86 protein-coding genes and 2 tRNA genes (2 of these 88 cut by a window edge) are annotated in these 115,343 nt (G+C 50.6%); 62 read left to right on the forward strand and 26 right to left on the reverse strand.

Translation table 11 applies throughout. The features are described from left to right. The 16 genes from thrC to LRP54_RS05480 form a co-directional block, all read left to right on the forward strand. On the forward strand, positions 1–541 hold the 3' end of the coding sequence (gene thrC, locus LRP54_RS05405) for a threonine synthase (RefSeq protein WP_231235286.1). 983 nt of this gene lie to the left of the window's left edge; only the last 541 of its 1,524 coding nucleotides appear in the window; its start codon lies beyond the left edge, outside the window; it ends in the stop codon at positions 539–541. A 139-nt stretch (positions 542–680) separates the two neighbouring features. Beyond that, positions 681–2,144 (forward strand): cysteine--tRNA ligase, encoded by a 1,464-nt coding sequence (gene cysS / locus LRP54_RS05410; RefSeq protein WP_231235287.1) that lies wholly within the window; start codon positions 681–683, stop codon positions 2,142–2,144. 126 nt (positions 2,145–2,270) lie between these two features. After that, positions 2,271–3,254 carry a 23S rRNA (guanosine(2251)-2'-O)-methyltransferase RlmB gene (gene rlmB, locus LRP54_RS05415; RefSeq protein ID WP_231205616.1) on the forward strand — a complete coding sequence of 328 codons (984 nt, stop codon included), beginning with the start codon at positions 2,271–2,273 and terminating at the stop codon, positions 3,252–3,254. Between the two features lie 132 nt (positions 3,255–3,386). Next, a complete protein-coding gene (locus LRP54_RS05420; RefSeq protein ID WP_442984615.1) occupies positions 3,387–4,337 on the forward strand; it encodes an SPFH domain-containing protein in 951 nt (316 codons plus the stop codon). 71 nt (positions 4,338–4,408) lie between these two features. Next, entirely contained in the window at positions 4,409–4,657 is a 249-nt protein-coding gene (locus LRP54_RS05425; protein WP_231235359.1) for a hypothetical protein, read from the forward strand. 155 nt (positions 4,658–4,812) lie between these two features. Beyond that, a complete protein-coding gene (locus LRP54_RS05430; RefSeq protein WP_231205615.1) occupies positions 4,813–6,096 on the forward strand; it encodes an adenylosuccinate synthase in 1,284 nt (427 codons plus the stop codon). 343 nt (positions 6,097–6,439) lie between these two features. Next, entirely contained in the window at positions 6,440–7,441 is a 1,002-nt protein-coding gene (locus tag LRP54_RS05435) for a hypothetical protein (protein ID WP_231235288.1), read from the forward strand. A gap of 91 nt (positions 7,442–7,532) precedes the next feature. Then, a complete protein-coding gene (locus LRP54_RS05440; protein WP_231235289.1) occupies positions 7,533–8,300 on the forward strand; it encodes a heme-binding beta-barrel domain-containing protein in 768 nt (255 codons plus the stop codon). Positions 8,301–8,303: 3 nt separating this feature from the next. Beyond that, complete coding sequence (gene ygfZ / locus LRP54_RS05445; protein WP_231235290.1) at positions 8,304–9,488, forward strand: CAF17-like 4Fe-4S cluster assembly/insertion protein YgfZ; 1,185 nt, start codon at positions 8,304–8,306, stop codon at positions 9,486–9,488. Between the two features lie 3 nt (positions 9,489–9,491). Beyond that, positions 9,492–9,917 (forward strand): D-aminoacyl-tRNA deacylase, encoded by a 426-nt coding sequence (gene dtd / locus LRP54_RS05450; RefSeq protein ID WP_231205611.1) that lies wholly within the window; start codon positions 9,492–9,494, stop codon positions 9,915–9,917. Between the two features lie 263 nt (positions 9,918–10,180). Then, a complete protein-coding gene (locus tag LRP54_RS05455) occupies positions 10,181–12,652 on the forward strand; it encodes an ATP-dependent Clp protease ATP-binding subunit (RefSeq protein WP_231235291.1) in 2,472 nt (823 codons plus the stop codon). Between the two features lie 242 nt (positions 12,653–12,894). Beyond that, positions 12,895–13,653 (forward strand): hypothetical protein, encoded by a 759-nt coding sequence (locus LRP54_RS05460; RefSeq protein ID WP_231205609.1) that lies wholly within the window; start codon positions 12,895–12,897, stop codon positions 13,651–13,653. 144 nt (positions 13,654–13,797) lie between these two features. Then, positions 13,798–16,545, forward strand: a complete 2,748-nt coding sequence (gene asnB / locus LRP54_RS05465; RefSeq protein WP_231235292.1) for an asparagine synthase (glutamine-hydrolyzing) — start codon at positions 13,798–13,800, stop codon at positions 16,543–16,545. Positions 16,546–17,039: 494 nt separating this feature from the next. Next, positions 17,040–17,237 (forward strand): hypothetical protein, encoded by a 198-nt coding sequence (locus LRP54_RS05470; RefSeq protein WP_231205607.1) that lies wholly within the window; start codon positions 17,040–17,042, stop codon positions 17,235–17,237. A 298-nt stretch (positions 17,238–17,535) separates the two neighbouring features. Beyond that, positions 17,536–20,151, forward strand: a complete 2,616-nt coding sequence (locus LRP54_RS05475) for an ATP-dependent Clp protease ATP-binding subunit (protein ID WP_231235293.1) — start codon at positions 17,536–17,538, stop codon at positions 20,149–20,151. Positions 20,152–20,400: 249 nt separating this feature from the next. Continuing rightward, on the forward strand, positions 20,401–21,261 hold the full coding sequence (locus tag LRP54_RS05480) for a serine hydrolase domain-containing protein (RefSeq protein WP_231205605.1): 861 nt from the start codon (positions 20,401–20,403) through the stop codon (positions 21,259–21,261). Positions 21,262–21,345: 84 nt separating this feature from the next. Here LRP54_RS05480 and LRP54_RS05485 read toward each other — a convergent pair whose 3' ends face one another. Further along, positions 21,346–22,164, reverse strand: coding sequence for an exodeoxyribonuclease III (locus LRP54_RS05485; protein ID WP_231235294.1), 819 nt, complete (start codon positions 22,162–22,164; stop codon positions 21,346–21,348). Positions 22,165–22,338: 174 nt separating this feature from the next. Here LRP54_RS05485 and LRP54_RS05490 point away from each other — a divergent pair, with 174 nt between their 5' ends. After that, positions 22,339–23,121 (forward strand): SDR family NAD(P)-dependent oxidoreductase, encoded by a 783-nt coding sequence (locus LRP54_RS05490; protein ID WP_231205603.1) that lies wholly within the window; start codon positions 22,339–22,341, stop codon positions 23,119–23,121. Positions 23,122–23,463: 342 nt separating this feature from the next. Here the strand turns inward: LRP54_RS05490 and pyrE are convergent, their stop codons facing one another. Continuing rightward, positions 23,464–24,033, reverse strand: coding sequence for an orotate phosphoribosyltransferase (gene pyrE, locus LRP54_RS05495; RefSeq protein ID WP_231205602.1), 570 nt, complete (start codon positions 24,031–24,033; stop codon positions 23,464–23,466). Between the two features lie 189 nt (positions 24,034–24,222). Beyond that, positions 24,223–25,044: an HAD-IIA family hydrolase gene (locus LRP54_RS05500; RefSeq protein WP_231235295.1), complete on the reverse strand. Its 822-nt coding sequence runs from the start codon at positions 25,042–25,044 to the stop codon at positions 24,223–24,225. Between the two features lie 118 nt (positions 25,045–25,162). Here LRP54_RS05500 and LRP54_RS05505 point away from each other — a divergent pair, with 118 nt between their 5' ends. The 4 genes from LRP54_RS05505 to LRP54_RS05520 all read left to right on the forward strand — a co-directional run bounded on the left by LRP54_RS05505 (position 25,163) and on the right by LRP54_RS05520 (position 34,256). Further along, positions 25,163–25,831, forward strand: a complete 669-nt coding sequence (locus tag LRP54_RS05505; protein WP_442984617.1) for a TrmH family RNA methyltransferase — start codon at positions 25,163–25,165, stop codon at positions 25,829–25,831. 180 nt (positions 25,832–26,011) lie between these two features. Further along, positions 26,012–27,037, forward strand: coding sequence for a class II fructose-bisphosphate aldolase (gene fbaA, locus LRP54_RS05510; RefSeq protein WP_231205600.1), 1,026 nt, complete (start codon positions 26,012–26,014; stop codon positions 27,035–27,037). Positions 27,038–27,210: 173 nt separating this feature from the next. Then, the gene (locus LRP54_RS05515; RefSeq protein ID WP_231205599.1) at positions 27,211–28,404 is read left to right on the forward strand and encodes a hypothetical protein; all 1,194 of its coding nucleotides are present in this window, start codon (positions 27,211–27,213) and stop codon (positions 28,402–28,404) included. Positions 28,405–28,733: 329 nt separating this feature from the next. After that, positions 28,734–34,256: a MucBP domain-containing protein gene (locus LRP54_RS05520; protein WP_231235296.1), complete on the forward strand. Its 5,523-nt coding sequence runs from the start codon at positions 28,734–28,736 to the stop codon at positions 34,254–34,256. Positions 34,257–34,521: 265 nt separating this feature from the next. Here the strand turns inward: LRP54_RS05520 and LRP54_RS05525 are convergent, their stop codons facing one another. The 3 genes from LRP54_RS05525 to LRP54_RS05535 form a co-directional block, all read right to left on the reverse strand. Continuing rightward, positions 34,522–35,271, reverse strand: a complete 750-nt coding sequence (locus tag LRP54_RS05525; protein WP_231235297.1) for a glycerophosphodiester phosphodiesterase family protein — start codon at positions 35,269–35,271, stop codon at positions 34,522–34,524. A 74-nt stretch (positions 35,272–35,345) separates the two neighbouring features. After that, complete coding sequence (locus LRP54_RS05530) at positions 35,346–36,749, reverse strand: DUF4032 domain-containing protein (RefSeq protein ID WP_231205596.1); 1,404 nt, start codon at positions 36,747–36,749, stop codon at positions 35,346–35,348. Between the two features lie 165 nt (positions 36,750–36,914). Next, a complete protein-coding gene (locus LRP54_RS05535) occupies positions 36,915–38,039 on the reverse strand; it encodes an ABC transporter ATP-binding protein (protein ID WP_231205784.1) in 1,125 nt (374 codons plus the stop codon). 451 nt (positions 38,040–38,490) lie between these two features. On the opposite strand from LRP54_RS05535, the gene LRP54_RS05540 reads away from it, so the two are divergent. The 4 genes from LRP54_RS05540 to LRP54_RS05555 all read left to right on the forward strand — a co-directional run bounded on the left by LRP54_RS05540 (position 38,491) and on the right by LRP54_RS05555 (position 41,753). After that, complete coding sequence (locus LRP54_RS05540) at positions 38,491–40,431, forward strand: serine/threonine-protein kinase (protein WP_231235298.1); 1,941 nt, start codon at positions 38,491–38,493, stop codon at positions 40,429–40,431. 74 nt (positions 40,432–40,505) lie between these two features. Continuing rightward, complete coding sequence (locus LRP54_RS05545; protein ID WP_231235299.1) at positions 40,506–41,327, forward strand: DsbA family protein; 822 nt, start codon at positions 40,506–40,508, stop codon at positions 41,325–41,327. Between the two features lie 68 nt (positions 41,328–41,395). Continuing rightward, positions 41,396–41,468 (forward strand) — tRNA-Thr (locus tag LRP54_RS05550). A gap of 117 nt (positions 41,469–41,585) precedes the next feature. Beyond that, positions 41,586–41,753 (forward strand): hypothetical protein, encoded by a 168-nt coding sequence (locus LRP54_RS05555; RefSeq protein WP_231235300.1) that lies wholly within the window; start codon positions 41,586–41,588, stop codon positions 41,751–41,753. Positions 41,754–41,932: 179 nt separating this feature from the next. Here the strand turns inward: LRP54_RS05555 and LRP54_RS05560 are convergent, their stop codons facing one another. Further along, positions 41,933–42,082, reverse strand: coding sequence for a hypothetical protein (locus LRP54_RS05560; RefSeq protein WP_231235301.1), 150 nt, complete (start codon positions 42,080–42,082; stop codon positions 41,933–41,935). A 338-nt stretch (positions 42,083–42,420) separates the two neighbouring features. Here LRP54_RS05560 and LRP54_RS05565 point away from each other — a divergent pair, with 338 nt between their 5' ends. From LRP54_RS05565 to LRP54_RS05600, 8 genes are all read left to right on the forward strand, one after another. After that, the gene (locus LRP54_RS05565) at positions 42,421–42,645 is read left to right on the forward strand and encodes a helix-turn-helix domain-containing protein (protein WP_231235302.1); all 225 of its coding nucleotides are present in this window, start codon (positions 42,421–42,423) and stop codon (positions 42,643–42,645) included. A gap of 44 nt (positions 42,646–42,689) precedes the next feature. Next, a complete protein-coding gene (locus LRP54_RS05570) occupies positions 42,690–45,440 on the forward strand; it encodes a DNA methyltransferase (protein WP_231235303.1) in 2,751 nt (916 codons plus the stop codon). Further along, a complete protein-coding gene (locus LRP54_RS05575) occupies positions 45,437–47,422 on the forward strand; it encodes a DEAD/DEAH box helicase (RefSeq protein WP_231235304.1) in 1,986 nt (661 codons plus the stop codon). The genes LRP54_RS05570 and LRP54_RS05575 overlap by 4 nt, the downstream gene beginning before the upstream one ends. 5 nt (positions 47,423–47,427) lie before the next feature. Then, on the forward strand, positions 47,428–48,633 hold the full coding sequence (locus tag LRP54_RS05580; RefSeq protein ID WP_231235305.1) for a GIY-YIG nuclease family protein: 1,206 nt from the start codon (positions 47,428–47,430) through the stop codon (positions 48,631–48,633). A 297-nt stretch (positions 48,634–48,930) separates the two neighbouring features. Further along, positions 48,931–49,254, forward strand: a complete 324-nt coding sequence (locus LRP54_RS05585; protein ID WP_231235306.1) for a hypothetical protein — start codon at positions 48,931–48,933, stop codon at positions 49,252–49,254. Between the two features lie 604 nt (positions 49,255–49,858). Next, entirely contained in the window at positions 49,859–51,028 is a 1,170-nt protein-coding gene (locus LRP54_RS05590; protein WP_231235307.1) for a hypothetical protein, read from the forward strand. Continuing rightward, positions 51,028–51,696 carry an ABC transporter ATP-binding protein gene (locus LRP54_RS05595; RefSeq protein WP_231235361.1) on the forward strand — a complete coding sequence of 223 codons (669 nt, stop codon included), beginning with the start codon at positions 51,028–51,030 and terminating at the stop codon, positions 51,694–51,696. Before LRP54_RS05590 ends, LRP54_RS05595 begins: the two co-directional genes overlap by 1 nt. Then, positions 51,696–51,851 (forward strand): hypothetical protein, encoded by a 156-nt coding sequence (locus tag LRP54_RS05600; RefSeq protein ID WP_231235308.1) that lies wholly within the window; start codon positions 51,696–51,698, stop codon positions 51,849–51,851. The genes LRP54_RS05595 and LRP54_RS05600 overlap by 1 nt, the downstream gene beginning before the upstream one ends. Before the next feature lie 288 nt (positions 51,852–52,139). Here LRP54_RS05600 and LRP54_RS05605 read toward each other — a convergent pair whose 3' ends face one another. After that, a complete protein-coding gene (locus LRP54_RS05605; protein ID WP_231235309.1) occupies positions 52,140–52,838 on the reverse strand; it encodes a uracil-DNA glycosylase in 699 nt (232 codons plus the stop codon). A gap of 132 nt (positions 52,839–52,970) precedes the next feature. On the opposite strand from LRP54_RS05605, the gene LRP54_RS05610 reads away from it, so the two are divergent. Both LRP54_RS05610 and groL read left to right on the forward strand, forming a co-directional pair. Further along, positions 52,971–53,609: a LytR C-terminal domain-containing protein gene (locus tag LRP54_RS05610; RefSeq protein WP_231235310.1), complete on the forward strand. Its 639-nt coding sequence runs from the start codon at positions 52,971–52,973 to the stop codon at positions 53,607–53,609. Between the two features lie 237 nt (positions 53,610–53,846). Then, positions 53,847–55,469, forward strand: a complete 1,623-nt coding sequence (groL, locus tag LRP54_RS05615; protein ID WP_231205583.1) for a chaperonin GroEL — start codon at positions 53,847–53,849, stop codon at positions 55,467–55,469. Positions 55,470–55,830: 361 nt separating this feature from the next. Here groL and LRP54_RS05620 read toward each other — a convergent pair whose 3' ends face one another. The 4 genes from LRP54_RS05620 to LRP54_RS05635 all read right to left on the reverse strand — a co-directional run bounded on the left by LRP54_RS05620 (position 55,831) and on the right by LRP54_RS05635 (position 59,691). Next, positions 55,831–56,118 (reverse strand): WXG100 family type VII secretion target, encoded by a 288-nt coding sequence (locus LRP54_RS05620; RefSeq protein WP_231205582.1) that lies wholly within the window; start codon positions 56,116–56,118, stop codon positions 55,831–55,833. 214 nt (positions 56,119–56,332) lie between these two features. After that, positions 56,333–57,310, reverse strand: a complete 978-nt coding sequence (locus LRP54_RS05625) for an HD domain-containing protein (protein ID WP_231235311.1) — start codon at positions 57,308–57,310, stop codon at positions 56,333–56,335. A gap of 83 nt (positions 57,311–57,393) precedes the next feature. Beyond that, positions 57,394–58,971 carry a sensor histidine kinase gene (locus LRP54_RS05630; RefSeq protein WP_231235312.1) on the reverse strand — a complete coding sequence of 526 codons (1,578 nt, stop codon included), beginning with the start codon at positions 58,969–58,971 and terminating at the stop codon, positions 57,394–57,396. Positions 58,972–58,974: 3 nt separating this feature from the next. Beyond that, positions 58,975–59,691: a response regulator transcription factor gene (locus LRP54_RS05635; RefSeq protein WP_231205579.1), complete on the reverse strand. Its 717-nt coding sequence runs from the start codon at positions 59,689–59,691 to the stop codon at positions 58,975–58,977. A 160-nt stretch (positions 59,692–59,851) separates the two neighbouring features. Between LRP54_RS05635 and LRP54_RS05640 the strand changes: the two genes are divergently transcribed. From LRP54_RS05640 to LRP54_RS05670, 7 genes are all read left to right on the forward strand, one after another. Then, positions 59,852–60,334, forward strand: coding sequence for a PH domain-containing protein (locus LRP54_RS05640; protein WP_231235313.1), 483 nt, complete (start codon positions 59,852–59,854; stop codon positions 60,332–60,334). A gap of 65 nt (positions 60,335–60,399) precedes the next feature. Beyond that, positions 60,400–62,097, forward strand: a complete 1,698-nt coding sequence (locus LRP54_RS05645) for a PH domain-containing protein (RefSeq protein ID WP_231235314.1) — start codon at positions 60,400–60,402, stop codon at positions 62,095–62,097. Between the two features lie 19 nt (positions 62,098–62,116). Continuing rightward, entirely contained in the window at positions 62,117–63,067 is a 951-nt protein-coding gene (locus LRP54_RS05650) for a Rossmann-like and DUF2520 domain-containing protein (protein WP_231235315.1), read from the forward strand. Between the two features lie 214 nt (positions 63,068–63,281). After that, complete coding sequence (gene panC, locus LRP54_RS05655) at positions 63,282–64,223, forward strand: pantoate--beta-alanine ligase (RefSeq protein WP_231235316.1); 942 nt, start codon at positions 63,282–63,284, stop codon at positions 64,221–64,223. A 25-nt stretch (positions 64,224–64,248) separates the two neighbouring features. Further along, entirely contained in the window at positions 64,249–64,689 is a 441-nt protein-coding gene (gene panD / locus LRP54_RS05660; RefSeq protein ID WP_231235317.1) for an aspartate 1-decarboxylase, read from the forward strand. A 159-nt stretch (positions 64,690–64,848) separates the two neighbouring features. Beyond that, positions 64,849–66,435, forward strand: coding sequence for a lysine--tRNA ligase (locus LRP54_RS05665; RefSeq protein ID WP_231205783.1), 1,587 nt, complete (start codon positions 64,849–64,851; stop codon positions 66,433–66,435). Positions 66,436–66,740: 305 nt separating this feature from the next. Beyond that, the gene (locus LRP54_RS05670) at positions 66,741–67,577 is read left to right on the forward strand and encodes a DUF4190 domain-containing protein (RefSeq protein WP_231235318.1); all 837 of its coding nucleotides are present in this window, start codon (positions 66,741–66,743) and stop codon (positions 67,575–67,577) included. Between the two features lie 147 nt (positions 67,578–67,724). Here LRP54_RS05670 and LRP54_RS05675 read toward each other — a convergent pair whose 3' ends face one another. Further along, positions 67,725–68,213: a winged helix-turn-helix transcriptional regulator gene (locus tag LRP54_RS05675; RefSeq protein WP_231235319.1), complete on the reverse strand. Its 489-nt coding sequence runs from the start codon at positions 68,211–68,213 to the stop codon at positions 67,725–67,727. Between the two features lie 65 nt (positions 68,214–68,278). Here LRP54_RS05675 and LRP54_RS05680 point away from each other — a divergent pair, with 65 nt between their 5' ends. After that, positions 68,279–69,274, forward strand: a complete 996-nt coding sequence (locus tag LRP54_RS05680; protein WP_231235320.1) for an NADP-dependent oxidoreductase — start codon at positions 68,279–68,281, stop codon at positions 69,272–69,274. Positions 69,275–69,295: 21 nt separating this feature from the next. On the opposite strand, the gene LRP54_RS05685 is transcribed toward LRP54_RS05680, so the two are convergent. Together LRP54_RS05685 and LRP54_RS05690 are read right to left on the reverse strand one after the other, a co-directional pair. Beyond that, on the reverse strand, positions 69,296–70,699 hold the full coding sequence (locus LRP54_RS05685; RefSeq protein ID WP_231235321.1) for an IS3 family transposase: 1,404 nt from the start codon (positions 70,697–70,699) through the stop codon (positions 69,296–69,298). A 377-nt stretch (positions 70,700–71,076) separates the two neighbouring features. Next, on the reverse strand, positions 71,077–76,992 hold the full coding sequence (locus tag LRP54_RS05690) for a S8 family serine peptidase (RefSeq protein WP_231235322.1): 5,916 nt from the start codon (positions 76,990–76,992) through the stop codon (positions 71,077–71,079). Positions 76,993–77,358: 366 nt separating this feature from the next. On the opposite strand from LRP54_RS05690, the gene LRP54_RS05695 reads away from it, so the two are divergent. Continuing rightward, the gene (locus LRP54_RS05695; RefSeq protein ID WP_231235323.1) at positions 77,359–78,372 is read left to right on the forward strand and encodes a hypothetical protein; all 1,014 of its coding nucleotides are present in this window, start codon (positions 77,359–77,361) and stop codon (positions 78,370–78,372) included. 112 nt (positions 78,373–78,484) lie between these two features. On the opposite strand, the gene LRP54_RS05700 is transcribed toward LRP54_RS05695, so the two are convergent. Further along, on the reverse strand, positions 78,485–78,991 hold the full coding sequence (locus tag LRP54_RS05700; protein ID WP_231205568.1) for a DUF1440 domain-containing protein: 507 nt from the start codon (positions 78,989–78,991) through the stop codon (positions 78,485–78,487). A 620-nt stretch (positions 78,992–79,611) separates the two neighbouring features. Here LRP54_RS05700 and LRP54_RS05705 point away from each other — a divergent pair. Continuing rightward, the gene (locus LRP54_RS05705) at positions 79,612–84,135 is read left to right on the forward strand and encodes an SHIRT domain-containing protein (RefSeq protein ID WP_231235324.1); all 4,524 of its coding nucleotides are present in this window, start codon (positions 79,612–79,614) and stop codon (positions 84,133–84,135) included. On the opposite strand, the gene LRP54_RS05710 is transcribed toward LRP54_RS05705, so the two are convergent. Together LRP54_RS05710 and LRP54_RS05715 are read right to left on the reverse strand one after the other, a co-directional pair. Further along, positions 84,132–84,395, reverse strand: a complete 264-nt coding sequence (locus LRP54_RS05710) for a hypothetical protein (protein WP_231235325.1) — start codon at positions 84,393–84,395, stop codon at positions 84,132–84,134. The genes LRP54_RS05705 and LRP54_RS05710 overlap by 4 nt on opposite strands. Before the next feature lie 176 nt (positions 84,396–84,571). Further along, on the reverse strand, positions 84,572–85,351 hold the full coding sequence (locus LRP54_RS05715; protein WP_231235326.1) for a GntR family transcriptional regulator: 780 nt from the start codon (positions 85,349–85,351) through the stop codon (positions 84,572–84,574). A 301-nt stretch (positions 85,352–85,652) separates the two neighbouring features. Here LRP54_RS05715 and LRP54_RS05720 point away from each other — a divergent pair, with 301 nt between their 5' ends. The 11 genes from LRP54_RS05720 to LRP54_RS05770 all read left to right on the forward strand — a co-directional run bounded on the left by LRP54_RS05720 (position 85,653) and on the right by LRP54_RS05770 (position 99,511). After that, entirely contained in the window at positions 85,653–86,585 is a 933-nt protein-coding gene (locus tag LRP54_RS05720) for a dihydrodipicolinate synthase family protein (protein WP_231235327.1), read from the forward strand. A 27-nt stretch (positions 86,586–86,612) separates the two neighbouring features. Then, positions 86,613–87,887 (forward strand): ABC transporter substrate-binding protein, encoded by a 1,275-nt coding sequence (locus LRP54_RS05725; protein WP_231235328.1) that lies wholly within the window; start codon positions 86,613–86,615, stop codon positions 87,885–87,887. A 60-nt stretch (positions 87,888–87,947) separates the two neighbouring features. Then, positions 87,948–88,820 carry a carbohydrate ABC transporter permease gene (locus LRP54_RS05730; RefSeq protein WP_231235329.1) on the forward strand — a complete coding sequence of 291 codons (873 nt, stop codon included), beginning with the start codon at positions 87,948–87,950 and terminating at the stop codon, positions 88,818–88,820. Continuing rightward, entirely contained in the window at positions 88,813–89,670 is an 858-nt protein-coding gene (locus LRP54_RS05735) for a carbohydrate ABC transporter permease (protein WP_231235330.1), read from the forward strand. The genes LRP54_RS05730 and LRP54_RS05735 overlap by 8 nt, the downstream gene beginning before the upstream one ends. A gap of 65 nt (positions 89,671–89,735) precedes the next feature. Continuing rightward, complete coding sequence (locus LRP54_RS05740) at positions 89,736–90,662, forward strand: zinc-binding dehydrogenase (protein ID WP_231235362.1); 927 nt, start codon at positions 89,736–89,738, stop codon at positions 90,660–90,662. Between the two features lie 697 nt (positions 90,663–91,359). Then, positions 91,360–91,617, forward strand: coding sequence for a helix-turn-helix domain-containing protein (locus LRP54_RS05745; RefSeq protein WP_231235331.1), 258 nt, complete (start codon positions 91,360–91,362; stop codon positions 91,615–91,617). Then, a complete protein-coding gene (locus LRP54_RS05750) occupies positions 91,618–93,183 on the forward strand; it encodes a class I SAM-dependent DNA methyltransferase (protein WP_231235332.1) in 1,566 nt (521 codons plus the stop codon). Continuing rightward, the gene (locus LRP54_RS05755) at positions 93,180–94,340 is read left to right on the forward strand and encodes a restriction endonuclease subunit S (protein WP_231235333.1); all 1,161 of its coding nucleotides are present in this window, start codon (positions 93,180–93,182) and stop codon (positions 94,338–94,340) included. Before LRP54_RS05750 ends, LRP54_RS05755 begins: the two co-directional genes overlap by 4 nt. Next, positions 94,333–95,376 (forward strand): virulence RhuM family protein, encoded by a 1,044-nt coding sequence (locus LRP54_RS05760; protein ID WP_231235334.1) that lies wholly within the window; start codon positions 94,333–94,335, stop codon positions 95,374–95,376. Before LRP54_RS05755 ends, LRP54_RS05760 begins: the two co-directional genes overlap by 8 nt. Next, positions 95,366–98,497 carry a type I restriction endonuclease subunit R gene (locus LRP54_RS05765; protein WP_442984623.1) on the forward strand — a complete coding sequence of 1,044 codons (3,132 nt, stop codon included), beginning with the start codon at positions 95,366–95,368 and terminating at the stop codon, positions 98,495–98,497. The genes LRP54_RS05760 and LRP54_RS05765 overlap by 11 nt, the downstream gene beginning before the upstream one ends. A gap of 207 nt (positions 98,498–98,704) precedes the next feature. Further along, complete coding sequence (locus LRP54_RS05770; RefSeq protein WP_231235336.1) at positions 98,705–99,511, forward strand: hypothetical protein; 807 nt, start codon at positions 98,705–98,707, stop codon at positions 99,509–99,511. Between the two features lie 181 nt (positions 99,512–99,692). On the opposite strand, the gene LRP54_RS05775 is transcribed toward LRP54_RS05770, so the two are convergent. Continuing rightward, positions 99,693–99,766 (reverse strand) — tRNA-Gly (locus LRP54_RS05775). Between the two features lie 279 nt (positions 99,767–100,045). On the opposite strand from LRP54_RS05775, the gene LRP54_RS05780 reads away from it, so the two are divergent. Beyond that, a complete protein-coding gene (locus LRP54_RS05780; protein ID WP_231235337.1) occupies positions 100,046–103,186 on the forward strand; it encodes an LPXTG cell wall anchor domain-containing protein in 3,141 nt (1,046 codons plus the stop codon). Positions 103,187–103,521: 335 nt separating this feature from the next. Here LRP54_RS05780 and LRP54_RS05785 read toward each other — a convergent pair whose 3' ends face one another. The 5 genes from LRP54_RS05785 to LRP54_RS05805 are packed head-to-tail and all read right to left on the reverse strand — an operon-like array spanning position 103,522 to position 107,658. Then, entirely contained in the window at positions 103,522–104,901 is a 1,380-nt protein-coding gene (locus LRP54_RS05785) for a M20 family metallopeptidase (RefSeq protein ID WP_231235338.1), read from the reverse strand. Positions 104,902–104,939: 38 nt separating this feature from the next. Further along, complete coding sequence (locus LRP54_RS05790) at positions 104,940–106,040, reverse strand: asparaginase (RefSeq protein ID WP_231235339.1); 1,101 nt, start codon at positions 106,038–106,040, stop codon at positions 104,940–104,942. Positions 106,041–106,044: 4 nt separating this feature from the next. Next, on the reverse strand, positions 106,045–106,554 hold the full coding sequence (gene tpx / locus LRP54_RS05795) for a thiol peroxidase (RefSeq protein WP_231206085.1): 510 nt from the start codon (positions 106,552–106,554) through the stop codon (positions 106,045–106,047). 44 nt (positions 106,555–106,598) lie between these two features. Beyond that, positions 106,599–106,928, reverse strand: a complete 330-nt coding sequence (locus tag LRP54_RS05800) for a branched-chain amino acid transporter permease (protein WP_231235340.1) — start codon at positions 106,926–106,928, stop codon at positions 106,599–106,601. Continuing rightward, entirely contained in the window at positions 106,921–107,658 is a 738-nt protein-coding gene (locus LRP54_RS05805) for an AzlC family ABC transporter permease (protein ID WP_231206081.1), read from the reverse strand. Before LRP54_RS05805 ends, LRP54_RS05800 begins: the two co-directional genes overlap by 8 nt. A 450-nt stretch (positions 107,659–108,108) precedes the next feature. Between LRP54_RS05805 and LRP54_RS05810 the strand changes: the two genes are divergently transcribed. Genes LRP54_RS05810 through LRP54_RS05830 form a run of 5 tightly spaced genes read left to right on the forward strand, consistent with a single transcriptional unit; the run spans position 108,109 to position 113,309 of the window. Next, positions 108,109–109,245 (forward strand): 2-aminoethylphosphonate aminotransferase, encoded by a 1,137-nt coding sequence (locus tag LRP54_RS05810; protein WP_231235341.1) that lies wholly within the window; start codon positions 108,109–108,111, stop codon positions 109,243–109,245. Between the two features lie 36 nt (positions 109,246–109,281). Next, positions 109,282–110,577 carry a phosphoenolpyruvate mutase gene (gene aepX / locus LRP54_RS05815; protein WP_231206077.1) on the forward strand — a complete coding sequence of 432 codons (1,296 nt, stop codon included), beginning with the start codon at positions 109,282–109,284 and terminating at the stop codon, positions 110,575–110,577. A gap of 9 nt (positions 110,578–110,586) precedes the next feature. Next, positions 110,587–111,318 (forward strand): NTP transferase domain-containing protein, encoded by a 732-nt coding sequence (locus LRP54_RS05820; protein WP_231206075.1) that lies wholly within the window; start codon positions 110,587–110,589, stop codon positions 111,316–111,318. Continuing rightward, positions 111,308–112,432 (forward strand): phosphonopyruvate decarboxylase, encoded by a 1,125-nt coding sequence (gene aepY / locus LRP54_RS05825; RefSeq protein ID WP_231206073.1) that lies wholly within the window; start codon positions 111,308–111,310, stop codon positions 112,430–112,432. Before LRP54_RS05820 ends, aepY begins: the two co-directional genes overlap by 11 nt. Positions 112,433–112,463: 31 nt before the next feature. After that, complete coding sequence (locus LRP54_RS05830; protein WP_231235342.1) at positions 112,464–113,309, forward strand: LicD family protein; 846 nt, start codon at positions 112,464–112,466, stop codon at positions 113,307–113,309. Positions 113,310–113,455: 146 nt separating this feature from the next. On the opposite strand, the gene LRP54_RS05835 is transcribed toward LRP54_RS05830, so the two are convergent. Both LRP54_RS05835 and LRP54_RS05840 read right to left on the reverse strand, forming a co-directional pair. Beyond that, on the reverse strand, positions 113,456–114,832 hold the full coding sequence (locus tag LRP54_RS05835) for a lipopolysaccharide biosynthesis protein (RefSeq protein WP_231235343.1): 1,377 nt from the start codon (positions 114,830–114,832) through the stop codon (positions 113,456–113,458). Next, positions 114,829–115,343, reverse strand: the 3' portion of a protein-coding gene (locus tag LRP54_RS05840; protein ID WP_231235344.1) for a LicD family protein. The gene runs 352 nt beyond the window's last position; only the last 515 of its 867 coding nucleotides appear in the window; its start codon lies off the right edge, out of view — the gene reads right to left on this strand; the stop codon is at positions 114,829–114,831. The genes LRP54_RS05835 and LRP54_RS05840 overlap by 4 nt, the downstream gene beginning before the upstream one ends.

Genomic DNA, 115,343 nt, shown 5'->3' on the forward strand with positions numbered 1-115,343 from the left:
GGATATTTCAAAAGCGTCAAATTTTGAGCGTTTTGTGTGGGATATGCTCCATCGTGACGCTGAGCGTGTTGCTGATCTTTTCGGTGCGTCCTTGACGACTCAGGGCTTTTTTGATCTGTCAGATACTCCAGAATTTGCTTCACTGCGTGACACGTGGGGTTTCGTGTCAGGTTCTTCAGGTCATGCTGATCGCGTGACACAAATACGTCAGGTCTACAAAAACAGTGGGTATTTATTGGATACTCATACGGCTGACGGTGTGCATGTGGCAAAACAATGGGTGGCCCACGTGGATACGCCACTTGTCGTGATGGAAACAGCATTACCTGTGAAATTTGCGGACACAGTTGCTGAAGCAATCGGTGAAGTTCCGCCCATGCCGCAGCGTTTTGTGGGTATTGAGGATGCTCCACAAAAAGTGACAGATATGCCAAATGATGTGGAAAAGTTAAAAGAGCTTGTGCGTACACATGTGCGTGCCTTTCCTCAATCAAGTGAACATCATGAGGTAGCTTCCCTTAGCTATGAGGGCCGCAACTAAGGACCGCTTACCGCTGATAGTGCGGCGGGGTGTCCTCTCTGTTGTCATTATGTAGGCGTATTAGTTGAGTTCGTGTGTCACATGTCCGATTCATCTGGCTGATACACGTGGGCAGTGCTGAGCCTATTACGATGGACCTATGACGTTACACATGTACGACTCACGAACCGCTCAGCTCCAACCGCTTCGTCCGATACGTCCAGGACATGTAGGAATTTACTTATGTGGTGCGACGGTTCAAGGTTCGCCGCATGTAGGGCATCTGCGTAGTGCTGTGGCCTTCGATACTCTGATTCGCTGGTTGAAGCGCAGTGGCTATGAGGTGACATATGTACGTAATGTCACCGATATTGACGATAAAATCCTCATGAAATCGGAGGAAGCGGACTGGCAATGGTGGGCATGGGCTTACCGTTTTGAACAGGAATTTGCGGCAGCTTACCGTGCTTTGGGGGTGATTCCACCAACATATGAGCCACGAGCAACAGGGCATATCCCCCAGCAGATTGCTTTGATTCAGCGTCTTATTGATCGTGGACATGCCTATGCTGATGGTCAAAATAATGTGTATTTCGATGTGCGTTCGCTTTCAGACTATGGTTCTTTAACTCGTCAGCGCCTTGAGGACATGCTCACCACAGAAGATCCTGCTCAGATTGATTCTTCACGTGAAGCAGGTAAACGTGACCCGCGTGATTTTGCCTTGTGGAAAGCAGCAAAAAGATCTGAGCCAGAAACGGCTTCATGGGATTCACCATGGGGGCGAGGCCGCCCGGGATGGCACCTTGAATGTTCAGCAATGGCCTGTCATTACCTGGGTGAAGAATTTGATATTCATGGTGGAGGCATTGATTTGCGTTTCCCTCACCATGAAAATGAGCAGGCTCAATCACACGGGGCCGGGTGGAATTATGCGCGCCTGTGGGTTCACAACGCATGGGTGACTACTCACGGTGAAAAAATGAGTAAATCCTTAGGAAATGTGTTGTCCTTGGATTCTTTGACACGCGATTATCCTGCCGTAGTCATCAGGTGGGCGCTGTCAACGGTGCATCATCGTTCCGCTATCGAATGGGGGCCGCAAACTTTACCGGCGGCAGCTTCGGCATGGGCAAAATTTTCTGGTTTTGTTGCGCGCACAATTGAGGTGGCTGGTCGCATTCCAGAAACGGAGGTGCGTTCATTAACGCCAGAGGATCTGCCGCGTGCTTTTACTGATGCGATGAATGATGATTTGAATGTGGCAGGCGCTCTTGCTGTGGTGTATGAGTACATGAAGCAGGGGAATGTGGCCCTCAATGATGGGGATGTGGAAGCGGTACGTCGAGCGCAACTGTACGTGCGTTCCATGCTTGATGTATGGGGGTGTGACCCGGCTTGCGATCAGTGGAATGCTTCAACAAATAGTGCCGAGGCTTGCCTTGGTGTGACTGATAGGGGCGCTGAAGCTTTGGCGGCGCTGGTTGAAGCAACTATGGCTGATCGTGCTCAGGCTCGCGCACAGAAGGATTGGGCGCGTGCTGACGAATTACGTGATCGTTTAGCTGCTGCAGGTATTGTGGTTGAAGATGGGCGTGAAGGAGCCTCTTGGCATTTGGCTTAGGGTAAATATGCGTGTTGTGGGCAATATCGTGTCGGTTTTTGTCTGCGCGTGCAGGTAGGTCAGCTTTATGCTATTAAGCTGAATTGTTGTGTTATTGCGTGTACTTGTGGGAGTAGGAGTGTAGTAATGGCGGGTAATGATGGGCGTCGCGGTGCGGTACGTAAACCTGGCTCAAAGAAAGGGGCGACGGTTGGTACGGGAGGTCATTCGCGACGGCGTTTAGAGGGGCGAGGGCCGACTCCGAAAGCTGAAGATCGGACATATCATCCGGCGCATAAACGTAAGATTGCGCGTGAAAAACGTGAAGCTCAAGAAGCCGCGATTGCTCGTGCTCGTGCGAAGTCATCGATTAAGGTGCCCGAGGGGTATGAGCTTATTGCTGGTCGTAATCCGGTGGCTGAGGCTGTACGTGCCGGTGTTCCGTTGTCGCGTGTTTTCGTGATGGGGAATGTGAAAGATGATCGTGTCGAGGAAGTTGTTCGTCAGGCTACGGCTTTAGGTGCGCCCGTGTATGAGGTGACACGTCGTGATCTGGATGTGGCAACTGATGGTGCTGTTCATCAGGGTGTTGCTGTGGAGGTTCCTGCCTACGAGTACAGTGATGTTGCTGATCTTATTGCTGATTCTGTTCAGCAGGTGAATGCGCCTTTGTTGGTTGCTTTAGATCAGGTGACAGATCCGCATAATGTGGGGGCGGTTTTGCGTAGCGCAGGTGCTTTCGGTGCGGATGGTCTGATTTTGCCTGAGCGTCGGAGTGCGGGTGTGACGACGACTGCGTGGAAGGTATCGGCAGGGGCTGCTGCGCATGTGCCTGTAGCTCGCGCAACGAATTTGGTGCGTGCTTTAGAGGACTGTAAACGTGCAGGTTTCTTTGTTGTTGGACTTGATGGCGGCGGTGATGTTGAGCTACGTGATTTGGAGTTGGCGACGCTTCCTTTGGTTGTAGTTACTGGTGCTGAGGGCTCAGGTTTATCGCGTTTAGTGCGTGAAAAATGCGATCAGGTGGTGTCAATCCCGATTTCTTCGGTGGTGGAGTCTTTGAATGCTGCGGTGGCTACGGGTATTGCTTTATATGAGGTAATGTCAGTGCGCCGTGCGCATGAGGGGTGACGTTGCAGTGTGTGCCCGACGGTGTGTGAATGCCGTCGGGTTTTCTTTCATAAAAAAGTGATATCATATTTATATCACTTAAGAGGTTTTGACGCCCAGAGCGTATACGGCCTCTCTTAGAGGAAAGAAAAGATGATGAACAAACAAAAAGTTCAGATAATGCAAACGCGCGCCACTGATGGTGAAATCATTGAAAAACCTGCACTTAGCTACGGTTCAGGTCTGTCTTTCGTGTTCCTTCTGCTTGTTTTAACTTTACTTGCAGGCAGCATCTACGGATTTATCATGGCTGTACAAGCTACAGAGACAGATGAATCTGCGGTGGGAACCTATTTTGCTCTCTCGGCTGTAGTTTTTGGTGTTGTCCTGCTTTTTGGTCTGACATCACTGGATATAGTTTCCCCAGGACAAACCAGTGTCCGACAATTCTTCGGACGCTACATTGGCACTGTTCGCCGCACAGGTCTTGTATGGGTTCCGCCTTTAACCACCGGAAAGAAAGTATCCGTTAAAATACGCAACTTTGAAACTCAAGAACTCAAAGTAAATGACCTCGATGGTAACCCCATTAACATTGCAGCAATCGTGGTATGGAAAGTAGCTGACACAGCCCGAGCAGTTTACTCTGTTGAAAAATATGAAGAATTTATTCACACCCAATCAGAAGCAGCGCTCCGGCACGTCGCAACCGTTCACCCCTACGACGAACCTGGCCCAGGTGAAACATCGCTACGCGGTGGAACTGATATCGTTTCCACAGAGCTAGCTGCAGAACTATCCGCACGTGTTTCTATGGCAGGTCTTGAAATTGTCGAAGTACGCATATCGTCCTTGGCCTATGCCCCTGAAATCGCGCAAGCAATGTTGCAACGCCAACAAGCAGGTGCGGTAATCGCTGCGCGAGAACAAATCGTCGAAGGTGCAGTAACAATGGTCGATCAAGCACTGAAACGCCTTGAACAAGACGACATTGTGACCCTTGATGATGAACGAAAAGCTCAGATGGTATCCAACCTCCTTGTTGTCCTCTGCTCTGAACAAAACACAACCCCAGTTATTAATGCTGGCTCTTTGTACTCCTGACAGGAGATGGAGTGAGCGACAAAGTAAAAGGGCGCGGCGATGACAAAGAACGGCTGTTATCGCCCGCTTCCTTGCCTGACAAAGCCAAGGAAGACCAGCGCCCACATACGCAAAAGAACGCGCGAAAAAGTATCCTCCTGCGATTAGATCCTTTTGTTCATGACGCTCTGGCAAAATGGGCATCTGACGAACTAAGGTCAGTGAATGCGCAGATTGAAATTATTTTGCGACGTGCTCTCACGCAAGCCGGACGCGAATATACAGCCGCGCCCCTGCGTTCACGTGGCCGCCCCTCAAAACAGAATGATATTTCTGAATAATACGCATAACTGTGTATGACGTGACTTACACGCACATCACTTTTACTGGCAGCGCTCGCAGTATTTCTCGACTACAATTCATGAGGTAGAACCACCGTTCTGCCTGCGTTGTGCCGAGGCATATCACGCAGAATCGGTTAAACAGGAGAACCACCATGCCAGCGGTGATCGTACTCGGAGCTCAATGGGGCGATGAAGGCAAAGGTAAAGCCACAGATCAATTAGGTCAACGGACAGATGTGGTCGTAAAATTCAACGGCGGTAATAACGCAGGTCATACAGTTGTCATAGGTAAAGAAAAATACGCACTTCACCTCCTTCCAGCAGGTATCCTTTCGCAAGGAGTCACACCAGTTATTGGTAACGGGGTCGTCGTTGACCTTGAAGTTCTTTTCCAAGAACTCGAAGAAATGACATCGCGCGGTGTGGACGTATCACGATTACTTATCTCTGCCAACGCTCATATCATCCCCAGCTACAACCGCATCATGGATCGCGTCACCGAAAAATCATTAGGTGAACGGCAAATTGGCACCACTGGTCGCGGAATCGGCCCCACATACGCCGACAAAATGAACCGTATCGGTATTCGCATACAAGACCTTTTCGACCCATCCATTTTGCGACAAAAAGTACACAGCGCACTGTCTGGGAAGAACACAACCTTAGAGGCCTTCGGAGCCCAACCCATCAATCCAGATACCGTAGTGGAAGAACTCCTCTCCTACGCGGACCGGATTCGACCTATGGTTGTTGACGCATCATATGTGGTAAACAAAGCCCTCGACGAAGGAAAAACTGTCCTCTTTGAAGGAGGACAAGCCACAATGCTTGACATTGACCACGGCACCTATCCTTTCGTCACCTCATCAAATCCGACTGCCGGCGGCGCATTGACAGGCACAGGTGTTGGCCCCACTCGTATTGATGCGGTTGTTGGCGTGGCCAAAGCCTATACGACACGTGTTGGTGAAGGTCCTTTCCCCACAGAACTGACAAATGAAATAGGGCAAGCACTCCGTGGAAAAGGCAGAGAATTCGGTGTAACGACCGGACGTCCTCGCCGTTGCGGTTGGTTTGATGCCGTGGTAGTTCGCTACGCGGCTCGCATCAACGGATTAACAGATATTTGCTTGACGAAACTCGATGTCCTCACCGGATACGACACAATCCCCGTATGTGTGGCATACGACGTTGATGGCGTTCGCATGAATGAAATGCCAATGGATCAAACCTCATTCCACCACGCTATTCCCGTATACGAGGAAATGCCTGGGTGGACTGAAGATATCACAGGGATACGTCGCTACGAGGACTTGCCAGTGAATGCGCGCGCATATGTGGAACGTTTAGAGGAACTATGCAATTGCCGTATTTCCTCTATCGGCGTAGGACCAGGACGCGAAGCAACAATCGTGCGGACACCGATCTTCGCTTAAGAAAACTCATTTTCTGTGCGCTCACCGTAAGACTGCGGTGAGCGCACTGCTGTATAAACAATGCAACCTGATAAAACAAAAGCAACTACTCAGCGCAGAAAAAGCGTGACAGACATCCTGTAATCGGGGATCGTGTACGGAGAACTTCACAGTAAAGAAGAAAAACACCGAGCCGAAAGCGCCTGTCGGCGCGAAGGCCGCTCGTAGCGGCAGAGTGTGGAGCCCGGGGCTTAGCGACTCGGTGCCTGCCTATCTTACGACGATATATGCGTGAATGCTCACTGGGAAAAAATTTTGTGGAGAATAAACGAAAACAAGCGTATACCTATGTAAAGATACATACGTGGAAGCGGATGATACACGGAAGGTCCTGCCCGAAAATATGCAGGCCGAAATAGGTATTTCTCGTCGTGCCCGTGCTCAGGCGCACAAAAAATCTTTTATTCACACAACCCTCATCCGCCCAGCAACTGCTGGCCCGATGACAGTAACTGTGCTGAGCATAGTAGCTGCCCTCACCTCGATTATCCCGAACGGGCACTGGCTCATGTTGACCATACCTGTCCTAGCAGCCATTCTTTTAGCGCTGCAATGGCCGCAACTGACAGGTACCCCCACATCTGTCTTTGGTCAGGCAGGTATTGTTTTTGGTGCGCTTGTGTCCAATGTCGCGGTATCTGTAGTGAAAGACCTCTATTGGATCACACTATTAACGGCGCTCCTCGTAGTCCTTGTACTTATTGCTGAGGTTTTAAGTGCCCCACGTCCCATAGATCATTCACAGGTTTTTTCACGTGGAGAATCCGCAGGCACTAAGCGCATATCAACACATGTCGGATTTAGCCCCACATGGCCTACGCAAGCAACAACCGCGACAATCGTGGCTTCAGTAACAGGTCTTCTTATCGCAATGAGTGGTTCAACTTGGACCGGAATGAGCGTGTCACCGCGGTGGGCTTTCGCTATTCCCTTCACTGCTTTTACGGTGATTACTGCTTCATGGGCAATGCGTTTAGGCTCTCGCCAGTGGATTAATGTCCTCTGCTGTTTTACCTGCACTATCGCCGCAGGTATAGGTTCAATGATGTTTTTTGCTCAAGCAGTCCAAACCTCACGGATCAACGCGGTAATGCATGTACTTTCTTTCGGTGCAGGTACGTCACTTCATGTTGGAGTTGTGATTTTAGGTGTACTCCTTGGTGGCACTGTCGCTGTTGTTGTCACAGTAATTGACCGCTTATTTGCTGAACGGTGGGCCAGTAGCACCTCTCGCGCAGCAGCTATCGGAGCACTTATTTTCTTAACCGCCACATTCCCGATTTATGCTTTGATCCGCCTCGGTTAAACCTGACAAAACCACACGAAGGTAAAACAGGCCGGTTGCAGGTGTATTGGCTCGCGTGGCGATTATTCCTGTACTGGGTACCCTAGTAGTCATGATGGTAATTCCAGATAATCTACCTGTGAGTCTTGCGCCTCTTGCATGGATGCTTGGTTCATGGAAAGGCTGGGGAATGTATAGCGCCCAATTCCTCACCGACACATCCGCGCCTGCGCAAACCTTCCCTCGCGCACAAGCAGGGGAAGCAGAACACGCCAATGAGGAAAACGATCCTGAGGCATCAGACGACCAGCCTGTGATAGAAGAAATTCGATGCGACATCGTTGGCGACTACATGCGTATGACAACAACAATTCGTTACGCGCAGGTACGTGAAGGTATGAGTATTGACCCCGTATGGGATGCGCATACAGCTTTGAGCCTTATGGACGAAAGTGACATTCTATGGGAAGAAACATCCTATATTCACTTACTTTCCGGACATGTTGATGTAACAACGCTTGCTCCCGGGCAGTACGCTCCCAGAGAATTGATGGGAACGAGTGCGACAACAACAGGGCTGGGCACGCTTTGGGCCGGTGTGTCTGTGGGGCCGCGAGTACAGCTTGTTTCTGATGCGATCGCGCGCGCACCGCAGGCTGATGACATTACGCACCTAGGGCGGATGTATGGGCTTGTGAATGGTGAAATGATGTGGACGCAGGAATGTACACGCGCAGGCGCAGAAGTTGCGGTGGAACTATCAGGCCGCCTTATGCGCATATCTGAAGAACCTGAGGAAGCATATGCTGCTCCTGCCACATCAGGCACAGAACACGCAAACACCGCAGGATTTTCCACCTCACCGACATTGGAACGCTAAAAAATGACATTGAACATTCCACGCACAGTTTTTCACGCTCATCCGCAGATCGTATGTGATGATGCTGCAGAAATAACCGTAGGTATTCCCTTACATTTTGGTGATCCTTCAGGTGAACAATGGGCAATTGAAGCAGGGGAAGGCATTGTTGACCGTTTAGACCTTGCAGCTGTTGTTGTGAGCGGGCCTGACCGACAGACGTGGTTGACCTCGTTGGCTTCTCAAAATGTCACAGGAATGGGTCCGGGAGATTCACGGGAAATACTGATTCTGGACCCGAATGGTCACATTGAATATGCGGCTGCCGCACTGGATGACGGCGAAAATACGTGGCTCATTACCGCTCGTTCTCACGCGGAAAAACTGGCTCAGTGGCTAATTTCTATGCAGTTCATGCTCCGCGTACACGTGTGTATCCGTGAAGATATTCGCCTATTTTCAACGGCTCATAAGCGCTCGCGCGAAGCAATCACGGACTGTGCTGGCTACCTGATGACGTGGGAAGACCCGTGGCCAGGTGTCCTTGAAGGAGGCGCTTCCTACTTTTCTGGCGATCATCCGGCCAGTGGCCTACACATGATGATTCATGTTGTCACCCAAGATGCTGCGCACACTTTTGCGCATGAGTGGATTGCAGCAGGCCAGAAAAGACGGCCGGCTGGTTTTCTTGCATGGAATGCAATGCGAGTAGCTGCATGGAAACCTGATATTGCCTCCGAAGTTGATGAACGCACTATCCCGGCAGAACTGGACTGGTTACGGACAGCCGTTCACACCAAGAAAGGTTGTTATCGCGGTCAAGAATCTGTGGCCCGTGTCCTGAACTTAGGGCGGCCACCTCGTCGTTGTGTTTTCTTGCAACTTGACGGTTTCCGAGGGGATCTGCCCGCTTCGGGAGCGCGTATCACTTTCGGGGGGCGTGTCGTTGGGCGAGTGACATCATCAGCACGTCATGCCGATATGGGTCCGATTGCTCTTGCTGTCATTGCACGTAATGTGCCTGCAGATGCAGTACTTGATATTGATGGTGTAGCAGCAGCGCAGGAACTGATTGTCCCCTTGGATGGGAAATCGTCAGTGTCTCCACGTGAGCGGCCAGGCGCGAATTTACGTAATCCGCTTTTACGTCGTCCTGATACTCCAGCTCTTGGCGGAGGCGGTGTCGTTGCCGCCTCAGGGGGTCAGTAAATTATGCGGGCTGTATTGCAACGTGTGAAGCAGGCGAGTGTGACAGTAGATGGGCAAGTTGTTGGGGCAATTGAAAGTGCCGGTGTGCTTGCTCTTATTGGCGTGACGCATACGGATGGGCCTGCTCAGGTTGACACGATTGTACGGAAAATAGCGGAATTGAGGATATTAGAGGGTGAAGTATCCCTCCAAGATGCTGGAGCGCCTGTACTTGTCGTCAGTCAATTCACATTGTATGGGGATACTCGTAAGGGTCGTCGTCCTTCGTGGAGCCATGCTGCGCCAAGTCACTATGCGGAGCCTTTGGTGCAGGCCGTTGTCCGTGGGTTACGGGACCGTGGTTTACATGTAGAAACGGGGCGTTTTGGCGCGATGATGGATGTGTCTTTAGTAAATGATGGGCCGTTTACTTTGCTTGTTGAAGCGTGAGTTGTGGCTGGTGGCCTGCGGGCGTGACCGCAGTGATGTGTTCCTTGCCGGTATAGCTTTGTCGATACACGAGTGGCAGTGATGTGTGCATGTGGGGTGTTCTTTTCACGCTCTGGGTGAACACGGACGCATCAATGTGCGCGGACCTTTAGGCTTGTAATCAATGAAAGTGTCGGAACGTATCTGCATATCACTGAGGCGCTGTACAAACAGCGCTATGTGGCTCAGAAAAGCTGACATAGTTGAGAGGGGAAGGGCACATCATGTTTGAAAGGTTTACTGATCGAGCGCGGCGAGTTGTCGTCCTCGCGCAGGATGAAGCGCGAAGCCTGAACCATAATTACATTGGAACTGAGCATTTACTGCTGGGCCTCATCACTGAAGGTGAAGGGGTTGCTGCGAAAGCTTTAGAGATGGTTGAGGTGAAGCGTGACGATGTGCGCGCTGCCGTGATTGACGCAATTGGTGAAGGTCAAAAGCCAGTGGAAGGGCATATTCCTTTCACTCCACGTGCGAAACGTGTTTTTGAATTATCTTTACGTGAAGCCTTGCAACTAGGACACAATTACATTGGGACGGAACACCTTTTATTGGGCTTGCTCAAAGAAGGCGAAGGTGTTGCTGCTGAGGTGTTAGCAAAGCTTGATGTTGACTTAAGTAAATTACGTGAGACAGTGATTCAACTGTTGTCCGGATACCAGCGTGCTACTGATGGTGAAGGCCGCGAAAGTGTAGGCGTAGGTGGCGGGGTAGCATCAGGACCAGAGCGCGCTAATTCTGCGATTCTTGAACAATTTGGACGGAATCTTACGCAGGCTGCCCGTGAAAACAAGCTGGACCCCGTTATTGGTCGCCGTACTGAGATGGAACGTGTCATGCAGGTTCTTTCGCGGCGCACAAAAAATAACCCTGTCCTCATTGGTGAACCTGGTGTTGGTAAGACAGCGGTTGTCGAAGGTTTAGCGCAAGCAATTGTTCATGGTGATGTCCCTGAAACCATTAAGAATAAACAGATTTACTCATTGGATATGGGTTCTTTGGTAGCGGGTTCACGTTATCGCGGTGACTTTGAGGAACGCTTAAAGAAGGTTCTGAAAGAAATCCGCACACGCGGTGACATTATTTTGTTTATCGACGAGATTCATACGTTGGTTGGTGCAGGTGCTGCTGAAGGTTCAATTGATGCGGCTCAGATGTTAAAGCCTATGCTTGCCCGTGGTGAGCTTCAAACTATCGGTGCAACAACAAACGATGAGTACCGTAAGTACATTGAAAAAGATGCTGCTTTGGAACGTCGTTTCCAGCCTGTGAAAGTGGAAGAACCTTCCGTTGCTGAAACCACGGGGATTTTGAAAGGGCTGCGGGATCGTTACGAAGCTCATCATCGTGTGATTATCACTGATGGGGCAATTGAAGCAGCTGCGGAGCTTGCTGACAGGTATATTTCAGATCGTTTCTTGCCGGACAAAGCCATTGATCTGATGGATGAGGCTGGGGCGCGTATGCATATTGCGCGTATGACTGCGCCACCGGAGTTACGTGAATTGGATGAGAAGATCGCGCGGGTTCGTCGTGAAAAAGAATCAGCTATCGACGATCAGGACTTTGAAAAAGCTGCTTCGTTGCGTGATGAAGAGTCCTCTTTAACGCAGGAACGTCAAAATAAAGAGGAAGCGTGGAAGGGTGGGGCTTCTGAGGACCTTGCTGAGGTAACGGAAGATGAAATCGCTGAGGTTTTGGCGATGTCTACCGGTATTCCAGTCTTTAAGTTGACGCAAACAGAATCCGCGAAACTTTTGCGTATGGAAGAAGAACTGCATAAGCGTGTTATCGGTCAGGATGAGGCTGTTAAAGCACTATCCCAGTCGATTCGTCGTACACGTTCCGGTTTGAAGGATCCGAAACGTCCGGGTGGTTCTTTCATTTTTGCTGGCCCGACGGGTGTGGGTAAGACTGAGTTAGCTAAAGCGCTCGCTGAGTTCCTCTTTGGTGATGAGGATGCTTTGATTCAGCTTGATATGTCGGAATTTTCTGAAAAGCACACGGCTTCTCGTATGTTCGGTGCTCCTCCGGGTTATGTTGGCTATGATGAAGGTGGCCAATTGACCGAGAAGGTTCGTCGTCGTCCATTCAGTGTTGTTCTTTTTGATGAGGTTGAAAAGGCGCATCCGGATATTTTCAACTCCCTATTGCAAATCCTTGAAGAAGGTCGTTTGACTGATTCGCAGGGTCGTAAAGTGGACTTTAAGAACACTGTCATCATTATGACAACGAACTTGGGGACGCGGGATATCAATAAAGGTGTTCTGACGGGCTTCCAGTCTGCTGATAATTTGACGCATGATTATTCGCGGATGAAAGCGAAAGTTGCAGAAGAACTTAAGCAGCATTTCCGTCCCGAGTTTTTGAACCGTGTAGATGACACGATCGTGTTCCCACCGCTCACGAAGGAACAGATCACTCAGATCGTTGATTTGATGATTGCTCAGCTTGCGATCCGTATGGAAGCTCAGGATATGAAACTTCAGCTCACAGATGAGGCTCGCGCTTTGTTAGCTGATCGTGGTTTTGATCCTGTTTTGGGTGCGCGTCCTTTGCGTCGAGCGATCCAACGTGACATTGAGGATGCTTTGTCTGAGCGTATTTTGTTCGGTGACATTGTTGCGGGGCAGGTTGTGACGGTCGGTGTGAGTGGCGAAGGGTTTGACCGAGAATTCACGTTTAACGGTCAGTGAATGTGAATCAGGTGTGTCAGATTTTCATTGAGTCGATACTTTTGCGGGCAGTGCGACTGGTGTTTATCTGACGGTTCAGAAAGGTTCACCTGTTGGCATGGAACATATGACATATGTGATGTGACAGTGTGAACGTTTCTCATGTGTGGGCCGTGTAGCTCTTAGGCTGCGCGGCTCACCTTTTCCCCGCTATTGTGTGGTCTAATGGATGTGCATTCCCATGTTGCAGGAGGCGTACTTTTATGGCTGATCTTTCCGAAGAACCACGTTACGGCCGACGTGTCAGCCCTTCGCAGGAGGGTGCTCACGCCTCGGCTCATTCTTCAACATATGAGGGGAATGATGGTGCAGGTTCAACGCCTTGGCCTCAATATGGTGAGGTGAATCCGCAGGGTCCGTTACCTGTTCCTCAATTTCAGGGTGGGCCAACTGGTGTTCCCGTGGGGCATCAGCTGTATGCTGCTCCAGCGTATTCTGGCCCCTCGTTGCCTTCACGTGCTCCTTCGGTGTGGATTGTGGTGTTGGGCCTGTTCGTCATGTTCCTTGTGGCTCCTCTGGTTTTCTTGGGGTCATTAATGGTGAATGGCTCGCTTATGGAAAAGGTGTCCACTGTTCGTACATTGAATAATGGTGACATGGTGAGTGTGGATGCTTCGGGTTCGTATTTTGTGGCGGCTTCGCGTCCTGATGTCTATTCCTGCACGATGACAGGGCAGGACGGTGTGGCGCATCCGATGGAAACGACCTCACTAATGGCAGGTTTTCAGATCTATGATTTGGAGGCGGGGAGCTACGCGCTGACCTGTGAAGGTGAGGGGAGTTTTACCTTGGAGGGGATGAGTTTCTACTCTCAGGAAAATATCCTTGATTTCGGTACGCGCGCATTTGTGTGGGCTTCTATTGTAGGACTGTGTGGAATTATTGTTACTGTTGTTGGTGTCGTGAAGTTGCTTCATGTGAATAGGCGACGAAATTCTATACGTGCAGGTTTAAGATTGTAGCAATCCATGTATATTGTTGGCATCATCAGATGACGCTTCTAGGATGACGGTGTCTTTATCCGAATTTATGCGTTGCTCAGTGGGTTCTTTCCTGACCAGCCCGTATAGTTCACAAGAAAGACGAAAAGAGTAGGACGGCAAGATATGTGCGGAATCGGTGGCTATTACGGTCATGACCCTCGGTTAAAGCAGGACATTCTTGAATTAATGAATGCATGTCAGTGTCATCGTGGGCCAGACGGTCAAGGTGTATTCACTGATGAAGGTGTGGGACTTTCTCACCGTCGCCTAGCGATTTTGGCACGTGAAAGTGGCGCTCAGCCAATGACAAGTGCTGATGGTCGTTACACCATCATCTACAACGGTGAATGCTACAACTACTTACCGTTGAGAGCAGAACTTGAAGCCGTAGGCGTGCATATGCGAACGGACTCTGACACGGAGGTAGTCCTCGAAGGCTTTGCCGCGTACGGGTCGGCTTTTTTTGATCGTATGGATGGCATGTGGGGTGTGGCAATTTGGGATAGCGTTGATCGTGTCCTCACATTGTCGCGTGACCATTTTGGTATTAAGCCGCTGTACATCGCAGATTTGTCACAGCAAATGGACGCGCCATCTACGCAGGGTCCAAATATTGTCTTTGCTTCTGAACTGAAAACAATTCTTGCAACCGGTTTGGTTGCACGTCGCGCTGATGACCGTACAGTGTACCGCTACTTAGCTTTCCGTATTCATGAAGATAATCCGCGCACATTCTTCCGTGGAATTACGCGTCTCATGCCAGGTGAAATGGTGACGGTAAGTGAAGACGGTATTGAGTACTCGTCATACACTTCCCTGAAAGAGGAATTACGCGCTGCTGCTCAGATTAATCGTCCTTTAGATGCGGAGGCTGTGCGCGAGTATCAAGAACGCCTCGTAGAATCTGTCCGTGAACGCTTGCAATCTGAAGTTCCTGTGGGCACCTCATTATCGGGTGGTTTAGATTCGACAACAGTTGCCCTCATCATTAATCAAATGCTTTCACAAGGCGCTGATCGTTCTACTTCGGCTGTGGGTGCGCGTCAGAATACTTTCTCTGCTGTTTTCCCGGGTTCGCTCAATGATGAGGAACGCTATGTGGATGATGCTTTGGCTGCATGTGAAGGGCATGTGCAGGCACATAAGATTTACCCAAGCGCGGACCAGTTCAAAAATGACATGGTTGATTTTGTGCGCACGCAGGAAGAACCCACTATTTCAACGGGTCCTTATGCGCAATATGTAGTGATGCGTGAGGCCGCGAAATCTGTCACGGTACTTTTGGATGGTCAGGGTGCTGATGAAATGATGGCCGGTTATATTCCGTATTATTTCGTCTATTTCCGACAGTTACGCGCGCAGGGTCGTCATGCGGCTTTAGCGGCGGAAGTGGCGCGTAGCGCTGATGTTCTGGCGCGTCTGGGGCGTTTTACTGCGATGGATAAGGTGCGTCGCCGCAGGCCGGTTCATGCGCATACGTTATTTAATCAAGATTTTGCACAGCGTTATGCGGATGAGCGTATGGATGTGGTGCGCGATAACTTAAAAGAGCGCCTGATTCAGGATCTTTTCCATAATTCTTTGCCTTCGCTGCTGCGCTATGAGGACCGTAATACTATGCGTTTCTCTTTGGAAGGGCGGGTGCCTTTCCTTGACAAGGACACGGTGAAGTTCCTCTTTTCTCTTTCTGATGAGGCGATTATTACCTCCGGTTGGAATAAGAACGTACTGCGTCGAGCGGTAGCAGGTTTGGTGCCGGATTCTATTCGCTTGCGTCGTAATAAGATTGGTTTTACTACTCCTGAAGATGAATGGTTCCGTCGTATCAAGGGTGAAATTTTTGATATTTTGTCCTCGCGTTCCTTTGGGCAGCGTCCGTGGTTCAATCAAGCGGAAGTTTTGAAAACTTTTGATGATTTTATTAATGGGCGTAATGATGCTTCGACTATGCTGTTCTGGCGTTTAGTTAATGTGGAATTGTGGGCGCGTATCTATTTGGATAGTGACGATTTAGGCGCTGACTTAGATGCGGGTCATGATGCGCGTGATTTGTCTGAGCATGGCAAGTTTTTGCCGCCGGATGCGCATACTCCTTTGGAAGCAAATGAAGGCAAGCAGTTGGATATTGTGTTGCCTGATGGCACAGTATCGCGTCGTTATCCATTGCAGACAGAAAAGTTTTCTGCGGACAGTGATATGGACACGGAAATTACGCGCTATGTGACGGATTTTTTCAAGGATTTGGAATCTTTGGGTGATGAGGATGATCGTGTAGCTACGCAGGGGCGCCGATGGAATCTCACTGTTTCAGAAAAAATCATTGCGATTATGCAGGGACGTTCGTGGTTTGTTTGGGAAGTGAAACCTTCGTTTGCTGCGAAACAGTTGTCAAAGTGTGTGACGCGCACGCCGGCTGGTATTGGTTTAGGTGATCCAGTGACGATGCAGCTTGCAATTGATGAGGCTGGTTTGGGCCGTATTTTGTATGCTGCGGCTGGCAGTGTTGTAGGTAAGCTTCGTGGTAAAAAGGGTGTTTTCTACGATTTAGCAGGCGCGAATGTGCGTGCTATTGATGGTCCTACGGAGTATTCGGTGTATCCGTCGAATGTGTCGGCGAAGTTGCCGCCGAAAGATCCTGATGCAGTGGCACAGCATTTAACTGCGATTATTCGTGAGGCGGTCCCTGAATCTTTCCGTGATACTTTCGATGGGGTTGTCGTGATGGATGCGAATGATATTGGTCGTAATGTTTTAGGTTTACATGCGGGTTTGTCAGCTGAGCATTATGAGCTGCAATTTGCTGATAATCCGTTGGGTCAGGGCAGTCAGCAAACTCCAATGGCTGTGGTTTTTGATCGTGATGAGATGTAATAGCTGAGTTGTGTCCTTATTGCTGTGCTCTATAAGGGGTGGTGACGGCTAGGGGCGCGCTATGTGTGCGAGTGTCACGGTGAGGCTGTGTTCTTGCCGTGGCATTCGTGTATGTGGTGGCCTATCGCTGCGTGTCATTGTGTAGCATTGAGGTATTTTTTCAGGTTTCGTTGTGTCTGGAATGTGTCGTGGGTTTCGTATGTTGATACGGCGGGCGAAAATCATGAATTAATTAAATATTTATTTAATAATTATTCATGATTATGGTGTGAATGTATCTGTGGAGGTTTGATGAAAAATCGCCTTTATTTAACTATATTTACTACACTTCTTCTGTTATAGTGAATAACACTAATTATCAGCTAAATAGAGCGAATAGCGCGAAGATTTATCGGAGCGTTCAGGAATGGTGTAATAGTAATTCATTAACCTGCTCGGTGGGAACGATGATAGCTGGAAGCGTTCTTTCATCAATTTTTTCATAGGTGATAATGATGCGTCGTGTAACTTACATGGTGAGTATGGGTTCTTACATGATTTTTCAGGTGTTTTTCGCAATAGTTTCTGATTGGGCGCTACTTAACCGCTTACTGCTGAGCTTGTTGCTGGCTTTGCTCCTTATGCGTATCCTGCGACCATTTATTTATCGATGGTATGCAAATAGGGGACTTGTAGAAGGTGAACATCGTTAAGGAGTCACCTGCTTGTTATGTGTGCGAGTGTCACGGTGAGACTATGTTCTTGCCGTGACATTCGTGTATGTGGGTGTCGGTTGCGATAGGTGAATGTTCTTTTGTGGAAAAGAATTCCGCTATCCACAGCCTATATTTTCGTCATGCAAAAGAAAGTTGAGCGTACTAGACTCAACTTTATGAAGATGTGGTGAAAATACAAAATCACCACCCACATGCAGGCAGAAATCGAATATGACCCATAAAAACCTTCATCATTCCTCTTTCTGACTGCTCAGATAACAGAACTGGGGGAAAGATGACTGACACATTCACAACAAAAGTAGGGCAAGCTATCGCCTCAGCCCTCCAGAGTGCTCAAAGCGCAGGAAATCCAGAAGTCACAGCAACGCATATACTTCACGCACTTATGGAACAGCATGATGGGATCGCGCTCTCCCTGCTGGATGCAATCGGAGCGGACCGGCAGCACATAAGCGCGCAAGTACGACAAGAGCTAGCCAACCTCCCCTCGCAGATAGGAAACACTACTCAGCCTCGTACCCACACTGATGTCGCACACATCATTGCTGATGCACAAAAAAGAGCAAAAGATGGCGGCGATCAGTACGTATCAACCGAACACCTGCTTATCGCTCTGACAGCCAGCACAAGCGAAGCCGGTCAGATTCTTACTCGTAATGGCGTAACGGTCAGTGCCCTCGAAAATGCATTACGCAATTTACGTCCACTGCCAGTGAGTTCCCCAAATCCGGAAGGAACATATGAAGCCCTGAGTAAATACGGCCGTGACCTCACTGAAATGGCGCGTGAAGGAAAACTAGACCCCGTTATTGGGCGTGATACGCAGATACGACGTGTCATTCAAGTACTATCACGACGTACAAAAAATAATCCCGTCCTTATCGGTGAACCTGGTGTCGGTAAAACAGCCGTTGTTGAAGGACTTGCGCAACGCATTGTTGCAGGTGACATTCCGCAGTCCCTGCGTGAGAAACGACTGATAGCCCTCGACTTGGCATCTATGGTTGCAGGGGCTAAATATCGCGGCGAATTCGAGGAACGACTCAAAGCAGTCCTCGCAGAAATCGAACAATCCAACGGTGAAGTCATTACTTTCATTGACGAACTACACACTGTGGTTGGTGCAGGCGGTGGAGCAGAAGGTGCCATGGATGCCAGTAATATGCTCAAACCCATGCTGGCGCGCGGTGAACTGCGCATGGTGGGCGCAACAACGCTCGATGAGTACAGAGAAAATATCGAAAAAGACCCTGCTTTAGAACGACGTTTCCAACAAGTATTTGTCGATGAACCATCCGTTGAGGACACGATTGCTATTTTGCGTGGAATCGCGCCGAAATACGAAGCGCACCATAAAGTGACAATTTCTGATGGTGCGCTTGTGGCGGCTGCTCAGTTGTCACACCGCTACATTACAGGCAGGCAGTTACCTGATAAAGCAATTGACCTTATTGATGAGGCAGCTTCACGCCTACGTATGGAACTTGATTCCAGCCCCGTTGAAATTGATGAACGTCGCCGCAGCGTTGATCGTCTGCGGATGGAAGAATCATATCTGACGCAATCTGACCCAGATGGGAAAGACAACGCCACACAAGAACGCTTAATGAAACTGCGTGCTGACCTTGCTAATGAACAAGAAGAACTCGCTGCCCTTACTGCCCGATGGGAAACTGAAAAGGCTGGACATAACCGTGTAGGTGACTTACGTGTGCAGCTTGATGAACTGCGTACAGCCCTTGACCTTGCGATTCGTGAAAACCGTTGGGACGAGGCAGGCCGCCTACAAAATGGTGAGATTCCCGCAGTGGAGCGTCAAATCGCTCAAGCGCAAGAACATGAAGCGCATACAACGAATATGCGAACAACAGATGCAACAGAACCAATGATTGCTGAAAAAGTTGGTCCCACCGAAATTGCTGAAGTTGTTCAAGCGTGGACAGGTATTCCGACAGGGAAACTATTGCAAACAGAAACAGAACGATTGCTCCATATGGAAAAAGTAATCGCTCAACGGCTGATAGGACAAGAAAAAGCCGTTGCCGCAGTGTCACATGCGGTGAGGCGTTCACGTGCCGGTATCGCAGATCCTGACCGTCCAACAGGATCATTCTTATTCCTTGGGCCAACAGGTGTCGGTAAAACAGAGCTGGCAAAATCGCTCGCAGAATTCCTCTTTGACGATGAAGGTGCAATGGTTCGTATCGACATGAGTGAATATTCAGAGAAACACTCTGTGTCGCGTCTGGTCGGTGCCCCTCCGGGATATGTAGGCTACGAACAAGGTGGGCAGCTCACTGAAGCTGTGCGTCGTCGCCCGTACTGTGTAGTCCTTCTTGACGAGGTAGAGAAAGCTGACCCGGAAGTTTACGATATCTTGCTTCAAGTCCTTGATGATGGGCGTTTAACGGACGGTCAAGGGCGTACCGTTGATTTCCGTAATGTTGTACTCATCTTGACCTCGAATCTGGGTTCGCAATACTTAGCAGACCCCGTACTAGGTGAAGAAGAAAAACGCGAACAAACAATGGCTATCGTTCGCCACTCATTCAAACCGGAATTTGTGAATAGGCTGGATGAGATTGTTTTCTTTGACCCATTATCACTTCAAGAAATCAACAGCATCGTTGATCTGATGGTCGCTGATCTAGGTAAACGTTTATCTGATCGTAGGATTACCCTACACGTGGATGACGCGGCGAAAGCATATGTGTCCTCACGTGGTTATGACCCGGCGTATGGAGCACGACCGTTGAAGCGTTTTATTCAGCGCGAAATCGGTGACCCATTAGCGCGTCTGCTACTGGCAAATAAAGTCACAGAAGGCGATACCATCGTGGTGACACGTGCTGAGGACTCTCAGGCATTATCACTGGAAGTACGACAGTGAAATCCTGAGCGTGCCTCTGGTTGCTCTCCTCATTATTTCCGCTTGCGTTCCCCATTGTTTTTCTGACAAAAACAACATAAAGGAAATAAGCGTGCGGAAACCTGAAACAGTTCTGATCGCCTCCTATAACACCTGCGGCCCTCCTGAATCAGTTCGGCAAGCTTCAAGAATGGGGCTTGAGGTTCCTGTGAGAAAACTAGGGAGCGATACTACAGATCTTTCCAAGAGCATGTTCATAGGGTGGTTCTGATGTATGCGGAACCGCCCTATGTGCGCCATGATGTACATATGCAATCTGTTGACCTGCTTCCTGCCCACCTGATTCCACCTTTCGACCACACGTGGGCACTGGTACGCCAAGGGCAGGTAGTCGCACAAGCAGGCAACGTGAACCACGTCTACCCCTTGGCTTCGGTGACAAAACTGATTGCAACATGGGCCTGCCTGATCGCAGTTGACCGAGGAATGTGTCATCTGGACGATGAAGTAGGACCTCAAGGCGCAACTATGCGGCATCTGCTTTCACATGCCTCAGGCTTGCCTTTCGATTCCACTACTGCACAATTAGAGCCGCTTAAACGTCGCATATATTCCAATGCTGGAATTGAAAAAGCATGTGAACATGTGGAAGCCTGCGCAGGAGTGGACACCTCACGCTGGATTGACCTGAATATTTTTGATCCGCTAGGTATGAGCCAATCACGTGTTGATGGCAGCCCCGCACATTCAGGGATGTCAAATATTACAGATCTGACACTTTTCGCATGCGAATTAGGGGACTCACAGCTGTTGAGCACAGATCTATTCCGTGAAGCAACAAGCATCCAGTTCCCTGAACTTGCAGGGATTGTTCCCGGATATGGCCGCCACACGCCATGCCCGTGGGGACTGGGCGTAGAAATACGAGGCCAGAAAACCCCCCACTGGATGCCGCTGAATGCCAGCGAAAACTCATACGGTCATTTCGGTGTATCAGGTTCCTTTATGTGGATCGACCCTGACCATCAGGTGGCAGCTGTTTTCCTAGGGGCAGAGCCTTTCGGAGCATGGCATAAAGAGCACTGGTCACAGATGAACACAGTGCTCCTGTCCTATGCCAGCGCCCTGTAGGTGGATGAACTTCCCGTCACCATATGAAAGATCAAGACAAGCCCAGCCCCTTATACGCGCCTGAAAACCTTTGACACACTCCTTTTACAAGGAGATATCAACAATGACAGGAACATGATCGGACGCGCCTTTTCCTTTGCGTTCATCACGATCAATCTGTGCGCCCGTTACTTTCTTGGTAAGAGCAGGAGAAGCATATACGAAGTCAATACGCATCCCCTCATTTCGTGGGAAACGTAGTTTTTGATAGTCCCAGTACGTGTAATTATCTGCACGCCCACGAGTCACTTCAACCCAACCATCCTCAGTAAAAGCTTGAAATGCTGCGCGTTCTGCAGGGGAAACATGAGTTGCTCCCGCAAAAACTGACATATCCCATACGTCCTCATCGTAAGGCGCTACATTCCAGTCTCCAACCAGCGCAATATGAGCATCAGGTTGCGAATGTAACCATAATTGCCCTTGTCGTTTAAGCTCAGCCAACCACTGCAATTTGTACTCATAATGCGGGTGCGTCAATTCACGGCCATTCGGAACATACAAGCTCCATATGGTGAAAAGTTTTTCCTGACCTGCGTGTTCTGTCTGTCCTGCGATATTTACTGTCACCCCAAGGGCGCGTGCTTCTACACAGGGAGGTTCGCCAAAAGTTGGCTGATGCGGGAAAGAAGTCTCCACATTCATAATGGGCAAACGTGAAAGCACCGCTACGCCATTCCACTGATTCAGGCCGTGGGCAACGACAGAGTAACCTGCTTCTTCAAAAGGCTGGGTGGGGAACTGATCGGGACGGCATTTAATTTCTTGTATGGCAAGGATATCGGTGTGTGAACGTTCTAGAAAAGTGAGGACACGATCTACTCGGGTGCGAATGGAGTTCACATTCCACGTTGCTATTCTCATGCCTTCAGCCTAACCTCTGCTTCTGTTAGGCGGCACCTGAGTGTGGGGGTTGTCGCACTGCCGAGTCGAGATAAAAGGCTGTTCCCTGACGCTGTGTGTCACGTTATGCGGGCGTGAACTCTGTGCCCGCATATTCAAAGCGCGTATTCACACGAGTCTGCCTATCCTAAAAGTATGGGAACAGCACTTGTAACCGGAGCTACTTCTGGATTAGGTGAAGAATTCTGTTGGCAATTAGCGCGTGCGGGACATGATGTGATCCTTGTGGCGCGACGTGAAAATCTTTTACACGACCTTGCGCTCAAACTGCATGAACATGCAGGTGTGCGCACACAAGTGATAGTTGCAGACCTTACTGACCCAAAGGACCTTGCACGTGTGGCCCAACGCCTTACTTTGACGGAGCGCTCGCATGATATTAACTATCAGCCTGTGGATTTACTGGTAAATAATGCGGGCCACGGTTTAGGGCGCGCATTTGTCAGTAATGATCTTGAATGTGAAACGCGGGCTTTAGATCTGATGGTTCATGCGGTCATGGTGTTGTCGTACCACGCGACGCGGCAAATGATTCAGCGCGGACATGGGGCAATTGTGAATGTGTCGTCTGTTGCCTCAGAGACGGGTGCGGGAACTTACAGTGCTCATAAGGCTTGGGTGAAAGCTTTCACTGAAGGTTTAAGTATGGAATTATCTGGAACAGGCGTGAGTGCGACATGCGTTATGCCTGGACCGACACGTACCGCTTTCTTTGAGAATGCAGGTGTGGCAGTACATGATTTGCCTTCATGGGCGTGGTCCCATCCGCAAAGCGTGGTTTCGCAGACATTAGCGGCAGTGCGTCGTGGTCGTGTTTTGGTAACGCCTGACCCATTAAATAAGGTCCTGATGGGAGCTATGCGTTTGGCTCCGCGTTGGGTGACCCGGGCAGTTGTGAAGAATATTCCGCATATGTGAGCAGGTTAAAGCTGGAGTGTGCTTGGCCTAAAAGTGCGGGGATTACACGTTTTCGTCGGCGCGCGCCCGGAACGAAGATCAGTTCAAGCCAAGAACGAGGGGATTGCACACTCGCTTTACATGTCCGACTGATGTGCTTGCACAGTTCTCATATCTGAGGGGATAGAAAGTGACTTTCCTTCGCCCCACATGGTGTTACCGTTATATGTTTCCCCGCACTTATGTGTCCCCCCGCATCCTTAGATGAAAATTCATCACCTGACAGGATGAGGGGACTAGCAGGGCAGCTAATGACTGAGGTAGGCCCACGTCAGGGCAGCCAATGGCTGAGGTAGGCCCACGTCAGGCCAGACCGATATCTTCCAAACTGAGAGCGTAAAAGTAAGGGAAACCTTCGGCTTCAATTTTTTCCTGTGCACCTGTGGAACGATCAACGATAACAGCAACAGCGACAACTTCAGCTCCGGCTTCACGCAGAGCATGTGCAGCTTCTAAAGGTGAGCCACCGGTCGTGGAAGTGTCTTCAAGGACAATGACTTTGCGTCCGGCCACATCGGGTCCTTCAATGCGGCGTTTCATGCCGTGGTCTTTTGCCGCTTTACGCACAACGAAAGCGTCAAGGTCAAGGCCACGTGATGAAGCAGCGTGCAGCATAGCGGCAGCAACAGGATCAGCGCCCATAGTTAAACCGCCGACAGCGACATAGTCCTCACCGGGAGCAAAGCCAGATTCTTCCAGCAAATCAAGCATGACGTGACCAATGAGCGGCGCTGCTTCGTGATGCAAGGTAGCGCGTCGCATATCGACATAGAAATCTGACTCTCGGCCAGAGGCAAGGGTAACTTTCTCATGGATTACTGCCAGAGTTTTCACCAATTCGGCAAGACGGGCTTTGTGAGAGTCATGTGTCATACCTACCAGCATAGTCTAGGTTCTTGCTGGGCTGAGTGGGGAGCATCGCATGTGGATAATCCGATAAGTCACAGGGATACATTGCCGCCCTCGGTCTGTACGGATAACTCACAGGGCCGCTCCGTAACCTCATATGAAAAGGTGCTTCCTATGATGAGAAGCACCTGTGAACGGGCGAGTGAAGCGCGATTAGTGTGCGGCCTCGACCAGTTCAATTAATTCGCCGATACCTTCATGAATACCGAAAGGACGGAAAGGGAAGTTTTCGATTTGATCGAGTGAAGTCGATCCGGATAACACAAGGTGTGTACGTAAACCAGCTTCGACACCTGCTTGAATATCAGTGTCCATACGGTCACCGACCATTGCAGCATTTTCTGAGTGGACACCGATTTTGTTTAGACCCGCCCGAATCATCACGGGATTGGGCTTGCCAATAAAATAGGGGCGTTTTCCTGTAGCTGATTGAACCATGGCGGCGATTGAACCTGTTGCTGGCAGCGTTCCTTCATCTGAAGGCCCCGTCACGTCAGGGTTTGTTGCGATAAATTTTGCTCCGCCTTCAATAAGGCGGATTGCGCGGGTCAGGGCATTGAAATCGTAGGTACGTGTTTCACCGAGGACCACGTATTCAGGATCTTGGTCGGTCATAACGTAGCCGGCTCCGTGAAGCGCTGTTGTCAGACCGGCCTCGCCAATAACGAAAGCGGTAGATTCGGGGGATTGCTGCGAAAGGAAAGAGGCCGTGGCATTTGCTGAAGTCCAGATACGTTCTTCGGGTACGTGTAAACCTGAGCGTTCTAAACGGGCTGATAAATCACGGTTAGTGAAAATTGAATTATTTGTCAGGACAAGGAAAGGCACGTTGTTTTCTTCAAGTGCGTTCAGGAATTGCTGCGCTCCTGGTAATGCTCGGTTTTCTTTGACGAGTACGCCATCCATGTCGGAAAGCCACGCGGTGACTGGTGGAAGTTCATGTAATGCAATAGGTGTTTCATGTGTTTGCGTCATATCTCCAATGTAGTCGTTCTGTTGCAGGAAATTCTCTTTATGCGCCTTCCTTATCCTATTGACGTGCCGTGTGTTGTGTGGCAATTGTGTGTGCGAGGGGAAAGGCTAAAGTAAAGACGTGAATGAAAATGATGGGCGCGTTGGTGAATCTGTGAGTGATGTGGGTCCTTTGCCGCAGGATGTGCCAGCAGGTGTAGGACCGTGGCAAGGGGATTTTCCTGAGGGAGATCACTGGGATCACGACTTATTGCAGTATGGGGATCATCGTAATGTTGAGGATCGTTACCGTTACTGGCGTATGGAGGCGATTCGTGAGGATATTGCGCGACGTAGTGTGCCTTTTGAAGTGGCGATTGAAAATTTAGAGCATGACTTTAATATTGGTTCGATTGTGAGAACCGCGAATGCGTTAGGCGTGAGTAGGGTTCATATTGTTGGTCGTCGTCGCTGGAATCGGCGTGGAGCTATGGTGACGGATCGCTACTTGAGGGTGGACCATATGGAGGACGCTCAGGCTTTAGCTGATGATTGTGCGGCGCGCGGTGTGGCTTTGGTGGGTATTGATAATGTGCCCGGTTCTGTTCCTTTGCGTGCGGCTGATATGCCTAACCCTGTGTGTATGGTTTTCGGCGGTGAATCGGATGGTTTAAGTGAACGCATGATTGAATTGTGTTCGCGTGTTTTTTATATTCCGCAGAGGGGTTCGACACGTTCAATGAATGTTGGACATGCGGCGGCGATTGCGATGTGGGCGTGGGTGGATGCGCACACTTGTGCAGAAGAATAGGGTCCGGATGATGAGTGCAGCTGGGGTCGGTGTGTTGTGCTGAAAAACCGCTGATCTGTGGGCTTTGTGTTTTCGTTGTGGTGTGTTGCAGTTAATGATCGGGACTTCTTACCTCGTCCTTTGCGTGTAAATGTGGGACAATGAGTACTGACAGTATGTTGTGTCGATTAGGAGGCAATTGTGCCCATCGCAACCCCCGAAACCTATGCTGAGATGCTTGACCGCGCCAAAGCTGGCAAGTTCGCATACCCCGCCATTAACATCACGTCTTCTCAGACGGTGACCGCTGCTATTCAGGGCTTCGCTGAAGCAGGTTCGGATGGCATTATTCAGGTTTCTGTTGGTGGCGCTGAATACGCATCAGGTTCCACCATTAAGAATCGTGTGACTGGTTCTCTGGCTCTTGCAGCTTATGCTCGCGAGGTCGCGAAGAACTATGACGTGACCATTGCTTTGCATACAGATCACTGCGCAAAGCAGAATATTGATTCATGGCTGCGTCCTTTGCTGCTGCTGTCTGCTGAGGAAGTAAAGGCAGGCCGTTTACCGATCTTCCAGTCGCATATGTGGGATGGTTCTGCTGTTCCGCTTGATGAGAACTTGGAAATTGCAAAGGAAATGCTGGCTCTGTCCCGTGCAGCTAACACCATTCTTGAAGTTGAGATCGGTGTTGTTGGCGGCGAAGAAGATGGTGTTGTCGGCGAAATTAATGAGAAGCTCTACACCACCACCGAAGATGCTTTGAAGACCGTTGAGGCTTTGGGTCTTGGTGAAAATGGCCGCTATTTGACCGCTTTGACTTTCGGTAACGTTCATGGCGTGTACAAGCCAGGTCATGTGAAGCTGCGTCCTGAAATTCTTGGCACCATTCAGGAAGAAGTTGCGGCGAAGGTTGGTTGGCACAATGATCGCCCATTCGATCTGGTGATGCATGGTGGTTCCGGTTCAACTGCTGAGGAGATTGCTTTGGCTGTTGCTAACGGTGTCATCAAGATGAATGTGGATACGGATACTCAGTACGCATTTACTCGTCCTGTTGTTGAGCACATGCTACGTAACTACGATGGCGTGCTCAAAGTGGATGGTGAGGTCGGCAATAAGAAGATGTACGACCCACGTTCATGGGGCAAGTCCGCTGAAGCTGGTATGGCTGCTCGCGTGGTCGAAGCGTGTGAACGTTTGGGCTCCACCGGCACCAAGATGTGATCTATGCACGTCATTTAGACGTGTTGTGATGCAACGTATCATAAGGCCTGTCGCGCATATGCGGCGGGCCTTATGTTATGTGGCTGTGAACACTTGTGCATAAGAGTGTGATTCATGGGGCAAGTCCGATACGCTGGGGTTGTCGCATGAGTGAATGTTCTGAAAGGACGACGATGACCGAGAACAATTGGGAACGTGTGGAAGGTGTCATGATCGGCCGTCACGCTGATCCGAAGATGGTTGTGGAGTATCTTAATGAGCGTCACATCCTTTCACAGATTGAGTGGTATCCGATTTCCCCGCAATTATTAGGTGTGTGTTTTGCTCAAAATTCAGATCGCGCGATCGCGGTAGTCACACCGGATGGGCAGGATTTGCAGGCTGGTGCTCCTGTCGAACAGTTCGTGAATGAATTAGCTGAATTTTTTGAGGCTGAGGTTCGCGCGGGTGATTACCGTTCAGATTATTTAGTCGAACCGATAATCAACATGCCTGAATTATTTGATGAGGATGATGAAGGCTGGATAGAGCCTGAGGGGACTCGTGTTGTCGAAGTGGGGCGTACCCCGCTGTCCTCTGTTCCGGTGTTGGCGGCTCTTGAAGGCTGTGATGTGGGTGTTGTTGAGCTGGGCTCGGATTGTCGTGCTTTGCTGACGGAAATGCCTGTGGACAAAGTTGGATGGAATTTTGGTTCCCTGCCCCTTGTTTCGCTTTCCTTACGTGAGGGCGCTCTTTATGCTTCCGTCGTCTTTGATGACCATTTTGAAAGTACTGTGAGTTATACGTGGGGTATGGAGCATGTGTTGACAGGTGTTCCTGCAGGTAAGGCTGCTTCTATTCCGGTGGATATTCGTGATCTGGTCGGTGATGGTTTAGATCTTGATGTGATTGCTGCTTTTGTTCCAGATGCGGATGCTGAGGCTTTGCGGAGGACAGCTTGTATGCGTGGGGATGAGTCTGTGTATGCGGTGGTGCGCGCTTTGGGCTTGCCGCGGGGGATTGCGTCTTTCCTTTTAGGGGAGTCTGTTCTTGATGAGGTGCCTGATGCGCGGGTTTATGAGGCGCGACGGATTTCGCAAGCAATTGGTCGTAGCGTTGACATGATGTTGGAAGATCGTGAAGCGGTAGTGCATCCAGGTTTTGCTGCCTATCGTGCTTTAGATTTGGATCGCCCGTGGATTGTGCGGACGGGTGCGGCTGCGGAAGCTGTTGTAGGGGCTGGCTTGGTTGCGTGGGCTGCTCGTAGCCGTAAGCCGCGTTCTGTATGGAGTGTTGTGGGAGCTTTAGCAGGAACAGCTATGTTGGTGGATTCTGTTGCTGAATTGTTTTTAGCGAAGTATGTACGACAACGTGTTGATCGTTCCTAGTTCAAGCGAGGGCATGTAGCGTCACCCTCACGCACCGTTTGTGGTGCGTGAGGGTGTTTTTTCTGTTGTGTGTTTATTTGTGTGATGGAGTGTTGGTGGGCGCAGGTATTTTATATTCATATTTTGCATTTATGAATAATTCTTTAATTACTTTTGATAAAAATATGTGATTTTTACAATGAATAGTATTTTCGGCTTGAAAGAAAAGAATTTTTCTGTACAAAATCCCCAAAAAATTTGACGGGGGGGGGGGGTGGTTCCTATAGAGTCAAATATTGTATTTCTGCTGAATCCCAGACAGAAAACGTACATGTTAGATGGAGCAAGTAATGGTTAACAAAAAAGCTCGCCATACTTCGCATAGATCGGCTAGAGTTGGCGTAGTTTCAGCGCTCACAGCTTCGCTGTTGGGCGCTTCTTTAGTGCTACCTGCAAGCAGTGTTACATTTGCTGCCTCTAGCGATAGCGATCCTACTGCGACCTGCGCGGCAGGTAACCCCCTGTCTGCTTACCAGCCAAAAGAGATTACACCCACAACGACAGTGCGGTTTGAAACGACAGCGACGAACACGCCACCTACTGTCAATAGGCCAAAAACTGCCTCAATGGAAATGGTATTCACCGGAGAAGGTGCGAATGCCATTCATCCAGGAGACTGGCTTTACGTCTACAGCCAGAACCTACCGATTGAATTCGCTCGCGTTGTTACTGTGGATGTCAACGGTGAACAGATTCCAATTGCAACAGTTGAACGCGAAGAATATGTCAGTGATTACTACCGCGCAATGGATTCCGACGATCCTACACGCTTTAACATCTCTGCTGACAATAACCCAGTAATCAAGGGTTTCAAATACAAAATCACCTTCAACCAAAACGTTGAAGGCCTAAAAGATATACACATCACGACGACTCTAGCTAATGCGCAGCAGTCAATTGCCTATACCAAGAACACAACCATTAAATTCCTGGTGCAGGTTAACGGAGTGACTCAGGCCGAGCAAAACATCGACGTTCCAGCGTGGAATAGTGGCGTTGGAGCAAGTAGGAGCTACGCCCGCACAGACAGGAACAATGGGAGCGGTTCCTATGCTCGTATGAATGTCTTTTCATACGATGCGCGTACGCTCAGTACAGACATTAACGACCGCAAATTTATGAAGGACTTCAACTCTGATGGCGTCCTCGTGTTCAACGGTGAAGTCGGCGGCCTGCCCAAAGGTTTTGTTGCAACGATTTCTCCGAAGACAACCAACCCGAATCAATGGACATGGGCTGACTCCAACATTGTTGGCTCTAAGCTTCCGGTTTACTACATGCCCTATGACCTCAACAACGCTGCGCAAACCGGTAACTCAACGGATCACACAGCCTTTGTCACCCCAGACAATATGTATGCCATCATCGAGCGCATCAGTGCCGATAAGCGAACTGCGACAGTTCGATTCGTCGGTGACTACTCGCAACCCGGTTTCATTGTCATGGGGACACTTAACCCTTCTAAGGTTCCTGAAGGAAAAATGGGCACCTTTGGCATCAACTTCGATCGTGGCGTCACAGAATGGAGCCGCACGAATGTAGGAGCCCAAGGATACAATGAAGCCATCATTGTGGATGCAAACGAAAACTCCACTGCGACAACATCTGACACCGGTTACAAACTGAATATGCCAAACCCCACCAACAGTGGGAATGCGCAATACGGGGCCAACAACCTATACAAGGCTTCACCGGCAAATGCTGGAAATCCTGAGGTACTCAAGCAGGGCGAAATTGTTGTTCACTACGTCGACACTGACGGCAACATCATCAAAGATGAAGTCGTGAGCACTCCTGCCGCTGCAGGTAACGTATGCTCACCCTACGACACTATCGCACAGCACCGTCCCGCCAGAATCGACGGCACAAACGGTTCCAAAGACGGCAAAACCTACACACGTGTTGCTGAAGGTGAGTACAACCTCGGTACCGTTCTAGCGCAAAGCAACTTGCTATCCGTAAAAGAAAGCAACGCGAACGCAGCTACTTTGAAGCCAGCCAACGCCGTTGACGGCACCACCCCTACAGGTCAAGTACTTCAAGGCACGTACCATGTCACCTACGTGTACGAACGTGCTGAAGGCTCCGTAACAATCAACTATGTAGACATCAACGGCAATAAGATCAAAGAACCTGTCAAAGACACTGTTAATGCAGCGATCGACACTGCCTACGACACCACCGCAGACGCTGACAACAAGCGTCCAGCTACTATCACCGCTGGCGGGAAAGTCTACAAGCTCGTTGAAAAAGGCACGCAGCCAGTAGGTGAAGTCGGCGAAAAACACAACCTCACCACCTCGCGGATCAAAGAAATCATCGCCCAAAACGACCCAACAGGTGCTGCACCTGACGGTGCCATTGTCACAGGCGATCGCGTCGTCACCTATGTTTATACAGAGGTGACAGGTGATGTCATCGTTCATTACGTTGACACTGAAGGTAACAAAATAAACGAAGACTTCACAGCAACCACGGGTGCGTCTTACACAACCCCATACAACACTGCTGAAGCAAAGTCAGACAAAATCACAAAGGAAAAGAAGGTTTACCGCCCCGCCCCAGCTGATACCTACACTGTGGGTACCGTAGGCGCGGACAACAACCTCACAACCTCCCTTAAAGACGGCGTGATTGGTGCAGACGCTGCTACCGGTGGCGCCCCATCCGGTACCGTCGGAAAGCCTCTGACAGAAGTCACCTATGTCTACAAAGAAGTGAAAGGCGATGTCGTTGTTCGCTACATGGACAACAACGGAAACCCACTCAGCGGCGGCGTAGGTAAATTCGACGGATCAAACAGGACCCTCACCATCGGTACAGTATCGGCTGACAATACGCTCAGCGCCACCGATAAAGATTCTGATTATCCGGCAGCAGTAAAGAACACGGAAACTTCATCTGTCGGCACAGCATATGACACCGCTGATAACTGGCCAACCACCATTGAAAAAGACGGTAAAGTTTATGAGCGTGTTGAAGCACTCACCGCTGGTATGCCAAATGGTGAAGTTGCTGAAGGCACAACCGTTGTCACCTACTACTACAAGGTGAAAGAAACACCCGCAAAGACAGGTAACGTGGTTGTCCACTACGTTGACACCGCAGGAAACGTGATCGCCAAAGAGGTCCCCGCCATCACAGGCGCTGCACTCGATAGCGATTACGACACAACCGAATACAAGCAACCCACCATTACCGATCTCAAGACCGGTAAAGTGTACAAGCGCGTAGCACAAGCGGGTAACCTCCCAGGCGTTGGCACTGTCGATGCAACAGGTCGTCTGACCACTGCTGATCCGGCAAACACCACTGGTTTTCTTTCCAAACCAGCCAACGAAACCGGTACCGTAGCTGAAGGCACTCTTGACGTTACTTACGTGTACGAAGAAGTGAAAGGCGACGTTATCGTTCGCTACACCGACACTGAAGGCAATCCGCTCCCAGGTACCGGTACCTTCGACGGCTCCGAGAGGACCCTGACGATCGCTGAGCTTTCTGCCGATAAAACCGCGGACCCAGCAGACCAGAATTATCCGGCAGCTGTGATGAATACGCCGCTTTCCTCGGTAGGCGCGGCATACAACACCACAGATAACAAGCCAAATAAAATCACCACCGCTGAAGGCAAAGTGTACGAACTCGTCTCAGCACGAACTGACGGACCTGAAGACGGCAAGGTGAAAGAAGGAACAACCGTCATCACCTACGTCTACAAGGAACTCAAAGGCAAAGTTGAAGTCACCTACGTCAGTACTGAGGGGACTCCAATCAAACCGAAACAGGACGTAGTTGCAGATGCCTCCATCGGTAGCGAATACAACTCGACCAGCGACACCTTGAAACCAGAAAAAATCACAGGTGACGATGGCAGGGTCTACAAGATCGTTACAGAAGCCAATAATTTCCCAGCAGTAGGTGACGTTGAAGAAAACGGTCACAAGAAAGAATCCGCTGCGGTAACCGGTAAAGTGACCGAAAAGGATCAGACCGTTACCTACGTCTACAAGGAAATCAAAGGCAACGTGAAGGTCACCTACGTGGACACGGAAGGCGTTGAAATTCACGCTCCACAGAACGCGGCCACAGATGCCTCCATTGGTAGCGACTACAACGCAACCGGTGACACCTTGAAGCCAGCAACCCTTGAAAAGGAAGGCAACACCTACGACCTGGTTGCCGCAGGTAATTACACTGTTGGCTTGGTCGATAAGGACGGTCATCAGGTTGATTCCGCCGGGATAACCGGTAAAGTCACTGAAAACGAACAAACCGTTACCTACGTGTACAAGCTGAGGAAGCCAGTAATAAAAGGAACTGTCAAGGTCACATACAAGGACATTGACGGTAATGAAATTGCTGATCCGAAGTTTGCTGCTCAAGAACAACCGGTAGGTAATTCCTACAACGCCACAACGGAAGAACTCAAGCCAGCAACCCTTGAAAAGGGCGGCAAGAAGTACAAGCTGGTTCCAGCAGGCACCTACAAGGTAGGTGGGGTTGATAGCAACAACCACCTCAAGGAATCAGATCCGATCGTTGGTGAAGTAAAAGAAAGCGAGCAGACAGTCACCTACATTTACCGCGAGGTGAAACCGCAAGGCGACGTCATCATCAACTACGTTGAACAAGGCACTGGCAAGGTTATCTCTGCCAAGGTGATCGACACTCCACAATCTGACGTTGGTACCGGCTACGACACCAAAGACCATAAGCCAGAGGTGATCGTCTACACCGATCCAGTCAGCGGCGAAAAGTCACTCTACGAGCTGGTGGGCCTGAAAGCCGACAGCAAACCAGAAGAAGGTACCGTCACTGAAGGGACCACTGAGGTAACGTACGAGTACAAGCTTGCTCCTCAGCCTGCTGATCCAGTTGGTTTCGTCACCGTCCAATACAAGGACACTGAAGGCAATGAGATCAGTCGTGAAGTTGTCGATGAAAAGAATGCTCCGATTGGCAAGCAGTACGACACCCTGACTGATAATCGTCTGGAGAAAATCACCACACCTGAGGGCAAGACCTACAAGATCGTGCCCGCTGGCAGCGACTACACCGTTGGCCCAGTAGATAAAGACGGTCGCCTTGAATCCTCCGATCCTGCCACCGGCATGGTCAAAGAAGGCTTCCAGACTGTTGTCTACATCTATCAAGAAGTCAAAGGTAACGTTATCGTCCACTACAAAGACACCGACGGCAAAACCATTGCCGAGGATGAGGAAGATACGCCTCTGGTTTCCACAGGTACGACCTACAACACTGACGATCACAAGCCGGGTACGATTCGTTCCGAAGGTAAGCTGTACAGGCTCATCCCTGAACGAACTGTCGGTAAAGAAAACGGCACAGTCGTTGAAGGTACTACCGAGGTCACCTATATCTACGAGTTGGTTCCAACGGGTAACGTGATCGTTCACTACGTTGACGAGAACGGTAATCCGATTGCTGAGGATGTCACCGACGAAATGGATAAGCCTGTAGGCGAATCCTATGACACCAATGATCGTCGTCGGAAGATCATCGAGAAGAACGGCAAGAAGTACGAGCTGGTCAGGGTCAAAGAAGGCGATAAGGAAACCGGCACGATTGTAGAAGGCGACACTAACGTGACGTACATCTACAAGCTGGTGGAAGAACCTCAGATGCCAACACCACTCGCACCGGAACCCTCTGCCCCAAGCACTCATGGTAAAGGCGGCAAGTCTTTGGCTCGGACAGGTGTATCACCAGCCTCGACACTAGTTAGCCTGAGCCTTGCGCTGCTCGGAATGGCATGTGTCAGCATCGTGCGACGTCGCCGCATTGATAGCTGAAAAGCCCCTGCTCTGACAAGTCATACATGATCTTGTCTAGGCATACCGCGGGTGGTTATCTTCCATGTGGAAGGTATCCACCCGCTTTTTCGTATATATGCCATATTTGCTGAGCGACAGTGAGGGTGATACCTAGGCGGTTGTTATCACGTAAGAGTTGCGCGCAGTCAGCTAGATATAGTCAACTACGCGCAATCAGCTAGGTGTAATAAACGACGCACCCCAATAGCAAGAGGTTACGCTGAAAGGTAAACTTTCCTCGCTTCTAGCGTGCAAGTGCCTCAGCAGGAAAATCTTGCGGACGATCAGTGAAAATGCCATCAACACCCCACGAGGCAAGCTCAGCAGCCTTCTCAAGAGTATTCACAGTCCACACATTCACTTGGAAACCTGCCTCATGTATTTCATGCACCTCAGCCTGTGTTAAACCATTCACATCCGGATGAATAGCACGGCACTCCAGCTCTGCCGCACCTTCTTGCCACGTAGGGCCAGGCTGATTTTCACGAGCAAAAAGCCAGCCAAGAGCAATATCAGGACGCTCACGATGGAAACGCGCGAGCATGTCATGGTCAAATGAGGACACAAGGAAATGCTCAACATCAACATCTTTAACCGCAACAACTAAGTTTTCCAGTAACTTATCACGCAAAGCCATACCACCAAAGCAGGGCTTAATCTCCATATTCATCATCATTGATTGGCGCTGCCCGAAAGTGAGCACATCAGCCAACTCAGGGACACGCTCAAAACGATACACGTCAGAGAACCAACGGCCAGCATCTAAACGACGCAAATCAGAATAGCCCTTGTCGTAGTATCCGCCTGTGCCGCTTGTTGTCCGATCCAACGTGTCATCGTGAATGACTAACAACGTGCCATCACCCATCACGTCAACATCAAATTCAAAACGGCGAGCACCGATCTCCATAGCTTTCGCAAAGGAGGCAATAGTGTTTTCTGGGGCTAGGGAGGAAGCTCCTCTATGGGCAAAAATACGTGGATAGCTAGTCATCAAAACTCCTTTTCAACAGTGGAAATTATCATTGTCACATGCGGTGTAACTGTCAAGTAAGTGGTTTTGGGTCTTTACTCATATACGGGTAACAGGCCTAAACCGGGAACAAAACGCATACGCGGTTGAGGGGCTTCCTGCGCCCACGAACCTGAATCAGGCGAAGCCTCTGGATCGTTTGACGCATCAGCGTGCCCAAGCATTCCATCAATCGGTTCATCTTCAAGGTGAACGGCTGACATCTCAAAAGTCGTATCAGCGCCAGAATCAAGCAGTACAGCTTCGTCACGTTTCATTGGGAGCACAGAATTCACATATGAGGAAATCACATCTTCCAAAGGTAAATCGTGACCGGCATTTTGTGCGCGAAACCAGCGGTGCTCTAAGAACTCGTGAAAGATTTGGCCGGGCGACAGCTTGGCGGCAAGCTGTGGTGGGATAGCGGAAATAACCGGCTCATACACATGTCGCATCCACTCATGTGCAACCAGTTCCAAAGGCCTATCCAATTGCTCAGTGACTGCGCGGTAAGTTTTTAAATCATTTAACATGCGCCGAGCTTGCTGTTCTTCCACATCCAAACCAGTTAAACGCATGAGGCGACGATGATAATGACCTGCATCCACAACTTTCGGCTGGATAACGATATGGCGACCATCACGATCAGACTTAATTTGCAACTCACCGACATTAAAACCTAAACGATTCAAGCGTTCAATGCGGTCTTGAACTTTCCAACGCTGATCCACAGAAATAGATTCTTCTGCGGTAAGCTCATTCCACAGTTCATTGTAACGAGTTCGGATGCGGTCACCGACCTCAATGGGATCATCCTCTGAAGGAAAATAGGATCCTGCTTGCAAATCCATAAGCTCCCCAATGATGTTGATACGGGCCAGATCAACGTCATAAGTGCGTTGGCCTTCTGTGAGGCCTTCAGGGTGAAGCTCCCCGGTTTCCGCATCAACAAGATACGCAGAAAAAGAACCCGCATCACGACGAAACAAAGTATTCGACAAAGAAACATCGCCCCAATAAAAGCCAAGCAGATGTAAACGCACCAATAGGACCGCAAGCGCGTCAATGAGACGTGTCGCCGTGTCCTCAGTCATGTACTTGCTAAAAAGCGCGCGATAAGGCAAAGAAAACTGCAAATGCTCTGTCACTAGGACTGCGGGAAGCTCCTCATTCTGCGCATCTGTTCGCCCGGTGATAACCGCAGTTGGTAGGACTGAGGGGGCTTGTAGGCGCGACAGATCACGCAGGAGCTCATACTCCTTATGAGCTACCGTTTCACCGATTTCTTTGACAGCGATCACTCGGTCAGATAAATGAACAAAACGTACCACATGTCGTGATAATCCACGTGGCAAGGCTGCGAGGATATCAGCAGGCCAGTCCTCTAATGGAAGTTCCCACGGAAGATCAAGGAGTGCTGGATCAACGGTGGAAGCCGTAATCTCCAAAGCGTGAAGCATGGGCTTATTCTCTCATTTTTGAGGGCGGCGGACAGTATGTGTGTATGTGGGAGAAAAGAAAAGCTCAGCCTCAACCAGAAAATAACGAGCGTCGGCCCTACCCGTAGATAAAGCCGACGCTGTGAATATGTATAACCCGACATGCGTGCAGGTTACTGGAAATACTTACTCAGGCAAACGCACACCGGTAGCTGCACTGAAGTTGTGCTGCTGCCCCTCACGAATACGTGTATGAATAACGCCACCACGGTCAGGAGCTGTACGCGGAGGAACACGCACAATGAGCTGCTTAGCGCTCCCCTCGCTACCAGAACCCAAGCCCTCAGCAGAACCTGCAAGGTGACCGTACACGTAGGCATCAGACCCCAGTTCCTCAACGAAATCAACTTCGATTGGAATGGTGTTCTCTGTTCCCTCAGGAACAACTTCAAGTCCTTCAGGGCGGAAACCAATGGTGATTTGCCCACCATCTTCAGGTGTGAGTGCAGCTAAAGTGGCCTCTGACAACGGGATACGTGCAGGACCAAGCTTTGCGACGTTACCTTCTACATCGAACTTCCCAAGATTCATCGCAGGCGAACCAATGAAACCTGCAACGAACTCATTAGCGGGACGTTCATACATTTCCTGAGGCGTGCCGACCTGCTGCAAAATACCGCCAGCAAGAACCGCGATACGGTCACCCATAGTCAGAGCTTCCGTTTGGTCGTGAGTAACATACACGGTTGTGACACCGAGTTCACGCTGCAAAGAAGCAATCTGAGTACGGGTTTGCACACGAAGCTTCGCATCCAAGTTCGATAAAGGCTCATCCATAAGGAACACTTGCGGCTTACGCACGATAGCGCGTCCCATAGCGACACGCTGACGCTGGCCGCCAGAAAGCGCCTTAGGCTTACGATCCAAATAGGGTTCCAAGTCAAGAATCTTTGCCGCTTCATCGACACGACGCTTGATTTCGTCTTTCGGAGTACCAGCAATTTTCAGTGCGAAGCCCATGTTTTCGCGGACAGTCATATGCGGGTACAGCGCGTAGTTCTGGAAAACCATAGCGATGTCACGGTTCTTTGGCTGAACATCAGTCACATCACGATCGCCAATCAAAATACGACCAGAGTTCACGTCCTCTAAACCTGCGAGCATACGCAAAGACGTGGATTTGCCGCATCCAGATGGGCCAACAAGGACAAGGAATTCACCATCGGCGATTTCAAGATCCAAGCTATCAACAGCGGGTTTGTCAGAACCCGGGTAAATACGGGTTGCTTTCTCGAAAGTTACGGTTGCCATAACGTTCTCCTCCACCGGCAGGTACGTGCCGGACGATCCGAGTGGGGACACACTAGCGTCTTCACCAATGTGGAACATGCGTAAACGATATTGTCTGCACACGTACAAGTGCGAATGTACCATTTGTTTCCCTGAAAAGCCACCCATAATCGTGGAATGAGTGCTACATCCGGTGTCATCGGTGTCGCCGGTGCCGCACGGGGTGAGGTGCATCAATAAAAGATGCCGGGAATAGATCGTGAAATTTTGACGCAAGACAGAATGACGCAGAAAGGGGGGCATACTGACTCATCGGCCCATATGCATAGGAACAGTCATCTTTGGCTCTAGCTGTAGCAGCTTCGTCGATGCATCGGCCCATATGCATAGGAGCACTCAGGGCAAACACAAGGAGTACCCTTTTGTGCACGTGTCACCGGCCCGGAAGCTTTTCCTGCGTTAGTCTGTTCAGGTGAGTGTTTCGCAGTATGTAGGAGGCTATCGCCTGTTGCATCGCCTAGGCATAGGCGGCGCAGGTACAGTGTGGTGCGCCGAAGATGAAGGCGGCCAAAAAGTCGCCCTCAAAATGCTGCATCCGGCTTTGGCAGCCACGGACGAAGCCCGGGCGCGCCTCGTACGTGAAGCACGTCTGGTCAATGCTGTACGCGGTGGCGGGGTTGCTCATGTGCTCGACATTGAGGTGGATGACTACCAGCCTTTCGTGGTTTCTGAACTGATCGAAGGTCCTTCCCTTGCTGAAATATTGACGCGAGGACCGCTACCTGTCACTGATGTTGCTGCACTGAGCCGGGGCCTCTATGACACTTTATGCCGTATCCACACGGCCAAAATTGTTCACCGTGATGTGAAGCCCTCAAATATTATTTATTCGCCGCACGGACCTGTTCTTATTGATTTTGGTATCGCATTGAGTGAGGACGATACTCGCTTCACACAAACAGGTTTAATCTCAGGGACGGCTGGTTTTACGGCCCCTGAGCTTCTGCGCGGGCAACCTGCGAACCCTGCAAGCGATTGGTGGGCTTTCGCCGCCACTCTTTTATACGCATTATCAGGGCAACCTCCTTTTGGTCGCGGAAATTCAGCGCACGTCCTTGCTCAAGTCATGAACGGAACACCAGATGTGCGGGGGCTACCTACTGAATTGGTCCCTTATTTCATGGAAGCATTATCGCCGGAACTGAGGACACGCCCAGCGCCGCACGTCCTTGTTGAAGCTATAGAAAAATACGCGCGTACATGCCCGCACCCTGCGCCTTCCTCTGTCGTTCAAACGCTCGCATTACCAATGGGTGCCCCCTTAGATGCGTATGAGACACGTACCCCTGACCCTCATGATAGGACGCAAATTCCAGAACCGGACTCAGGATCAGAAGCCACCGTTGCCCTTCACTCATCATCGCCCTATGAGATTGCTGGGGCTACAACCCCGCTCCTCGAAAATCCCCAGAGAATTCACCAAGAGGACTACAGAGCGTCACAAATATCTGAATCAGGTGCCACAAACCCTAAGGAAGGCGCAGATCCTGCAAGTATTGTGGGGGCCACGGAAACCCTGCACAGGCACGAGAGGCCCTTGCTGCCTACAGCCGCCTTGCCGGTGGAAGGAACGTATCCGCCTCAGGAACTATTACAGGATACGTATAGCGACAACAAAGGCGTGTATAGCAATGACAGGGCAGTGGGGGGATCCTACGAGGAAAGTATTTTTACACCGCAGGAAAACGAACAACCATATACTCCCCGTGCTCCACGGCCAGCACATGCCTTGAGCGTGGCATCGTTACTGCTTATTGCGACGGTTCCTGTCATAGCTGGGGCCGCAGGATTATTCGTTGTCGTTTGCGCTCTTGTGTGCCTGGGAATGGTGGGGGCCATCCACGATGGTCGAGAACGTCGTCGCGCCCGTCACGGGGTATTGCGTTGGAATGACATGTGGGCACTTTTTTTCATGTCACCGCTGAAATTGGTGGAGGTCGTCCTCTCTTTAAGTGCGGCAGCTTTAATATCGGGGATTGTGACAGCGGGGCTGTGGCGCCTCATCTATGAATATCTGCGCACACATGCACGCGGGATAGGAGTTATCCACATAGGACAATGGAAAATCCTGCATGTGCCTGAAATCACGTGGCCGTGGGATGTGGTGACATCGGCGCAAGGAAACCTAGGGACAGATTCGTGGGTGAGCGCACCGCCGATGTTCCTTATCATCGTTTTCTTAGTGTGGTTTTTCCTTTTCCTGCTGTGGGTTTTCCCTACCTCACGCCACCTGCGACGCGGATCAGCTTGCGTTTTCCAGTTTTTCCTACCTGCATGGTGGGCCAGAGCCATAGCTGTTATTTTAGTTATCCTTGCCACAGGAGCTTTATGGATGGTGATAACAGGCGGCTGATGTTATCGCGCGATTCCTTACAAGGGCCGCTACTGTTTATCTATATTTCACTCATCTGATTAAAGGTGTTTGTCATGGCAAAAGAGACTTCTTCACAAGATTCCGTGCGTTTGAAGGCGCAACAAATGCGCGCAGAACAAGCACGTAAAGATCGCCGAATCAAGATAACGATTATTTCCGTTGTGCTTGTTGTGGTTTTAGGTATCGCTGCTGCGGTAGCTGTTGTCATCGGCCAGAAAGTATCTGCTGAGCGTGCGGCACGTAATGTGGACCCCGTGTCAGTTTTCGGTACTTTTGCCGAGGGTGAGCCTATCCTTTACTCGCATAAAGGCGTAGGTCAGGTGGATGATTCTATTCCTACTCTTGTGGAATATTTCGACTATTCCTGCCACGTTTGCGTTAACGTGGATGCTCTTTTCGGTAAAGAACTAACTGAAGGCGCCGATAAAGGGGAATATAACATTGAGTATCGCTCAGTTCGCACAGTCGATATGGCCTATCAACATGCGGCAACTGCTGCTTCGTTAGTAGTTGCACAAAAGGCTCCTGAGCGTTGGGCTGATTTCCACCATGCTTTAATGGCTTACTTTAAGTCGCAGTATGACAACGGTAAAGGGCATGTAGTAAACGATGCTGATGCCTCCTACCAGCAGGTGAAAAAAATCGCTGAGCAAGTAGGGATTTCCGCTGATGTGATCGGTATCTTCCCCTATGGGTCTGTGGCTGACCATTATCTGGATGTGGCTTCGCAAGCATGGCGTGAAGCAACGGTAGAAGGCCGCGCTGGTTTAGGTACACCAGAATTTGTTGCTCACGGAAAAGCTGTGAAGCTGCAAGGTAAGACTGGTGCGGAATTGTTGGATTCTGTTCGCGCTGCCCTTGAGGTCAAAAAATAATGAAACTCGTCTCATAGAGGGGTTTCAATTTGTTTCCCATGCTCTGTTCATGACAGACTATGGGACGCGCCACCTTAGCTCAGTTGGTAGAGCACCCGCCTTGTAAGCGGACGGTCGTGGGTTCGAGTCCCACAGGTGGCTCTCATTTTTATAAGCCACAGTTTTTACGGCAACTGCTAAAGATTCCGCCGTCTACGACTTGCTATTAGCCTTGATTAGAGCGTGTATGTACGTGACGCAAAAACAGGAGCCGATGCCATGAAATACGACAACCTACTGACAATCCAAATCCGGATGGACTATCGCCAGGCCAAGTTCCTTCTGGAGAATCTAGCCGCCCAGAACACCAACGAGTGGATGGAAGCATTCCGAGCTCAAAACCACATTGCCGAGACCCTCGGCATCACATACCGCAAACTGCCGTGACTGGCGCCTTGCCTGCGGGCAACCTGCGCTTAGCTAGGGCTCAGGTGAAAAAGTGAAAATCAATAGCGCTATAAGAAATGTGTTGGCGGTTCCTGGCCTGCCGGCGTGGCCGTGGCGGAACCAGTGGTGGCGGCTACGGTCTGGTGTGCACTCCATACCCATGCCGCAATGCGAACGCGTTACTTATTGTGTGGCGTGCTGGGTTCTGCCAACTTGTCGTGTACCGAGTCGGGTAAGGTGTCGGGGTTGGTGCCAGCCAGATTGCGCAGCAGCGGGTTCAGCAGACTGCCGATGAGAACCGGCTCGCGAGTAGCATCGATTGGGTCCATGTGACTGTTTACACCTCCTTTCAACATTGTCTGGTTCTGTTTTGCGTTCCTGAAGAAAGTTACGGCGAAACTGAAGAGTTTAGCTAGAATGAGGCCGATAGTACGGTTCTCGTTTTAGCTGTGCTGTTTGCTTCGATATCCACGGTAGAAAAGTGGGTGTCGCTGAGCGGCGGTCTGCCGATGAGTAGCGATGGATTGCGATGGATCAGCCGGGAAGGAGGGTGCTGTGACCTACGAGACAAGGTTCAAAAAAGTGTTTGATATGCTCAGGAAAAACGTGAAAGGCACCCGAAACATGGGCAAGTTCGCATGCGAGATCTTCGACATGGGTCTGAAAGATGACACAACTCCAAGAAACCGCCGGAGTAAGCGCCGCCACCATCGCCAAACTTGGACGTGGGGACAACGTCACCACCGAAGTGCTGCTACGTATTGCCACAGCACTCGAATGCGGCGTCGAAGACCTTTTTGAAACATCCGACATCAAGTCTCCTGATTCGCTAGCGAGAGGCACTTGCTTGGATATGTCCCAATACAGCCACGATATGCCTTCGGGAATCTGATGATTTGGAAAGCAGTAGAAGATAAGCATGTGGAGATTTGAAATATGGCTCGGCTAAACCTTAAAGCGATTGAAGAACGCGTCAAACCTTTGGGTAACCATGACTATTATGACCGTGAGTTCATCTATGATCTCTTGCTCGCTTATGGAAAGCCGAAGAGCAGTATTACGCGGCTTCGTTCTGGAGCTATCAATGTTGCTGAAGACCCGGTTTGTGAGGTTGCCCAGAAGAATGTGGTCTACTTTAAGGAGTCGCAAAATGATTCCGTAGACCTATTGTTGGAGATTGAACGTTTGCGCACAGCAGCGCACGTGAAGCGTTATACCCCGCGTTTCATCATAGTGACCGATTATGCCGAGATGCTCGCGTGGGATATGAAAACAGGCGAGAATTTGATTATTCCGTTGCGAGATATCGCCAAGCATTTCACGTTCTTCCTGCCGTGGGCGGGTATGGAAAAAGCCCAGTATGTGGCCGAAGCGCACGCTGATGTCAAAGCAGCAGAGCAGATGGGCAAACTCTTCGACGAACTACTGCACGCAAACCCAGAGCTTTTGGATCATCCGGAACGTCGCCACGGTCTCAACGTATTCTTCACCCGATTGTTGTTTTGCTACTTCGCTGAGGACACGGGGATCTTCGCGCCAAATCAATTCACCAACGCAGTGGGTTCGCAAACTTTAGAAGACGGCTCTGATACCCAAGAGTTTTTAACCGATCTATTTGAAGCGCTTGATACTGCAACTCCCGAAGATAAGCCCTCACATTTACAAGCCTTCCCCTACGTCAACGGGCGCTTGTTTTCAAAAGATCAATCCCTTACAGTTCCTGTTTTTACGAAACAGGCCCGCACGATGCTTATTAACCTTGGCAAGTTGATTTGGCAGGAAATCAACCCCGATATTTTCGGCTCTATGTTTCAAGCAATCGTTACTCCGGGAAAAAGATCTGACCTGGGACAGCACTACACCTCGGTGCCAAACATTCTCAAAACCATAGAGCCCCTCTTCTTGGATGAATTACGCGAAGAGTTTGATGCAAACTATGACAAAGCAAAACAACTTGAAAAACTATTAGAGCGCATTTCTCAAATCAAGGTTTTCGATCCTGCGTGTGGATCTGGGAATTTTTTAGTTATTGCCTACAAGGAACTTCGTAAACTTGAGCATTCGATCTTAGAGCGATTAGCAGACCTGAATCCCGCATATGCCACATTGTTCACGGATTCTAAGATCAGCATTGAAAACTTCTTCGGCATCGAAATTGATGATTTCGCTGTTGAGGTGGCAATTCTGTCTTTGTGGATTGCCAAGCATCAAATGAACCAAGAGTTCAAGGAGAAATTTGGCACCTCCATCCCTCTGATTCCTTTGAAAGAAAGCGGCCATATCCGTGCCGGTAACGCTGCCCGCATTGAGTGGAGTGAAGTCTGCCCCAACAACGGACGCGATGAGCTCTACCTTATTGGCAATCCTCCCTACGTGGGAAGTTCAATGCAGGATTCCACTCAAAAAGCTGACTTCATTCACGTATTCAAGGAGCAGCCATTCTCAAAAAAGCTCGACTACGTAACACTTTGGATTATTAAAGGTGCTCAATATATCAAGGGCACTGAGGCGCGACTGGCGTTTGTAACAACTAACTCCATCACCCAAGGTGAGCATGTCGGACTATTATTTCCTTCAATTTTTGAAATGGGAATTGAAATTGGCTACGCCTACACGTCATTTAAATGGCAAAACAATGCCAAGCACAATGCCGGTGTCAGTGTCGTGGTCATGAGTTTAAGGAACGCATCTAGCGCCGCAAAATTCTTATTTCAGGACGATTTGCGCGTCAGGGTTAAAAACATTAGCCCGTATTTGTCTGACAATTCTAATGTTGTTGTGACTTCTCGTCCTAAACCAATTGCTAGATTTATGCCTCAAATGCTTTTCGGTTCAAAACCAACAGATGGTGGTCATCTAATACTTTCGGAACAAGAGTGTCGGGATTTGCTTGCCATGCAACCTGAGGCTGCTCGTTTTATAAAAAAATATTGTGGCTCAAATGAGTTTATCAATGGAAAATTACGTCATTGTATTTGGGTTCAGGATGATGAGGTATCTGCTGCAGCTGGAATTGCTGAACTCAAAAGAAGATTTAAACTGGTATCCGAATCGCGGCTAGCAAGCAAGAAACAAGCAACCCAAGCTCTGGAAGATGTGCCTTATAGGTTTGCAGAGCCTCGCTACAAGCCAACTGATTCGATTATTGTACCGAGGGTATCGTCTGAGCGGCGCGAGTATATTCCGATAGGCTATTTGGGTTCAGACACTGTTATTTCGAACCTTGCCTATGCCATTTACGATGCCGACCCTTGGGCCTTTGCATTATTGACATCGAAAATACACATGGTGTGGACGGCAGCGGTTTGTGGGCGTCTTGAAAGTCGATTCAGTTACTCGAATACCATTGTGTACAACAATTTCCCCGTCCCGCCCCTAAGTGACCACGTTAAGCAGAACCTGACAGAGCTGGCCTTTCGGGTGTTGGATGTTCGTGAATATTACTGTGAGTGCACGCTGGCTGAACTTTACGATCCAGACAGGATGCCACTTGATCTCAGGGAAGCACACGCGGCCATCGATGTAGCAGTCGATCGTATTTACCGTCAGAAGCCCTTTGAATCTGATGAAGAACGGCTCAGTATGCTTTTTGCTTTGTATGAGCAGTTGATTGAAGAAGAGCGGATTCAGTTGGAAGCCGTAAAAGTGACTAAAAAGCCTCGTCGTAGCAGGAAGGTGCAGGCATGAGCCCCAAAATTGAAGAATTCACGAATATTGTTGATGTGTCGTATGCCCAAGACGGTACCTCGGTAAATACTGACGCTATGGGCATGCGTGAAATGCAGCGGCGTGTCTTTGAGCAACGTGCCCGCCAGTATCTTTTGGTGAAGGCGCCACCGGCATCGGGTAAATCACGTGCTCTGATGTTTGTGGGCCTGGACAAGTTGTACAACCAGGGGCGAAAAAAGGTGATTGTGGCGGTGCCAGAGCGTTCCATCGGTGCGTCTTTTGCCCCCACGAAACTCACCGAGCATGGATTTTTTGCTGACTGGGAAGTACCAGACAAGAATAATCTGTGCACACCAGGCTCGTCACAATCAAAAGTTAACGCATTCGTTGACTTCCTTCAAAGCAGTGACCCGGTGCTCATTTGCACGCACGCCACCCTACGTTTTGCATTCGAAAAACTAGCACCAGAGGCATTCAACGGCACAGTACTGGCGATCGACGAATTCCACCATGTGTCAGCTGATCTGGAAGCCAGCCGGCTAGGGATGCTGCTGCATGACATTATGGCTGGTTCCGATGCTCATATCGTCGCGATGACCGGCTCATATTTCCGGGGCGACTCAGTACCGGTGCTGTCCCCGGCAGACGAAGCGAAGTTCACCCCCGTAACCTTCAACTATTACGACCAGCTCAACGGCTACCGCTTCCTCAAAGCTCTAGGGATCGGCCACCACTTCTACCAAGGACGCTACACCGAAGCCATCAATGAAGTGCTGGATCTGGATAAGAAAACCATCATTCACATTCCGAATGTGAACTCCGGTGAATCCACCAAGGACAAGCTGGAAGAAGTAGGCTTCCTTCTAGACGCCATTGGGGTTGTCGAACGCACCGACCCGAATACGGGGATCATTGAGGTTCGCCGCCGCGACAACGGGCAAATCCTGCGGGTCGCCGACTTGGTGGATGACACTGACCAGAAAGCTCGTGCTGAAACGCTGCATTACCTTTCCACAGTGGCTTCTAAAGAGCGTGATGGGGTGGACATCATCATTGCGCTGGGCATGGCCAAGGAAGGCTTCGACTGGCCTTTCGCAGAGCATGCACTGACAGTGGGTTACCGTGCTTCTCTAACTGAAATCATTCAGATAATCGGGCGCGTTACCCGTGACTGCGAAGGCAAGCCCCGCGCACAGTTCACGAACCTCATCGCTGAACCCGACGCTTCACAAGCTGAAGTCACGGTAACAGTCAACAACATGCTCAAAGCCATTACCGCGTCTTTACTCATGGAACAAGTATTGGCACAAAACTTTGAGTTCAAAACCAAACGCAGCGACGATGATGAGAATGAGCCAGGAAAGCTACGGATTCGCGGGTTCAAAGAGCCTTCCACTGACCGTGTGCGACAAATCGTCACCGCTGACTTGAACGATTTGAAAGCAAACATTCTTCAAGACGACATGTTCGTCCGTGCTGCTGCCGGAAGCTTAGATGCCGAAACCACTAACAAGGTACTCATCCCGAAGATTATTCGCGACCGTTACCCAGACCTAACCGAAACAGAAGTAGAAGAAGTTCGTCAACACGTGGTGGTGGACTCAGTGATCAAAAATGGTGAAGTACGCGAAGTTGGGGACAAACGCTTCGTGCGTATGGGTGAAAAATTCGTCAACATTGACGACATCCACATCAACCTGATTGATAGCGTCAATCCCTTCCAACGTGCTTTTGAAGTGCTGTCGAAATCTGTTACTCCCAATGTGCTACGACTCATTTCCGACAGCATTGCTGCCACTCGCATCCAGATCACCCCAGATGAAGCACTGGCTTTGTTCCCCAAGATCCAGCTATGGTCAAAGACCCATGGTGGTAAACGTCCTGACCGGCGCTCTGAAGATGCTACCGAACGCAAATACGCAGAAGCGCTGCTGGTATTGCAAAAGCTGAAGCGTGAGCGTCAACAGGGTGTGGCGCAGCAGAAAGCGAAGGAGGAGTAAAACGCATGAGCGAACAAGGAAACGATGCTTTTGAAGAAGCCTTTGCCAAACTGCTCGAAAGTGACACTGAGGGTTTGCTGGACGCTCCAGAAAAACCTCAACCTATCACCTCTGCTGATCGTTTAGAGCGGGCCTTCATGGAGATCGCGGAGTTCTACCGTGATCACGGACGAGTTCCCAGTTCCACGACCCATGACGTCAGCGAACGAAAGCTCGGCGCTAGACTCGATGGTTTCCGAGCGAACGAAGCAAAAGCTGAAGCCGTTGCTGACCTAGATGACTTTGGTCTGCTTGCTCCACCAGCCGCACCAGAAAACCTAGATGATCTGCTTGAAGCGGACGAGCTTGATCTGCTCGATAATAACGAGGACATCTTCGACGTTTCCTCACTGCCAGAGGTCAAACGCAACCTCGATGACGTAGAAATTGCCGTACGAGAAAAGGCCAAGGACTTCGAGAAATTTGAGCACTTGTTCAAAGCCAAACACGCAGAACTCGCCGCTGGTGACGCCGTCATCCTTCCCTTCAAAGGGGTATCCACAATAAAACCAGGAAGGTTTTTCATCCTCGGTGGCCTCATGCTCTTCATCGCGGAAATCGGCGAGGTCGAATACAAACACGTCGGTGGACGTGAGCGCCCTAAAGAACGACTGCGAGTCATCTTTGAAAACGGCACAGAATCTGCCATGTACAAGACATCTCTTTCGATCCGCATGGGAGAACAAAACGGGCGCGCCATAGCCCCGGCCAACCACACCATCGACATGACAGAACTGGGTGATGCGGACGTTGAAACTGGACATATTTACATACTCAAATCCTTAAGCCAAGATCCAACCATTAAAGGGATACCGCACCTGCATAAGATTGGATTTTGTACGACAACAGTTGAACAGCGCATTGCCAACGCGCAACACGATCCCACATATCTGATGGCACCTGTGGAAATTGTTGCAGATTACCGTGTCTACAATGTACGCCCCTCAAGGCTGGAAAATCTTATACACCGAGTCTTCGCAGACGTACGTTTAGACATGACACAGATCAACACTGACCGTGAATCCTATAACCCATCTGAATGGTTCATCGTTCCAGCACAGGTTATCGACCAAGCCGTGCAGATGATCATTAGTGGCGACATCACAGATTTCATCTATGACGAAGTTACGCAGTCCTTCAAATGGACAGGAAACCAGACTGCGAGTGAGTGACTAACTATCCCGGCGTGTGAAAAGTTAGCACGCCGATTTTTGGGTATGTGTATCCACGCTTCTACACTCCACACCAACACGGGCACTTCATGCCACTAACGACAGCCCTGCCAGACGTCATCCTCGACACATATTTCCCCTATTATGAACCCTGCTATACCTACATAGCTTCAGTTGAAGCGAATGGATTACCTATTTGAAATCTTTAATTTTATTTGATACATTTACTAAGGCTCGCTAATTTGCGAGCGGGAGCACTATATTCGCGTCATAGGTGACGGGAAAGGAGGTGAACCAATGAAGCTTAAAGAAAAGATTGCTTCCGTAGCACTCGTTGCAACTCTAGTTTTGGGAGGTGCGGGCACTGCTTACGCTGTTACCTTTGGGAACAATCTGAACGGTGCATCTTCGGTTGAGGTATTGCAAGTTAAGTACAATGGAGCGGCTTGGAACTATGCTGATTCAGGCTATAAGAACGCGTGGTTTAAGTACTCGCGTAACGGAAAAACTCTAATGTACAAGACTGTAAATCGAGGCCGTGTTACCGGTTCCGTTTGGGATAACCTTTGGGACTGGAGCAGGAACCAAACAACGAAGTTCAATTGGGGACACAGTAAATAGAACCAATTAAATAGTCCATGTTTATTGTTTTGGCGCGAGTCTAGTGCTTCTTACACATGAGCTAAAAGCATATATCGAACTTTGGTACGAGAGTTGCCTTTATGAAAAGCCTATTCGTGAAATCTCCGCTAAGGATGATGAGGCTCCTGAAACTGGGGTTTTTGTATATTGGATGTTTTTCGCTGTCAGGTTTTCTGCTTTTTGTTGAACATAAATCAAATCACTCCTATGTGATGATGAGATTTTTACGGTTTTTAATAGAGCACCAAGTCGTATTTATTCTAGCCTTTTCAGCAATTGTCATGATTTTCCATTATCAGCTCGTGAATGAAGCTAAGGACGAGGTGAAATGCAGGATAATCGTGGGGGATAGATTGCGGTTAATAAGGTTGAGATATGCTATTGCATGCTCAGTAGTTCTGGCTGCCTGTTTTGTCATGTGTATTGTCTTATTCTATATATTTTCATATTCTCTAAAGAACTGCTTCTACTTATCGACTGTTTTAGTTACTTATATTTTGCTTAGTTCATTATTACTGAGGGCAAAATGAAAGTTTTTAGATTTTTTCTAGTTCGCATATTTTTTAAGAAACCTATTGTTGCAGTGACTATGCTTGTATTGTTGTTAATGGCGAACTACATTGCGTTTTCAACGACTCGCACTATTGTTTCTACCAACGAGGGATACAGTCAAGTAAGCAGGCTAAATTCCGCGGGCGTTTATATTGCTAATTTGGACCCAAAATCAGATATTGATATCGACAGCATCGCGGCGCAATCTATGCAGGATGTATATGATCGTCTGAATAACAATTACCAGTATGGGTTATTTACGGATGGTTATATTGTTGATCTCAGGAATCGTAACGGCATCAAAGTGCCAGTGGCATACATGAATGAAAAGTATGCAGATCTCAACCCTTTTGAGTATGTGGATGGTAGTGGACTGACATTTCAATATTCGCTAGAAACTGAGACAGTGCTACCGGTTTTAGTTGGAAAAGGATTAGCTGAGGAATATCCGGTTGGCGCACAGTTTAGTGTTCATGATCCGGTATTAGATCGAAATATTGAGTTCAGAGTTTCTGGGATACTTAGACAGAATTCAGCCCATTCTAATCTGTATGCTCTTGATTCCAAGCAGTACTACAATTTTTCGATAGTTGTACCTGTCAACGAAACGTTTATCAAACAAGCTAGTATTCCATTCAAAATTAATGGATTGATGGATCTTGTAGTGACAGATACGAACAAGGAAGGCATATCCAAATTAGCTGACTGTATTTACAAGACAGTAGGAATTAAACTAAATTTCTTTAGTCAACAAGAAAACATTGATTTTTATAATGAGTATTTTGTCTCGTCACTATGGTTTTTGTTTATCGTAGCCGCTATTTTACTGGCGATTATTGTACTTGTATCCGTCTGGAGCTCGCTTGTAGCGGTGAAATTGATGATAAAAGATTTCGCTATCAATTTGTTAGTTGGCTTGAGTTATCGTGGAATTCGTAAAATTTTCTATGGCTATTATGTGATGCTATCGTCGATTTCTTTGGCGGGCATTTGTGCGGTAGCGACATGCTATCGATATCAGAGTTGGATTTCTAAAGATCCCTTGTTTATCACCTGTGGTTTTGCTGGCGGTTTAATCATGATGGATTGGGTCGCATTACTAGTCACTTTATTAAGCAATTTACTGTTTTCTTTGATTATCGTCCAAGTACTCATGTGGCGTATAAAACGCGTGCCGATCTCAGTGGGAGTATTGCAGTGATGAACGAAATCATCAATCTAGATATCGAACAGAAGATATACAAAAAGCGCACTTCAAGTGTTACCCTACTGCAAAATTTTTCATTGAATGTCCAAGAAGGGGAAAAAATTGCGATCGTAGGGGAGTCTGGTGCTGGAAAAAGTACGCTGTTAAACATCCTTGGCTTAATTGACCGCGACTATATTGGAACTTACCATCTCTCAGGCAGATTTGTAGCGGGGCTTTCTGATCGAGAATTGGCGGCTGCGCGGAACCAAAAAATTGGTTTCGTGCTGCAGGAATCAGCACTCATAAACTCACTGAGTTTAGCGGACAACATCAAATTACCTTTCCTTTATGCTAGAGAATCTAAGCGGCATTTATCCGAGCGATTTGATGAAGTAGTAACTGCTCTAAGGATCAACTCAATTCTCGGAAAGAAACCATTAGATTGTTCAGGCGGTGAGAAAGCGAGAGCTGTATTCGCGCGGGCAATCGTGATGAATCCAGAACTTGTTCTTGCTGACGAGCCTACCGCTTCCCTAGACGTTGAAAATCGAGACAGAATAATGGAATTAATTTTCAAACTTAATGAAGAAAATGGGGCGACCATTATTACGGTTACTCATGATCTTTACGTTGCTCAACAGCATGATCGTGCCATTACACTTCAACGAAAGGAAATCTGATGGGTTTTGCAGTCATGGTGCTTTCTGGCATCGTAGGAGTGACCTTGATTCTTTTAGGTGCATTAAAGGCTAAAGAAAACAAACTCTGGCTTTTTGCTTTACTGGCTGGGGTTTTAAGCTTCGCTTTTACTATTTGGCTTGCTTGGCCAAAGTAGATTAAGGCCCGGAAGTTATTTTGTGCTGGCAAATATGTACTCAGCGCAAAAGTAACCCCGAAACGCAGCCAGTGACTCACCTGCTCAACTGGATCGGTGGGTTTGTCTCATTACATCAGGCGCCATCGAGTTACTGTGAAGTGGCCGGAAGCACTGACTCGCGGCAGGCGAACCGAGTATCATTTCCCCCATTATCAAGCGAAAAGCGGATTAAAGAGCGGGCTCAACAGGGCGTTTCCTTGTATCCAAATTGTCTAGAAAGTATCTCATTTTTATAAGCCACAGTTTTTACGGCAACTGCCAGTGAATAGGGGAGGCGCCCTGCTGCTGAAGCAGCTCATTGACGCGGCTAAAAGGTCGTGACCCAAAAAATCCTCGATAAGCCGACAAAGGTGACGGATGAGCTGATTCAATAGTGGGAATAGCGCCAAGCTGGGATTTCAACGATTGTGCGTCGCGTCCCCACAAGATTGCCACCAGCGGAACAGGACGGCCAGCCTCATCTGTACGCGCCACCAATGCGTTGATTGCGCGTGAAGTGACTTCTTCCCACCCTCGACCACGGTGTGAAGCAGGTTGTCCCGGCTGAACTGTAAGAACACGGTTGAGTAAACACACCCCTTGGTGACACCACGGTGACAAATCACCACTGGAAGGCGCAGGCACCCCCAAATCCTGCTGTAATTCAGTGAAAATATTGATTAAAGATTTCGGCAGAGGCGTTCCTGGAGTGACAGAAAAACTTAACCCCATAGCATGACCCGGTGTGGGATACGGATCTTGACCCACAATCAAAACTTTGACCTGGTCAAATGGGAAAGTAAAAGCGCGTAAAACATCTGTACCTGCGGGAAGGTAACCGCGTCCTGCAGCTATTTCTTGACGCAGCATAATGCCAAGATCATGAATGAGAGGTTCAACAGGCGCTAAAGCCTGAGCCCAACCGGAATCAATAAGTTCTGCTAGAGGGCGCGGTGAAGAAGTCATAGCTTAAGTGTGCCGGAAAAATGTGTCACATCGTGGAAAGAAACGGGGAAAATAGGGTGAAAAACCCGAATGAAATTCGGCTCGCCCGTCTGAAACCATGCTGAAAAGCGTGAGAACAGTTAGTCTGTCCACGTGAGTTCACAATACCCTAAAGACGAATTTGACTATGCGGGCGAGGACATGCCGGTTGGAATCCATCGTCCACGGCCTTCAAAGTGGCGCTCAGTGTGGCCTTTCCTTGCCATCCTCGTTCTTGCCCCACTTTTAGGCTGGGGTGTGAGTACACTTCTGACCTCTCGCGGAGTCATTGCTCAAAATAATGGGACTACGGCTACTGTTGAACAGCCTGTGCAAACACAATCCGCCCAGTCAACGCAAACAAGCCAAACAGCGCAGAGCGCAAATGCAGCTCAATCTGCGCAATCGGCTCAAAGCGTAGCTTCGCGTGCTGAAACTCAGCAATCTGAACCAGCATCAGGATCACAGTCAGCGTCGGCACCTGCTCCTATTCGTAAAGATGCACGCATTTCAGTGCTGAATGGGACAGGACGTAATGGTTTAGCTGCCGCTAAAGCAGAGCAATTGCGTGGGGAAGGCTTTACCAATACCTCTGCAGGTAACGCGGATAACTGGGCTGCTACAGTCACCACGGTTTACTACAAAGATTCCGCTATGGAATCAACTGCGCGTGAAATTGCCAATGTGTTGGGGATTACTGAGGTCCACGCGGGCAATATTGGAGAGCCAGATATCGCTGTGCTTTTGCGGTAGGGCGCGCTTATTTTCTTTCTGTGAATGTGAAGCGGGTTGCGTGACTTTGGTCAGCAGCCCGCTTTCGTCTTGCACTCACAGGGTGAGAGTGCCAAACTTGCATTAGCACTCGCCTCGGCTGAGTGACAAAACATCCGGGTGTGGTGAGGTCTGGCGGTCTTTGTGAAAGGCACAAAGAAACGCGGATCGTCCGTCGCGGGCATCACCCCTAAATCCGCATCGCGGAAGGAAAATAAGATGGCAAAGATCATTCATTTTGATGAGGAAGCTCGTCGCGGCATGGAACGCGGTCTGAACCTCTTGGCCGATACTGTCAAGGTCACTCTTGGACCTAAAGGCCGTAACGTGGTTCTGGACAAGAAGTGGGGCGCTCCCGTTATTACAAAAGACGGTGTGTCCGTTGCAAAAGAAATCGACCTTGAAGATCCATTTGAGCGCATTGGTGCTGAACTGGTAAAGGAAGTAGCAAAAAAGACTGACGACGTTGCTGGCGACGGTACAACAACAGCAACAGTCCTTGCTCAAGCACTTGTACACGAAGGTCTGCGTAACGTAGCTGCCGGTTCCAACCCTATCGCCCTCAAGCGCGGTATCGATCAGGCTGTGGAAGCAATCGTTGCTCAGCTTCACAAGGACTCAAAGTCTGTTGAAACAAAAGAACAGATTGCAGCTACAGCATCTATTTCAGCAAACGATCCAGCAATCGGTCAGCTCATTGCTGATGCTTTTGAGAAGGTCGGCGCTGAAGGTGTTGTCACAGTAGAAGAAACCAACTCTTTTGAAACCACCTTGGAAACCACCGAGGGTATGCGTTTCGATAAGGGCTTTATTTCCGCCTACTTCGTCACTGACCCAGAGCGTCAGGAAGCTATTCTTGAAGATCCGTACATTCTTTTGGTGGACTCCAAGGTTGCTTCCCTGAAGGAACTGCTGCCGATCCTTGAAAAGGTCATGCAAACCGGCAAGCCACTGCTCGTGATTGCTGAAAATGTTGAAGGCGAAGCACTTACCGCGCTGGTCCTGAACAAGATGCGTGGCACATTCAAGTCCGTGGCCGTTAAAGCTCCTGGCTTTGGTGATCGTCGTAAGGCCATGTTGCAGGACATGGCAATCCTTACCGGTGGTCAAGTGATTTCTGAAACCGTTGGTTTGACACTCGAAAATGTTGAACTTGACCTGCTTGGTCGCGCACGTTCTGTGGTTGTGTCCAAGGATGAAACCACAATCGTTGAAGGCGCTGGCGATCGTGAGGACATTGATGCACGTGTCCGCCAGATCCGTCAAGAAATTGAGAGCACCGACTCTGATTACGACCGTGAGAAACTGCAGGAACGCTTGGCTAAACTTGCTGGCGGTGTCGCTGTGATTAAGTCGGGTGCGGCAACTGAGGTTGAACTGAAGGAACGTAAGCACCGCATTGAAGATGCTGTTCGTAACGCTCGTGCAGCAACTGAAGAAGGCTTGGTTGCAGGCGGCGGCGTGGCTCTTATTCAGGCTGCGAATACCGCTTTGGGTAGCATTGAGCTGACCGGTGACGAAGCAACAGGTGTCAACATTGTGCGCGTCGCTATTTCAGCTCCCCTCAAGCAGATCGCTGAAAACGCTGGCCTTGAAGGTGGCGTAGTTGCTGATCGCGTGGCAGGTATGGAACCGGGCTTCGGTTTGAATGCTGCAACTGGTGAGTACGGTGATCTGATGGCTCAGGGTATTTCTGACCCTGTGAAGGTTACCCGTTCAGCTCTGCAGAATGCTGCTTCAATTGCGGGCATGTTCCTGACAACTGAAGCTGTTGTTGCTGACAAGCCTGAACCGCCGGCTGCTGGCGCTGGTGAAGGCGCTGACATGGGCGGCATGTACTAAGAAAACTCGAACCTGTAGCTGCATATGCGCGTAATTATGCGGCTACGGGAATACTGAGTGAGGGCTGTGGGACTGGCTATTAAGCCAGTCCCACAGCTTATGTATGCGTCATACGTTAGCTTCCGTGTGCGCCATACGTCAGCGGTCGGTATGCCTGCGGTATGACACGTCGCAGCCGCCAGACTTGTCCGGCTCCTACGTGCAGGCTCATAGGCGATACGCGCCGCACCCTCATATACGCCTTCAAAAGAAGTGAACGAACGCATATGTTGCTGTGAACTGTGTGCTGTTGTGCTTTCACAATGAACAGGCTTTCACAGTAGCCTTACCATGACACGCCGACTTTTCCTTAGCGCTACCTTCAACTAAAAAGCGCAGCAGAACGCGACTCGGCATCAGAGTACACATGAGCAGCACTCAGTAATTGCTGACTGATGGTGTCAAGTACTTGCTCCACATGTATTTGAGTGCCCTGCCATTGCTCTACCGCTTGTGCGCACTGTGATTGAGCGATACCTGACCAGGACGCCTGTAAATCAATGAGCTGCGCGAGCATTGCAGATACTTCAGCGCGTATACGTTCGCTGGTTGTACTCACTTGTGCGGCTGCTTGAGCAACTCGTTCGGAATCCACTGTAAAAATTGCCATATTTCCTCCACTAAGTCAGAGCCACTTTTTATGACTCACAGTAAAAGGAAGATTAGAGCGAAAAAGTAACGGAAAGCCCAGTTCTGAGCGCACATGTGGACGTAGCGCGACACTGAAAGAAAGTGCTGTGGAAAGCACGCGCAAAAGCTGCCTATCAGCTTATAAACCTACATCCAATACGGTTCGTAAGCCTATGAGCATGTAAGTGAACAGATCATTCAGCAGGAGCCGGAGGTATATCCATCGTATCAATCGCAGTTTCTAAAGAGGAAGCGGAATCTTCTTCGCTTTCATCGTGGCTGCGCCGGTTATTTTCATGAGGGTGAATCACAGGTAAAGTACCCGTGGTCGTCGGCTCATCCGATGAAGTAACACACGCGTTCTTTTTTAATGGGCGGCGCCGAATAATTAACGTACCTGTTTCGCTCAGCTCCCCTTCAAACACAGGGAGAGCAACAGCAAAATCAGCAGGATCAGTTTCATCTTCAGCAGGATTATCCGGATCTTGATTGGCAATTAAAGAATCAAGTTTCGTTTTTTCGGCTTCAAGATTAGAACGCGCAAGATCTTCCCATTCACGGCCAAGAGGTGAACGGTAAATAGAATCTAAAGACAACAAACGACAAATAGCGCGACGACGTGCTCGCCAATACGTGAGGTCATCTAAATCCGAAAACTCCTCACGTAATGAAGCGCGATACTTCTTATAAATCTGCGGCGGGGAAGCTAAAAGCGCGCAATCTGAATCAATGAGAACCTGAGCATCGGAATCTGAACGTGAAGCACGATGCGTCACCAGTGCGTGAAGAAGCTCATGAATACGTGAAACAACATCGTCACTGACACCAAGAGTCGTTAAACGCTCAGTGGTGTGGTCAATGCATGGGCGGCAAATGAGTTCAGGATCTGCGCCAATAATACGTACCTCAAGTGCGCGATTGAGGAAAGCTCCGTGATACCAGAAAGCAATACGTAAAATATCAGGATCATGAGCAACCAGCGACAACTCGTCAATATGCGCAAGAACATTGATAAGGTGCTGAGAATTATGCAGATGACGACCTGGTTCATTCCAGCGTGACACGAGATCCCTAGCCTCTGCATACAGTGTGGGTGCAGGTGCAGTGGCGCCTATTTGTGTCATGGCTTCAACGAAAGCAGTGAAAAGCCACTGAGGTGCTTGAGCACCCATGTGATTGCTCCTGTCGAGATGATAGGTACGTACCGAGCCACTTTAAGCCACAAAAGATGACATTTCATGTTAGGTGGCGCGAGTCACGTAAATTTCATGTCTGTGTCAGGTCCGCGTGAGGTCGCTGGGGGCACGCTTAGTGAAGGCACGGATGAAGCCTGTGCAGGGGTACGCGCATTGTCAGCAGAAACCCCATGCTTCACAGGTTGCCTTAAAGGAAGTGTGATTCGCACAGTCAGGCCACCGCCTTGCGTTTTTGATAGGGCCGCCGTTCCATGATGAGCATTCAGAATCCCTGAAACAATAGCTAAGCCAAGGCCTGAGCCGCCTAATGAACGTGAACGTGAGTTTTCTGTCCGATAAAAACGTTCAAAAACTTTGTCGCGTTCTTGTGAGGCAACACCTGGACCGTGATCTCGAAATTCCACTACCGCATAGTCATCGTGTAATCCCAAAGCTAATTCAACGGGTGAACCTTGTGGCGTGTAACGAATGATATTGCCGACAAGATTTGTAAATACTTGCTGGAGGCGGTCACGGTCACCTTCAACAACTAATGACATGGGCGGGTTTTTTGACTTGAATGATATGAGCGAAACAGATCGTTCAGGATCAAGAGCCTGTAAGTCAAAAGCCGCATTATCAGCCATTTTACGCAGGTCAACAGAAGTAAACTCAAGTGCGCGGCCTTCATCTAAACGTGCCAAAGTCAGCAGATCTTCAACCAGAGAAGCCATGCGTGCTGATTCTGACTGAATACGTCCCATTACTTCAGGAGTGCGTTCTTGCGAGACTCCACCCATCGCGTAAAGCTCACAGTACCCACTGATAGCAGCAAGAGGGGTACGTAACTCATGTGAAGCATCGGACACGAATCGACGTATTTTTCGTTCAGTTCTTTTACGCGCACTAAATGACTGTTCAACTTGGGACAACATGGTGTTGAGCGAAAGCGCTAAAGACCCTACTTCCGTTGTGGAAGGTTGTGAACGTATGCGTTGTGTGAGATCACCGGCTGCAATCTTCCCAGCAGTGGACTCAATTTCACGCAGAGGAAGGAAAGTGCGACGCACAAGGTAACGGCCCAAAGCGCCTCCGCATATGATGATCCCCAGCGACGTGTAGATAATATAAAGCGCGGTATTACGTAGGGTGTGTTGAACATCAGCTAAAGGCAAGGCGATTGTCATTACTCCGACGGGAGAATGGGTTCCACTGGTAACTAAAGGAACAGCAATAGCTCGCCACGGTGTTCCTTCATGTGTGGATTCAACGGTTACAGGAGAGGTCCACCCATTTGCTGTTTCCGCTCTTTCACCAGGTTGTAGGAGGGTGGGAATAATTGGGGTTCCTGAGTGCTCTAAAGTGTCAGGTGAATAATGTTCTTCATCCGTACGGCCTACGATTGAACGGCGAATGTAGAAAAGAGAAGGCAACATCGCGTCATGTGAGTCGCTAATTCGTGAGGTTTGTTCGGCCATGCTCCGTGCGGAGGTGACCAATTGCTCATCGATTTGGCTGACAAGGTGACGTTGGAGTAAGCCAATCATGATTGTTCCGGTAAGCAAAAGCCCGGATGCTAACAGAACAACTATGAGAGTAACGAGTCGAGTTGCTAGAGGTTTAGCTTCCCAAATTTGCCGGATACGTGAAGGAAACACGTCCTAGTTTTCCTCACGTAAGATATAGCCGACTCCTCGTTTCGTGTGGATGAGTTCACCGCAAGCCCCATCGACCGCGAGTTTTCGCCGCAAATATGACACGTATGATTCCACAATGGCTACATCACCATCCCAGTCGTATTCCCACACGTGGTCGAGGATCTGCATTTTTGATACCACTCGCCCTTGATTAATAACGAGGTAGCGTAGGAGCTTAAATTCTGTGGGGGAAAGATCAACGAGTTGGCCGGCACGAGTCACTTCATGAGCGTCCTCGTCAATCACGAGATCAGATACGCGCAGTTTGCCATCATCTGCGTTATCAATCATGGTGCGACGGAGAATAGCTCGAATACGGGCAACGACTTCTTCTAAGCCGAATGGTTTAGTGACATAGTCATCGCCGCCGACAGTAAGGCCTTGGATTTTGTCACGCATATCGTCGCGGGCAGTGAGGAAAAGAACGGGGATTCGGATACCTGCTTCGCGTAAACGTCGAGTGACAGTGAAGCCATCCATATCCGGCAGCATGACATCGAGAACAATCAAGTCGGGTCGTTCTTCCACAGCTAAGTGGTAGGCGCTTGCGCCGTCCTCGGCTGAAACAACATCGAAACCTGCAAAACGTAATGAGGATGCGAGGAGGTCACGAATATTCGGTTCGTCGTCAACGACGAGGAGTTTTGCTTCGCCGGAGGATTCGGTTCCATTGATTCCCATGAGATGTATTCTTCTCCATGATCCTGAAAGTTACCTGAGAAAATAGCGCATGTATTCTTCGGGTTGGCTCGATGTGAATGAAATAAGGTACGGATAAGTAAAGATCATATAAAGTGTATATGTTACGTTCCGTATAAATACGTACATCACAGGAGGCATTATGTCGGATCCCTTCGCCCCTGAAGGGGTAGTTTTTACCCCTGTTTCACGTGAACTCATCAAAGTGCGATCGATTGGCCTCCTCATTACATATATGATCCTGTTAAGCGGATCAGTTGCCACTGGATTCCTGTTTTCATATTGGATTTTTATTGCAACAGGCATTTTCTTTTTTCTGGCTACCTGGCAAATATGGCTTGTTCGCCGCCAGGTCCGCGCACTGGGCTGGGCTGAAGGCAAGGAAGAATTCATGATTCGTAAAGGAATCATGTTCCGTTCCCTCACCCTCGTACCCTACGGTCGAATCCAATACGTCGATGTGAAAGAAGGGCCAATTGCGCGGCACTACGGCATCACAACGATCACCCTTCACACGGCCTCACCTGAAACAAGCGCAACCTTAGATGGAGTCCCAGCTAAGGAAGCCTCACGACTACGTGACCTCTTAGCCGAACGAGGCAGCGCCGAATTAGCGGGGTTGTGATCGTGACAGAAAACAACAACGAAACCACACGCGATGATAAAAAATCGCGCACTACCGTGCACGCAGTGGACGCAGGCGTTCCACCCGAACAATGGCGTAAGGTTCACCCGTTTTCTTTAGTTTTTAATGCGTGGAGCGCAATTGCAGCCCTCATAGCTTTTGTTACATACAAGAACTCTGAAGTCCTGCAGGACATTATGGAAAGCTCTGCGATCCGCGAAGGCAATATTTCACGGCTCATTATTATCGTAGCAGTGACGCTGCTTGGTATTCTCTTTCTCATTATTCTTGTCTCGTGGCTGTCATGGCGAGCAACCTCATGGGCGATCACAGATACGGCAGTATGGTTCCGCAGTGGCATACTTATGCGCTCACAACGTCATGCGCGTCTTGACCGTATCCAAGCAGTTGACATTACTCATCCTTTGCTTGGTCGGATTTTTGACCTCGGCCGCCTCAATATTGAGGTTGCTGGTGGGGCTAATTCAAACCTCACATTCGGTTTCCTCCGCACACATGAATTAGAAGAAGCGCGGGCAGAAATCCTCGCACGAGCAGCAGGAGTCCTTTTACCCTCTCAAAAAAAAGCGACACCAGACCAGCACTCACAGCAAGAACAGGGAGCGCTCGCTGACAATGCTGTTGCCTTGCAGGAAACACGTAGCATTCCTGCCCGCAGCCCTCAAATGACGACCCCTGCTCTTGAAGCACCTGAACGCGAACTGTACGCCCTTTCACCAAAAACACTGATGATGTCGCTGCTATGTTCCGGTGTTTTTATTGTAGGGATCCTCATGATCCTTGCTGGCTTCATCGCGGTAGGTATTTTGATCTACGCATACGGATGGGCGGGCCTATCCAGCATATTCTCGATAATCGTGCCATTTTCCGCTGTCGCAACGTACCTGTGGTCCCGTTTTGCTGGGGAATTCAACTTCCGTGCGGCAGTATCACCGGATGGTATTCGTGTGCGGAGTGGGCTCACAGAAACACGAGCGCAAACCATTCCTCCACGACGAGTACACACGGTGCGTATCTCGCAACCGCTGCTGTGGCGCTTCCTTGGCTTATACCGAGTCAATTCCAGTCAAGCAGGTTACGGTGGTGGCGACTCGCAAAACCACACGGGTGATCCAACAGTGTTGCTGCCCGCAGGTAACCGTCAAGACGCAGAACTGGCTTTATGGCTGATTATTCGTGACCTCGGCGTGAATGACCCGCAGGCATTCCTTGAAGAAGCATTCAACGGGCAACGCGAAGGACGCTATTTCACTGCCATTCCTGAACGTGTGAAACGTCTGGATCCTTTCTCATATAAGCGCCGCGCTTTCGCCTTAACAGACAGCATGTTTGTTATCCGTGACGGATGGCTGAACCGTGAGATAACATTCCTGCCGATTGAAAGGCTTCAATCCATCACAGTTGAACACGGGCCATGGTTGCGCTCTTTAGGGATTGTGAATATGCACGTACATACAGTACAAGGCATCGCTCAGGCTCACGCTTACCATGTTGATCGTGAAATTGCGGCCACCATTATCCCCGAATTAACTGAACGCGCTCGAAAACGCCGTGCAAGTGAACCGCCAGAAAAATGGATGCTTCGAGTTGCAGTATCACCTTTCCGCACTGAGTCGAAAAATACGCAAGACCCTACGTGTGCTACGCCCGCTGGCGGCCCTGATGTGACAGGGCAGGCTACGCAAAGCCAACAGGACGAGCAGGGTGGTGCTCCTGCCGTATCCGCGCCCTCAGGTTCTTGAGAAACCAGAGAATAAGCTCATGACGCGCATAGAAAACCCCAATCGTTTAGGGGTTGGTGTTATTGGCATGGGACATGTTGGTCCGGTCATTGCTTCAGCTTTACGGGCAGCAGGCCACAGTATCATTGGTGTTTCAGCATCATCTGAGGCTTCACGTGAACGAGCGCAGGACATGCTGCCGAATATTCCGATTCTGGCAATCCCTGACATCGTTGAACGCAGCGAAGTGGTGATACTTGCTGTCCCTGATGACGCTATTGCTCCCCTTGTTCACGGCCTTGCAGAGCTTCAAGCGTGGCATCCGGGACAGATGGTTGTCCACCTATCAGGCGCACATGGCATATCAGTTTTAGAACCAGCAGCACGTTGCGGTGCGATCACATTAGCTATTCACCCAGCTATGACTTTTACAGGTACCTCTATAGACGTATCCCGTTTGGTGGGAACACCATTTGCAGTCACAGCTTCGATGCTTGCCAGACCTATCGGCCATGCGCTTGTTTTAGAAATGGGCGGTGAACCTGTTGATGTGGCTGAAAAAGACCGTGCCTTGTACCATGCGGCACTCACACATGGGGCAAATTTTTTAACAACGATCGCCCTGCAATCAGTTGAACTTTTACGCTTGGCTGGAATTGAAAACTCAGGTTCGTATGTGCAGCCCTTATTTTCAGCTGCTCTGGATCGTGCCCTACGTGAAGGCTTGAGCGCGGTTTCTGGTCCCATTCCGCGTGCTGATTCAGGGACTATTACCACTCATACACGTGTTTTAGGGCAGGCTGTGCGCGCTCACTGTGACGATCAGGAAAATCCTGTTATTTCCAGTGCCCGCGACACCTACACTTCAATGACCCGTCACACCGTTCAGATGCTTCATGATGCGGGGCGACTCTCAGATACTGCTGCCGATGAAATTCTTGCGGCCTTACATGAAGATGATCTGCTTGAGGGGCCTCCTGAGCTTATGTGACCTGCCTCAGGTGATGTTCGTATGCGCTTGATATGCTCTGGCCTGTGACACCGTGGATTTTGCTTAGTGGAGTAGCCGGCCTCGCCATGTAACCGCGTCAGCGCCTGAGTGTTTCATAAACGCAAACGGCTTTGCTGCCCTTGAATGAAACTGAAACCGTGATATATAGCGCACTGTCACCCCTGTGCTGCCCGTGGGGGTAGACAATATTCCTATGACACGAAAGCCGCTCCTGACGCATACACGTGACGAGTTCATAACAGCCCGCGCCGCCTTGAGCGGACGCACGGCCTTAGTGATGACGATGGGTGCTTTACATGAGGGGCACCTTCAGCTTGTACGTGAAGCACATAAGGTTGCTGACCATGTGATAGTGACGATTTTTGTGAACCCTACACAATTTGCTCCGGGCGAGGATTACGAAGCGTATCCGCGTACTTTGGCAGCTGATATGCAGGCTCTCGCAGGTGTAGGCGCTGACCTTGTATGGGCGCCGCGTGTGGAGGACATGTACATAACCGCGCCGCATATCACGATAGATCCAGGACCGGTCGCCCATTCTTTAGAGGGCTCTACACGTCCCACTCATTTTGCGGGAGTCGCCTTAGTTGTCACGAAGGCTTTGAATATTATTCGACCAAGCGTTGCTTTATTTGGTGAAAAAGACGCGCAACAGTTAGCTGTGATTCGTTCAGTTGTGGCTGATTTAGATATTCCGGTTGAAATTATTGGTGTGCCGATTGTGCGCGATACAGACGCAGTAGCATTATCCAGTCGGAATCAATATTTGACGCAGGAACAGCGCGTCCACGCGCAGGCTTTGTCGCGTAGCCTACGTGTAGGACAACAAAAGGCACGCAGTGGGGCTGGGGTGCATGAAATTGTTCAAGCTGCTCATCAGGTTTTATTAGCTGAAGAAAGCGTTGACGTTGACTATGTAGCACTGGTGGAAGAAACAACTTTCCGCGTGCTCTGCCGCGTCCAAGGAAATGAATCAGCAGATGAAAATATGACGGTAGTGAAAGATTTGCATGAGGGCGTATGCTTCGATCAGTTAGAAGGCCATAGGACTCATAGCGCTGATGGGCTATATCGACTGCTGGTTGCGGCTCGTGTGGGCAGCACACGTTTAATTGATAATTGTCTGCTTGGCTGATGTACGTCATGTGAACAGGATGAAAATGAGTGAAGTAATGCGCCCCATGATTCAGGGGAAAATTCATCGTGCAACAGTAACGGCTGCTGACCTGCACTATGTAGGCTCTGTTACGGTTGACGCAGATTTACTTGATGCCGCTGATATTGTCGCAGGCCAGCAGGTTGATATTGCTGATATTACTAACGGGAATCGTTTAACGACCTACACAATAGCCGGTCCTCGGGGGTCGGGTATCATCCAACTGAACGGGGCAGCAGCTCACTTGGTGGATGTGGGAGATCTGGTCATTATCATGGCGTACTGCCATGTTCCGCAGTCGCAGGTCGGCACTTGGAAGCCCAGCGTAGTTTTCGTGGATGCAAATAATCGGATAATTGAGGTAGGAAATCACCCGGGGTATGTTCCTGAAGAAAATCCTCGCGCCCAAGAATTAGGTATTCAATCATCAGGGGGCAAGAGCTAGATTCTGCGCTGTTTTATGCATATGCGTGTCGTGCTAATCGAATAGCTATCGGTATCACAGGTTGTATATGACTAGGGCAGAGGTCGTTGTCATTGGTAGGCTTGCTCTGTGACTGAAGCGACGCATACATCTGATTCCCATAGTGAAAACGAAAATTCGGTGACGGCTGGGCTGGCTGTTACCCCCGATAGTGAGGAAACACCGGAACAAGTCCGTGTTCGTGCTGATAAACGCGCACGCCTGTTGGCTGATGGGCAAGAAGCCTATCCGGTTGTCCTACCGATTACATCATCTATTGCTGAGATACGTGAAAAATACGCGCACCTTGTTGCAAATGACGAAACGCAGGACTATGTGGGTATCGCTGGCCGCGTTGTGTTGGCACGTAACAGTGGAAAATTGTGTTTCGCAACCCTCATGGATGGGGCAGGGACACGTATCCAAGTCATGCTGTCAGCAGCGGAAGTGGGCGTAGAATCCTTAGCTCAATACAAAGCAGATGTTGATTTGGGCGATCATTTATTTGTTCACGGTCGCGTTATTTCGTCCCGCAGAGGTGAATTATCTGTTCTGGCTTGCACGGGGACTGCTCCCGAGGGCTTATTTACGCCAGGTATTGAGCCTGGCTCGCCGGTTCCGGCATGGCAACTTGCTGCGAAATCTTTACGTCCTTTACCAAAGACTTATATCGCACAGGATGGAACCGAGGTTTCTCTTTCGGAGGATATGCGGGTACGTCGGCGTTACCTCGATATGATTATTCGTCCGGCGGCACGTGACATGGTACGTATGCGCGCTCGCGTGGTGAAGTCTTTGCGTGATTATTTTGACGAGGCAGGCTTCGTTGAAATTGAAACACCTATGCTGCAGAACTTGCATGGTGGCGCGGCTGCGCGGCCTTTTAGTACGCATATGAATGCGTATGATACGGAATTATTCTTACGTATTGCTCCGGAATTATTCTTAAAACGCGCTGTTGTGGGCGGTGTGGATAAGGTCTTTGAGATTAACCGGAATTTCCGTAATGAGGGTGCCGATTCCTCACACTCACCTGAATTCACAATGCTTGAAGCATATGAAGCATATGGTTCCTATGACACGATGGCTCGTCGCACCCGTGAATTTATTCAGAAAGCAGCTCGTGACGCTTTGGGAACAGAGGTTGTTACCTTACCGGATGGGTCCACATATGATTTGTCTGGTTCATGGAAAGAAATCAGCCTATATGAAGCGACTTCGCAGGCTTTAGGTCAGCAGATTAGCCCGCAAACTTCACGTGAGGATCTGGTGCGGATCGCTGAGGGCTTAGGGGAAGATATTCCCGATCACTGGGTGAATGGCAAGATCGCTGAGGTTATTTTTGAGGCCACAGTGGGGGATTCTTTGTGGGAGCCGACATTTGTGCGTGATTTCCCTGAGGATTCAAGTCCGCTTACTCGTGGTCACCGTTCAAAGCCCGGTGTGGTGGAAAAATGGGACTTGTATGTTCGTGGCTTTGAGTTAGCGACGGCGTATTCTGAACTTGTCGATCCTGTGATTCAGCGTGAGCGTTTTGAATCTCAGGCGTTGGCTGCGGCTAATGGTGATCCTGAAGCCATGGTTTTGGATGAGGATTTCTTGATGGCAATGGAATACGGTATGCCGCCGGCAGGTGGTATGGGTATGGGCTTGGATCGTTTGCTGATGGCCCTGACAGGTCAAGGGATCCGTGAAACTATTACTTTCCCGTTAGTGAAGCGCCTGTAAATACCAGGTCGCAGGTTTCAAACGTTTACGGGGTGCCTTTTGCGGGAATGTGAAAGGCACCCTGAGTTTGTGGCCCGGTCTACCTGTCCTTGTGCCCGTGTTGTGTGGGTTTTTGCTAGCTTGCGCCTCCACCTGTCACTGTGCCTGTTTTTCTCCTTTCTTGCGCTACTTTTGGCCTATAGCTCAGTTTTTGTGTGCAGATAGTAACTTTTGTGTGACTGAATGTATTTCTTTTGTGGAGTAAAAAGGCGTTGAATACTATGTTTCGCTAAGCTTGGCCCTGCAAATCAATGAAAGGTAAGTACATGAGTAATCCGAATGATCTGGAAAATACCCCAGTCCACTCTGATGGTGAGCAGTCGCAGTCTGGATCTTTTGTTCCGGTAGCTGAAGAAAATGGCGCGTATCCTGCTGACACTACTTCACAGATGCCACCGGCTTCAGACCATTACGGGCAACAATTCATGTATCAGCAGCCTGCAGTGCAAAAAACAAGTGTTCTGGCAATTGTTGCGCTGATTTTGGCTTTCTTTGTTCCGCCAGTGGGTTTAATTATCGGCATTATTGCTTTAGTGAAGTTAAAGTCAAGCGGTGAAAAAGGCCGCGGTCTTGCAATTTCAAGCATTGTTGTCAGCGTTATCTCCATGATTTTGTCAATTGTGATGATCGTGATGATGCTGAAAGTGTTTTCGCAGTTACAGCAGGGGATTGAAGCAAATCCTCATGTTTTTATGAATGAGCAGAGTGCTTTACGTTCTGATGATGATACGGAAAAACTTTTGGGTGATGCTGCTCGGGTATGGCAGGAAGATCCTGAGGAATCCGCACATATGAATGTGAATGAATGGCTTGAAACTGCTGAAGGTCACCTTTTTGTTGATGGTGTAAAGCAAGGGGCAGGCGAGAATGCTGATAAGGTCACCATTTCGGCTGTGGGTGATTCGACCTTGCGTATTGACTTTATTAACCCGGATTTGGTGGCAGATGAAATGCCAGAAAGTGCGCGCGCTGAACTGAAAGAGAATCTGAATCACTTGGCTGACAGTATTGACCTGACTGAGATTCCTCGAATAAAGGATGCGAAAATTCAGGTTCGTATGCTTGATGATTCGGGAAATGTTATTGCTTCCTCTGGTGAGTAATGTGATCTGTTCCGGGTCTTGTCCCTGCTCCTAATCTTGGTTGGGGTTGGTGCTATGCCGATGGTAGTCATACGTTATGTGTGGCTGCCATCTTTCTTTTGTTGCCCTACTTTAATGTCCCGGTATACCGGTGTATGGGGCTGTGTTTTACGGGTTCATGTCAGTGAGAGGTGATACTGGCTTTTCCTCATGGTGAGCTGGAAGCGGGTACGGTATGTCGTGACCGTTTTCGCAGGTGATACGTGCGATGAGCTTGCCTCCACATTCGTTGTGTATAAGCGTGGGAGCCTCTGTGCTGTTGTGAGGTAGGTAGGTTGTGCCCCAGTCGCCTAAGGCAATCAATATGGGAGCAAGTGCAAGGCCCCGCTCAGTGAGTTGGTAGGCTGCTCGGGTGCGTTTCCCCTGTTCTTTGTATGAGTAGCGTGTAATAATTTCTGTTTCTTCGAGTGCGTGTAGTCGGCTGCTGAGTAGGTTTTTAGGGCATCTGAGGTTTTCGTAGATTTCGTTAAAACGATGTTTTCCACGGAATATGTCGCGCAAAATCAGCAGGGTCCATTTTTCTCCGACGATCTGTAATGTTCGGGCTATGGGGCATGGGTCTGTCGTGTCATAAGCGGTGCTGTCATCTTTTGACATAGTAACCTCAACAAGTTAAGTTTATTTTCTCAACTCAGCTTATTCTTCAAAAGAAAGTTACGCAAATGAAAGCCTTAACCCTTCGCAAATACAATCAGCCACTCGTCTGGAATGAGATGCCAATACCGACCCCGCGCGCGGGCGAAATCGTAATACAAGTCCACGCTGCAGGGCTGAACCCCCTCGACAATATGATCGCTCGCGGACAATTTGCACTCCTTTTCCCATACCGCCTGCCGCAGGTTATGGGCAATGAGCTTGCAGGAGTAGTGACAGCTATAGGAACAGGAGTGAAGAAATTTAAGGTAGGGGACGAAGTATTTACCCGACCAGATATTCACCATTTAGGTGCCTTTGCCACATACGTAGCAGTTTCAGCTGAGGATGTCGCCCACAAGCCGCGAAACCTCACAATGGTTGAGGCTGCGGCCCTTCCCTTAGTCACCTTAACCGCAATTCAGGCTTTTACTGAGAAAACCCACGTGAAACCCGGAATGAAAGTCTTTATTCAAGGTGGTGCGGGCGGTTTAGGTTCAGTCGCAATTCAAGTGGCAAAACATCTGGGCGCTACCGTTGCGACCACTGTTTCCACTCACGATGTTGAAATAGCTCGCACATTAGGTGCCGATATTGTGGTTGACTACCGCACACAAAAATATGAAGACTACGTGCAAAACTTTGACGTTGTCCTCGACACACTGGGAGGAAACGAAACCTTCCGCTCAATGAAAGTACTCAAAGCAGGTGGAACTTTGGTCAGTGTGATCGGGTCGCCAGATACTGATTTTGCTGACCAGCTAGGTAAACCCATTGTAAAACCATTGATGTGGTGGGCTGGACGTAAAGAACGAAAGGCCGCGCGCCAACAGGGGGTAACATACAAATTCCTTTTTATGCGCGCCAGCGGCCAACAACTCGCAGACATCACACCCGCTATTGAAAGCGGAGCCATTCGCCCCCTTATAGCCCAGAGTTTCCCGGCCGAAAAACTTGCTGAAGAACTACCTCAACTTGGCAAGAAGAAAACTGGCCCAGGGAAAACAGTCGCTACTTTCGTGTAACTGTGGACTGACCCCTGTTTGTTAGACAGCGAGTTCGTATTGTTGTCGGTATTTTAGTGGGCTGGTGTGTAGTCTGCTGACGATTCGTTGGGTGTTCCACCAGTGGATGTATTCGGTGATGATTCGTCGCAGACTTGCTTGTCCGGTGCGTGCGCCTTTGGAGAGTCCAAGCTCGATTTTTAGTCGGGCGAAGAAGGCTTCTGCTGGCGAGTTATCCAGACAGTTTCCTTTCCGAGACATTGACTGTCGTACACCTAAGGTTTGCAGGAGCTTGCGGTAGTCCTCAGAAAAGTATTGGCGCCCTTGATCGGTATGAATGATCGTTTTACGCAGATTCCTTGTTTTGCTGTAGTCACGAACCATCCCTGTGACAAGAGCAGAGTCTGGGGAGGTACTCAAACGCCATGCCACTACTTCATTGTTGAACAGATCAGTCAATGGTGAAAGGTAGTACCAGGTTCCACCCCACTTAATCTGTGTAATGTCTGTGACGAGACATCGCCCAGGCTTTGAGGCACTAAAGCGGCGTTGTAAGCGGTTGGGAATACACGCAAGTGTTCCTGCGAAAGACCTATAGTGTTTGCGTTTGGGCTGGGCTCCTTGTAACCCGACACGGCGCATCAGGCGTGCAACCTTCTTATGGTTCATGCAACGCCCTTGATGAGTCCCAAAACCAATGCGTATCAGGTCGGTGAGGCGCCGATACCCATAACGCCCATGAGCATAGGCATATGCTTCTTGGACTAGCTCTAGATCAGCATCTATCCGACAGGCATTCTTCAACGCCCAGTAGTACGTTGAACGGGCCAGTCCAACAATCCGACAAAGTCTTGATACTGGATGGTGTGCTTTGAGGGTTGTGACCAAGCGGATCAAGAACGCTTGCCACGTGTCAGTCTCCTCCCTCAAAGCGCAAGATTTTTCCAAGATCTCCACATGCAACGCGTCAAGTTGTTGACGCTTGGCATCACAAGTTGCTTGCTGCTTGGCGGACTCGATGTGTTGACGAATTTCAGCTAACCACTTACCCCACTGGCTAATCCCCATTCCAGCCTTTTGAGCCCGAACAACCCGCCCACCTGCCGCTCGCGCTCTTTGTTCATAATCAGTCATGTGTTGACGCTCCAACCACCGCCCAAACAACGCTGGATACGAAGCTGAAGGCAACTTAAACTCGCGAGCTAAGTCCGACGCACTCTCACCATCAAGCCAACGTGATCCAACTTCTGTTTTCAATTCTATGGGCCACGTACGAAACGACGGGACTTTTCGCGCGTGTTCGATACCATGCACATCAGCTTCTCGACAATAACGACGCGCAGTTTCATACGCTACCCCAGCCAAACGCGCGCAATCACTAATAGAAACCCCTTTGGCATACAAACGCAGCACCTTCAAGCGCCGCTCCTTAGTCCTCTGACTCATAACAGTCCCTTCACATCAGAACTGTCCAACCACAGGGGTTCACTCCACTGTTGCGCTTTCCTTATGATGCGTGCTGAAACTGATATGGAATAGCGCAATTGACAAAGCGCCTTGACCCGGCAATAAGTGAAGGACCCTAGGTTTGGCCGCGCTCTAGGGTAGGTGTCTATGCGCGGTCAGGATTTTAGTGTGCTAAATGAGGTCGTGCTGGGCGAGGGGAGCCGTCCCAACGCGCGCTCAGACTTTTGCTTTACAAAACAGGCGAGGACTGATGGAATTCCACCAGCCCTCGCCTGAATGATCTTCACAGGCGACGCGTGGAAGTATGCCCTCTGCGACGCTCAGGAAGTAAACAGCATGAAAGCGTCGTCACATGCCTACTGTTCGCGGCGACGTAGCGCCAACACACCTCCGATTCCCATGACGAGCACACTTGCCAAAGCCAAAGGCAACACCTGAGCACCTGTTGTCGCAAGCTGACGCCCCTTACCCACATAAGTTTGCGGATTCATAGGCTGCTCAAGCCCGCTTTGTTGAGGCAACGGAGTACCTTGCTCGTCGGAAGGATCCTGCCCAGCGGGAGGCTGCTGAGGGCTTCCCTCCGGCACGGAAACGTCACCGCTAGGCGTATGCGGATGAGCAAGAATCTGCTCAATCGCTGCTTTACCTGCATTCAGCTCAGCCGTGACATCCTCAATACTGTGTGCGGCAGAAATCTTCGCAGCTGCGACACGTGCGGCTTCCTCAACTGCTGCAATAGCAGCAGCCTTTTCGCTTTCCGTTAAATCGCTATTCATCCCGAGCTGTGTTTTTGCTCCCTCAGCCACATTCGCCAGCTCAGTCAGAGCCTGAGCTTTCGCATTCACCAAGGGATCCGGATTTTCAGGATCCGACACAAGCGCCCAGATAGAGAAGTGCTCCGTGTCGAAACTGATTCGACCATCAGCCACCGTCGCCTCCACTGGATACGCCTTTTTATCCTGACCAATGCTGAAAATACGCGGATTAGTCAAGCCCTGAACGGGAAGAGTGACAGTACGTGTTCCTTCCGCTGATACACGCTGACCATCCTTTGTTAAGTACAGGTCATACAGGGCCACGATGACATCCCCATGACGATCCCGTAAAGCCTGCACAATCTCAGAATCCTCATGAGGAACAGCATGGAAAACGTAACCTGTCATATCTGACTGGAACGTAACATCCGCTACCTTCCCATCAATAAGCGTGTACAAGTACCCTGCACGCGCCTTCGCTGCACGCAATTCCTCTACACGAGCTGCCGCGTTTTCTTGATCCTTCAGCAATTTAGCGTGCGCGTTCTCCAATGCTGCAAGAGCGCGTACAGCTTCATCACGATCATTGAGGGCCTTAAGACGATGATCGTGGTCCATCTCGTCGGCAGCGATCTGCGCTTCAAGATCTTCTACGAGCGCACGTGCCTCAGCAATATCATTTTCAGCTTTCGTGACTTCGCTTTCGATCTTGAGGTGCTGCGCAATCGCTTCGTCAAGGTTTTGCGCAACTGGGAGATCACCGATTGTGAAAGAACGGCGGACCATAACCTCATTGCCCGCCTTATCTAGGGCGCGCAACATCAGGGCATGATGTCCAATTTCGTTCAGAGGCTGCTCAGCGCGGAAAAGGGCCGCATCATCATCAGCGCGTGACAACGGTAAGGGCTTACCGTCCAGATACGCTTCAACAAGCCCTACTTCACGATTATCAGTGACACGGAAAGCGGGGATGTGCCCTGCCGGGTACGCCTGATTTTCGTCAAGATTCTCAACGGCAACCTGAGGATCTTCCTTGTCGTAGGCAACGATGTAGTTTTCGCCGTGCTCCTCGTTAGAGTTACCGGAAATATCCGCAACCTTGACGTTGAGGTAGCTTCCTTCAGATAAAGTTACCGTGTGATCGACAGAACTTTCGTTCTTTCCTATCTCACCGTCAAGTGAACGTGACAGTACGGCATTCCCATTAACGTAGAAACTCCAACCGGTACCGGCATCACTGACTTTGCCTCGCAAACGGATTTTCCCTGCTTTATTTGCGTAGATCGTTCCAACAATGTCACGAGAATCATCTGCCCCTTCATTTGTGGTGTCAAGTGAATCAAAGACATCCGTTGTTGGTTCTTTCATGTCAACATAGGCAGAATATCCGCGGTTGAAAACAAGTGTGCCTTCACTGTTGTAAATTTTGACGTTAAAACCTGAGTAGCCTTCACTGATTGGCGCGATAGGGAAATTACTTCCACGCTGAGCCAATGGTTCAAGTTTTCCGTCGTTGAGTGAAATCTTCCAGCCGGTTCCAGGCGCGACCACCTCGAACTGGATAGCGTGCTTTCCTGGGCCAAAGTAATTCGGCAGGAAAGCCCGAGACTGGCTTGCATGTGCAGCTGATTCAGAGTTGAAAACCTGATAATCGAAAAGTTGCACAGACAAAGGAACAGAGGGGGCAGAAGGCGCAGACGGAACAGATGGTTGTGAGGAAGTATCTTCCTCAGCAGTGTCGTCGCGTTCCTCAAACTCGTAGTAACGCACTGTTTGACGTTCTGCCTCGTCACTCACCACAAAGTAGATGCCATCAGGATAGTCTTTGGCGCGAACACTGACATGGAAAGCCCCATCAACCAGTGAAGCTATCGGGCAATCGCTGACTTTCCTTGGGTATTCGTCCGATGTGCAGTAACGCACAGTGATATCTGAAGCCGCTGACACGTTATCGTGAACATTTGTGCCCGAGATTTGTGCAGTTCCGTCATTTTCAACCTTGACATATTCCTCATCTTCATCAGCCCATGTGACATCCCAATCAACCGTGGGCGCAGTAAAGTCACGGACAAATTCATGAGTAAATTCTTGTGAACGGCCATCAGTGAATGAAACTTTCACAACGAGCGTGTTATCACCTTCGATCAGGTCATTTGACAGATCTGCAAGGAAAGTACGGTCTTGCGGGTCAATTGCGGCATTTACGTCCTGCCCATTGATCTGGAAGGTGAGTGCTTGAACCTGCTCAGAGACAGTGCCACGAAGTTCGGTGACATTCTTCTTTGTTAGCTCAGATATGCCAGAAATGGACACGTCAGGGTTATGGAGTGACTGCACCAGAGGCTTACCGTTGATGTCCTCATTGTCATTGCCTGCAATGTCGATGACATGTACGCGCAACTCATTATTTGTTAATGGGTTGAATGTGATGTCGTCGATGACAAATTCTTCGGCTGTGCCATCTGCTTCGACCCGCTCACTCACTTTAGAAACCTTCAGAGGCTCACCATCTAGGGTTGCCTTGACGGACTTGAGCGAGAAATTATCCTTTGATGAAATCACGACACGGTGTTTACCATCAGGGGTTTCTTCAAGTTTTGCCGTTGCAGTGGGCTTCTGGTTATCGAACTTGACTGGTAAGTAGATGATTTGCCAGGGGCCTTCCGCTTTATTACGGAATTTCATACGGTAGTAGTACTGACCGTCGGCAACGAAATCATATTCGCCGGTTTGTGGGTTAAAGGCTTTCCCATCCCACTTGTACTGTTCGAGCGGGTATCCGGCTTCTTCTTTCGCCCAGTCAAAGTAGGAGTATTCGCCGTACAGGAGGCGTTTCATGTACTTCGCATTTGTTAAGCCCTTAATGGGTTCAACGTTATCGTCGCGTTTGTTGACGATATCAATGCGGTAATCGAGGATGTCGCGTAGCACTGCTAAACGAGGTGCGACTTCGAGAATACCTTCACGGTCACGCTGGTGAGTGAAAGCAATCTTGTCAGGGTTAACGCCTTCCTCAAAGTCTGTGCGACCTAATTCTTTGAATTGAGGGGTTGAAAGATTACGGTTACCCAGAAGCGTGGTGAGCTTGAGTTTTGAGTCTTTTTCCCACATAGGAGCATCAACGAGTGCTTCTTTCCCCCAGTCTCCGGCGAAGCCAAAGAAAGGCAAGGATAGGGATGCATTCGTGTCGTTAGTTGATGTGAGGTAAATGTAGCCTTCAACAAACTGTTCGTGGGCCTCACCTTTATCTAAAGTGACCTCGAAAGTTTCAGTTTGTCCGGGAGCAACTGTGAGTCGTGTTGTTGATGCTGTCGCAGATGCACCGGGGACGGCAGTTGAGTGAATCTCGTTGACGACGGGTTTGGTGTCTGTCCCGTCCTCTTTTTCAACTCGTTTCGTTGTTGAGGTCAGTACGCGAGAAGTGGTCACGTCGTAGGATGCGGGCTGAGTACCGAAGTTACGGACGGTCAGTGTGAATGTCCGCTGTTGTTCGTTGATTTCTTTGAGGGCGGCGGCTCCCTTGTCGTTATGTGTGAGCAGTACACGGTTTGCTAGTGCGTGCTCGACTTGAACCAGACCGGCCCCTTGCTGGCGTGGTGAATATTCTGGGTTGCTTCCATCGGCGTGGATGTCGCGCAGGGGCAGTGCCGTGTTCATGAGGAGAATACGTGCAAGATCAACGCGATTAATGTCTTGAGGAAGTGCTGTGCCGGCAAGTTTTTGGAGCAGCAATGTTGATGCGCCTGCGATGTATGGTGCAGCCATTGATGTTCCAGTCATGACGGAGTAATCGTCATTATTTGCTAGGGAGTAGATTTCTTCGCCCGGGGCAATGAGGTCGGGTTTGAGTTCAAGATCGACAGTAGGCCCCCAGCTTGAGAAACCGGCGGGGCCGATTTCTTGAGCTGGACGAATATCCAGATCAATGTGTTTATTGGTGTTTTTCTTGATGGTCATACGTGGGTTTTGCGCAATGCGTGTCAGAAGTTCGTCGCCTTCGTCGTGGGCTAATGCTACTGACCAGCCGTGCGTGAGTTTGTCGTATGGTTCAAGTTCGGTGGGGATTTTCACGTGGTAGGTGTCGCGTGATGACTGTGAAATATTGTTGATGAACACCATGCCGGCTGGTTTCTTTTCTGAAACGCGCGTGATCTTTTTGACGATGTTTTCACCGCCACGTTTGACCACGGCAACTTTGCCGGTGAGGTCTTTGTCTTGCAGGTCTGCCTCAAAACCAAATCCCACGTTAACGAATTCGTATTCGGTGGCTTCGGTGGGCAGGTCGCGTTTGTCACCGAAGCGCAGGTAACGGTATTCCTTGCCGCCAATGGAAAGCGATTTATTGCGGAGGGTGGGTGTTTGGGCTGCGCCTACGCCGATTGCGTTATCTGTTGCGGCAACTGACACTGTTGTTGCGGTGTCTGTTTGTCCGAAAGCGTTATCGGCGATGTTGTCGAATGTTGTTGAAGATGAGGACGCGGCACCGTTGCCCATAGCTGCTACGACAATGACGCCGTGAGCTTTAGCGTTTTCAACAGCCGTGTGGTAGGTGTCGCCGGGGCGTCCGGTTCCATTGGAGCCGATGCTGAGGCTGATAACGTCGGCCCCATGTTTGATGGCATCTTCCATAGCCATGTATGCAGCGTCTTCACGTACCGCACGGGAGGTCCCACTAAAAACTTTGTAGGCAAGTAGCTGTGCGTTTGGAGCTACACCGTCGATTCCTTCGCCTTTAGCTATTGCTTCATCTGTCGCATTGGCCGCTAAAATGCCCGCGATGTGCATACCGTGTTGTTCGCCGGGAACATCGTCTTTGAGGACATGATTATTGTCAATGTAGTTGTAGCCGTGGGGTACTTTAAGTGTGAATTGGTCATCGCTGGGTTGTGTGGCGGTGATTTCGGTGATTTTCGGTGTGAAGCCTTCATCGAGTCGTAGGTCGTGGTGTCGTATATCCACGCCGGAGTCGATTGTTGCGATCACCATTCCGCGTCCGTCAGCGCTGAAGTTATTGCTGGCAGGTAAAGCTGCGCGTAGTTGTGAGGCGGATACGCTTTGGGCTCGTGAAATCGGAGCGTCTTCAACTGCTGTGATCTGGGGGATCTGTGTGAGTGCTTCGATTTTGTCTGTGGGAATGTCTAGGGACAGGCCAGTGAATACGAGGTCGTATTCGTAGATGATACGAGCGCCATCGAGAGCTTCGATTGCGGTTTTTACGCTTTCGCGGTCTTCTGGTGCAAAACGTGCGATTACGCGGCTTGTACCTGGTTCTTGTTGGATAGAAGCGGGAACGGCTTGCGCGTCTGCTGTATGTGGGGCGTGCTGGGTGGCGCTGACCAGCCCATTGAGTCCGCTCAGAGCTGGTAATGCGAGTCCAACAGTGAGGAGTGATGAAATGATGATTGTGTTCGCGCGAGGGCGAGAGTATCGTGAACCCGAGTTACCGCGCCTGTGCTGTTGGTCGGGTAGGGGTGGGGGAAGCGGCTTTTCTGGGCCGCGTGCATGTGTTTGATGCATTAGGGATTTCTCCGTAGTATCGTTGACATACGTCATGTTAATAGCATGAGCAGTTTTATCTTAGCTTTGCCTAACCTTATAAATCAATGGCCTTTGCCTTCTTCTATAAGGCCCATGAGTGCGTATGGCGCATAAGATGTGGATTTATTTCAATTCGCTATTCCAATGGGGGACCTAATGCCCCTTTTCTTTGCGTGTCACCGGAATGGGGGAACTCTTAAGTGGAAGGTGTGAATCGCTGAAATACGTTCCGGCCTCGTTACTTCATGTCAGTATGCAGATACTTGTATATAAAAATTAAAATATTTGCTAGCGTGTAAAAGTCCTCAGTCCCCCAGTCTGCGCATCGCGCAGTGAGGAGAAACATTGAAATCGCTAAAAATATTCACGTTGGCAGCAACAATTACTTTATGCGCTGCGCCAATTGCTGCTTATCCTACTCTGGCAGCATCCAATGAGTCAGATGCTCCTGCTGAAACGGTTGCTGCACCTTTGCCCGCAGAGAGCATAGAAGCAGATCCTCCTGAATCAACCGTTAAGGTGACTGCTCTGTTTAATGTGCACCTCAAAGAGTCCAGTGATGCGCGGCAAGAGTATCCTACCGAGGAACAAACGGCTTCAATGGGCCTTGTGCTGAAAAATAAAGCCGGTAAGGTTTATCGCCCAACAGAAATTATGGAGGGTTTTAGGCCAAAGTTTAGTGAAATACCGGCTGGCAGCTACACGGTAGAATTTGCGCCTATCGCGGGTTATCACGTGGGGCAAGGTGCTACGGGTTCAGGATACCCTTATCGTCAGCCCGGTGAAACTATTGACTTAGCGGAGGGTAATCCCCGCGTTATCCGGTCTTTCTATATCTTGCTTCTGAAAGATCCAGAACCAGCAGATACTCATGATGAGGAGAACGCCTCAGGTGCTACTGATAACGACACTGCGTCGGGTAGCGCGGATAACGGTAATGCTTCGGATAGTACTGATAATGGCACTGCCTCGGATTCCGCAGGTTCGGCTAATAATACTGCTGGTGCAGGCACGAACAATACCGGTGCGGGCGTGAATGATGCAGGTGCAGGCACGAACAATGCCGGTGCTGCGAATACCGGTGCTGCTAGTAATGCGGGCAGCGGGACTGCTGTGAATAATGATGCTGCTACTACGAACGCTGCTGATAATACTGGTGGCGCTTCTGGCAATTCCGGTGCTGGCTCCGACAAAGCTCAGAGCGGGAATAATCAAGAAACAGGTAAAGCTCACAACCCCAAGGGAAGTCACTTACTTGCTCACACTGGCTTTGCCACCGGAGCAACTGCCTGTGCTGTTATGACGGCTCTTGTAGCTGGAGCTGCACTGACTCTGACTCGTCGCCGTATTCAAAAATAGGCAGTCGCTGAACAAATGTCAGCACAATAAGCCCGGGTTCACTTCCCGGCATTAACCTTAAGGTCGCCCTCACATCCGCGCCACGCGTGGAATGTGGGGGCGCACTTGTGTTTTAGCTGAGCGAATGTCGCACGGCCTCAATAGTCCCTGACCAGACAAGATGCCCGAGTGCTTCAGAGAAATGCTCCTGTGCTGGCTGGTCGTAAGCGGCTGGAATCGTCTTTATCGCCGGGAGGAGGAACAGGTGAAAACCTACCCAAACACCTGTACCTAAAATAGCTCCACCGTACTTTGTTATCCACGGGTAACGATGCGCGGCAAAGCAATAGGGAATAGCGGCGCCCACAGAAAACGCATGATGAATAGCGAGTGCGGTAACGGGAACCTTATTCTCGTTATAGGTAAGGGTTGCCTGACGCAGATTTTCCGACAGCCCCACTTGTTCAAGCAGATGCATCGGCGGATTAGGGTTATCGCGCGCGGGAGTACGTGGTGGCAGCGCGGCTTCCCAACCAATTTTCACCATCCCGCCGACAAGTCCCGCCACAATGCCAACCCCGAGCTTTCGAAAAGTCCCTGAAGTTTTTGCACGCACCTTCTTACCCTGTGAATATGACACTGCGCCCCTCTTTCCTGAACTGTTGGAGCCGCGCGGAGAATATGCAGAATATTCCGTGCTGCACCATTCGGAGAATCCTTATTTTAGTAGCGCTCCACATGCGTGGCTTACGGGGGATTGTGAAGCGTTTGACTGCTCTGGTACGACACTCCACTTTGTGTGCCTAGCTTGCGTGGAGCACACATTTTCACCGACCGGCTAAATTATGCCGAAAAATTGTGTTCCTAGCTTGCGTGGGTACATGTCAGAGGAAGGGCAACGAGCAAAGCGCTAATCACTTGCCCCGGCCCGCTATCGCCCGGCAAGTACAAGCCCGCCAGTCATGGCACAAGGGTCCAAGTGGGGCATCCCATTGGTTAGGCGCGCAGGAATTATGGAATTGTAGCTAATATCACGCTCTGTAGCGGGGGGGGGCGTATTTTTCTCGCTTGAGCAGATTTGGGGCTTAATGGCCTGTGACCTGCTGTTTTGCGGAGATATTTCTTTATGCCTGACCTGGATGCTCCCGGAAAACGGCGTATTTTCCCTGTTTTTGTAGGATCGGTTGGGGGGGGGTAACTTAGGAGTGTTTGTATCATTGCGCCCGCTGTATTGAAGCAGGTGTTCCTAAGGAAAGATTCATGCAGAAACCTGGAAAATCCCTTTTGAAGCGTGGCTCTGCGCTTATTACTGTGGCGGCTCTCGTCATCGCAGGATTCCTTCCTCCCGTCGCTGCGGCCCTCGCGGATGAAGAAAGAACTCTTACGGTGAACTACCACCGTAACTACAATGCTTCTGACACGACTGTTGTCACCAAGGTGTATCACGTCGGAGATTCCCTTGAAGGTATCGACGCGAATGACCAGGTTACTTCTGGCCTTCCCGGAGGAAATGCTTGGAAACACCAAGGATCCTACGGATACGGCGGTTGGATGGCAGCCCTTGACGTTCTGAGTGCTAAAGAAGCTATCGCCTGGTACACACAGAAGAATTACGTCACCGGCGGTGGTAAGTGGTATCGCGGTACCCAGGTTCTACGTGAAACCGATATTCCCGAAGGAAACACCACACTCGATCTGTACCAGCAGTGGATTTCTCCGACTTCTGTCGCTTCTACCGCCACCGCTTTGGCAACCGTTGAGCCAAAGGTGTGGCTCAACAACTCTCACGATTACACTGAATCGCAGCCTCTGAATCTTGATAAAGGGCAGCCAGCAGCTTTTAAAATGAGCTACGACTACGAGAAGCTGCGCAATACTCTTGCGCTTCTGTGGGGACGTATTGGGCTGGTTGATGGTTCTTCCGGTTACGTTAAAGCGCGCATCGACTCGCGTCTCACACTGGAACCTCAAGTCACTCTTGTCTTTAAGTCTCGCTGGCTCAAACCTGATCTCACACAGACAAACCCGCCCCTTTTTGTCGAAACACCAGTGGAAAACAAACCCGGTGAGTGGACCTTCACTATTAACACTGAAGGATTACCTGATGTTCAGGCCGGCGGTAAAACCTACAAGGAACTTAACCTTCCTCTGCTTCTTCAGCCTGCTTCCGTCATTGCTCCCATGAACTACGACGATTTCATGTCGGAAATGACTCTGAACACGCCTGAGGGTGGAAATGGTCTGAACTCCTACCTTAGCCTCGATAAATATAACGAAATTGCCACAGGATCTGACCCTGTTGTCACTTTTGCCGGTGGTATTCGTTTTGATGCCTCAGTTAGCGTCGCTCGTATGGGGTACAACCCGAAGCTCGCTAGCATCGTGGGAAATTTGACTCGGCTGAGTACCACGGATAAGGAAGCTCCTGCGCAGTACGCTCACCTGCACCCCACCGGTAAGGTAACGGTGAACTACGTGGACGCTGACACTTCACAGCCTTTGGAAATTAACGGCGAGAGCAGCGTCGTCATGTACGGCCGTGCCCTGAATAAGGCCCAAGCGGAAAGTGAACAAAACCGCGCCGCTACATGGACGGTCACCCCACCTGCAAAGGAAGGGTACTCCTTCGTTAACGTTCAAGATGATAAGGAACTAACAGGAACCTACGATTGGGAAAACCCTGTCACCCTTACCCTGCGTTACGCTCGTCCGTCCTACGCGGTTTCCTACGCTTTTGAAGCAGACACAGCTTCTCAGACAGCAGGACGTACCCTTCCTGCGGAAATCACTCAGCTTCTTCCGGAAACCGAAAACGGTAAGCGCACGGGCGACGAAATCAACGCTCCCGCACTCTCGACAACGTCCGTACAGGATGCTGTGGCTGATGGTACGTGGACTTTCCGAGGATGGGATGAGAACACCAAGACTGTGGAGGAAAGCAACGTTACTTTCACAGGTACGTGGGTTTTTGCTCCAGCCACTCATCAGGCGACCTTCACCTACCGGTCGGGGACGCAAGGTAGGGACTTGCCTGCTTCAATTACCGCCCCTGCGTCTGTGACAGGCGAGAAGGGTAAAGTCGTGACCGCGCCGACACCTGAGCAGAACAAGATTGCTGAGGATGACGGTGTATGGACCTTTACTGGATGGGATCACGAGAGTCAGACTTTCGCTGGCGAGGACCTAGCGTTTGTTGGCACGTGGACGTATTTATTGAATGCTCACGTTGCTACCTTCACCTACCGCTCAGGAACAGAAGGCAAGGATCTTCCTGCTTCTTTGGTCATACATCATAATCAGAGTGGTTCTCAAGGAACCGTGGTGAATGCTCCGGCCCCTGAGTCGGCTACTGTGGCTGATGCTGATAATGATGGTGTATGGACCTTTACCGGCTGGGATCACGAGAGCCAGACTATTGGTACTGAGGATATAGCCTTTGTTGGTACGTGGACTTTCGCGAGCAATGAGCACACTGCGACTTTTGCTTACCGGTCGGGGACGCAGGGTAAAGATCTTCCTGCTTCACTTGCTGCGCCTGCGCCTGTTGTGGGTGTGAAGGGTGGCGTGGTGAACGCTCCTGCTCCTGCTGAAACCGTGGTGGCTGATGCTGAGGCTGATGGTGTGTGGACCTTCACCGGGTGGGATGAGAACACTCGTACTTTCGGTGTTGAGGATCTGGCTTTTGCTGGTACGTGGACTTTCGCGAGCAATCAGCACACTGCGACTTTCACGTATCGTAGTGGTACTGAGGGTAAGGTTTTGCCTGCTTCTATTAGCGCTCCTGTGTCTGTGACTGGTGTGAAGGGTGATGTGGTGAGTGCGCCTGTTCCTGTGCCAAATACTGTGGCTGAGGGTGATGGCGTGTGGTCTTTCACCGGGTGGGATCATGATTCCCAGACTTTCGCTGACGGGGACCTGGCGTTTGCGGGCACGTGGACGTATGCGGAAAACCAGCACACCGCGACCTTCACTTACCAGTCAGGAACGCAGGGTAAGGATCTTCCTGCGTCTTTGGTTCATCCACAAAATCAAACTGGTGCTCAAGGAACCGTGGTGAACGCCCCAGCCCCTGAGTCGGCTACTGTGGCTGATGCTGAGGGTGATGGTGTGTGGTCTTTCCAAGGGTGGGATCATGATTCCCAGACTTTCGCTAGCGAGGATCTGGCGTTTGTTGGCACGTGGACTTTCACGAGTAATCAGCACACCGCGACTTTCACCTACCGTAGTGGTACGCAGGGTAAAGATCTTCCTGCTTCGCTTACCGCGCCTGCGCCTGTTGTGGGTGTGAAGGGCGATCAGGTGGCTGCTCCGGCCCCTGCTGAGGCCGTGCTGGCTGTGGCTGATGGCACCTGGTCTTTTACCGGGTGGGATCACGATTCCCAGACTTTCGCTAGCGAGGATCTGGCGTTTGTTGGCACGTGGACTTTTGCGAGCAATGAGCACACTGCTACTTTCACCTACCGGTCGGGTACGCAGGGTAAAGATCTTCCTGCTTCGCTTACCGCTCCTGCGCCTGTGACAGGCGGGAAGGGCGATGTGGTGAATGCTCCGATGCCTGAGCAGGATAAGGTTGCTGAGGATGATGGTGTGTGGACCTTTACGGGGTGGGATCATGATTCTCAGACTTTCGCTGGCGAGGACCTGGCGTTTGTTGGCACGTGGACGTATTTGTTGAATGCTCACCTTGCCACCTTCACCTACCGCTCAGGAACAGAAGGCAAGGATCTTCCTGCGTCTTTGGTCATACAGCATAATCAGAGTGGTTCTCAAGGAACCGTGGTGAACGCTCCGGCCCCTGAACATTCCACTGTGGCTGATGCTGATAATGACGGTGTATGGACTTTTGCTGGGTGGGATCACGATTCCCAGACTATTGATACTGAGGATGTGGCGTTTGTTGGTACGTGGACTTTCACGAGTAATCAGCACGCCGCGACCTTCACGTATCGTAGTGCTACTGCGGGGATGGAGCTTCCTGCTTCACTTGTTGCGCCTGCGCCTGTGAGTGGTGTGAAGGGCGATCAGGTGACTGCTCCTGCTCCTGCTGAGGCCGTGGTGGCTGTTTCTGACGGCACGTGGTCTTTCCAGGGTTGGGATGAGAATGCTCGCACTATTGGGGTTGAGGATGTGGCTTTTGTTGGTACGTGGGTTTTCACTGCGAAACCAACCCCAACCCCAGCTCCGCAACCTCAACCGCAGCCGCAACCACAGCCGGGTGATATGCCGCAGTCCGGTGATGCGCCACAGTCTGGCGATATGCCACAGTCGGGTGACTCTCCGCAGTCGGGTGACTCTCCGCAGTCGGGTGGCGCGTCTGAGCTGGTGGGTGTTGCTCCGGTTGCTCCTTTTGCGTCGGATCCTTCTTCGTGTGTGGTTGCGCCTTTTGTGACGATTCCGTTGACTGAGGGTGTTGTGTACAGGATGGATGGTCGTGTGATTGATGCGGGTGAGCATGCGTATGAGTATGGTTCTACTGTTGTTGTGACTGCGCAGCCGTTGCCTGGGTTTGTGTTTGTTGAGGGTGCTCGTACGCGTTGGTCGTGGAGTGCTCCTGCGCGCGATCAGCTTGGTTGCGAGGTGGTTGATGCTGGGGCTGAAAGTGGCGCCTTGGACCAGTCGGGTTCGGGTGGCTTGTCTGATGAGGTGACTGTTGTTCCTGTGCGTCCTGTTTCTCGTCATTTAGCGAATACGGGTACGGGTGTGCTGGTTTTGTTGGTGCTGGTGGGTGCTTTGGCTGGTTGTGGCGCTGTGGCGCGTGGTGTGGAGCGTCGTGCTAGGGGCTAGTGCCTGAGTGTTCTCAGCAAAAGAAATCGCGTTGAGCGTGCGTGTCCTTCTTGCTTGTTTAAGGTGAGAAGGACACGCTTTTTATCAAGAAAACCAGCAACAAAAACACCTGTTACAAGTACGCTGCCCACCCTCAAGCGCAGCATGTGCGAGCGGCCGAACCACTCGTAGTCGATTGGCAGGACGCCGCCCACCCTCAAGCGCAGCGTGCGCGTTAGTGTTTCCACAACAAACAAAAACAAAAACCACGGAATCGACACAACTAGCCTGTGTTTCCTAATTCCTGTCGATCAGAGATTTCCTTCCAACGCGGCATCGCTGCTGCTGCCACGATTGCCTAATCGCTGTCGATCAGAGACTTCCTCGTTAAAGTCATCACGGAATGATTTGGCAGCGTCCGGAAGCGCAGGCTATACCGGACCTACTCCCTGCTCAGTCAGTCCTGATTACCAATGATATTCACTTCGATTGCTGGCTTTTCTCCCGGGTAAATAAAGATCGAGCGTTCCAGTGGGATGCCGGACCTGGTATAGCCAATGCGCTCTACGTGCAGTGCTGGTAACCCTGTCTCGGCATGGAGGGACTCCGCATACCGCCCGCGCAACGCTGTGGCGCGGACCTTCTGTCGAAGCCGCTCAACCTGCAGCCCCCACTTCGTCTTCAGTAGCTCGTAGAGTGGCCCGTCAAGCTGCTCCTTTTCGATGCCAGGGACAAGCCCATACGGGAATACGCTGCATTCGAAAGCAACGATTTTATCGTCAATGTAACGCCGCCGGCGGATCGTAATAGTCAGGTCAGATGGGCGAAGGTTTAACACTTCGGTAATCTCCGCATTTCCACGGGCTTCACCAATGAGGATTTCAGTCACCTCGATGCGTGTGTCCTGAGCAAACCCGCCCATACTCTCAGAAATGGACGATATGGTCAGCGGCGACATGGTAGGTCCTGGTTCGCTGACATAGGTACCGGACTTTGGAATCTTATAGAGGAGCCCGCGCTGAACCAGCGTATCAATGGCGTTGCGAACAGTTGTGCGGCTCACGCCGAAGCGCTCCACAAGTTCCCGTTCAGGCGGGATACAGTCATGGGGGAGGAGTGCCTCTCGTACCTCTTGCTCGATGGCCGCGGCGATGCGTAGATGGGCTTTCTGGGTACCTTGGGATTCAGTAGCAACGACGTGAAGTCGAGGCTCGACACTGTTCGGCAGAAGGTTCATAGATTCCCTCTCTTAACTGTTGGTTTGTGAGGGGACCGCCCTAAAGCAGCGTTTCCACACTGCTGTTCAGACGGTACTGCCACGTTGGGCAACCCATGGTTGATGCCCTGAGCGCGCGGACAAAGCTCAGGCTTCCTGACCCGAACTAGAGCCTAGCGCCGACAAAGAGTTTACCTTATCAATCAAACACACCTGGTTCTTCTTGTGAGTTTCACAGGTCTGGTCTATGCTGTCATTTAGGTCTAGTCCAAAGATGGATTTGGATCGAACCAAAAATGTATGAGCTAGCATAGGAGCAGCAATGGCAAAACGCCTTCAACAAGGTCTTCATGGAATCTGCGCAATCAGCATCACACCCTTCCTTGAAGACGGTACCTTCGATGCGGAAGGCTACCGGAAGAACCTCAATTACATGATCGAAAACGGAGTAGACTCCACAAACTCAGTGATTGTCGTAGGCGGCAGCACCGGCGAATGCGGCGCAATGAGCCTAGACGAACGCAACCGCGTCCTCGATGTAGCCCTCGAATTCAGTGATCGACTCAACGTAGTTGCCGGTTGTAACTCAACGAACCTCGACGAAGCCATTACACTAGCCCGCTACGCCCAAGACCACGGTGCAATCGGCGCGATGGCACTCGCGCCCTACTACTACCCACCGAAAGACCGACGCAGCATCATCGGGTTTATCAAGAAACTTGCTTCCTCCGTAGACATCGGAATCCTGATCTACAACAACGTGGAAGTCATGGGACTAGACATGCCAGTAGACATCATTGACGAGCTTGCTGACATTGAGAACGTCGTAGGCTTCAAAGAATGCACCCCTTCCTTTTACAAAATGGGCAGAAGCGCAGACATCGCAGGAACCCGTCTCTCGGTCGTCAACGGCCACGGCGAGTTCCTTGAACCAATGGCAGCACTACTTGGCACCTCGGGCTTCATCTCGTCTATGGCGAACTTCGCGCCCAAACAAAGCGCCGCAATCTGGGCCGCCCGTAGTCGCGGCGACTTCGCAACAGCCAAAGAAATCCGAGATCAACTGCGCCCATACATGGATCTTGCGGTCCGTTTCTCCGGTGAAGGCGGCGAATACAAAGTGATAAGCCTCTTGAAACATGTCACTGATCTCGTCGGCTCAGTCGGCGGATTCCCAAGAATCCCATGCCCGACACTAACGGACGAGGAGAAAACAGAAATCCGCAAGACCATCGCCAAGTGTGGTCTGATCTGACCCTCAGCAAAATTGAAAGGAAAGACAATGAAGTCTTGGCGTAGCTTGGTTGCGGTCCTAGGAACCGCAGCTCTCACCCTCACCGCATGTGCTGGCGGAGCCTCCAACAAAGAAAACAGTGGGACTGGGGAACAAGTCACGCTCACTCTGATGCGTACCGGAACCCCGGAAATCCTCCGACCGATATTCGAGCCGATGATTGCGAAGTTTGAAGAAGCAAACCCCGGCATCAAAGTCGACATGCAAGACCTCGGCTGGAACGACGCCACCACAAGCATAGGTGTGATGGCATCATCCGGCACCCTCCCGGATCTGATGTACCACCTTCCCAGCGAAGTCTTTGATCTCGCGTCAAAAGGCCTAGTTACTGACCTGACCAACAAGCTGTCACCCAAATTGAAAGAGGACATCTTCCCTGCGCTCCTGCAAGCTGGGCAGTACGAAGGTAAACAGTATCTTGTGCCTGCGGGCGTGTCACCGCTTTTCCTCTGGTACAACGCGGAACTCTTTGAGAAAGCCGGTTTAGATCCCGACAACCCGCCAAAAACCTGGGAGGACCTACTCGCAGCCGGCCGACAGATCGCAGAAAAAACTGATGCGAGTGGCATCGCCCTGTTCTCAAAACCAGGAGGAGGGGAAACATCAGGCCTTTACGAATCGCTCTTTGCTGGAGCTATCGGTGGTTCTGCTTGGGATCCTCAGGCCAAACGCTACCTGTACGATGACTCAAAGTATGACGCGAAAGCTCTCCAGACCCTAAAGTTCATGCGAGAACTTGTGGACATCGCGCAGCCGAATGTCGTCGAATACGGCCGCTTCGACACGCGCACCCTGTTCCGGGACGGCCAAGTTGGTATGGCATTCGATTTGATCCACATGCAGAATCAGATCCGTGATGGCCTCAAAGACGGGAAATTTCGTGTAGCTGAGCTGCCAGCCCCAATGGGACAGACCTCAACCTCAGCCATCAGCGCTGGCGGCTGGTTCATTCCAACGAATAGCGCACATCCGGAAGAAGCAATGAAGCTTCTGGAGTTCTTCATGGAAACCGAAAACCAGATCAAACACACCGCCTACGGGTCGGCACCCATCCTCAAGAGCGAAGCCGCGACCTATCAGGGCGAACTGTGGAAGGTAGCTACCGCTGCGCTGGAACATGGCGTTGTGGAAGGTATCTCCCTCAAAACCGGTGCATTATGGACAGTCAACGGAGAGGAGCTTCAGCAGCTACTCACCGCCCAGAAGTCTCCTGAAGATGTTCTGCAGGCCATGCGTGAGAGGCACCAGGAAATCTACGAGTAAGACGAAATGGTTGGTGGGTGGCCACTAGGTCACCCACCAGCCTCTCATGGAAGGACCTCAATGAAGAAGTCTCTTACACTCGGGCTTGAACCCTACCTGTTCATCCTGCCCTTGGCGGCCCTCCTATTCGGAGTACTCGGCACGCCGATCGTCAACCTTTTCAAGTTCTCATTTGGTGACTCCAACGTTATCCAAGGCTATACGGGTTGGAACAACTTCGAGAACTACAAGTACCTGGCCACAGATGAATTCCGAGGCACACTCATCACCACCATCGTGTGGGTCGTCTTTGGTGTGCTCGGAGTCGTTCTGGTCGGCATGGCCGTCAGCTTAGCGCTCAACAAGCCATTCCGAGGACAAGCAATCGTGCGAGGCCTCGTCATCATTCCTTGGGTCGTGCCGCACGCCTTCGCTGGCGTCATGTGGACATGGGTGCTCCATCCGCAGTTTGGCATTCTGAACGAACTCTTGATGCAGTTAGGGCTCATCGATGCGCCCATCAGCTTTCTTGGACATGATACAGCATTGGCTATGGTGATTATCGTAAGAATCTGGCAGGGAACACCCTTCATGATAATCACAATGACAGCAGCCCTGAGCACCGTGTCTGAAGAGCTACTCGAAGCAGCAGAATTAGACGGCGCTGGTGCCATTCGCCGCTTCATCCACGTGACTTTACCTTCGATCCGTCCTGTCCTAGCAATCTCCATCCTCATGATAACCGCATGGACACTGCAGATCTTCGATTCAGTGTTCGTGATGACTAATGGCGGCCCCGGGCGTTCCACGCGAATTATCGCCCTCGACATTTACAACAAGGTGTTTATCGAGAACGACCTCGGCGGTGGAGCCGCCATCGCGGTAGTCACGCTCCTGGTCGTCACATTCATCGGATGGGTCGCGCTGAAAAAACAGGAGCAAAACAATGCGTAAAGTAACGAACAGGAAACGGACAAGCGGCAGCACACTAAGCCGCTTCTTCACTGCAGCGCTTCGATGGGGCATCATCATCTTCTGGGTTACTTTCACGATGCTTCCCCTTTATGCGGCCTTCTGCGCCTCACTCACCAAGTACGAAAACCTTGGTAAAAGTTTCCTTTATCCTGCGGACTGGCAGTGGAAAAACTATATCGACGTGTTCACCAGAATCCCATTGCTGAGTTTCCTGCGGGCCACGCTGATCTACGCGGTAGGGACATCACTGCTGTGCGTCCTGCTCGGCACATTCGCGGCTTACGCCTTCTCAAGGTTCAGGTTCGTCGGCAGGCAAACGATGCTGACCATCGTCTTTGTGTCTCAACTGGTCCCACAAGTTATCATAGTCATCCCGCTGTTCCTTATGCTTCGTGACATGCATCTTTATGACGCATACTTGGGGGTCATACTTGCGATTGTTTCCACCGGAATTGCTTTCACCGTGCTTCTACTGAAAAGCTTTTTTGACGGGATCCCTCTATCTCTCGAAGAAGCTGCCGCAATTGATGGGGCAAGCAGGATCAGAATTCTCACCCGAGTTGTCCTTCCCCTTTCAAAATCTGGAATCGCCACTGCGTTTGCTCTCTCTTTTTTCACAGGCTGGGGTCAGTACCTGTATCCGCTGATACTGACACGGCAGGCAGCAAATACTCCCGTCACGGTCGGCGTCGCGCGGCTCATTGACAACCAGACACCGTGGGAGATCGTCATGGCGGCCACGCTCATCTCGGTACTGCCTGCCGTGGTTATATACATGTTTGTTCAGAAATTCCTCACCCGAGGACTCCTCCTTGGAGCGGTCAAATGAATGACAAAGCCGAAAGAAAAATATGGGCGATGCAGCTAGTAGCGCCACAAAAATTTGAGCGCATCATGATCGATGCGCCTGATAAAGAAACTCTGGAACCAGGAGAAGTCATCGCTGAACTCGTCGCGGGCGGGCTGTGCGGCAGTGACCTCCCCACATTCTTCGGACGAACGAGCGGGTCCTCAAGCCGGGAAATAGTGCCCGGAGCGCCGATGCATGAAGTCGTGGGGAAAGTTCTTGCCACCCGATCTGCCAGGCTCAAAGTCGGGGACCTCGTCGTTGGGGCGCTACCACAGTACATTGGGATTGCGGAGCAGTTCCGCTGTCCGGACAGCAACCTTGTTCCAGTGGATCCGCGGCTTCCTCAGATCGAGGCAGTAACCGCCCAGCCGGTTGCTACCGTGCTGAACTCTGTCGCGAGGATTCCCGCCGAGCTACCTAACCGGCACGCCGCTGTATTCGGGCTTGGGCCTCTTGGTTTAGCTTTTTGCCATGTGCTCAAATCTAAAGGATTCGAGGTCACTGGCATTGACCGAGTTGATCGGTCTGAAGTCGCTGAACACTTCGGTATCGACCATTTCGTTCACGATTCGGTCGAGCAGTGGGTCCAGAAGGGAGAACAGACAGAGGCTCCCGCTGTGGTTGTTGATGCCATCGGGCACGATCAGGATTTGGTGATCGCCGCAATCAAGGCACTCGCCCCACACGGACACTTCGTAGAGTTCGGGCTTGCTGAAAAGTGGGCGGTCTTTCCCCTCAAGAAGTTCCTCCAAAAACATCTCTCTATGCATGCGTGTACGACAACCGACTGGATCCGTTTCCTTGAAGAAGGGCAACGTTACGTCGCAGAACACCCAGAGCTTTACGAGATCGGGGTGACTCACCGATTCCACCCGTGGGATGCTCAGAAGGCATTTGAACTGCATTCTGTTCCCCAGCAAGGCCGTCTTAAAGTGCTGCTCGTCCCAAGTATGGAAGCGCCTGCGGAATAGCTTCGCCCTCCTGAATACGTTGATTTGTTGGCTGAGGTGGCTCTCTATGATCGGGGTGCCCCTCAGTGAGCGGAGGCCCTGCTTTTGCGTGCGGGTAGAGCCGGTAGGGGCGGTGACCTGCCCCTCAGTGAGCGGAGGCCCTGCTTTTGCGTGCGGGTAGAGCCGGTAGGGGCGGTGACCTGCCCCTCAGTGAGCGGAGGCCCTGCTTTTGCGTGCGGGTAGAGCCGGTAGGGGCGGTGACCTGCCCCTCAGCAAGCGGGGCCCTGCTTTTGTGCGCGGGGCCTCTATCTCACACACAGCGAATCAAACAAGGTATTCCCTGCGTGCGCAGTCACTTCCGCTTCTCATCACTCGAGGGCGCTTCTGCGGCCAGCGCACGCTCAACCCGCGTGAGCGAAGAATCTCTCGCCACCCGAAGGGGTTCCCTCCCGTTGTTCTGCCGATTGAAGGATAAAACGGGCCTCCATTTGTGCCTCCCTCCTGTTGTTCTGGTGATTAGCGCCGAGTCGTTAGGCCTGAGCGACGTGACGTGACGGTAGAGTAGGAAAAAGAATCTTCCCAGCTTCGAGTGCCTGATACCTCGGCCCTGACCTCACAAACTTAAAGTACGGGTCCCAAAAAAGGGGCAGTGAGGCCCTGAACGAGGCTGACAAGAGGGACAACTGGGACAAAAAGTGGGACACCTAGGAGGCGGCCGATGGTAACTAGCCGTATCTTCAGTTGCAAGCCGTTGTGGAAACTCCTTATTGATAAGGACCTCAACAAGACACGGCTTCAAGACCTCGCAGGCCTCAGCCCGGCAACCATGGACACGCTCAACAAAGGCGGGAACGCTACCACTGAAGTCCTTGCACGCATATGTGAAGTCCTCGGCAGCGATATTTCCGAGATCTGCGAAATTGTGCCTCTTGAGACGCCAGAAGCGACTATAGACGACACTAAGGGAGAACAATAAATGCCACCGAAGAAGATCACGAAGACGCTCGAATGGACTCTGTGGGAAACTGCAGAGTCGATGCGCGCCAAAGGAAACCAAGAGGCGTCCGCGTACAAGCATGTGGTTCTCGGGCTCGTCTTCCTCAAGTACGTGTCCGACAAGTTCTCCGAGCGACGCCAAGAGCTTACTTGGGAGCTCGTGGACGAGGGCATCGAAGAGGACCAGATCTCGTCATTCCTCGAAGACCGGGACGAATATTCAGGCGAGAACGTCTTCTGGATTCCTGATGGTGCCCGGTGGGAGCAGCTGCAAGCCAAGGCCAAGCTGCCAGGTATTGGTCAGGCCATTGATGAGTCGATGCGACTCATCGAACGCGAGAACCCCACGCTGACAGGTGTGCTACCGCGCAACTACGGGCGTGAGGACCTTAAGGACGAAATGCTCGGCGAGCTCATCGACCTCATCGGCTCCATCGGTTTCGGTGCGGACGCCGATCACGGAGCCGACGACATCCTCGGCCGCGTCTACGAGTACTTTCTCGGCATGTTCGCCGGCTCAGAGAAAGGCAAGGACGGTGGCGAGTTCTACACGCCGCGCAGCGTGGTCAACCTGCTCGTCGAAATGCTCCAACCCTTCAGCGGCCGCGTCTATGACCCGTGCTGCGGTAGCGGCGGCATGTTCGTGCAGTCAGCCCGCTTCGTCGAAGCCCACGGTGGCAGCCGGGATGCTCTCTCCATCTACGGTCAGGAGAAGGCCGCCGCCACGTGGCGTCTAGCCAAGATGAATCTGGCGCTGCGTGGCATCGAAGCAGACCTTGGCCCGCGTGACGCGGAAACCTTTACCGAAGATCAACACCCTGACCTGCGCGCGGACTTCATCATCGCCAACCCGCCCTTTAACCTCAAAGGCTATTGGTCGGCAGTCTTGGAGGATGACCCACGCTGGGCTTACGGCACACCGAACGACTCCAACGCAAACTATGCGTGGATCCAGCACTTCCTCTACCACCTCGCCCCCTCAGGCTCAGCAGGCTTCGTCATGGCCAACGGCGCACTCTCGTCCAAAGCGAAGACGGACGGCACCATCCGTCAGGCGTTGGTCGAGGCAGACCTCGTGGACTGTATCGTGGCGCTACCCGATAAGCTTTTCTTCAACACGGGGATTCCTGCGTGCCTGTGGTTCCTCTCAAAGAACCGGCACGGCAACGGGCATCGTGACCGCCACGGTGAAGTGCTCTTCATTGACGCCCGCAATATGGGTGAAATGATTACCCGCGCACAGCGGCAGCTCACGGAGGTGGACATCGAACGCATTGCCAGCACCTACAACACGTGGCGCTCCCGCGAGGCACACGAGAACTACGAGGACGTGGCCGGATTCTGCAAGGCAGCCACTATCGAGGACATCCGGGACAACGACTTCATCCTCACCCCGGGCCGCTACGTCGGCGTTGCCGAAGTTGAAACTGACGATGAACCAGTCGACGAGAAGATCACTCGCCTCAAGGCAGAACTGTTTGCTGAGTTTGAGCGAGGACGCGAGCTCGAGACCGAGATTCGTACGCGTTTGGAGGCGCTCCGATGAGCGTTGTATTTCAGGAGGGCGTTCTCTCTGACATCGCTCGTGTGACTATGGGCCAGTCCCCAAAGAAGGAATTCGTAAGTACGACGGAGGAAGGCCTGCCGCTCCTAAATGGTCCGACAGAATTCGGAAACTACCACCCAACGCCAGTACAGTGGTCGACAAGCTTCTCCAAGACAGCAGAGCCAGGCGACATACTGTTCTGTGTCCGTGGAAGCACGACCGGTCGGATGAACTGGGCAGACCAGCAGTACGCAATCGGACGTGGAATTGCATCCATAAGTGCGATCAATCCACAGGAACGACACTTCGTGCGTGGCGCAATCGATCTTTTGTTGCCTGAACTCCTCGCAGCTGCAACCGGCTCGACGTTTCCAAATGTGTCACGTCTCCAACTGTCTGAACTGCCAGTTGCCTTACCTTCCGCAGCGGTCCGTACCGAAATATCTGGACTCCTGGGGGCCTTGAACGACAAAATCGAATCCAACCGCAACTTGACAGCGATTATCTCTAACCTCATTGATGCACTGATTAAGTGTGAGTTGTCCAAAGGTTCTGGGGATTCGTTTCCCGTGAGCAAACTCGCAAAGTTCGTCAATGGCGGAGCTTATACCAAAGGGGCTTCTGGGACTGGTCGCATGGTTATACGAATTGCAGACCTGAACTCTGGGCCGGGGGCTAGCACAATCTACAACGACATCGATGTGCCGGGTGATCGATTGGCCCACCTTGGTGACCTTCTGATGTCATGGTCCGGCTCCCTGGGTGTCTACGTGTGGGTTCGCGAGGAAGCGATCGTTAATCAACATATTTTCAAAGTTGTTCTCACTGACTTCCCTGCTTGGCTGGTTCACAATCGATTGAATGAGGCACTAAACGACTTTAGATCAATTGCTGCTGACAAGGCGACGACTATGGGACACATTCAGCGCAAACACTTGAATGAAACATTCGTGGAAGTTCCAGTTATGAGGCTTGAACGGCTCGATCACCTATGTGAACCTCTGTGGCATCGTTTTATTTCTGCGCAACTGGAATCTTTGCGCCTCGCTGCGTTGCGAGACTCTCTCCTGCCTGAGCTCATGAGTGGGCGGATGAGGGTGGATGAGGCTGGACAGCTCGTGAACAAAGCTCTTGATGAGGAGGTCGTGGATGTCTGAGAATAAGCGCGTGGAGGTCTCCTCTTCTCAGTTTCTCGTCTTCACTAGCGAAGCGAATGGCAGTATCGAGGTGCGCTACGAGGATGGCACGATTTGGCTGACGCAGAAGCTCATGGCGCAGCTGTTTGGCGTGGATGTGCGCACCATCAGTGAACACCTACGCAACATCTACAACAGCGCAGAACTCGAGGTAGAGGCAACTGTCCGGAATTTCCGGATAGTTCGATCCGAAGGCTCCCGGCAAGTAACACGCAATATCGACCACTATAACCTCGACGCAATCATTTCAGTGGGCTACCGGGTGAACTCAGTACAGGCAACGCAGTTCCGCCAGTGGGCCACCAAGGTACTGAGGGACTTCACACTGCGCGGCTACGTCATAGATCGCGCGCGCATGGAACAAGGTGAGATCCTCGGTGTGGACTACTTCGAGCAGCTCCTCGAGGAGATCCGAGAGATCCGCCTCTCCGAGCGCCGCTTCTACCAGAAAGTGACGGACATCTTCGCCACCGCTGTTGATTACGATTCCTCCTCCCCGCTTGCTAAAAGGTTCTTCGCCACCGTGCAGAACAAAATGCACTACGCGGTCCACGGCCACACCGCCGCAGAACTCATCAAACAACGCGCTGACGCCTCACTGCCGCACATGGGCCTCACCTCATGGAAGAACAGCCCCGACGGCAAGATCCTCCGCAGCGACGTCACCATCGGCAAGAACTACCTCACCGCGAAAGAACTCAAGGAGCTGGGGACCCTAGTAGAGGCATACCTCAATCTGGCGGAGTCGCGAGCACGCCGTCAGATCACCACGACAATGGAAAACTGGGTGGAATTTCTCGACCAAGTTCTCACGCTGGACGCCCGCGAGATTCTCGACAACGCCGGCACTATCAGCAAGAAAATGGCTGATGACTACGCCCTTAGGGAATTCGCGGAGTTCCGCAAGATACAAGACGCCCGCTATGTCTCAGACTTTGACCGCTTTGCCGCTGAGGCGCACAAAGCCATCGATGCAGGTAATGATGATGCTCACTGACAAATTCAACGAATCAACTGTGGAGCAGGCCGCGAAAGAATGGCTCGCGGAGATCGGTTACCGTACCGGGTACGCGCCCGTGGACGCAGCCGTGGGTGAGTTACGTGAGGCGCCCGGAGACTGCGTGTTGTGGTCGTATGTGGCGGAAACACTCGCCCGACTCAACCCTGCTGCTGCTCCTGATCTTATCCGTGCAGCTATGGTGCGAATTCAGCGCGCAGAGTCACAGGACGTGATGACTGAGAACCAGCGGCTCCATGAGTTGATGGTGCGCGGGGTGCCGGTTGAGATAACCGGGGATGACGGCAGGCCTTCCACGGTGCGCCTACGGCTCGTCGACTTTGATAACCCAGCGAATAATGACTGGCGGGCGCTCAACCAGTTCACCGTCATCGAAGCCGGTCACAACCGCCGCCCTGACGTGCTTGTTTTCCTCAACGGCTTGCCCGTCGGCCTGCTGGAGCTGAAGAACCCGGCCGATGAGAACGCGACTTTGCGCAACGCGTGGAACCAGATTCAGACCTATCGGCGTGAAATCCCCAGCGTATTCATCCCCAACGTCGTCACTGTTATCTCTGATGGGACCAGTGCGGCAATGAGTTCCTTTACTGGCGGGTTTGAGCACTACGCGCCCTGGAAGACCATCGACGGGCGAGATGTCATTACGAACCGGCCTGCCCTTGAGGTACTGCTCAAGGGCGTGTTCGCCCCCGAGCGGTTCCTCGACATCCTGCGAAACTTCGTGGTCTACTCTGATGAGTCGGTCACCGATCAGGCAACCGGGCAACGACGTCGCGCCATCATTAAACGCATCGCAAAGTACCACCAGTATTGGGCCGTCAACGCTGCTGTGGAATCAACGGTCCGCGCCGCAGGTCCCGGCGGGGACAAACGCGGCGGCGTGGTGTGGCACACCCAAGGGTCAGGCAAGAGTTTCGAGATGGTTTTCTACGCTGCCAAGCTCATGCGTGACCCGCGCATGACTAACCCCACCCTCGTGTTCATCACCGACCGTAACGACCTCGATGACCAGCTTTACGGTGAGGTGTTCGCGCCAGCGCAGATCCTGCCTGAAACTCCAGTACAGGCAACTGGCCGGGATGATCTTCGTCGCCTGTTGACCCGAGTCTCGGGTGGAATCATCTTCACCACGCTACAGAAATTCGCGCCCGGCCAAGACGGTGACACCAACCCTGTCCTCACCGACCGTCGCAACGTGGTCGTCATCGCCGATGAAGCGCACCGATCCCAGTACGGCTTCGAGGAAAGCCTCGACAGCCAAGGTAGGTTGAAAGCCGGACTAGCCAAACACCTGCGTGACGCGTTGCCGGGCGCCACTTTCCTTGGCTTCACCGGCACCCCGATTGAGACTAATGACCGTTCCACGCGCGCAGTCTTCGGTGACTACGTCGATGTCTACGACCTCACCCGCGCTGTGGAAGATGGGGCCACCGTCAAGATATTCTACGAATCCCGTCTGGCGAAAGTCGCTCTCGACGATGAGCAGCTCAAGGGCCTTGACGCATTGGTGGATGAGGCAAGTGAGGCGAGCGAGACAGAATCCGAGCAGGCCAAGAGCAAGTGGTCTCGCTTGGAAGCTCTCGTCGGTGCGGAGGCGCGGCTAGATGCGATTGCCGCGGACATCGTGACCCACTGGGAGAAGCGCCGTTCCACAATGGCCGGCAAGGCAATGATCGTGACGATGAGCCGCCGTATCGCCGTCGCCCTGTACAACAAGATCACGGCTCTACGCCCCAAGTGGCATTCCGATGAGATCGACAAAGGCCGTATCAAGGTCGTGATGACGGGCTCTGCTGCTGACCCCGCTGAGTTCCAACCGCATATCCACTCCAAAGATGAGCGACGTGACCTCAAACTCCGCGCGAAGAACCCTGATGACGAGTTGGAAATCGTCATCGTCCGCGACATGTGGCTCACCGGCTTCGATGCGCCGTCCATGCACACGATGTACGTGGATAAGCCCATGCAAGGGGCCGGGCTCATGCAGGCAATCGCCCGGGTCAACCGGCGATTCAAAGACAAGCCCGGTGGATTGATTGTCGACTATATTGGCCTGTTCGCATCCCTCCAACAGGCCTTGAGCGTGTATTCGCCCTCAGACCGTGAACAGGCGGGTGTGCCTATTCAAGAGCTCGTTGACGTTATGCTGGAAAAGCATGACGTGGTGCGCGGGATGCTCCACAGTATCACCTTTGATTCTTCACCGGACTTGCCCGCAAAGGATCGTCTGGCTCAGTACGCTGCAGTCCTGGATCACGTCCTATCTGACCCGGATCTCACCGCCCGGTACAACGATCAAGTGCTCGCCCTAGCGAAAGCGTTCGCACTCGTGGCCTCACGGTCTGAAGCTGAGGCTATCCGCAATGACGTACGCATGTTCACTGATGTGCGTGCCGCGGTATTGAAGATTCAGAGCCCCGATTCGGGTGAATCACGGCGCGGGGGAAGCAACCTCGATACCGTCCTTGGGCAGATGCTCAACGATGCGGTCACCTCAGATCAGGTGATTGACGTCTTCCAGTTCGCTGGAATGGACTCCCCTGAACTTTCCCTGCTTTCCGATGAATTCTTGGACTCTGTTGCACACTCCACCACTCCTAACCTTCAGCTGGGGTTGCTGCGGCGACTGTTGGGGGATCAGATTCGCACCGTCAGCCGGAAGAACCTGATTAAGGGGCGCAAGTTCTCCGAGATGCTCAGTGATGCGTTAGCGCGTTATACCAACCGGTCGCTTACCACGGCAGAGATCATCGCTGAGTTGGTCAATCTGGCCAAGGAAATGCGTGCAGACCGCGAACGCGCCCAGCAGATGGGACTGAGTGAAGCAGAGATCGCCCTCTACGACACGATCATCCAAAATGACTCCGCCATCCTCGAAATGGGTGATGAAACCCTGAAGACGATCGCTCGGGAACTGGTGGCCACGATCCGCTCATCTGCTACCTTGGATTGGACAGTCAAAGAATCCGTGCGGGCTCGCATGCGTTCGCGCATCAAACGACTGCTTGCCAAGTACAAGTACCCGCCGGACAAGCGCGAGCAAGCCGTGCAGCTCGTCATCGAACAAGCTGAACACTTAGCTACTGAGGAGCAGGACTAAGTGTGAGCCGTGTCTCTTCCGCGTTTTCAGTGGAAGGGGTACGTTCGCCGTACGCTCATTCACCGATCGGCCAGATAACGTGTCACCAAAGAAAAACGAATGTCCCGAGGAAACCGGAGCCAAGTGAGCCCTCAAATTCTGAGGCATCCCATGATGTAACCACGAAAACAAACCCGTCAGAGCATCCTCCAAAGTAAGGTAAGAAGCATGAGTGAAAAGTACGATCTCAATGAATTTCTTTTATCCCCTGATAGCTCAGCTTTTCCAAACGAGATGGAAGATCCTACGTTTCATTTGAAAACTTGGTTGGAATACAAAACTGGTAAAGGAGTTGAAGATCCTGACACAACAGAGTGGGATTTTTATCGGTCTTTCTGGCGTGACATCCCCGAAGAAAAGACGTTCGTTGAGTTGGCAGACAACTCAAAACTCTGCGTCACCGGTGACTGGATGTGTTCAGTCGCAACCACACTACGGAAAGGTCTCAGTATCTTCGTGAAGAGTGAAGGGCTAACAGATCTTTTTCCTCCCAGAGCACGTGATGGCATTGGAGGAATAAAAACCTACGCACCCATTTTGCTTCATGATTTAGAAAAGGAAGAGGATAAACAAGCCTTTCGATCCTTCTATAAGGATGGCGATTTTAGCCTGAATGAGTTTATCCGTCAGGCTTACACGCGAGCGAACCTCATCATCGTGCCTAAAGGTTTGAACGGCGCACGAGGAATAAATGCAACCGTTCAGGATTACTGGGATCTCACCCTTGAACACGTGTACCTACCTCAAGAGGAATGTGGAGAGCTGTCTGAATATAGGGAAGCATTCGGGCGGCTTTTCGATAAGTACGGTAGAAAAGGGTTGTTCTTGGAGCAGTGGCTCGACGACGAAGACAAGTTAATACCTTTACCTGAAAAGAAAATTAAGTCGCTTGACGATTGGCGAAAACTTGTAGAAGCGATGACTGACAGAATTAAGAATCGCCGCAAGGAAATAGACGAATATCTCAATTCATAAAACCAGTAATCCTCGCCCGTCGTAGACGCCCGCATACTCCCAGCCGGGAGTGGATTGGATCAAGTCGCAATAGCGGGAAATCTAGGCAAAACATGAACTCGTCAACGCTCGCCGAAATTTAGACTCCCAAGGGCATACTTGCCAACGTAACCTCAGCTTTATCAAATCCGAGGTCATAGAGTGGAGCGGGCGACGGGAATCGAACCCGCCTCTGAAGCTTGGGAAGCTTCCATTCTACCGATGAACTACGCCCGCAAGAATTTGAGATTCTGTGCGCCGGTGAAGGCACTCGTACATCATACCGATCAGTGTGCTTTACGTCCATACGTCCCGCAGTGTTTTGTTGTGACCTGCGCGTGGTGGCATGTGAGATATGCGTGATGATACAGGTGCTGGGGTGTTTCCTCGGTAATTGTGCTTCGTGTTTCTTTTGGTGTTCCTCTCAAAATTCGTCTGAGGGGTTTGAGTTTTCGTGATAATTGTTAGGCTTGACAGGTAATCTCACTCATAATCAATGGGGGGGGGCGAGGCCCAATGCAATATTCAATACGTACTCGGCAAACTTTGGTTGCTATTGGCGTTACTCTTGCTCTGCTTGCTCCGGCGAGTATTGCAGCGGCTGTTTCGGAGGACGCGACGCCTCTAATAGCATCAGAGACTGAAGGACCTATTGTCACAATAGAACAAGCGCAAGCAGCTGTTGCAAAGGCGCAGGCTGCTGTGGAAAAAGCTGAATCTCATTTAGCTGATGTGACAGCTGAAACTTCGCAAGCTATCGCAGCATATGAGAAGGCAGCGCAGGCTTTGAAAGCTGCACAGGCAGGTGCTGATGAGGCGCTGGCGGCAGCTGAAGCTGCTTTGTCAGATGAGCTAAAGAAAGCTGAAACTAGCGTAGCTGAGGCACAGGCTGCTGCTTCGGCAGCACAAGAAAAGCTTGCTCAAGCTAAGGAAAAAGCTCAAGCAGCAAAGGAAACGCAACAAGCGGCACAAAATGCTGTAGATCAAGCAGCGCAAAAACTTTCCGAGGCTCAGGCGGCTGCACCCAGCGAGCAGGATTTAACGGCAGCGCGGAATACGGCGGCAACAAGTCAGGCGAGCGCGGATGAAACGGCGGCACAGGCCAGGACTGCGGCGCAGGAACTTTCTGAGGCCGAGAGTGCAAAGTCGTCAGCGGACGCGACTTTAATGCGGGCAACTGCGGCTCGTGTAGCAGCTGATGCTCAACTGGCGGCTGCAACTGCGGTTACTCAACAAAAGGCGGCAGATTTAGCGGCAGCACAGCAAAAGAAATCGGATGTAGAAGCTGTCATTAATTCTGATGCGGCCCTTCGTGAAGCGAAAGAAGCTTTAGATACCGCGCAAGCAGAATTAACAACGGCTCGTGAAAATTTGACACAAAAGCGTGCTGCTCAGGAAGCAGCGGCCAACGCTGTTGCTGCTCAGCGTCAGGTCATTGAGCAGGCGCAAGCACGTGCTGCTGCTGAGCACGAAAAGTGTGCGGCGGCCGATCAGCTTGTGATAGATAAGCGGGCAGCTGAAAAAACTGCGGATGAGGCACATAAAGCTGCTGTTGCGGCTGAAACTGAAAGTGTCGCGGCTGCGGGAAATCTGACCACAGCTAACCTGGCATTGCAAGAGAAACAAAGAAAAGAGCAGGAAACAAAGACCGCTCTTGATGCTTCTAAAGCTCAAGCTCAGGCACAGTGGGATAAAGGTTCTGTAGGTTTCTTTGAACAGAACGGGTCCACTAAAGCGCTGCAAGAATTTAAGACGACCTATAAAGTCCGTCGTAATCTTCAGGGCGAACAGGCTGAGACACCGATTATTAATTTCACGACTGTGGGTGCGGTGAATGATGCAACCTCGCTTGATAATATGTTGAAGTCTTTGACTTTTATTGATAAAGGTAACGTCTACCGTCAAGCGGGTGACAATAATTTTCCTGCTTCCTCGGCACTGAAGGTGACCGATCACCTAATGGCTATTGCGCAGATTAATGCGAACTATTCTCGCGATATTAGTTTTGGTCATTCAAGTAACTGGGGGCTTGATTTGGCAGGCCTTCAAGGGGCCGGCGAAAACCTCGCGTGGAGTGACGATGCTTATGACGGTTGGTACGTGGCTGAAAAACAGTTCTACGACGAACATCATGGGCCTGTGGGCTATGGTGATAATCTTTCGGCACGTTATGGTCGTTGGCTGGTCAATACAACTGGGCATTATGAGTCTTTGATGAAGTCTGACTACCTATACACAGGCTTTGGGTATCGCTCTGGCTCAGTAGTGGCTGAACAGTTTTTTGCTGTGGCTCCTGCGGGGGAACAGACCTACACGGTTGAGCAGTACAGGAATCGTCTGACTCAGTACATGAATGATCTGCGTGAAAAAAAGACGAACGGTGATCCTCAGTTAAAGTCTGCTCATGATGCTGCGGTTGCTGAACTAGCTCAGGCCCAAAGTGCTGCGGATACCGCACAAGCACGGGCAGCTCGTGCGCTTCCTTTGGAGCAAGCGACGGCAGCAAAAGAACGGGCTAAAACAGCGTATGAGACCGCTGTTTCTGAACGTGAGGCCGCTGAAACCGCGCAACCTAAACAGCAGGCAGCCTGTGCTGAGGCAGATCAAGCCGTAAGTCGCGCGCAAGCGGATCTTGCCCCACTGCAAGCAGCAAAAACTACAGCAGACGAGAATGTTGCAACTGCGGAAAATGCTGTTCGCACAGCATCTGAAAAGAAAGATGAAAAGCAAGGAAAATTTGATGCAGTTGCAGTAACTAAGGAAGATGCAAAGAAAGCACTGGAGGAAGCGCAAGCAGCTCTTGAAAGTGCACAAGCAGCGCTGAGTGCCGCACAAAATGCTCAGACTCGCGCCGCAACTGAGGCTGCTGCGACACAGACTCAGGAAACCGCTGCCCAAGCAGCAACGGCCGCTGCATCTGCCACTGTTGCAGAGAAAACAGCAGCAAATAATAGCGCTCAAACAGCTGCGCAAACAGCAGCTCGTAACGCTGCGCAAGCTGCTGCATTGCTGAAACCTCTGGAAGAAGCACAGGCCGCATTGGAAGCCGCGCAAGCAGCGAAAGCCGCCGCAGATCAAACCCTTGCAGCAGATACCGCTGCGGCTAATGCTGCAAATAATGCGGTGACAGAAGCGACTACCGCGCAGGAAAACGCAGAAACAGCTCTTGCTGCTGCACGCACACACTTGACAAATACTCAATCACTGCCAAGTGTTCGTACATGGTTGGCTGCTCCGGCAACTTACACGCTGCCAGAGTTCTTGGCGCCCGCATACGCCACGGTTTTGCGGACAGCAACGGCTGTTCAGGAAGCAGCCGCTGGGGTTACGGCTGCAACAACACCGGAGTATGTGCAAGCAAAACAAAAGCGTGCAACTGCTGAAGCAGAGTTAGCGCAGGCGCGTGCCAGCTTGGAACGCGCGCAAGCACGGTTAGATGAGCTGACCGCGCAGGCTAATGCCAAAGCAGAAGCTGAAAAGCGAGCAGAAGCTCAAGCCAAAGCAGATGCTGAAGCACAGAATACCCGTAAGAAGAACGGCCGAAAGAATACGCTCGCACATACGGGCACAGACTTCACAACCGTTCTTGTAGCTTCAATGCTCACGCTTATGGGAGGTTCAGTAGTTCTAGCAGCTCGTCGGCGCAAAGACTGCTGATAATCATTCCTGAGACTCTCAGTGCATGAATAAGGAAGCACCTGGCTGAACCGTAACTGGTCAGTCAGGTGTTTTCTATGCTCAGGTACCTGCCCGAAGGCCAATACTTCACGAGATTACGTCCTACCCGTGCGTCTTGAGGGTGTGCGCGACTTTTCTTTATGTCGTCGCGTTTATCCATTGGTCCTACCCGTGCGCTCTGAGTGTGTGCGTCCTGCCCGTCCTGCCCGTCGTGCGTCTTGAGCGTATACGCCCGTACCTCCTCAATAATCCTTGAGAAAATATCGACCGCCCGTTTCGTTCCGCGCCGCTATTACACCGAAAGCAGCCTAGATTTACGCAGTAAAAAGAGTATGCGGATCAATAACTCCACCGTGTGCATCAAAATCTGCCTGAACACGTTCACGCAGATCTGCGTCGGTAAGGAAATCGAAAGCAGTTGCCGCAAGCGCATAAGCACCATCAAGGATTGCCTGATCCGCAGTCGGCATACATGCGGCATCTGCCATATCGCGCGTATGCAACATTAAGTGAGCACCACCAATAGCAACCAACGGATGTATTCCCGGCACTCGGATAGACACATTACCGAAATCTGTGGAAGCAGCCAAGGTTTCCGGCACAGCACCAAAAGGTAACGGATTACGCCCACGTTCACGCATCGCTGTTATGAAAGAGTCCAACAAATACCGGTTGGAACGCACAGGCATTTCGTTAGGAACTTTATCGTGGATGATTTCCACGCCGGTTCCCGTCATCAACGCTGCTCCGCTGAACACATCTGTGACTCGTGAATCTAAATCAACAAGGGTATCAATATGCTTTGAGCGGATACGTACTTCCAGTTCTGTGCGCTCAGGAATAATATTGGCTACGGCCCCACCATCAGCAATGACCGCGTGGATACGATCTGAAGCCGGTAATTGCTGGCGCAGCAGCCCTAACCCATTTAATGCAAGAACAGCTGCATCCAAAGCATTACGACCCATGAAAGGCGCGGAAGACGCATGCGCGGGAACCCCATGATAGACCACGCGGAAACGACGGATTCCTAACCAGGTTTGGTCTGCAAGGTCAACATTGTATGAATGAGCCATGATCGCTGCGTCCACGTCGTCAAAAGCGCCGCGATCGACAAGCATTTGTTTGCAGGTGGAGTTTTCTTCAGCTGGAGTAGTCTGGAAAACAATCCGACCAGGTATGCCCTGAGGGTTTTCACGTTGAAAAGCAGCAAGAGCAAGGTAAGCACCCACGGATTGCGCGCACATCACATTGTGCCCACAGCCGTGTCCTATATTGGGTAGGGCATCAAATTCGCACAGTAAAGCAATGGTGGGTACATGCGCAGGAGCGCCTTCCGGACGGGTAAGGCTAGTGTGCGCAGTGTCAGATTCAATGGATGATCGCAGTGCTGTCGGAATGTCATACACGCCCGCCTGTGAATCGAGCGAATGGCGGTGCAGTATCTCTTGGACTTGCAAAAGAGCATAGTGTTCCTCGAAACCCACTTCTGGATGCGCATGTAAAGCATGTGAAAGAGAAATGAGTTCAGGGGCAAGAGCGTCAACAATGTCGCTCAATGTCTTCTTATGTTCAGGATGCCGAGGAGCGATTGCTTCCGCTGCGGGGAGCGAGGCAACGAATTCATGGCCTTCGGCGAGCAGATGCTGTCGATGCGCGCCACTGGGGGTGGTGGGCTTTGATAAGTCGCGCATATTTTTCCTTTTCGTCACGAGTATCGAATACGTCAGCTCTATAGGGCGGTTGCGGCAGGTTCTTGGGGGCTGAATTCCCCGACCAGTGATTGATTCATTGCATGGCGTATGTCTGTGCCTGTGAAACCGGCAACGTGCAGTACATACAGTTTGGTGTACAGGGCCTCGAAAGTAGCGTCATAGCCGCTGAGGGCTCCTAGACGAGCCAGCGAATTTCCGGCTGCATATGTGCCCAGATGCACTCCACCTACAGGGGATTGACTTGAAACGACAAGGGTGCCGCCCTTGTCACAGTATCCTGCAAGTATACGGCAGAAATCAGGGTCCGTATCAGGGCCATTTCCTGCACCGTAAGCTAACAAGATCACAGCATCAGGAGCATCCACTTTCGAGTTGTGAGGCAGTAGCTGCTCGTGGAGGCGGCGCATATTCATAGCTGGCGTGATAGTGATTGGCACAATATCTGGCAGGTGCTGCGCGTCCTCAAAAGAAACAGAACGACCAGTAACGTCAGAAGCGGCGCTCAGAGCTGAAATATAAGGTGAAGTAGTGTTTGTGTGTACGGTTGTCGTGGGTGCGATCGGTGATGCTTCGCCGTGCGTGTTGATCTGCGCTCGCAGGACAGAATTCGGTGAAATAAATCCTGTGAAACTTTCCGAATAACGTTTAGTGGCGCGTACTCCAAAATGCAAGTGTCCGTTAAAGAATAGGGAAACACCAGCATAATTATCTGTTTGTGAGGTGGCGCAGGCTAATGCTCCACGCACATTACTGAGCGCATCGGATTGAGGGGCAGACCACGGTAGTTGAGCGCCGGTGAGGATAACAGGTATGTCAATATCTGCCAGCAGGAAACTGAGCGCGCTGGATGTATAGGCCATCGTATCTGTGCCATGTAAAACGATGATCGCATCGTAGTTTTGTGCTCGTGTGCGACAGATCGCGGCGATCCCATACCAGTCTTTTGCGTTGATATTGGCTGAATCAATAATGCGACTGTAATACTCGACTGTGTATGAGACTGAGGAACCGGTAATGTTTTTGCTCAGCCATTCTTCAATTCCGTGCGCAGGTGCAAGCCCAGAGCTGGTCTGACGCATCCCAATGGTGCCACCGGTGTACAGGAAAAGAATTTTCATAATGTCAGGCGGGTATACGAGCTAAAGCGGCGAGGGCTTGCTCGTAGTCAGGATCCTGACGGATTTCATTGACCAGTTGCGTGTATCGGACGATACCTGACGTATCAAGAATGATGATGCTGCGTGCGCACAGGTCTTTCAATGGACTATCAATCAGTCGAACACCATACAGGTTAGCGAAATCTGAACGGAAAGCAGAGGCGACGGTGACATTGTCGATGCCTTCTGCCGCGCAGAAACGTTGTAAGGCAAAAGGTAGGTCATGTGATATGCATAGGACGCGCGTATTTTCTAAGGTTGCGGCGTGCTGATTGAATGTGCGAACAGATGTTGCGCATATGCCGGTGTCAACTGACGGAAAAATATTGAGGACGATCCGATAGCCGGCGTATGTGCTTAATTGAATATCTTCAAGATTGCTTCCAACTACGGTAAATTCTGGTGCTTGCGTGCCGTGAGCGGGTAGCTCACCGATTGTATGGACAAGTTTTCCTTGGAGATGTGTTGTAGCCATGTCATCAGTATATGCAGCAAGGTCGTGCGGGTGTCTATCGAGTTTTATGGGACAAAGCATGAGTGGAGAAGCACATTGAGTGCTGTTCCAGCAAAAATACTCAGGATGAGGTTGTGTTTCCACAGGTGAATAAGCACTGTGACAGCTAATGAACTAAGGGTCGCGGCGGCTGATATTCCTGAAACGTTTCCGATGTCATGCAGTGTGTATACCGCAAGTATGAGCATGATTCCTAGGGGCATACGTTCACGGAGGAACTCAATGAGGGTGCTTTTACTTAAGGGAACAATAATCAGGAAAGGGAAGGCACGTAGCGCCCATGTGATAGTGCCGGCGATCAGTATGGCAATGAGCATGTACAGGTAATCAGGCACGATTTTCCTTTCGTTTTAATAGGAAAAAACGTCCAATGAGGGCTGTGACAAAAAGGGTCATTGAGATGAGGAGCATGTTATGTGGTGATGTAACGATTCCAATAAGTGCGCTGCATAAGGCGAGAGCTGAGATCGGGATGGAACGGCGGTAACGGTAGGATTCTAAGGTAAGTACGGTAAAGAGTGCGGTGACGGCAAAATTGAGGCCTTTAATGTAGGGCGGAATGAAGTTTCCGACAAAGGCTCCGAAGGTAACGGAAGCGATCCATACCCATTGGATACTTGCGACGATGGAAAGTAAAGAGGCGTGGCTCCAATTGTGAGGGCGGGCGCTTGCTGTGACGGCGTAAACTTCGTCGGTGAGGCCAAAGGTGCCGTAGATTTTCCATCCGATGCCGCGAATTTTGTTGATGGGGAATGAGAGTGCGTAGAAAATATGTCGAAAATTTACTAAAAGCGCGGTGAGTGCTATTTGACTGAGGGGTGCAAGTGCCGCAAGCATCCCTACTAAAAGAAATTCAAGGGAGCCTGCATATACGCATGTGGCAAGGAGGGGTCCCCACCACCATGCAAGTCCTGATTGTGTCACGACAACACCGAGGGCAAGCCCTAGGGGAATCATTGCTAAAGTGGCGGGAAGTGCTGCGTGTATGCCGCGACTGATTTCTCTGAAACAGCTGTGATGTGACGGAATATCCGTAGTTTCACTGTGGGGGAGTACGTGTGGCATATGAGTAATGGTATTTCGTGTGCTTTACCGATTGAAAGAGGTATCGCGCAGTGAGCACTTACCCTGAGTCTGTCCGCGTGTAAGGCTGAGACGGGGGAGTTGCATGGCTCGTTGAAGGTCATAAGTGAAGTAGCTGGCAATCAAAGTGCAGGCTGTCAGTGCAATGAACTTTTGTGTCTGTATCGCAGCGTATTCCTTGGGTTGGAGTGTTTTTTCTTGTGTTTCATGCGTTATGACGCGGTTTTGGAACTTCAGCAATGAAAGGCATGCTTAGCTTCACACGCTACGTAAAATATGTGTTCATATGCACTTTCGTACAAGGGAAGTCTCTAAAAAATCAAAACAACAGGATATAAGCCTTCCCTGAAAGCACGTCATCCCCAGATGTGGGCCTGAGCCACGCTAAGATAGAGACGATCAATGACCTCTATGAACCTGCGAGTATGCCTTATGTCAAGTACTGTACAGAGGAACATCCTGCTGAACCCGGGACCCTCAACCACAACAGACTCAGTAAAATACGCTCAGATTGTTCCTGATATTTGTCCTCGTGAAAAAGAATTCGCCTCTCTTATGGCCCCTCTGCGCGAAGACCTTGTGCGTGTCGTTCATGGAAAACCTGAAGAATATACAGCAGTTCTTTTCTGCGGCTCTGGAACGATCTGTATTGACGTGGTGTTGAATTCCCTCCTTGACGAAGGGAAAAAAGCCCTTGTTGTGAATAACGGGTCATATAGCCAACGTGCCTGTGATGTCCTCACGGCCTACGGTCTGCCTTTCGTTGAAGTAAAACAACCAATTGATGATGTTCCTGATTTACACGTGATTGAAAAAGCGTTGAAAGATACTCCTGATGTGGGTTACGTGTACATGACTTTCCATGAAACAGGATCAGGACTACTCAATCCCGTCAGGGAAGTCGGTGCCCTTGCGCATAAATACGGTGCTTTCTTTATCACTGATTCAACATCAGCCTATGCGCTCATGCCGATAAATCTGTATGAGGACAATATTGATTTCTGTATGGCTTCTGCACAAAAAGGCATACAAGGAATGTCAGGCCTGTCATACGTGATTGGTCGCCGCGACATTATCGAAGCCTCCAAAAACTTCCCTGTGCGTTCCTACTACTGCAACCTATACATGCAGTATGAATTCTTTGAAAAAACAGGGGAAATGCATTTCACGCCTCCGGTACAAACCATCTATGCTGCGCGTCAAGCCCTCGATGAATACTTTGAGGAAGGCGAACAAGGTAAATGGCAACGGCATCAACGAGTGATGGCTGCAATCAGGGCAGGAATTGATCGCCTTGGTTTGAAAGAAATGCTGGATCGTCGCGTCCAATCGGGCCTTGTCGCTGCCGTGATATATCCCGATGACCCCGCATGGGACTTCGAGAAAATTCATGACTACTGCTATGAACGAGGATTCACAATTTACCCTGGGAAAATCGACAATAAAGGAACTTTCCGTCTGTGCGCACTCGGGGCAATTGACGCAGAAGATATCAATAATTTCTGGGAAGTCTTTGAACAAGCACTTATAGCTACTGGCGTAGCAGTTCCAGTAACCTACACGAATTAATCAGCAGCTTCACGCATTTACTGTAAGGACCATCCCATGACTATCGCTTATACAGCTTTCTGTACAGATGTTATCCACGAGGGACACCTCAATATCATTGCTCAAGCAGGAAAGTACGGAGATGTTGTTCTCGGTGCTTTAAGTGACAAAGCTCTGATCCGTTACAACAAATTCCCTACGATCTCGCAAGAAGAACGAGTGCGACTCTATGAGTCTTTAGAAGGGGTGAGCCGCGTCATCGTTCAAGAAGACTACTTGTATGATGACGTGATTGCTGACTTGAAACCTGATTATGTGATTCATGGCGATAATTGGCAAAACGGTCCTGAAAAAGCTATCCGTGACAATGTGCTCGGTCTTTTGGAACGTTTCGGAGGTGAACTGGTTGAAATCTCCTACACGCGGACAGAAAAAGCCCGAAAAGTAGATCAGCAGCTCCGCGAAAAACTGGCGATGCCAGAACATCGTCGCCGTCGTTTACGTCAACTCTTACAGATCAGCCCCGTCGTCAAAACAATTGAAGCTCACGATGGCTTGACGGGACTTATCGCAGAAAAAACAGTGGTGGACCATAATGGTCGGCTCGATCAATTTGATGCTATGTGGGTGAGTTCCCTCTGCGATAGTACAACTCGCGGAAAGCCTGACATTGAACTTGTTGATATGTCAGCGCGTCTGCGCACGATTGACGACATCATGGAAGTCACCACTAAACCGATCATCCTTGATGGTGACACCGGTGGCCTGACAGAACACTTTGTGTACAACGTGCGAACACTGGAACGTATGGGCGTATCCGCTGTCATCATTGAAGACAAAACCGGTCTGAAAAAGAATTCTCTTTTCGGCACAGAGGTAGAGCAAACTCAAGCACCTATCGAAGAATTCTGCGCGAAAATTGCTGCTGGCAAAAAAGCGCAGCTTACCGATGACTTCATGATTATTGCGCGTATTGAAAGTCTCATCCTTGAACGTGGGATGGAGGATGCTTTAGCGCGGGCGCGAGCCTTTGTTGGTGCAGGTGCTGATGGAATCATGATTCACAGTCGCCTGAAAGATCCTGCGGAAATCTACGAATTCTGTGATCGTTTCCGTGAGGAGGACCCGGATACTCCGATTGTTGTGGTGCCGACATCGTTTAATGTCGCAACAGAGGAAGAACTGGCCGCACATGGAGTCAATATTGTGATCTACGCGAATCAGCTAATTCGTGCGGCTTTCCCTGCAATGCAGGAAACTGCTCGCGGAATTCTTAAAGCACATCGGGCATTGGAAGTAGACGAACAGCTCATGCCATTTAAGGAAATCATTACCCTCATTGATGAACTGTAAGGGACTGTGATGGTACATCCTCAGGCAATTGTCATGGCAGCAGGGCTGGGAACACGTATGTCTCCTGTGACTCTGGAAACCCCGAAACCTCTGGTGACAGTTCAGGGGACATCTATGATTGAAACAGTGATAGGTGCCCTCCTGAATGCGGGTGTTACTCGTGTGCATATCGTGGTGGGCTATCTGAAAGAACAATTCCAGTTTCTGACAGAAAAATACCCCTCGGTGACGCTCATTAACAACGAGGAGTACCTGGAAAAAAACAACATATCGTCAATTTATGCGGCAGCGCATGTCCTGGATGAGGGGCCGACATTTATTTGCGAAGGCGACCTTGTTATTTCTGATCCGCAGATACTGTGCCAGCCTTTGGAAAGCTCCTGCTACTTTGGCCGCATGGTGCAGGGACACACAGATGACTGGGTTTTTGACTGCGATTCATCAGGTCGTATCACGCGCGTTGGGAAAAAAGGGAACGACACGTACGCGATGGTGGGCCTGTCCTTCTTTAATGCGCAGGACGCGCGTCACCTCGCTGAATATATTCGGCGCGCATATCAACAGGACGGGCATGAACAGCTTTTCTGGGATGACATCGTCAATAAACATATTCAGGAATTAGATCTGCGCATATGCCCCGTACAGGCAAACCAAATATCAGAAATTGATACGGTGGAAGAACTTGTTGCACACGATCCGAGCTACGCTCACGTACTGAAAGAAACGAATCATGCAGGTTGAGTCTTTTGTTAATGCCCTTGGTGCAGATTTCTATACGGGTGTGCCTGATTCCCAACTGAAAGCCCTGTGTAACTATCTGATGCACACATACGGCACAGATCCTGCGCATCACGTGATTGCGGCAAATGAAGGAAACTGCGTGGCTTTGGCTGCGGGCTATCATTTGGCTACAGGAAAAGTCCCTGTGGTGTATATGCAAAACAGCGGTCAAGGTAATGTGATTAATCCGGTTGCTTCGCTTTTACATGAGAAAGTGTACGCAATTCCGATGATTTTCGTCCTCGGGTGGAGGGGTGAACCTGGCGTACATGATGAGCCTCAGCATGTGTATCAGGGTGAGGTTACGCTGAAACTTTTAGATGATATGGGTATTCGTTACTGTATTGTCGGCAAAGATACCACCCCTGATGAACTACATGCCACAATGCGTGAATTTCGTTCCCTATTAGACCAAGGGCTTGATGTGGCTTTTGTTGTGAGGAAAGGTGCTCTTTCTTTCACTGGCAAGGTGGAATACGCGAATAATTACCCGATGAATCGTGAAGAAATTATCCGTCACATTGTTGAGGTCACAGGTGATGATCCGATTGTGTCCACTACGGGGAAAGCAAGCCGTGAGCTTTTTGAGATCCGTGAGGCGCGGGGGCAAGGACACGAGCGTGACTTCTTAACGGTCGGTTCGATGGGGCATGCTTCCTCTATTGCATTAGGTATGGCTCTGGCAAAACCACAGCAAAGGCTGTGGTGTATTGATGGAGATGGCGCGACCTTGATGCATATGGGGTCATTGGCTTTGATCGGTGCGCAAAAGCCGCGTCACCTCATCCATATTGTGATTAATAATGAGGCTCATGAAACGGTAGGTGGTATGCCGACTGTTGCGGGACACATTGACCTCGTAGGTATTGCGCGTTCCTGTGGTTATGAGTATGTGGCTTCAGCAGCCACCTATGAGCAGCTTGATACAGAGTTAAAGAAAGCCTGTGAAGTGTCGGGTCCTGTCTTTGTTGAAGTACGGTGCAATATTGGGGCGCGTGAGGATTTAGGTCGCCCCACTACAACGGCGCGTGAAAATAAAGAAAATTTCATGTCCTATGTGGCTACTTTGAACTGAAAGAACCTCAGGATAAAAGTGAGGATTTCATATGAAAGAGTATGACGATCAGACATTGCATCATGTTCAGCAATGCGAACTGGGTATTCTCAAAGATGTCGTGGAGATATGCGAGGAACACGGTCTGACCTATTTTGGTTTAGCAGGAACAGGTATTGGTGCAATGCGTCATCAAGGATTTATTCCATGGGATGATGATATTGACATCGGTATGCCGACCCGTGATTTAGATACTCTGATCGAAATTATTCAGCAACAATATGCGGATAAGTATGCGGTAATGAATGCTGACATTAACCTTGAGTATCCTTTAGCAACAACTCGTATCATGTTGAAGGGAACTGAGTTTAGCGAGGAAGCGCTGTCGAAACTTCCCTTAGATTTGGGAATTTTCTTGGATATGTATGCTTTCGATAATGTTGCCGATGATGAAAAGGCGTATCGGAAACAAGCTTGGGATGCGTGGTTTTGGGCGCATATCCGTATTTTGTTGAGTATTCCGGACCCGGTTATTCAAATGTCAGGGTGGAAAGGCACTGTAATGAAAGCCGCGTGTCTGGCTGCTGCGGGTGCTTTCAAATTTTTCCGCGTGTCAAAGAAATGGGTGTATCGTCGTGAAAAGGAAGCGCGTACACGATATGCCCGCCAAAAAACACAACGTATCGGCTATTTGTGCGATACGAACCGTTTTACTCAGACATATGCTTGGAAAGATATTGTTCCTTTGTCTCGTGTGCAATTTGAGGGAATGGAACTATGTTTCCCTAAAGAAATTGATTCGATGCTGAGGGATATGTTTGGTGATTACATGCAGCTTCCCCCTCTGGAAAAACGGAAGAATCATTTCCCGGCTCGGCTTGATTTTGGCCCGTACTAGTGGCCGCTGTGGGTGAAGTAAACTCACGTCTTATGTGGTAGGTTCGCCTGTCGATATCGCTATCGGCAGGCGTTCATGTATGGCGCCTATGTTTTCCTTATAGCGGCAACGTGTACACCTGTAAAAAAGGGGAGAGCCGGATTCATTTAGTTGTGCGTATCAGCAGGGGGAGTGTGCGTGTGAGCAGCATGCCGCCTCAAACCCCACAGGGTTGCGATAAGGAAAACGAAAGCCAAGACAGCCATTGATGAATCGTATAGGATACACGCTCCCATAATGCCCCATCGTTGAATAAAAGAGGGGGTTGCAAGTAATGCAAAAAGAGCTGCGCACCCGTATCCCACAACAATGAAACGTTGCATACGTATAGTGACGATTGCGTAGTACAAAATCACGCCGAGAGCATTGAGTAAACCACCGAAGATGAGTACAGCAAGTTCAAGGCGATATGACGAAATATCGACACTGTAAATCAAAGAGAGCAACTCTGGTCCGTATGGCCAGGCCACGGCCATTGTGAGTGCAGAAGCCAAAGCAACTACAGCAAAACCTTTCGTGATGATCCTAAGGAAAGCGCTCTTATGGCCTTGGGACCAGCGATCAGCCAGATCTGTCAGCAGTGGCTTAAACACGAATCCGCTGAGCAGGTTAATGACGAGGGACGGCATGAACACAATTGAATAGTATGTTTGGAATTGCTTTGTCATAAATTCTTCGATGCCATACCGAGGCGCATTACTTAGGTAGGCCAGCAAGAAGGAGCCAGCAAAAAGCGGAGCACATGTGATAAGTAACTGTGTCATGCTTTTCCACTGAAAATGTGGTTTTAATGAAACAAATGAACGCGCCGGTAGAATATTTAAGGCGATCATGACCACGCTGGAAGCCACGAAAGAGAGCATGCACGCTAAAAGCATGTCACCGGTTACCATCACAGCGCAGGCGAAAGAAACTGTCGTAGTAAGCCCTCGAAAAAAGAAAGCTTTCCCAGCAATATCAAGTCTGCCTCGCTGTTGAAACATACCGTGGAATACGTCTTCAAAGGAGTCAAAAAGCCTGAGGGAGGCAATAAATATCAGCAGTAAGGCTTCAAAGGATTTCCCGTTGCTGTAGGTCGCGTAAGCGATAACACCGGCGATCATGAGCAGGCATGTCACTATGCGTGTAGACAGGTAGACCCCAAAGGAAAACCTTTCACGCATATCTGTAGCCTGGTAGGGCCTGATTTCAAAGTGCCCGAGTACTTGAAGTTGCTGGGCAATAGCGAAAGCAAGGGAAAAAATACCGCCCGTGTATGCTCCCATTGCGCGAGTGACTGCCATGAGCATGAGAACACTGGCAGCAGCATTCATCATGGAGCCAAGTGTGTTCCACAGGTAGTTTTTCTTCATCTGTTGGGCGTGACCAGATGAGCTGCTGTTTTTTTCCTGCTCAGGATTTGTGGAAACTTTTACGATCTTCTTTTCCTGAAGGGCGTTGCTGCCAAAGTTCTCCGGTGTTTCCTCATGAGGCGACGAACTCATGCGTAATCTCCGAAGTCAAGACGACCAGGATGGTGATTTTTACGGTTGTCCTCGGGGGGAAGCTGCATGTAATCGCCGTAGCCGCGTCGCAATATCGTGTCGTATGCGTGGGGGAGTTTCACGGTGATATTTTCAAAAGTGTGTTCAATCAGGGGGAATACTTCCGCTTTGGTGACAGCCCACGCTAAAGGATTCATGTCAGTGTAATCCGCGTACAGTGTTTTTTCGTCGGCTGTGTCATGTTCAGCCATGCGTGCAGCTTTTTCCCAGCGTTGATGAATGAACGCAGGGGAGAATCCTGTGAGTTTCATGAGCCAGTGTGTGATAAAACATGCAGAGCGGACCGCGACTAATTGTGGACCTTGTAAGGACAGGTGCGGGTGTGGGGTGGCTCGTAGGAAAGATAAACGCCCCCATAACCATGTGCGGCGAGCTTGTTTACGGTAGACCTTGGGGTCGCGGGGGACTTGATCGAGTGCGTAAATGCCGATGCTGATGGGGTATTGGAAGC

Origin of the sequence: Schaalia sp. lx-100 (assembly GCF_021083625.1) — a bacterium.
Taxonomy (GTDB): domain Bacteria; phylum Actinomycetota; class Actinomycetes; order Actinomycetales; family Actinomycetaceae; genus Pauljensenia.

What these genes read in the sequence shown, in the direction of transcription:
- cysS (WP_231235287.1), top strand. Translation starts at nt 681, where the DNA reads ATGACGTTACACATGTACGACTCACGAACCGCTCAGCTCCAACCGCTT.
- rlmB (WP_231205616.1), top strand. Translation starts at nt 2,271, where the DNA reads ATGGCGGGTAATGATGGGCGTCGCGGTGCGGTACGTAAACCTGGCTCA.
- LRP54_RS05420 (WP_442984615.1), top strand. Translation starts at nt 3,387, where the DNA reads ATGATGAACAAACAAAAAGTTCAGATAATGCAAACGCGCGCCACTGAT.
- LRP54_RS05430 (WP_231205615.1), top strand. Translation starts at nt 4,813, where the DNA reads ATGCCAGCGGTGATCGTACTCGGAGCTCAATGGGGCGATGAAGGCAAA.
- LRP54_RS05440 (WP_231235289.1), top strand. Translation starts at nt 7,533, where the DNA reads ATGATGGTAATTCCAGATAATCTACCTGTGAGTCTTGCGCCTCTTGCA.
- ygfZ (WP_231235290.1), top strand. Translation starts at nt 8,304, where the DNA reads ATGACATTGAACATTCCACGCACAGTTTTTCACGCTCATCCGCAGATC.
- dtd (WP_231205611.1), top strand. Translation starts at nt 9,492, where the DNA reads ATGCGGGCTGTATTGCAACGTGTGAAGCAGGCGAGTGTGACAGTAGAT.
- LRP54_RS05455 (WP_231235291.1), top strand. Translation starts at nt 10,181, where the DNA reads ATGTTTGAAAGGTTTACTGATCGAGCGCGGCGAGTTGTCGTCCTCGCG.
- LRP54_RS05460 (WP_231205609.1), top strand. Translation starts at nt 12,895, where the DNA reads ATGGCTGATCTTTCCGAAGAACCACGTTACGGCCGACGTGTCAGCCCT.
- asnB (WP_231235292.1), top strand. Translation starts at nt 13,798, where the DNA reads ATGTGCGGAATCGGTGGCTATTACGGTCATGACCCTCGGTTAAAGCAG.
- LRP54_RS05470 (WP_231205607.1), top strand. Translation starts at nt 17,040, where the DNA reads ATGCGTCGTGTAACTTACATGGTGAGTATGGGTTCTTACATGATTTTT.
- LRP54_RS05475 (WP_231235293.1), top strand. Translation starts at nt 17,536, where the DNA reads ATGACTGACACATTCACAACAAAAGTAGGGCAAGCTATCGCCTCAGCC.
- LRP54_RS05480 (WP_231205605.1), top strand. Translation starts at nt 20,401, where the DNA reads ATGTATGCGGAACCGCCCTATGTGCGCCATGATGTACATATGCAATCT.
- LRP54_RS05485 (WP_231235294.1), bottom strand. Translation starts at nt 22,164, where the DNA reads ATGAGAATAGCAACGTGGAATGTGAACTCCATTCGCACCCGAGTAGAT.
- LRP54_RS05490 (WP_231205603.1), top strand. Translation starts at nt 22,339, where the DNA reads ATGGGAACAGCACTTGTAACCGGAGCTACTTCTGGATTAGGTGAAGAA.
- pyrE (WP_231205602.1), bottom strand. Translation starts at nt 24,033, where the DNA reads ATGACACATGACTCTCACAAAGCCCGTCTTGCCGAATTGGTGAAAACT.
- LRP54_RS05500 (WP_231235295.1), bottom strand. Translation starts at nt 25,044, where the DNA reads ATGACGCAAACACATGAAACACCTATTGCATTACATGAACTTCCACCA.
- LRP54_RS05515 (WP_231205599.1), top strand. Translation starts at nt 27,211, where the DNA reads ATGACCGAGAACAATTGGGAACGTGTGGAAGGTGTCATGATCGGCCGT.
- LRP54_RS05520 (WP_231235296.1), top strand. Translation starts at nt 28,734, where the DNA reads ATGGTTAACAAAAAAGCTCGCCATACTTCGCATAGATCGGCTAGAGTT.
- LRP54_RS05525 (WP_231235297.1), bottom strand. Translation starts at nt 35,271, where the DNA reads ATGACTAGCTATCCACGTATTTTTGCCCATAGAGGAGCTTCCTCCCTA.
- LRP54_RS05530 (WP_231205596.1), bottom strand. Translation starts at nt 36,749, where the DNA reads ATGCTTCACGCTTTGGAGATTACGGCTTCCACCGTTGATCCAGCACTC.
- LRP54_RS05535 (WP_231205784.1), bottom strand. Translation starts at nt 38,039, where the DNA reads ATGGCAACCGTAACTTTCGAGAAAGCAACCCGTATTTACCCGGGTTCT.
- LRP54_RS05545 (WP_231235299.1), top strand. Translation starts at nt 40,506, where the DNA reads ATGGCAAAAGAGACTTCTTCACAAGATTCCGTGCGTTTGAAGGCGCAA.
- LRP54_RS05555 (WP_231235300.1), top strand. Translation starts at nt 41,586, where the DNA reads ATGAAATACGACAACCTACTGACAATCCAAATCCGGATGGACTATCGC.
- LRP54_RS05560 (WP_231235301.1), bottom strand. Translation starts at nt 42,082, where the DNA reads ATGGACCCAATCGATGCTACTCGCGAGCCGGTTCTCATCGGCAGTCTG.
- LRP54_RS05565 (WP_231235302.1), top strand. Translation starts at nt 42,421, where the DNA reads ATGACACAACTCCAAGAAACCGCCGGAGTAAGCGCCGCCACCATCGCC.
- LRP54_RS05570 (WP_231235303.1), top strand. Translation starts at nt 42,690, where the DNA reads ATGGCTCGGCTAAACCTTAAAGCGATTGAAGAACGCGTCAAACCTTTG.
- LRP54_RS05575 (WP_231235304.1), top strand. Translation starts at nt 45,437, where the DNA reads ATGAGCCCCAAAATTGAAGAATTCACGAATATTGTTGATGTGTCGTAT.
- LRP54_RS05580 (WP_231235305.1), top strand. Translation starts at nt 47,428, where the DNA reads ATGAGCGAACAAGGAAACGATGCTTTTGAAGAAGCCTTTGCCAAACTG.
- LRP54_RS05585 (WP_231235306.1), top strand. Translation starts at nt 48,931, where the DNA reads ATGAAGCTTAAAGAAAAGATTGCTTCCGTAGCACTCGTTGCAACTCTA.
- LRP54_RS05595 (WP_231235361.1), top strand. Translation starts at nt 51,028, where the DNA reads ATGAACGAAATCATCAATCTAGATATCGAACAGAAGATATACAAAAAG.
- LRP54_RS05600 (WP_231235308.1), top strand. Translation starts at nt 51,696, where the DNA reads ATGGGTTTTGCAGTCATGGTGCTTTCTGGCATCGTAGGAGTGACCTTG.
- LRP54_RS05605 (WP_231235309.1), bottom strand. Translation starts at nt 52,838, where the DNA reads ATGACTTCTTCACCGCGCCCTCTAGCAGAACTTATTGATTCCGGTTGG.
- groL (WP_231205583.1), top strand. Translation starts at nt 53,847, where the DNA reads ATGGCAAAGATCATTCATTTTGATGAGGAAGCTCGTCGCGGCATGGAA.
- LRP54_RS05620 (WP_231205582.1), bottom strand. Translation starts at nt 56,118, where the DNA reads ATGGCAATTTTTACAGTGGATTCCGAACGAGTTGCTCAAGCAGCCGCA.
- LRP54_RS05625 (WP_231235311.1), bottom strand. Translation starts at nt 57,310, where the DNA reads ATGGGTGCTCAAGCACCTCAGTGGCTTTTCACTGCTTTCGTTGAAGCC.
- LRP54_RS05635 (WP_231205579.1), bottom strand. Translation starts at nt 59,691, where the DNA reads ATGGGAATCAATGGAACCGAATCCTCCGGCGAAGCAAAACTCCTCGTC.
- LRP54_RS05640 (WP_231235313.1), top strand. Translation starts at nt 59,852, where the DNA reads ATGTCGGATCCCTTCGCCCCTGAAGGGGTAGTTTTTACCCCTGTTTCA.
- LRP54_RS05650 (WP_231235315.1), top strand. Translation starts at nt 62,117, where the DNA reads ATGACGCGCATAGAAAACCCCAATCGTTTAGGGGTTGGTGTTATTGGC.
- panC (WP_231235316.1), top strand. Translation starts at nt 63,282, where the DNA reads ATGACACGAAAGCCGCTCCTGACGCATACACGTGACGAGTTCATAACA.
- panD (WP_231235317.1), top strand. Translation starts at nt 64,249, where the DNA reads ATGAGTGAAGTAATGCGCCCCATGATTCAGGGGAAAATTCATCGTGCA.
- LRP54_RS05670 (WP_231235318.1), top strand. Translation starts at nt 66,741, where the DNA reads ATGAGTAATCCGAATGATCTGGAAAATACCCCAGTCCACTCTGATGGT.
- LRP54_RS05675 (WP_231235319.1), bottom strand. Translation starts at nt 68,213, where the DNA reads ATGTCAAAAGATGACAGCACCGCTTATGACACGACAGACCCATGCCCC.
- LRP54_RS05680 (WP_231235320.1), top strand. Translation starts at nt 68,279, where the DNA reads ATGAAAGCCTTAACCCTTCGCAAATACAATCAGCCACTCGTCTGGAAT.
- LRP54_RS05685 (WP_231235321.1), bottom strand. Translation starts at nt 70,699, where the DNA reads ATGAGTCAGAGGACTAAGGAGCGGCGCTTGAAGGTGCTGCGTTTGTAT.
- LRP54_RS05690 (WP_231235322.1), bottom strand. Translation starts at nt 76,992, where the DNA reads ATGCATCAAACACATGCACGCGGCCCAGAAAAGCCGCTTCCCCCACCC.
- LRP54_RS05705 (WP_231235324.1), top strand. Translation starts at nt 79,612, where the DNA reads ATGCAGAAACCTGGAAAATCCCTTTTGAAGCGTGGCTCTGCGCTTATT.
- LRP54_RS05715 (WP_231235326.1), bottom strand. Translation starts at nt 85,351, where the DNA reads ATGAACCTTCTGCCGAACAGTGTCGAGCCTCGACTTCACGTCGTTGCT.
- LRP54_RS05720 (WP_231235327.1), top strand. Translation starts at nt 85,653, where the DNA reads ATGGCAAAACGCCTTCAACAAGGTCTTCATGGAATCTGCGCAATCAGC.
- LRP54_RS05725 (WP_231235328.1), top strand. Translation starts at nt 86,613, where the DNA reads ATGAAGTCTTGGCGTAGCTTGGTTGCGGTCCTAGGAACCGCAGCTCTC.
- LRP54_RS05730 (WP_231235329.1), top strand. Translation starts at nt 87,948, where the DNA reads ATGAAGAAGTCTCTTACACTCGGGCTTGAACCCTACCTGTTCATCCTG.
- LRP54_RS05735 (WP_231235330.1), top strand. Translation starts at nt 88,813, where the DNA reads ATGCGTAAAGTAACGAACAGGAAACGGACAAGCGGCAGCACACTAAGC.
- LRP54_RS05740 (WP_231235362.1), top strand. Translation starts at nt 89,736, where the DNA reads ATGATCGATGCGCCTGATAAAGAAACTCTGGAACCAGGAGAAGTCATC.
- LRP54_RS05745 (WP_231235331.1), top strand. Translation starts at nt 91,360, where the DNA reads ATGGTAACTAGCCGTATCTTCAGTTGCAAGCCGTTGTGGAAACTCCTT.
- LRP54_RS05750 (WP_231235332.1), top strand. Translation starts at nt 91,618, where the DNA reads ATGCCACCGAAGAAGATCACGAAGACGCTCGAATGGACTCTGTGGGAA.
- LRP54_RS05755 (WP_231235333.1), top strand. Translation starts at nt 93,180, where the DNA reads ATGAGCGTTGTATTTCAGGAGGGCGTTCTCTCTGACATCGCTCGTGTG.
- LRP54_RS05760 (WP_231235334.1), top strand. Translation starts at nt 94,333, where the DNA reads ATGTCTGAGAATAAGCGCGTGGAGGTCTCCTCTTCTCAGTTTCTCGTC.
- LRP54_RS05765 (WP_442984623.1), top strand. Translation starts at nt 95,366, where the DNA reads ATGCTCACTGACAAATTCAACGAATCAACTGTGGAGCAGGCCGCGAAA.
- LRP54_RS05770 (WP_231235336.1), top strand. Translation starts at nt 98,705, where the DNA reads ATGAGTGAAAAGTACGATCTCAATGAATTTCTTTTATCCCCTGATAGC.
- LRP54_RS05780 (WP_231235337.1), top strand. Translation starts at nt 100,046, where the DNA reads ATGCAATATTCAATACGTACTCGGCAAACTTTGGTTGCTATTGGCGTT.
- LRP54_RS05785 (WP_231235338.1), bottom strand. Translation starts at nt 104,901, where the DNA reads ATGCGCGACTTATCAAAGCCCACCACCCCCAGTGGCGCGCATCGACAG.
- LRP54_RS05790 (WP_231235339.1), bottom strand. Translation starts at nt 106,040, where the DNA reads ATGAAAATTCTTTTCCTGTACACCGGTGGCACCATTGGGATGCGTCAG.
- tpx (WP_231206085.1), bottom strand. Translation starts at nt 106,554, where the DNA reads ATGGCTACAACACATCTCCAAGGAAAACTTGTCCATACAATCGGTGAG.
- LRP54_RS05805 (WP_231206081.1), bottom strand. Translation starts at nt 107,658, where the DNA reads ATGCCACACGTACTCCCCCACAGTGAAACTACGGATATTCCGTCACAT.
- LRP54_RS05810 (WP_231235341.1), top strand. Translation starts at nt 108,109, where the DNA reads ATGTCAAGTACTGTACAGAGGAACATCCTGCTGAACCCGGGACCCTCA.
- aepX (WP_231206077.1), top strand. Translation starts at nt 109,282, where the DNA reads ATGACTATCGCTTATACAGCTTTCTGTACAGATGTTATCCACGAGGGA.
- LRP54_RS05820 (WP_231206075.1), top strand. Translation starts at nt 110,587, where the DNA reads ATGGTACATCCTCAGGCAATTGTCATGGCAGCAGGGCTGGGAACACGT.
- aepY (WP_231206073.1), top strand. Translation starts at nt 111,308, where the DNA reads ATGCAGGTTGAGTCTTTTGTTAATGCCCTTGGTGCAGATTTCTATACG.
- LRP54_RS05830 (WP_231235342.1), top strand. Translation starts at nt 112,464, where the DNA reads ATGAAAGAGTATGACGATCAGACATTGCATCATGTTCAGCAATGCGAA.
- LRP54_RS05835 (WP_231235343.1), bottom strand. Translation starts at nt 114,832, where the DNA reads ATGAGTTCGTCGCCTCATGAGGAAACACCGGAGAACTTTGGCAGCAAC.